Genomic DNA, 115,343 nt, shown 5'->3' on the forward strand with positions numbered 1-115,343 from the left:
CATATAATGTCTTTATACCTGGTATGGTTAAAGCAAGTTGCAGCATTAATGTTGATTTACCGATACCCGGCTCCCCTCCTATTAGCACCAATGATCCAGGTACAACCCCACCGCCTAACACTCGGTTCATTTCATTGTCAGGGGTCTTCAGTCTCGCCTCTTCCTCATAGTTGATCTCATGAATAACAGCTGCTTTATTGGGCTTTCTTTCCCCCGACACAACGCTGCCACTTCTCCAGTCAGGCACTTTATTCCCACCCTTTTCAACCAGTTCTTCTACAAAAGTATTCCATTGATTGCAGGAAGGACATTTACCAAGCCATTTAGCCGATTCGTATCCACAATTTTGACAGAAATATACTGTTTTCGCTTTTGCCATATTTAGCTGTGAGCTGGCAGCTTTAGCTATCAGCTTTATTTTTGTTAATAATCAATTAAACCGAATGCAGGGATTAAAGATAGCTATTAGCTTTCGGCTATCAGCATTCAGCCGTCAACTTTATATTTATTATTTAGCTGGAAGCCGATAGCCGACGGCTGAAAACTATAAAGAAAAAGCCTTGCTAATCAGCAAGGCTTTTTCTTTATAGTTTTATTTCTTCTTCTTTGGCGTTTAAGAAGTGGAATTCATTCATAAAGTAAGACGAAATAGCCTTTACTTTGATCCATTTACCGTACCGGAAAAACCATTTCAAGCGTCTGGACATAAAGCCTTTCTTAATGAAGGCTTCAATATATGGGTGAACGCAGAGCGTAATATTCTTCTCGTTTTGTTCGTTTAAAACATAACTTAAATTACTCTCAATATCATCCATTAATACGATACTGGCTCGAATTTCGCCGGTACCTCCACAGGCCGGACATTTCTCATTAGTAACCACTGTCATTTCAGGACGAACACGTTGCCTTGTAATCTGCACCAATCCAAATTTACTTGGCGGGAGAATAGTATGTTTAGCGCGATCGTTGCCCATACATTCCTTTAAATAGTCGTGCAACTCCTTCCTGTTGGTTGGCTTGTGCATATCGATAAAATCGACAACCACGATTCCTCCCATATCACGTAGACGAAGCTGACGGGCTATTTCTTTGGCGGCCTCCTTATTCACCAAGAGGGCATTGTCCTCCTGATTCTCTTTGTTGGCCGTTCGGTTTCCGCTATTCACGTCAATAACGTGCAGTGCTTCCGTATGTTCGATAACCAAATAAGCCCCTCCCTGCAGATTAACAATTTTACCAAATGCGGCTTTAATCTGTTTCTCTATACCGAAGTGTTCAAAGATCGGATCCTTGTGTTTGTACAGCTTTACTATCTTTTCCAAATCAGGAGAAATCTCCTGAATGTAAGACTTCGTCTCCTCGTAAATAATCGGATCATTGATATAGATATGAGAAAACTCGTCTGTTAATATATCGCGCAAAATGGTGGATGTCCGATCCATTTCACCCAATATTTTTTTCGCAGGATCAGTAGAAGCAAGACGTTTCGTGAAGGATTCCCACTTGGTGATTAAATCTCGGAGGTCTTTCTCCAATTCAGCAACTCCTTTTCCTTCCGAAACGGTACGGATAATAACGCCAAAATTCTGAGGTTTGATTCCCTCAACAATCTTTTTAAGTCGGTTTCGCTCGGTGTTACTTTTAATTTTTTTCGAAATCGAAACCGCGTCAGAAAAAGGTACCAAAACGACAAACCTTCCTGCGATGGATAAATCGGAACTTAAACGCGGCCCTTTGGTTGAGATTGGCTCTTTTGCAATCTGTACCGGCAACAACATGTTACGACTTAGGATCTCAGAAATTTTGCCTGCTTTATTGATATCCTTTTCTAGTTTTAAACTATTGAGCAGCTTATCTTTATAGCTGCCATTCTTTACTAGCTTGGTAAGCTTAATGAGTGACTGTACCTGTGGCCCTAGATCCAAATAATGCAAAAAAGCATCCTTCGAGTAGCCTACATCTACAAAAGCAGCATTCAACCCGGGCATTATTTTCTTTATTCTGCCCAAATAGATGTCGCCAACAGCATAATTATTATTTACCTGTTCTTTATTTAACTCAACAAGCTGTTTATCCTGTAGTAAAGCAATAGTTGTCCCCGTTTCCGGGGAAGAATCTACTATTAATTCCTTTACCAACAGCTACTTTCTTTTAGAAAGAATACAAAGGGCGTGATGGATAGCTATCCAGGTGGTAAACCCTTATTCTTTCGGTTAAACCATAAGATTGTTCAATAAAAAAACAGACATTACATAAACGATATTCCCGTCTACGAATGAAAAAAAAAGCCAACAATCACAATAGCCTGCACCTCAGGTCTTGAGATGCAGGCTACCGAATACTGGCACGCCTAGATGCGCTTATTTTTTCTTATGTCTGTTTTTTCTTAAACGTTTCTTACGTTTATGAGTAGCCATTTTATGTCTTTTTCTTTTTTTTCCGCTTGGCATAGCTTAATTTTTTAAATGTTTTAATAAATTATTTTAATTACTTGCTCAATTCATCAACCTTACGGTCTATGAACTGCGATAAGCTTGGATCCGCCGCTATAGCTTTGCTTTGTTGAAAAGCTTTGATAGCTTCGGCCTTCAAGCCAATATTTTCATAACTTGTAGCCAGGTAAAACCAGGCTTCAGCACTTGGTTGAATTTCAATTACCGTTTTAAATCGATTCACGGCTTTATCAAACTGACGAGAGCGCATAGAGAACATCCCTAAGCTCATATTTGCTTTTAGGTTTTGAGGATCCTCTTTAACAACCTCCATTAACATTGCAATACCTTGCATAGGCGCCCCGCCTTTATTTACAATGGCAGTTCCCAAACCGGTTTTAGCGTCTAAGCTTTTAGGATTTAAATCTAGCGCCTTTTGATAAGCCTGCTGTGCGTGTTCTATTAATGCAGGAGCAACAAGTGTATCCTGCAAATTTTCATAAGCAGCCGTAAAGGCATCTCCGGCTTTTAACCAATTATCGTATGTAGATTCTAATTTACCGATTTCCTCGTATGAGAAACCCAAGGGAGCAGGTTTTGCAAGATCGTCCCAATGACCTGCTAATTTCTTTAATAAATTTATGCGCTCTTCTCCACTACTGGCCGACAAAGCCGCTTCGAGATCAGTAATCTCTTTTACCAAAGAGGCGTTCAGCCCTTGCTTTGCAACACTGGAGACCGAAGCTAGATTGATAGCTTCGGTCTCCGTACTTGTATTTGTTTGCTGTTCTTGTTCGGCTTTATCACGCTTAACCAAACCCTTAATAGGTTGCGCCATCAATACTCCCATCAGTACTACTACAAGCGCAATGACTATTATTTGTTTCGTTTTATGCATGATTATTAATATATCCGAATAAAGCAGATTATTTATTGCCGTTTTTTACTTTCTCAACAAAAACTTTTGCTGGTTTAAAGCTAGGAACGAAGTGTTCCGGAATAATAATAGCTGTGTTTTTTGAAATGTTACGAGCAGTTTTTTTAGCTCTCTTTTTTACAACGAAGCTACCGAATCCTCTAACGTAAACATTCTCGCCACCCACCATAGCTCCTTTTACTACTTTGAAAAATGCTTCAACAGTTTCCTGTACATCTACTTTTTCTAAACCTGTCTTGTTAGAAATCTCTGCGATAATTTCTGCTTTAGTCATGTTATATTCTTCTAATTGTTTGTTCTTTAACTACCACCCGATCAATCGATTTGGGGATGCAAAAGTATTGCTTTTAAATGATTTACAAAAATAAAACGTTAATTTTTATGTAAAATATCTGTCAGCGAAGCCTTTAAGGTAAAAAATTAAACTATACGGCTAATTTATAAGGTATTAGCGGTTAGGTGGTAGCGGTTAGCCTTTAGGGGTTAGCTGTTAGCCTTTAGGTGTCAGCTGTTAGGGATTAGTGGTTAGCAGTTCGCTTTGACGTTCTAACCCCTAAAACCTAATGCCTAATACCTTACACCTCCTACCTTATACCCTAAACCCTAATGCCTAATACCTTGAGCAATACCTATTACTTACAACTTAATACTTAAAACTAGCTGTTAGCCTTTAGGTGTCAGCTGTTAGGGATTAGTGGTTAGCAGTTCGCTTTGACGTTCTAACCCCTAATGCCTAATGCCTAATACCTTACACCTCCTACCTTATACCCTAAACCCTAATGCCTAATACCTGGGTCATACCTATTACTTACAACTTAATACTTAAAACTAGCTGTTAGCCTTTAGGTGTTAGCTGATTAGTGGTTAGCCGTTAACTTTGACATTCTAATGCCTAATACCTAATGCCTAATACCTTACACCTAAAACCTAATACCTTATGCCTAAAACCTATTTACTACCTTTGCCTCATGTTATTTTCACAAGAGATTATTCAGTGGTATCATCAAAATAAACGAGATCTTCCTTGGCGTAATACCACGGACCCTTATATTATCTGGCTTTCGGAAATCATCCTTCAACAAACACGTGTGGAACAAGGGCTTCCTTACTTTAACCGCTTTGTTGCAGCCTATCCTACGGTTCGCGACTTTGCTGAAGCAGCTGAAGGTGAGATCCTGCGATTGTGGCAAGGCCTAGGATATTACTCTAGGGCAAGAAATATGCATAAAGCCGCTCAAACAATCATGCAACAATATGACGGCATTTTTCCAAAAGAATATAACTCCCTAATAAAATTACCTGGCATTGGCGAATATACTGCCGCCGCAATTGCTTCCTTTTCTTCTAATGAACCAAAGGCTGTTTTAGACGGAAATGTATTCCGTGTATTGGCAAGATACTTTGGTATAAGTGAAGCGATTAATACAGGAAAAGGGAAAAAGCTGTTCAGCAAAATCGCAGAAGAGATGCTCGACAAGGCCAACGCTTCTGTTTATAACCAAGCGATCATGGAATTCGGGGCGCTCCAATGCAAACCCCAGTCGCCTAACTGTGCTGTTTGCCCTATTAGCATCGGTTGTTATGCCTTGCGTGAAAACAAAGTAAATTTCTTACCTGTTAAAATAAAAGGAAAAGCATCACGAGACAGATACTTTTACTATTTCATAGTAAGAGATCAGGATAAGATTGCCATGCAAAAACGAGGATCAAAAGATATTTGGGAGAACATGTATGAGTTTCCATTAATAGAATATCCTATAGCGATAGATTTGGTACAATTGAAGGAAACCTCGATTTTCCGACAGTTGTTTGGCAGCGACTGCGAATTAGAAGTAATCAGCACGCCAAAGAAACATGTGCTTAGTCATCAGAATATTTACGCTTCCTTCATAGAGATTAAAAATTTCAATCACTTGAAGACGAAAAAAAAGGTCTGGAATTATGTTTTTATAAAAGATTTAGATACATTAGCTAAACCTAAATTAATTTTCACATTTTTAAGAGACCATATTATTTGCAACAACTAACACTTATAAGCTATGTCAGGAATTAACAAAGTTATTCTGGTTGGACACTTAGGCAAGGATCCCGAGGTTCGCCATTTAGAAGGCAATGTATCTGTTGCGAGTTTTCCGTTGGCAACATCGGAAACCTTTAATAAAGATGGAAGAAAAGTCGAACAAACCGAGTGGCATAATATTGTAATGTGGAGGGGTCTTGCAGATGTTGCAGCTAAATATTTACAAAAGGGGAAATTGGTCTATATAGAAGGAAAATTGCGAACCCGATCGTACGAGGATCGCGAAGGAGTAAAACGTTATACGACCGAAATTGTTGCAGAAAATTTCACCATGTTGGGAAGGAAAAGCGATTTTGAATCGCCCGGCAATGGCGAAAAAAACAAGCAATACAGACCACAGCAGTGACCCAAATTCCACCACTGTTGATTTCAATGAGAATAAGGATGACGATCTACCTTTTTAAGGTCTTTAGGTATAGGGTTAGCGGCGTAAGTACCCTATACCTTTTACCCTAAGCCTTAGCGCTTATTTCTATCTTCAATTCATCAAGCTGTTCCTGCGAAATACTGCTTGGAGAATCGATCATTACATCTCTTCCTGCATTATTTTTCGGAAACGCAATAACATCGCGGATAGAATCAAGGCCTGCAAAAATGGAAACTAATCTATCAAAACCAAAGGCAATGCCCCCATGTGGAGGTGCGCCATAAGTAAATGCATCCATCAAGAACCCAAATTGCGTCTGCGCCTCTTCCTGTGTAAAACCGAGATGTTTGAACATCAGTTGCTGTAAATCTTTTTCGAAGATACGAATTGATCCGCCTCCTACTTCTGTTCCATTGATTACCATATCATAGGCATTGGCCCGCACTTCACCAGGCGCAGTATCCAGTAAGGCTATATCCTCGGGTTTTGGCGAAGTAAAAGGATGATGCATCGCATGATAGCGCTTGGTATCATCATCCCATTCCAATAACGGAAAGTCAACAACCCATAGGGCGGAAAACTTATTCTTATCACGAAGTCCCAGCTGGTTTCCCAATTCTAAACGAAGCTCATTCAGCTGTTTCCGCGTTTTATCAGCATCTCCTGCCATTACCAATATTAAATCCCCTAAATTAGCATCCATCGCTTTCGCCCAGGCCTGTAATTGCTCCTGGCTAAAAAACTTGTCTACCGAAGACTTTAACGATCCATCCTCGTTATATCGAAGATAAACCAATCCCGTAGCTCCTATTTGCGGCCGTTTTACAAAATCGGTGAGCGCATCAATTTGTTTTCTGGTATAAGAAGCACACCCTTCCGCTTTAATACCAACGACTAATTCCGCATTGTCAAAAACCGGAAAACCCGCGCCCTGCAACACCGGATTCAATTCTACAAATTGCATCCCAAAGCGTGTATCGGGTTTATCGGAACCATATAAACGCATAGCATCCGCATAGGTCATGCGTGGAAGCTTACCAATTTCTACATTTTTAACTTTTTTAAAGAGGTAACTTATTAGCTCTTCAAACAAATTCAAGATATCCTCTTGCTCTACAAAAGCCATCTCGCAGTCGATCTGGGTGAACTCAGGCTGTCGGTCGGCCCTTAAGTCCTCATCTCGAAAACATTTTACAATCTGGAAATAGCGATCAAAACCCGACACCATCAGCAGCTGCTTAAACGTTTGTGGCGACTGCGGTAAGGCATAGAATTGTCCCTCATTCATCCGGCTTGGCACCACGAAATCGCGCGCACCTTCCGGGGTAGACTTAATAAGCACCGGTGTTTCGACTTCCAAAAAACCTTGTTGATCAAGAAAAGAGCGAACAGCCTGTGCCATTTGGTGTCGTAGCACCAAATTATTGCGTACCGGATTACGTCGTAAATCAAGATAACGATATTTCATCCGAAGGTCATCACCGCCATCGGTTTCATCTTCGATCAAAAATGGCGGTAATTTCGCAGCATTCAGTACAGCCAAGTCTGCTACCTTTATTTCGATTTCTCCCGTAGGGATCTTTAAGTTTTTGCTGGAACGCTCAATTACCGTTCCCTTTACCTGTATTACATATTCTCTCCCCAACTCCCGAGCCCTTGCACGCAAGGCTTCATCGTCATCAGCATTAAATGCCAGTTGAGTAACGCCATATCGGTCGCGCATATCGATGAAGGTCATGCCACCCAGATCTCTCGACTTTTGTACCCATCCGCATAATGTAATATTTTTTCCTAAATCTGCTAATGTTAACTCTCCGCAAGTATGTGTTCTGTACATATATAGTTTTTAGCTGTTAGCGTCGGCTTAGAGCGGGTCAGCTCTCAGAAATCGGCCATCAGCCCTTTATTAGTTTCAGTTTTTATTATTAACGTTTTCGTGGTTCCATGGCCATTACTTAATGCCTAAAGGCTATAAGCTACTAACTAATTCCCTACCCCGCCATGGTATTGGTTTTCCGACCTTCGGAAAGTTGCTTTGCGTTCAAAATAATATGTTGAGCATCATAACCACACTCTGCCCAAAGCTGATTCTGTTCGCCATGCTCGACAAACTCATCGGGGATTCCCAAACGAACGACTTTCGACTGATAACCATGATCTGCCATAAATTCGAGCACAGCACTTCCCATGCCTCCTTGTATACATCCGTCTTCTACTGTGATTACTTTACTGAATTTTCGAAACACTTCATGCAGCAGCTCTTCATCCAAGGGCTTTACAAATCTTAAATCGTAATGTGCAGGAAAAATCCCATCAGAGTTAAGCGATACGGTAGCTTTTACCACCTCATTACCGATATGCCCGATGCTTAATATCGCCAAATCTTCTCCGTCACAAATTTTTCGTCCTTTCCCTATGGTTATTTCTTTAAAAGGCCTTCTCCAATCAGGCATGACACCTTGTCCGCGGGGATAACGGATCACAAAAGGCCCCATATCTTCGATTTGTGCGGTGTACATTAAATTGCGCAACTCCTCCTCATTCATAGGCGCAGCTACCTTCATATTTGGTATACAACGCATATATGCCAAATCATACGCACCGTGGTGCGTAGGACCATCGGCACCCGCAATACCTGCCCGGTCGAGACAAAAAACGACATTTAGATTTTGCAAAGCCACATCATGTATCACCTGATCATAGGCCCGCTGCATAAATGTTGAATATATGTTACAAAAAGGCACCATTCCTTGGGTTGCCAAACCGGCGGAAAAAGTAACCGCGTGCTGTTCGGCAATACCTACATCAAACGCTCTATCGGGCATAGCCTTCATCATAATATTCATGGAAGAACCCGAAGGCATTGCCGGTGTAATGCCCATGATTTTTTCGTTTTTCTCGGCCAGTTCAACCAAGGTGTGACCGAAAACATCTTGATATTTTGGCGCTACAGGCTTGTCGCTAACTGTTTTCTTGATTTCGCCTGTAATTTTATCGAATAGGCCTGGCGCGTGCCATTTAGTTTGATCTTTTTCCGCCAAGGCAAAACCTTTTCCCTTTACCGTGATGCAATGTAAAAGTTTAGGCCCCGGTATATCCCTAAGTTCATCAATAATTTTAACTAAGCGTTTTACATCGTGCCCATCAACCGGACCGAAGTATCTGAATTTTAATGATTCAAAAAGATTACTATTTTTCAGTAAAGTCCCTTTAACGCTCTTCTCTATCTTTTTGGCTAAGCCAAGCGCATCAGGCCCTATTTGGGAGATCTTACTTAAAACTGCAGCAATATCATCGCGAAAGCGGTTATAAGGCTTTGAAACTGTAATATCCGTTAAGTATTCCTTTAGCGCACCAACATTTGGATCGATGGCCATGCAATTATCATTCAAAATGACGAGCAAGTTAGATTTCTCTATGCCGGCATGATTCAGTGCTTCGAATGCCATACCGGCTGTCATAGAGCCGTCACCAATTACCGCAACGTGCTGACGATCATTTTCCCCCTTGTAATGAGAAGCTACCGCCATCCCTAACGCAGCAGATATAGAAGTGGAAGAATGCCCTACGCCGAAGGTATCATATTCACTTTCACTACGTTTAGGAAACCCACTGATACCATTATATACGCGATTGGTGTGAAACACATCTCGTCTTCCAGTAAGGATTTTATGTCCATAGGCTTGATGGCCGACATCCCAAACCAATTGGTCATAGGGCGTATTGAGTACATAATGCAGCGCCACCGTCAACTCCACCACCCCTAAACTAGCGGCAAAATGTCCGCCATAAACAGATACAACATCAATAATATATTGACGTAGCTCTTTACAAACATTCTCTAAATCCGACTCACTGAGCTTTTTTAAATCGGCGGGGCTATTTATGTTTTTTAGCAACGTTCCTGGTTCAAAATCCATATTAAAATAGGTTCTGAAAGAATTTGTCCTGCAATCAGTCCTCATTCTCTGCCTGTAAATACAAAATTACGGTAATAACAAAACGTTTACAAAGTAAAGGATAAATATTCAATTTAGCTATGTACTGCTTTTTTTGTTCCTGATCTGTTCCATCTCAGCTTTCCGCTAGTTCCGCTCATTTTTCACCAACAAGCAACTACTCGCTTTGTTTTTCAGCTATACATTTCATTTTTGTCTAAATCAATCTTTAAGTCTAATACCAGAGATTACCTTCGGTGAATTCTCGTTGGTCGGTTTCGCTTTTAACATACAGATGAAGGTATTTATATTAAAGGAACCTTTTTATTAATCTATTTTTTTAGTATCTGTTCTTTATGCTTGATCATAAAGAACCAAACAACCGAGAAGCTTGCTTCGAGCTCATGAATACCTTTTAAAACAAACACAAATGAATAATCAAGGCTTATGCAGGCTACCTTGCACCTGATTGCAAAGTATCCATAGCACGTATTGGAGCCGTTTCACTTCTTCAATCCGCTTGTATATTGCAAGATGAACAGTCGTGCAAATACTTTGCTGCTCGCTGCTTCGGTATCCTCCAAGGCCGTTTTGCCCAACACACTGGCTATATACTAAGGCTAAAACTAATACGTTCGGTTAAAAGTAAAAGCCCATCGTTCTAATAAAGTCCCGCCTCCAAAATTTACAGCTAGCACTGGGAGGCAGTACCGTTCCTGTAAATTTTGCCTGCCTGCGATAGGCAGGAAGCGGCGATTTTATTCACTATTTCATTATTTTCAAAAGTGCTCATGGACTCCCTACGGTCGTCTCTTTGCTTCTTTTCTTTCGCGGACCTTCCCGTTAGGGAAAGCTTGAATGCCTTAAAAAACGAAAACTTAATGAAAAGAAAGAAAGAAGTTAAAATAAACGTTCCTTTTAAACGCACTTACTCTACGTTACAATTTATATTTAATAAAAGCGTACCTTTGGAACCATGCAAACAGAGGGTTTTGAGATAAAGCTTCCACAATTCGAAGGTCCTTTTGACCTTTTGCTATTTTTCATTGAGCGGGACGAACTTAATATACACGAAATTTCGATTGCTAAAATTACAGATGATTTCTTGGGCTATATACACCACATGAGTGCCCTGAACATGGAATTGGCGAGCGAATTTATTTTTGTTGCTGCTACCCTGATGCGGATTAAGGCCAAAATGCTATTACCTCGGCCTGAAGTAGATGAAGACGGCAATGAAATTGACCTCAAGAAAGACCTTGTACAAAAACTTATAGAATATAAAAAATTCAAAACGGTTTGTGAAGATCTAAAAGCGTTGGAAGATAACCGTTTCATGGTTGAAAAGCGTGGCAACATTGCATTTAATCTCAAAATTGCAGCCAATGAGGCGGAGCCGGGAGAAGAATTGAATTCATTCGATCTATATAAATTAATGAAAGTTTATGATCGATTAATGAATGCGTATCTAAACAAATCGAATGAAGTAAAACATACTGTTGTACAATATCCGTATACGATTGAACAACAGAAAAAAACCATTGCCTCACTATTAACCATCAATCAAAAGTTAGATTTTAAGGCCATTCAACAGCACTCTGAAAATAGGGTTCATTTTGTATACAACTTTTTAGCCATACTGGAAATGCTTCAACAGCAGATTCTCGAGATACAATTAGGTTTGGGATATAACAATTTTTGGGTACAAGAGAAAGCACAAGCGGTGTAAGCTATAGGGTTTATGGTGTAAGATTTAAGACCTAAAGGGTAATGCCGGTGGTTAACTAGCTAACTGCTAATAAATGCACAAAGCACTTATCAATTCTCTACATTTTCCCTATCTTTGCGCAACTATCTAAAACTGATACTTATATCAATATTTAATGGAAAGAGATAACATCATATTTGAGCTGATTAATGAAGAATTACAACGCCAGGAAGAAGGTATTGAGTTAATCGCTTCAGAAAATTTTGTAAGCAAACAGGTCATGGAAGCAGCCGGTTCTGTATTAACGAATAAATATGCAGAAGGACTACCGGGCAAGCGTTATTATGGTGGCTGCGAAGTAGTTGACGAAATTGAACAAATAGCGATCGACCGCGCAAAACAGCTTTTCAATGCCGAATGGGTTAACGTACAACCGCATTCGGGAGCGCAGGCCAATGCCGCCGTATTTTTAGCGATACTTAAACCGGGCGATAAAATTTTAGGGTTCGATCTTTCCCATGGAGGACATCTGACGCATGGTTCCCCGGTAAATTTTTCCGGTAAATTATATGAAGCTCATTTTTATGGTGTCGACAAAGAAACCGGCCTAATCGATTATAAAGCCTTAGAAGAAACGGCGTTAAGAGAACAACCAAAAGCAATTATTGTTGGAGCTTCTGCTTATTCACGCGACTGGGATTATGCCTTTATTCGTCAGGTAGCTGATAAAATCGGTGCTTTAGTAGTAGCTGACATCTCACATCCAGCCGGTTTAATTGCTCGTGGACTCTTGACGGACCCACTTCCGCATTGCCATATCGTCACGACCACGACACATAAAACCCTGAGAGGACCTCGCGGCGGTATGATTATGATGGGTAAAGACTTTGAAAATCCTTGGGGTTTAAAAACTCCTAAAGGTGAAATAAGAATGATGTCTTCCCTTTTAGATATGGCTGTTTTTCCCGGTACGCAAGGCGGTCCTTTAGAGCATATCATCGCCGCTAAAGCCGTGGCTTTTGGTGAAGCACTAAGCGACGATTATATGAGTTATATCTTGCAAGTAAAGAAAAACGCTTCGGCAATGGCAGATGCCTTCGTTAGCAAAGGTTATCAAATTATTTCAGGTGGTACAGATAACCACTCCATGTTGATTGACTTAAGAAACAAAGGAATCAGCGGCAAAGCAGCGGAAGCTGCATTAGGCGAAGCCGGTATTACGACGAACAAAAACATGGTGCCGTTTGATGACAAATCACCATTTGTTACATCAGGTATCCGTATGGGAACAGCGGCCATAACAACTAGAGGACTGAAAGAAACCGAAATGGTACAAATCGTTGAATTCATTGATCGCGTTATTAACGCGCCGGAAGACGAAGCCGTGCTTGATGCGGTTCATGAAGAAGTGCTTCAATTAATGGCAAAATTTCCTTTATATAAATAGACAGTAAGATCATCTGTCGTAAAATTAACAAACGGGCATTCAATGTGAATGCCCGTTTTTGTTGGCTTAACTTCGACATTAATCAATACATATCTTACCATTAAATAAGTATTCATTTAGTAATAATAAAGAATTAGTGGGGGGTTAACCTAGATAAAACCTTTACTAACCCTTTGTTAACTCCTTATCAACCCTTTTTCAACCCCTTATTAATAGTATGGTTAATACGAAGAAAGTATAATGTTATTCTAATGATAGACCGAAGAACTCCATCACGTTTATTTGGTATAGGCTAGCGTCACTACACTAACACGTACACCAGCTATTTCCAAGAGTTTATAAGCGCAGGCTTCAATGGTAGCACCTGTTGTTAGCACATCATCCACCAGCAAGATATGTTTGTCTTGAAAGGTTTGAGGTTTAAGTACTTCAAATATTTCTTTCATGTTCTCGTAACGTTCATAACGTCTTTTTGTTGTTTGTGATTCTGTGCGAGTATGTCGAATTAGATTTCCTGTTTCTATCGGAACTTTAAAGCTTTCGCTCAGTCCTTTTGCAAAAAACTCACTTTGATTGTATCCTCTTTTCTTTAGCTTTTTAGGATGCAAAGGTACCGGAACGATGAGATCAACATGCCGAAAAGTGGAGCAGTATAACAGTTCGCCATACCGTTTACCCAGCATATTTCCTATTTCCGGTTTATTGAAGTACTTTAAATGGTGCAGTATGTTTTGAACAGTGGATCCTTTTACATAATAAAGATAGGAAGAAACCACCTGTAACGGAACCCGACCCCACAATTGTTTGCTTGCAGCATTTGCCGGATCGAGATGGAAATTTGTAATTGGTAAATGATAGAGACAATGGGTGCAAATAAGCGATTCGTGTTCATACAGCGATCGCTTACAGCCCGCACATAATTCGGGATATAGTAATGATACAAGGGCTTGAAAATACCGGATCATCATAGGCTATAATTAATGCCATAAGACCATCAATCGCACTTGGCTTCCCGCTTTGACAACCTTACTATTTTGTATGCGCAGCTATTAATACATGATCGTATCAGCTTTGGCCATCGGTTAGTTAAAACTTTCTCTCGGAGCTTTAAACTTACATCAATTGTTCTTGTTTTTCTTTAACAGCTAACTGTCCACATGCAGCGTCAATGTCTTTGCCCCGGCTTCTTCTGACATTGGTGGTTATACCTCTTTTTCTAAGAAACGCCGCAAAGCGATCAATTTTATCCCCTTCCGCATTCTCGAAATCTGCAAAGGCGATGGGATTATATTCAATGATGTTAACTTTACAAGGCAGGTGTTTGCAGAAGGACGCCAATTCTGCTGCATCTTCCAATTCGTCGTTAAAATTGTTAAAAACGATGTATTCGTAAGTAACGGGATTTTTTGTCTTGGCAAAATAATATTTTAGCGCTTCGGCCAATGCCTTTAACGAATTCTGCTCATTAATCGGCATGATTTCATTTCTTTTTGCGTCATTCGCTGCATGAAGGGAGAGGGCTAAATTAAATTTCACTTGATCGTCTCCCAACTTCTTAATCATTTTGGCTATTCCGGCAGTTGAAACAGTTATCCTTTTTGCTGCCATATTCAGTCCATCAGGAGCTGTAATCCGTTCGATAGATTTTAAAACATTGGCATAATTAAGTAGCGGCTCACCCATTCCCATATAAACAATATTACTTAGGGGGATCGAATAGTTTTCTTCTGCCTGTTTATTGATTAAAACAACTTGATCGTAAATTTCGTCTGCATTTAAGTTCCGCTTTCTATCCATATATCCCGTTGCACAGAATTTGCATGTTAAACTGCAACCCACCTGGGAGCTGACGCAGGCAGTCATCCGATCGGGAGTAGGGATTAAAACACCTTCAATAATATTATTGTCAAAAAGCTTAAACGTGCTCTTTATGGTTTTATCAGCACTGTATTGGGATTTATCGATGCGAACAGCGTTGATTATAAAATTCTCTTTCAGCGAATCGCGTAACTTTTTGCTAAGATTGGTCATATTATCGAAATCTACGCACGACTTCATCCATAACCACTCAAAAATTTGCTTTGCACGAAAACTTTGCTCGCCTAAAGCGAGTAAACTTTCCTTCAACTGTTCAAGGCTTAACGATCTGATATCTACTTTCTTTCCCATGTTTTTCACGGTGCAAATATACCGCTTTTTTAACACAAAAACATATAATCCTTTGTTATACAAGTGTGTTAAAGCGTGAAACAAATTTCGTTAATTTCATATTTTTTGCTAACATTGCCCGTAATTATTAAAAAAAGTAGACGAATTCTTCATATTTTTAGTGAACCTCAGATGTCATGGTAAATTATTACTCGGCAGACTATATTCTTCCCGTTTCTGCAAAACCCATTCATAATGGTATCATTGGGGTGGACGAGAACGGTGAAATTATAGGTGTTTATGAATCAGGAGCAAAAGAAATATCGGATAAAACCATTACGAAACATAAGGGTATTATTACTCCGGGATTTATCAACACGCACTGTCATTTAGAACTTTCCCATCTGAAGGGTAAATTCGCCAAAGGCACTGGGCTAATTCCTTTCATCGAAGCTGTTATTGGGCAACGGAATGCAAACGAGAAGGAAGTTGTAAAGGCCATGCAATCTGCCGACTCGGAAATGAAAAGGAATGGTATTGTGGCGGTTGGTGATATTGCAAACCGTGCTATTTCAAAAGAAACAAAGGAGAAAAGCAGCCTTTATTACCATACCTTTATAGAAATTCTGTGCTTTGAACCGGAAAAAGCGCAAGAAGTGTTTAGAGATGGCTTAGCGCTCTGTGAATCATTCGACGGGCTACCGTCTTCCATCACACCGCATGCCCCTTATTCGGTATGTAAAGAAATTTTCAGGTTTTTAAAACAACTTCATAAACCCGAAACCAATCTGCTCAGTATCCACAATCAGGAAAGCGAAGAGGAGAACAAGCTTTATCGCTATAAGTCAGGGCAATTTATTGATTTTTATCGAAAGTTAAACCGAGATATTGGCTTCTTCAAGGCGCAAGCCAGGGATTCTATTCAAACCATCGTTCCTCTATTACCAAAGCGGCAACCCGTTATGTTTGTTCATAACACGTACACAAACATGAAAGATATTTTTTTTGTGGATCGTTTTGCAGGAAACGTGACCTGGTGTCTATGCCCTAATGCCAATCTGTATATCGAAAACAGGCTGCCAAAAATCGACCTATTTCTGAATCAGGACAGTCCCATTACGCTAGGCACAGACAGTTTAGCTTCTAACGATAAGTTATGCATTTTATCGGAGCTTTTAACACTGCACGCTCATTTCCCGCATTTAAAACTTGAGGATACCTTAAAGTGGGCAACGCTTAATGGCGCCAAATACTTAGGTATTGATCACCAATACGGCAGTCTAGAAAAGGGCAAAAAACCTGGCCTTAACCTCATCAGTCACGCGCAAGGGCTAAAACTGAGCGAAAACTCAACCGTTACGCCCTTAATCTAAAGCATTCATTTTCTGTTAATTGCTATTCGGCATAATTAATCCTATGGAAAAGAGACAAGTTGATTTACAAAAAAATTGCACATTTGTAACATACAGTTTCGACTGTCCTTAAGAAGTATCAGTGCCAATGAAGCATTTAAATATTACCGTTTTCGGAAAAGTACAGGGAGTCTTTTTCAGAGCAGCAACTAAAGCCGTTGCCAATCAGTTAAAAGTCACCGGCTTTGTCAAGAATTTACCCGACGGAAGTGTTTATATAGAAGCAGAAGGAGATGCTTTCGGATTGGAGAATTTCTTAGAGTGGTGCCATGAGGGACCGGAACATGCTGTTGTCGAAAAAGTTGAAATTAATTCAGGTGAACTGAAAAACTATAACAATTTCGAAATTCTTAAGCGTTAACATTTTAACTGTCAACAAAAATTGTCTACACTACGAAAATTTGCCGGGCAAACCATGATCTATGGTTTAAGTACGATTATAGCTCGTTTAGTCAATTTTATCCTTACACCTTTATTTTCAAGAAAACTATCCACAGCCGTCTTCGGGATTTTTACCACGATGTATAGTTATGCTTCGCTATTGAACGCATTACTTGCCTTTGGAATGGAAACCACTTTTTTCCGCTACATTCAAAAAAAAGAGGATAATAAGCAGGCTGTTTACAATAATACCTTTCTGATAATTCTTGCTATCAGTTTATGTTTCCTTCTCCTAGTGCTGCTTTTTAAGCAGGAAATAGCGCACTTTATGAATATATCGGACCCAGATCTATCGAGGTATATCACGTATTTTGCACTTATCTTAGTATTAGATGCTATCGCTGTTATTCCGTTCGCAAAAATCAGAGCAGACGGACGCCCGCTAAGATATGGAATGATTAAGTTATTTAACATTTTCATTTTTGTATCCTCTAATTTATTTTTTATCGTTTTCATTCCTTGGGCCATTAAGACAGATCTATCCATTGCTCCATACTTTTCTACTTGGTATCATCCCCAATGGGTTGGTTATGTCTTCCTATCCAATCTAATCGCTAGCGCGGTCACACTATTACTCATGATCCCGGAATTGCTCAAACTGAAATTACGATTCAATGGCCCGTTAGCGCGAGAAATGTTTTCTTATAGTTTCCCTATTTTGATTGCCAACTTTTCATTTATAATAAATGAAAACCTTGATAAAGTATTTTTAGGACAATTATTACCGGATGATATCGCCGAAACGCAAGTCGGTATCTACGGATTGTCGGCAAAACTAGCCGTATTTTTGAGTATTTTCATTCAGGCATTTCGCTTAGGTGCCGAGCCGTTTTTCTTTAGTCAAGCAAAAGAAAAAAATTCAGGTCAAACTTATGCCATCATTATGGACTATTTCGTTATTGCCATGCAATAGGCATGTTTGGTTTAGTAGCCAATATTGAGATTTTAAAATATTTTATAGCCGGGTCCTCTCTTACAACAAGTATGGAAAATTGGAAAGGATTATCAATTGTTCCAATCCTTTTACTAGGATATATTTTCTTAGGTGTATATATGAGTTTATCTATTTGGTATAAATTATCTGATCAAACAAAATATGGTCTTTATATTTCAGGTACCGGAGCTATTGTTACTATTGTGTTGAATTTGGTTTTTATTCCCTCTTACGGCTTTATCGCGTCAGCTTGGATTACGATGATAACCTATGCTTGCATGATGATTCTTTCTTATGTTTTAGGACAAAAAAATTACCCAATTCCCTATCATACATTTAAAAATTTGGCGTATATTGTATGTGCAATTATTTTGAGTTGGTTATCTTTCTCTGTATTTGAAAGGAACCTAATAATCGGTAACGGATTGCTTTTGCTCTTCTTAATCGGTATATACTTAAAAGAGGGGCCGCAACTTAAACAATTATTAGGCTATAGGCAAAGATAATGGCCCAACCTTTGCGATAGCGTTAAAACGATGAAAGGAGAAGTCCGGATATAGGCACTTCCCTACTTGATCGACTATGGTGAAACGAGTACGATTTAAAACAACAATTGTAAGATGATTTTAAAGAATAAAATATACTGGTTTATATGTCTTTTATTAATAAGTGGACAACAGGTGCTTGCGCAAACAGCGACAGACAGCAGTCAGGTAAAGGATTTATATTACCAGGCGCTCAACGAAAAGGCCCGAGGAGATATTGACCTAGCGCAAACTACACTTCACAAGTTGTTAAAGCTAGACGACAGTAACGATGCTGCTTATTTCGAATTAGCCCGATTAGAGTTGGAAGATAAAAACCTAGGTGACGCTGCCATTCATGCAAAAAAAGCAACAACACTAAAGCCAGATAATGAGTGGTATTGGGTTTTGTTGGCAGACATTTACAAACGGATGGAGGATTTTAACTCCCTCCCTCCTATTTTTGACCAGCTGATTCGCATCAAACCCGAAAAGAAAGAGTACTTCTATGACCGTGCTTACGCCCTTTTTCTTAATAATGAGCTTGACAAATCACTACAGGCTTACCATGAAATAGAGCAAAAGTTCGGAAAGGATGATAACATCATTATTGCGCGGCAGGAGATATACTTAAAACAAAAACAGCCCAAAAAGGCCATCGAAGAAGTCACCTCTATTATCGAAAAGGAACCGGATAGTACAAAAGGATATCTACTCTTAGCCAACTTATACTTAAAGCTTAACAAGCCCAAGGAAGCTATTAAGGTCTTGGACGAAGGACATGCACGTATCCCCGGCGATCCTTACATTTCTTTAAGTAAAGCGGATGCCTATCACAATTTGAAAGATGAGGAAAAATCCACTCGGGAGCTTCGAATGGCTTTTGCCAGTGAACGGATGGATTTCGAAGGGAAAATGCGCCTATTGATCAGTCTCATGTCTGACCCGAAGAGTAATGAAATGGCACCTATCGTTCGCGATTTAGCGAATACATTAACGATAAGCTATCCAACGGATGCACGTGCTTTTGCTTTATATGGAGATATATTAGCCCAACAAAAACAACTGAAGGAAGCTCGGGAACAATATCTCAAAGCGATCGATATCAACAGCCGGGTGAATACCATTTGGGAGCAACTATTACAGATAGAGCTCAGCTTAGGTATGCAAAAAGAGGCTTTGGCACATGCTTATAAAGCCTCTGCATTGTTTCCGCAACAGCCTTTAACTCAGTTTTTTTCGGGGCATGCTTTCTTTATGGAGAAGAAATATACGGATGCAAGAAGTTGTTTTGAAGCCGCGCTTAATTATGTTGACGAGAAAAACACCCCGTTGCTTACACAAGTATATAGCAGCTTAGGTGACACCTATCACGCCTTGGATATGTTTGCAGAGTCCGATCAAGCCTATGAGGAGGCGCTTGCCATTGATAGCAACAACGTGGGAACGCTTAATAATTACGCCTACTATTTATCGCTTCGAAAAACCAATTTAGAAGCGGCCGCTAAGATGTCGAGAAAGTCAAACGAATTAGAGCCTAATAATCCGACGTTTCAAGACACGTACGCGTGGGTGCTGTTTCAACAAGGCAATTACGCTGAAGCTTTAAAATGGATCGAAAAAGCAATCACCAATTCAGGGGAAAAGTCCTTTGCGCTCCTTGAGCATTATGGTGATATATTGTTTAAACTGGGTGACATCGAAAAAGCCGTTTCCAAATGGAAGGAAGCAAAAGCCACCGGGGAAACTACGGGGGAAAATGTGGAGCTTTTAACTAAAAAGATCGATGCTAAAAAGTATATTGAGTAATGCCTTTTAACCATTCAAATTTGCGAAAGCTATCCATTTTGACGGTTTTATCGGCTAGCTTGCTGATCGTCGCTTGCAAAAGCAAAAAAGTAATAGTCGACGCAACCAAAGAAGAAAGTCGGATCACCTTGGATAATCGGGTATTGGTGAATGGCATCCTTGACAATCAATTGAGCTTCAACACCTTCAGTGCTAAAGCAAAATCGGCCGTTGCCATCAATAAAGACAACTATGATGCAACCTTAAATATCAAGATAAAAAACCAGGAAGCGATATGGATATCTATTACCACCGTCTTTGGAATCGAGGCTGCTCGCGTATTAATCACGCCGACCCGCTTTCGAATGATGAATCGTATCAACGGAACCTACATCGACGAACCCTTTGCCTTTTTACATCAATTTGCCTCCAAAGAGATTACTTATGGTAATCTACAGGCTATGATGGTAGGTAATATGATTGATCAAGCGTTGACTTATTCGAACGAGGCAAAAAAAGGAGATTTAGGTTATTTGCTAAGTGGCTTTAAAAATGATTTAAATTTCTTAGTAAGAACAGATGATAATTTCAGGGTCACTAATTGTAGTTTAAGCACTTACAATCAGGAACGCCAAGTAAATACGGATTATTCCGATTTTGCATTAATAGGCAAACATCCGGTACCTAAGGATATTCGTTTAACCGCTAATTCATCCGCTGTAAAACTGGAATTACAGCTAAAGTACAATCGTATTGCTTTGAATGAGGCCGTAGAGATGCCATTCACTATTCCGTCAAAATATAAGCCCTTAAGTGGAATACGTTAATCAACAAATGTTTATCGAGATAAAAATATTTTAGTACTTTCGTTGGCAATAAATACGTTAAAATAACGATGTAATGTAATACATCATCAATGATTTGAAGAAGAGAATGATTCGGATAAAGTCAATATGCTGTTTGCTGTTATTTATGGGGATAGGCCTATCTAGTTGGGCACAGTCGAGCGCACAGTTGAAAAAGCAGCGGGAGGCCCTTACACGTGAAATAGAATTATTGAATCAAACTTTACGTTCTACATCAAAAGACAAGTCATTATCGCTCAAACAGGTAAATGCCCTTAACGCCCAAATCAACCTACGGGTGAAAAAAATCAAAACGATTAATAGCGAAGTCAATTTAATAGAGAGCCAGATAGCCAAAAATACCAATACGATCCGCTCCTTGCAGAATGAATTGGCGAAGCTCAAAAAAGGATATGCGTCCATGGTACAGTTTGCGTTTCGCAACTCGAGCGCTTACAATAAATTGATGTTCATTTTTGCTTCTAACGACTTTAATCAAGCGTATAAGCGCCTTAAATACCTTCAGCAATTCAGCGATTCCCGGAAAAAACAAGCAAAGGAGATAGAGGAAACGCAGAAAAGTATTGAGCAAAAAATTGCCGAATTGGCGAATAATAAAAAGGAGAAAGTAGTACTTCTGAGCGACCAGGAAAAAGAGAAGCAAGCGCTCGACGGCCAAAAATCTGTTAAATCAAAAGTGCTTAACGATCTTACCAAGAAGGAAAAAGAATATAAGCAAGAGCTGAATAAGAAGCAGCAGGAAGATGCGCGTTTAGCACGTGCCATACAGGCGGCTATCCGAAGAGAGATCGAAGAAGCTCGGCGAAGGGCAGAAGAAGAAGAAAGACGACGAGCAGCAGAGTTGGCGAAGAAAAACCCTAATGCGAAGGCTCCGGAGCCAACCGCTAGAAAAACCGACAAAGAGGCACTCTTATCAACACCGGAGGCGGCTAAATTAGCAGCAGATTTCACAGGTAATCGTGGGCGACTCCCCTGGCCGGTAGCTTCGGGATCGGTAACGCAAGGTTACGGACAATATACTTATGGAAAAGGTGTTAAAGTTAATAGTAACGGCTTAACCATTCGTACAGCAGCAGGTGCCGCCGTACGGGCCGTATTTGATGGTGTTGTAACATCAATCGTGCAACTCCAAAATCAATATACTGTTATTATACGTCATGGTAATTACTTCACTGTCTATCAAAACATGAAAACGGTCAGTGTTTCCAGAAATCAGAAGGTTTCTGTAAAACAAACAATTGGCACAGTAGCTGTAGATGCGACGGAAGGAACTTCCGATTTACACTTTGAACTGTGGCAAGGAACTTCGCCTATCAACCCAAGTAGTTGGTTAGCGGGAAATTAGCCATACAAGTGGTGAAATGATAAACGATAAAAAATTGTTTATCTAAGCATTTTTACATAAGTTTGTAAACTGGACGTAAGACGATTACGTATATTGAGGAAAGAATAAAAACTACAATGTAGTCATTGAATAAAGATTTTAAATATTGAGTTATGTTAAACACAATTTTGTTACTGGGTATTGGTGGGCCTGAAATAGCAATTATCGTTCTTGCTTTGTTATTATTATTTGGTGGAAAGAAAATTCCTGAGTTGATGCGTGGATTAGGACGCGGTGTGAGAGAATTTAAAGAAGGCCAAGCCGGAACCACGAAAGATGAAGTTAAAGAGGAAAAACAATAATCCCTCATTTTTATAAAGGATAAGCTGTTGTAACATATAGCATGTTGCAGCAGCTTTTTTTATTATTATTTCAAAAAAAAATCAACTTACTATACTAAGTGAGCTGATTGAAACGTTGTTTAAGAAATTATTATCAAACCTCTTTTGAGCGTGGCTCAAAATATGTTAACGTATTTAGCAATAATGAACTGATTTGATAATCAACAGCCTTAAATATAAGACATGATATTGAAAAGATTTTCGGCATTTGCCGTAGGTATGCTATTTTGCGTTCAATTGACGCAGGCAACAACAAGCAAAGATACCGACGAACCTTCGAAATTAAGTGCCTCTTCGAATGTTCTATCTAGCGAAGATTCTACACTCAGGAAAAATTCCCACCCTCACGATCTCTCCTGGTATCTCGCCCCTCAAAATATAAAAAAGCAACTGGACACTTTGCAAAAGGTAATCCCCTTAACGTACAATAGCTATGTCCAATCTTATATAGATGCTTATACGGCACCGCGCTATAAAAACCATCTTTCTAAAATGCTTGAGTTAGCGCAGTACTATTTTCCCATTTACGAGAAAGTATTTGCAGAGACGGATTTGCCACAGGAAATAAAGTATTTATCTATCATTGAATCAGCTTTAAATCCACATGCGGTCTCAAGGGTGGGCGCAACCGGTCCTTGGCAATTTATGTTTGCTACGGCAAAAGCGTTTAATTTAAATATAGACAACTACGTTGATGAACGGAAAGACCCCTATGCCGCGACTTATGCAGCGGCGGCTTATCTAAAAGATGCTTACAACGAATTTGGCGATTGGCAACTTGCAATAGCATCCTATAATTGCGGAAAAGGAAATGTAGCCAGAGCGATACAACGCTCAGGTATTGAAAAACCTGATTTTTGGACCGTGCGAAAATATCTTCCCCAGGAAACACGTAATTATGTGCCCGCTTTTATTGCCATGACCTTCGTGCTAAACAACTATGAAGTATTAGGAATTGCAACACCCTCCGGGAGCGGATCTGCCCTTACAGCGGAGAAAGGTACCGACGTCATTTTGATCGATAAGTTTATTCCATTATCAGGCATTGCAGAGGCGTTAAACCTCGACCTGAACCAATTGATCACGCTAAATCCGGCCTATAAAAAGAGCATCATCAATGGTACACCGGAGGCTCCGAAGCGTTTAGTCGTCCCTGCGGTAGATAAAACCGCTTATGCCAGCTTGTATGCAGCTTTAAATACACCGACCGATGCTCCTGCAAAAGTTATTACAGCATCTAACACCGATAGAAAAGCTATTTATCATCGCGTAAGAAGAGGTGAAAGCTTAAGCTCAATTGCCAATAAATATCAAGTCGAGGTACAGGACTTGAAGGTTTGGAATAGGTTGAGGAGAAATGCCATTGTTCCGGGACAGCGTTTAAAGATCTCCGAACCGGGTTATGCAGCAGGGAAAAAAACGAGCTTGGAAAGAAAATCCGTTAATTACGTAACCTATAAAGTTAAAAGAGGAGATACACTTTCCGGAATCGCCCAAAAATACAGAGGAGCCACTGTCAATAATATAAAAGCAATGAACAATTTAAATGGCTCATCTATCAAACCAGGGATGACTTTAAAGATCAATAGCCTTTAAAAATAAAATATTGCTTATGCATTAAGGGTTGACGCCAGGGTCCTTCAACTGCTGGCGGAAGCCTACCGAGGGCACTCATCTAATGCAGGTACGCAGCGTCCTGTTCGTTTTCAAAACCTTCGAGTGTCACAGAAACATGCTCATTAAGAATGGTAGATAATTTGTGCCCGGAGAAGTCGCTTATAACAGGGAATTTATGATGGCTTCTATCAATTAGAACCGCCGTTCTCAGCTTCTTTAAGGGAACATTCAAAAAAACACCCAAACCATAGGCTAAAGTCCGCCCACTATTCAATACATCGTCCACCAATATTACCACTTTATCTTTCGCCTCACTTACCGAAATATCGGTTTCTGCTTGCAGGGTAGAACTGACTTTATTTAATGAAATGTTGATAAGCTTGACATCGACCGCCAATGAAATTTTTGCTAGTTCTTCTTTTAAGCGACGGGCCAAAACATATCCTCTTTCGGCAACACCCGCTAGAACAATCTCTTTTTCTTCAAAGTTATCTTCTAAAATCTGATAAGCAATTCTTGTAATTTTTTTCTGAATCTGGTCCTTGTCTAAAATCAATATTTTTTCGCTTGCCATAGCATTATTCCTGTGCATAAAAGTAGTAAATTTTTTTTTAAGGTAAAAGGGATGGATATGCGCATTTGTTCATCACTCACCAACTCGCGTTTGGCTAATTGAGGTGATAAGCCAATGAGCAATCACTAAATAGAAAACTACTAACAGTGGAATTAGGCCAAGCCGACTGATTCTAGAAAAATCGATTGCTAATTTAAATGAAGAACGTCTTCCTCTTCCGACGCATTCTCATTCTGTGCTTTCAAGCTCATACGGCCGCCATTGAAATAATAGCGCTTCCAATAAGCTTCATCAAGATTGCTAATCATAACGCCTCTGCTGGTAGAAGCGTGCGCAAATTTCCTGTCACCCAAATAAACGCCAACATGTGTAATACTTCTACTTCTTATTTTGAAGAACACCAGGTCGCCGGGCTTCAGTTCATTTTTGTTGATGGGATCAACTTGTGTATAAATATTTCTTGAATTATTTCCGATCGACGTATTAAACACCTTTTCGTATAGCTCGTAGGCAAACTTGGAACAATCAATGCCCTTTTTTGTTTTACCTCCTAATCGATAGGGTGTGCCAATCCAATCATAAACAAACTGATAAAGCTTTGTATTGGTGGTTGCTGAAGCAGCAATCCCCATTATTTGGGAGAAATACTCTTTGGCTAAATTATCTGGATCTTCGGGTGAATTATTTTTTTCAGTTAAGGTTTGGGCCTGAAGGTTTAGTGACAGAGCACCTAGCAGTATGCATACTACCAAAAGCGTTTTTTTCATTTGAATAAAATTTTTCCAGTTAATGAAGCTTGCATGAGCACATGCAGTCTTCATCTGCGTTAATTTACTTACAGGAAGGTCATTCTTATCCCCCATTGGCTTGATTGACTATCCGTTTAAGGTTAACAATGTTGTTTTTTAATGTAAAAGTTTATCCATGCACTAAAACAGGTGTGTCGCAAATCTAAATGAAAACTTTTATTTTGTCAAAAAAAGCAAACACAATTTTAACATTTTTTTGACATGTGTACTATATACCATACAGGCGAATAAAAAAAGGAGGAGAAAAACAAATAATAATTCACTTTCTCTCACGTACATTCTGTGAATATCGCAACAATTGATTAGATTTGCCTTCCAGTAAATTAAGTACACGAACATAAAGCGATGAGTTCAACACCAATAACAAAAGAAACATATCTAGAGTGGTATAAGTCGATGTTACTTATGCGTAAGTTTGAGGAAAAAGCAGGTCAACTTTACGGTCAACAAAAAATAAGAGGCTTTTGCCATTTATATATTGGACAGGAAGCCGTTGTTGCAGGTGCCATGTCAGTTCTTCGTAAAGAGGACTCCATGATCACTGCTTATCGTGACCATGCCCATGCCCTTGCCAAAGGCATGAGCGCCAATGCGGCTATGGCAGAGTTATTCGGGAAAGTAACGGGTTGTTCGAAAGGAAAGGGTGGATCAATGCACTTTTTTGATAAGGAAAACAATTTCGCGGGGGGCCATGGTATCGTAGGAGGACAAATACCATTAGGTGCAGGTCTTGCTTTTGCCGAAAAATACAATGGTACAGATAATGTTTGCGTTTGTTACATGGGAGACGGAGCTGTAAGACAAGGGTCTTTAAACGAGACCTTTAATATGGCAATGCTTTGGAAGCTTCCGGTAATCTTCGTTTGCGAAAATAACGGTTATGCGATGGGTACTTCCGTTAAGCGGACGACTAACATGATTGACATTTATAAAATGGGCTTAGGCTTTGATATGCCAAGCGCTCCGGTTGATGGTATGGACGTTGTAGCAGTTCATAATGCAATGGACGAAGCCGTTCAGCGTGCCAGAAAAGGGGAAGGACCAACGTTTTTGGAGATTCGCACCTATCGTTATAAGGGACACTCTATGTCGGATCCTGCCAAATACCGTACAAAAGAAGAATTAGAACAATATAAAGAGCGCGATCCAATTGCCGCGGTTAAGCACGCCATTATAGAGAATAAGTATGCCGATGAGCAATGGTTTGATCAGGAGGAAGCCGAAGTAAAACGTATTGTTGATGAAGCGGTTAAATTTGCTGAGGAATCTGAGTATCCAAACCCGGAAGAGCTATATACAGACGTGTATGTGCAGAACGATTATCCATATATTATGGATTAACAAGAGTGCAATCTTAATAATTTAAATAGATAAAAAACCCCAGATAATATTATGGCTGAAGTAGTTCGAATGCCTAAAATGAGCGACACCATGACAGAAGGTGTAATTGCAAAATGGCATAAAAAGGTAGGCGATAAGGTTAGCTCAGGAGATTTAATTGCTGAGGTTGAAACCGATAAGGCTACCATGGATTTTGAATCCTATCAGGAAGGCACACTATTATATATAGGTCCTAAGGAAGGCGAAGCAGTTCCTATCGATGCTGTAATTGCCGTATTAGGAGAAGAAGGAGAAGATTATCAGGCATTACTTAATGGTAATGGCGGCGCTTCGCCTTCAACTAAAGAAGATAAAAAAGAAGAAGAGGCTCCGGCACAGGAAGAAACAGAAGATGAAGGTGAAGAAGTAAGTGCTGAATCATTAGGTGCAACGGTAATCACTATGCCATTGCTGAGTGATACAATGACCGAAGGCGTAATTGCAGAATGGCATTTCAAGGTTGGCGACAAGATTAAAAGTGATGATGTAATTGCCGACGTAGAAACGGACAAAGCAACCATGGAAGTTACTGCTTATGCTGAAGGCACCTTACTGTACATCGGAGTAGAAAAAGGTCAGGCAGCAAAAGTTAATGATATTATTGCCATTGTAGGAAAAGAAGGTACCGATGTAACGCCTTTGCTTAAACAGAAAAGCAGTAAACCGAAGAAACAAGAAGCTCCTAAAAAAGAAGAAGCGTCAACTAGCGCAGCAAACGAGCCAAGCCAAGCGGAAAGCAAAGAAGTTACTTCTTCTGACTCGTCCCGAGTTAAAGCTTCTCCTTTAGCGCGAAAAATTGCGAAAGAAAAAGGTATTGATTTAAATGAACTGAAAGGTTCGGCAGAGAATGGCCGTATCATCAAAAAGGATGTCGAATCCTTCACGCCTGCTGCTAAACAAAAGACTGAAGCACCGGCTGCTGCTCCAAGCGCCGAAAGTAAGTCTGTTACTATTCCGCAATTTATCGGAGAAGAGCGGTTTACCGAAAAGCCTGTGACTCAAATGCGTAAAACGATTGCTAAACGTCTTTCGGAAAGCTTATTTACTGCTCCACATTTCTATGTAACAGTGAAAGTTGACATGGATAGCGCTATTTCCGCACGGAATAAAATCAACGAAGTTGCTCCTGTTAAGGTGTCTTTCAACGATTTAGTCATCAAAGCTGTTGCCGTTGCGCTAAAACAACATCCTAATGTTAACTCTTCTTGGTTGGGCGATAAAATTCGCTATAATGAGCACGTTAATATTGGTGTCGCTATTGCGGTGGACGAAGGCTTATTAGTTCCTGTGGTCCGTTTCGCTGATGGAAAGACATTATCACATATATCGGCTGAAGTGAAAGATTTTGCACAACGTGCTAAAGCCAAAAAACTACAGCCGAAAGACTGGGAAGGCTCTACCTTTACGGTTTCTAATCTGGGTATGTTCGGCGTCGACGAATTTACCGCCATCATTAATCCACCTGACTCTTGTATATTAGCCATTGGCGGCATACAACAGGTACCGGTGGTTAAAAACGGTGCGGTTGTCCCAGGTAACATCATGAAGATTACTTTAAGCTGTGACCACCGTGTAGTAGACGGTGCTACAGGGGCCGCTTTCTTGCAAACTGTTAAATCACTGCTAGAAGAACCCGTTCGGTTATTAGTTTAAAAAATTCAAATAGAAAAAAGGCATCTCCTAAACAGGCAGATGCCTTTTTTCATTTAGCGATGATGAGCCTGCCGGTCGGGACCGATCCCTTTATCATTCTTTCGAACCTAGTATAACAGAAAAATCACACGCAAAGTTGTTAATTCAAAACTTTATTTACGATTTTGGCGGCAAACAAACAGTAATTGAAATATGATATTTAAACGACTCTTAATTTTATGCTGTTGTATCAGCTTATACAGTGCGCAAGCCCAACAAAAAACATCCAAAGAAGTAGATCGACCTAAATTGGTAGTAGGGATTATGGTGGACCAAATGCGCTGGGATTACTTATATCGATATTACGACCGCTATGGTGAAGGCGGCTTTAAACGCATGTTAAACAACGGTTTTTCCTGCGAAAACACCTATATTAATTATATCCCGACCGTTACCGCCATCGGACACAGCTCGGTTTACACCGGTACAACACCTGCTATCCACGGAATTGCCGGGAACGACTTTATCATACAAGCTACAGGAAAAAGCATGTATTGCACGGAAGATGAAACGGTTACCCCATTAGGAACAGCCGTTGGTAATGCAGCTGGCAAGATGTCGCCAAGGAACCTACTGGCATCCACCATAACGGATGAACTTAAATTAGCCTCCAATTTCCGTTCTAAGGTGATTGGAATTGCTATAAAAGATCGAGGTGCTATTTTACCAGCCGGCCATTTTGCTGATGCTGCTTATTGGTTTGATAATAGTGGCGACTGGATCAGTAGCTCATACTATATGACTGACTTGCCTAAATGGGTGAAAGATTTCAACAAACAAAAACTTGCGGAAAAGTATTTAAAACAAGACTGGAATACGTTATACCCTATTGAAACCTATAAACAGAGCATTGAAGACAATAATCCGTATGAAGGAAAGTTTAAAGGTACTCAATCACCAACTTTCCCTGTTAAAACGTCTCAACTGCTTAAAGAAAATGGAATAGGCTTGGTTGCTACGACACCTTATGGAAATACGTTGACACTCGATTTGGCAAAAGCCGCTATTAGCAATGAAGAATTGGGAAACAATCCCGGCGGTTTTACTGATTTTTTAGCAATCAGCATATCATCTCCCGATAAAATAGGCCATCAATTCGCTGTAAATTCAATAGAGGTTGAAGACAACTACCTCCGTCTTGATAAAGATTTGGAAGACTTCTTTAGTTACCTCGACAAAACCGTTGGACAAGGGCAATATACTGTATTTTTAACGGCCGACCATGGTGCCGCCCATAATCCTCAGTACTTCATGGACCAACAAGGTAATGGCGGGTATTTCAATTCCAAAACAGCACAGCAAGGATTGAATGAACAGTTAAAAGCGAAGTTTAATACGGACAAATTGGTTATCAGCTTATCAAATTATCAGGTTCATTTAAATAACACGCTTATCAATGAAAGAAATCTTGATCGGCAAGCAATTTGTGACGAAGCGGTAAAATACCTACGGAATTTAGAGGGCGTTGCTTTTGTAGCAGAAATGGACAAGGTATCAGAAGCCGCTATACCATCGCGAATAAAAGAACGCATTATTAACGGTTATAACTATAAGCGGAGCGGCGCGATTCAAATTGTCCTTGAGCCACAATGGTATAGCGGATCAGCCAAGTCTACCGGTACGACCCATGGCAACTGGAATCCTTACGACTCGCATATACCCTTGGTATGGATGGGTTGGGGAATCAAACACGGCGCAACCAATCGTATTACTGAAATGACAGATATCGCTGCTACAGTGGCTGGTCTCTTACATATTCAAGAGCCAAATGGAAGTATAGGCAGTCCGATTGTAGAAGTGCTAAATCAATAGATATTATAAAAGTCCGTAGCGTGAAATAATCTCTACGGACTTTAAAACGGTCTTATCATCCTTCCCAAACATAGAACTTTTTAATTCCACTAATATGTCCTCCCACCATATAGTAAAAGAGAAGCAGGAACCTGCCTTAATAGTGGAATTTTTTTCCGATCTAAGCTATGAACTTCTTGGACAGTTATTGGAATGGGCACCAACAGTTATCGCTAATAAAGACAGTGCGCAATGGCTATCGAGAAACGACATTCATATCGATGTTGTCATTACAAATGACGAGCACAGGATCGAACAAGATGGAGTTACCATGCTTTTCGGAAACCCTTCCTCTTTTAAAAAAGACGCATTAAATTATCTTGTTGAAAAAGGGTATCATGCAGTCAATATCATCTCACAAGACTTTTCGATGGATCTATTCCAACAATTCGCTTCTCTTATCAACCTGGTTTTTATCAACGGTAAGCAGAAAATCTTCGCGATTAAATCTGGTTTCAAAAAGTGGAAGGCAGCGAGCGAAAACGTCTACATACTTGCCAGCGATGCTATTTTCCATACAGAGGGGTTGGAAAAAAAACACGATCAGGCATACAAGACCATAGCAGACGGCTTCTTTGAAATTCATTTCCAAACCGACTACCTGCTCATAGCAGAAGATCTTTAATTCTTTAACGGCTCCAGCCTCGTGGGCGTTTCCTTTCCTGCTATAATTGATCTCGCACCTAACGCAACAGCATTAATAGAGGAAACAATGTTCTTAATATCTAAAGTTTCTAATTCATCTTTCACGGTGTGATAGTAATTATCCTTATCTATTTGAACCGTAGAAACTGTATGTGCGGGAACGCCGAGCGCTGCCAAGGTCGCGTTATCACTTCTATAAAAAAGGTTCTGTTCAGGATAAGGGTCCGGATAAAAAGAAAAACCCGTCCCCTTCACATTTCTCTGGAGAATCTTACCCAAATCGGATTTCTCAAAGCCGGTGAGATACATGGAATTAGCCCCAAACTTAGCATCCTTTCCAATCATCTCAATATTTATCATGGCCACAACATGATCCGGATTAAGCTGTTTAGAAAAATATTGTGAGCCATAACCACCCGATTCCTCAGCTGTAAAAGCAGCGAAGATCAATGTTCGTTCATTATCTTTTTGCTTGGCAAAAATATTTGCCAAACTGATTACCGCGGTGACTCCCGATGCATCATCGTCGGCTCCATTTGCAATAGAATCCCGGTCAATCGGTTTTAGGATACCGATGTGATCATAATGCCCTGAGAAGATAACAAACTCGTTGGGTTTTGATCTCCCGGGCAGCACACCAACTACATTAGCGAGTCCCTTATTCTCCACCGTACCCGTATAGTTAATTCGAAAGGACTTAGGCTGTTCCTTGCTTAGTACAAAAACAAGTGAACCTTTTTTCTTCTGATCGGTATTTAATAAGATTCTCCCGTTATCAGCATGCTGTTTCAAATAATTAAATTCCTTTACAAAACTCTCGTCAACACAAACGATGGCATTGATATCTTGCTGTGAAATCTCCTTATATTTCTTTCGAAAGTTGTCGCTGGCACTTATGGACAAAATCCGCACTTCCGGATCGGTATTCCAGTTAAGACCCGCCTGGTCGCTTAGAACAAAACCGGCGTCACTGTCCAGCTCCTTTCCGTCTAACAAAATCTCACAAAGAGAAGGTTTTATTTGAGTGGCCTGAAAGCGCTGTAAAAAGTCATTTTCATTTGCCTTCAATGGCTGTAGCCCTGCCTTTTTGAATTCCCCTTCAATAAAAGTTGCGGCTTCCTCTATTTCAGGAGTAAACACGGCCCTGCCTTTCAATCGATCATCTGCTAACGTCGAAATAATTCGATGGACCTCTTGTTGATCGACACTAACAATACGCTCTTTCTTCTGACTGGCGCAAGCTCCCAACACTAAAAAGAGAACGAAGGAAAGCTTATTCAAAGGGGTTGTTGTTTTATACATAAATATTGCAATAATTTTAATCTCCTTAGTAAATTACCTAAATGTCACTTGTCATTAGATCGATCAATATCATAGGCAAGCAAATTACCGGTAGACCGATTCCTGTATACAAGAAAGTTTAACTAAGTTTGGTAATAAAGTTAAACAAATTCCCTAGCTTTGACGATTACAAGTATTAATTCTTAAAAAGATAGATCATGAAAGAAATAACCGTCGAGGAGCTAAAGGAGAAGATTGATCGGAATGAAGATTTTCAACTGATAGATGTACGTGAGGAGTTCGAATATGAAACATCCAATCTGAAAGGCGAAAATATTCCACTTGCTCAAGTCTTAATCGAGAAAGATAAAATCAGCAAGGATAAACCCGTTGTAGTGCATTGCAGAAGCGGAAAGAGAAGCGCCCAGGCTATTCTAATGCTAGAAAAAGAGGGATATACAAATCTTTCTAACTTAGAAGGCGGCATTCTCGCCTGGCGTGACACCTTTGAGCCGGATATGGAGGTATATTAAACAAAAATGGGGAAACAAATTCTTTATAATATTTTTCTAAATATTGGGATTCTTGTACTTGCGTATTGTACCATTGCATCTTATAATGGTAAACAGTATAGCATCATGGCGGTGAGCGTTTTGGGAATCGCGGCTCTTATATACTTGAAGATTAAACTCGCTAAAAGGGTGAAAGAATTGATCAGAAACGGCAAAAAATGAGTTTTTGTACTATATTTGAGTCAATATTGTAGCAATAGTAGACATTTTTTTGCTATTTTTTTTCGGCCATTTTTCAGTTTGTCTATAATTATCTAAACAAGCCGTGGCAGCCGCAAGACTCTTTAAAACAAGCGTTTATACAACAACAAATGGTGCAATATATATTCAAAAAGGGCTAACAACAACAAATTGAGCCCGTCTTCTTTTTTTTGGAATAGTATTTGCTATTGTTGCATGAATAAAACTAATAACTATTTTTGTATACAAATTATACAATTAAAACTGTTTAACCTTTAAAAGAACGAAGTATGAACTATTCTACAATCAAAAAAGCAGTTACTTGCTCTTTGATTGCCGCCTTAGGTTTCACTGGGGCAGCTCAAGCACAAGATGCTAAAGTATTTGGCGGAAGAAGCCAATACAGAACTTGGTCCATTGGTATCAATGGCGGTATAACCACTCCAAATGTATTGATTGGAGGATCTAACGCTTTTGGTAACAAAGTGGGACTATTTGAAGCGCCTGTTAGAGAATATTACGGAATTAACGTACGTAAGCAATTCTCGAGCTGGTTCGGTTTGCAATTAGATGCTAACAGAGGACGTATTTTCACACATAATGCTGAACCATTTGCAACAACAAATGCTTGGAATGGACAACAGTATCAATCAGCAGAAACTGATGTACAATATGCTGTTAGCTTAAATGGTGTATTCCAATTTGCTACAATCGATTTCCTAAGAAGAGAAAATTCGGTTAATTTCTATGCAAGTGTAGGTTACGGATTGATGGCTTTCAATCCAGTAATGTACTCTAACAATGACGGAACCGGTACTGCATGGGATAACAAAGGTAACTGGGGTGAAAGCGCTGGCGACCGCGAATTCCAAGGAGACAAAGATTACACTCGTGAAGCATTTGTTCCAGTTGGTTTAGGTTTGAAATTCAAGTTATCTGATCGCGTAGCTTTGGATTTAGGTTATACCATGAACTTTGTTGATACCAAATATTTATTTGGGCCAGTACAAGGCAGAACCAGCAACGACAAATTCTCTTATACTCATGCTGGTTTAGAGTTCTCATTAGGAAGCAAAGACAAACAAGATTTGACTTGGGCTAATCCGGTAGCTACTCTTTACGATGAGTTGAAAGATCCGGAATTGAGAAACGAAGTTGATGCGTTGAAACAACGTGTAAGCGCTCTTGAATCAACTGTTCAAGCGTTAAGCACTGACTCAGATGGTGATGGTGTTGCCGATAAATTCGACAAATGCCCTAACACTCCTGCCGGTACGCAAGTTGATGGATCAGGATGTCCAATTAAATTCCCTGAGCCTGATACAACAGCTCTTTCAACTGGTTCTTATTCTAACATCCAGTTTGAATTCGATAGCTCTGTATTGAAAACCAGCTCTTACCCAACTTTAGATCAAGTATCTTCTGACTTACGTGCTAGCGGTGCTACACTTACTTTAGAAGGTAATGCTTCTGAAGAAGGAACAACTGAGTACAACTACCAGTTAGGTTTAGACCGAGCTAACTCTGTTAAAAATTACTTAGTTAACTCTGGTGTTGCTGCATCACAAATCAATGTGGTAAGTAACGGCGAAACTAAACCAGTTGCATCTAATGCTACTGAAGAAGGTCGTCAGTTGAACCGTAACGTACAATTCAAAAAATAATCCTGTCTATTAAGCAGGTTATTATAGAAACCCTCGGGACAATGTCCCGAGGGTTTTTTCTTTGAATTCTCATCGATCTGGGTTAATTTCGTAACATGTACTTTTTCCCGAAGAAGAACCAAGAGAATAACTCCAAAAAGAGTTTCAATTTGAAGGTAATGCATGCTATCAATAAAATAGCTATTGTTCTCTTTCTACTTGGAGTTCTATATAAATTGATCGACTGGTTTTTCCTCAATTAATGCTAGATCAAATGAAAGAAATCATTAATACAAACAACGCCCCAGCCCCAATTGGTCCGTACAATCAAGCGGTTAAAGCAGGCAATACACTCTATATATCCGGACAAATAGCCTTATCTCCCGAATCGGGCAATTTAGTTCTAGACAGTATCGCAGGACAAACCAAACAAGTGCTGGAAAATCTACATGCTATTCTGCAGGAAGCGGGTTACTCTTTTGCAGATGTGGTTAAAACGAGTATTTTCCTAACAGATATGGCTAACTTCAATATAGTCAATGAAGTTTATGGTGAATACTTTACGGAGAATGCCCCGGCACGGGAAACGATTGCCGTAAAAGGGCTCCCTAAAGGAGTGGATGTTGAAATTTCTTGTATTGCCTGGAAAGCCTAGTTGCAAAGTCGGTACGGATGCCTGTGATTGAATATGGTTTACATACACCAATAGAATACTTAAAAGGTGTCGGTCCACAAAAGGCAGATTTGCTCAAAAAGGAACTGGCAATATATACTTTTGGCGATCTTGTACACTATTACCCTTTCCGTTATATCGACCGAACGAAATATTATAAGATAAAGGATCTACATCCGGACATGCCATCAGTCCAAATTCTCGGTAGATTAACCGCCGTAGAACAGATAGGACAGAAAAGAGGAAAACGACTGGTTGCGCAATTTAAAGATGAAACCGGACTAATGGAGCTTGTCTGGTTTCAGAGCATCCGTTGGCTGGAAAAGAGTCTGAAAATCGGATCGGTATATGTTATATTTGGGAAACCTACCCTTTTTAATGGCCAATTGTCTATGACGCACCCGGAGATGGAGCTATATAATGCGGCTAATAAAAACGTGGGTAATCCAAGTTTACAACCCGTTTATCGGTCAACCGAAAAACTCAAGCAATCCTTTTTAGATACAAAGGGGATTCAACGACTGCAAGAAGGGCTAGTTGCTTGGGCTTCAAAAAAAATGGAGGAAAACCTGCCATCTTACCTGCTAAAAGAACAGCATTTGATCTCAAAAGCAGAAGCGATCACCCATATTCATTTCCCGTCCAGTGTAGAGGAATTAAAGGCAGCTGAAAGACGTTTAAAGTTTGAAGAACTATTCTTTATACAATTGAAATTGTTAAAAAACAAGCTGCTTCAGACCCATAAGTTCAAAGGCCATATATTCGATAAAGTTGGAAGTAATTTCAACGCCTTCTATCAAGAGCACCTACCATTTCCGCTAACAAACGCACAGAAAGGGTAATTAAAGAAATTCGGCATGACACGCATACGGGAGCGCAAATGAATCGCCTCTTACAAGGAGATGTGGGCAGTGGAAAAACGGTGGTAGCACTCATGACTATGTTGTTGGCTGTCGACAACGGCTGTCAGGCTTGTATGATGGCCCCTACCGAGATTCTTGCTCAACAACATTTTAACGGTTTAATTTCTTTAATTGGCGACTTACCTGTTTCCATTAAACTGTTAAGTGGATCGACGCCTAAAAAGGAGCGGAAAATTCTTCACGAAAACCTACTAGACGGATCTTTAGACATATTGGTTGGTACCCATGCGCTTATTGAAGATACCGTACAATTTAAGAATTTAGGGCTTGTCGTAATTGACGAACAGCATCGATTTGGTGTTGAACAAAGGGCCAAATTATGGCGCAAAAATCAAACACCTCCGCACATGCTTGTTATGACGGCGACTCCTATACCTCGTACCTTGGCCATGACGCTCTATGGGGATTTGGATGTATCTGTGATTGATGAGCTCCCCGCTGGTAGGAAGCCCATCAAAACGCTTCATTTATTCGAAAGTAGCCGATTAAGGATGTTTGGTTTCATGCGGGATGAAATTGCTAAAGGACGACAGGTATATGTCGTGTATCCATTAATCAAAGAAAGCGAAAAACTGGATCTAATGCACTTGGAGGCAGGAATTGAAAACCTAGCTCGTGAATTTCCTCTTCCAACATACAAAATCAGCATTGTCCACGGAAAGATGCCGGCTAAAGATAAAGATTTTGAGATGCAGCGTTTCGTAAAAGGAGAAACACAGATTATGGTTGCCACTACTGTAATAGAAGTTGGCGTAAACGTGCCGAATGCTACCGTCATGATTATTGAAAATGCAGAGCGATTTGGCTTATCACAATTGCATCAGCTACGTGGTCGGGTTGGTCGAGGCGGAGAGCAGTCCTTTTGTATCCTGATGTCTTCCAACAAACTAAGTACTGAGGGTAAACTCAGGCTAAGTACTATGGTTAAAACGAACGATGGTTTCGAGATAGCAGAAACCGATCTTAAGCTGAGAGGCCCGGGAGATATTGCCGGCACACAACAAAGTGGTATATTAGATCTTAAACTAGCCGATTTAAGCACTGATCAGATCTTGCTGCAAGACGCGAGAAATCTAGTGATCAATATCTTTAAACAAGATCCGAAGCTTGAAGACCCGAAAAACCGGTTACTTCGCGATCACCTTCTGGTGCAAAGTAAAGGAATAAGTTGGGATAAAATTTCATAACATGTATTTTTAAAGCAAAAGTCGTATCTTTGTACCATTAAATCATTTCACCCTATAATAAGTATCAGTTATGTAATCTCTTCCATATCATACTATCGCTGCCAAAAGAACCTGGGCGCAAATGCGGTATTTTGATAGGTATGGGTTTCACCTACTGATAAAAATCATTTCAACGTATTCATCCATGTTTCAGGCACGATTCTTTCATTGAAAACAATGAAGAAAGAACGTTTATATGTATTGTTAAAATTGCGTATAAACATAAGTTATAGAACTATTATTAGTAATTTTAATTCCATAAGAACACTATGGCGATAAAAAAAATATACGACACAGCAATAAAGCCTGAGCGAGCTGTTTTAGTGGGGATCATAACACCCAATGAAACGGAAGATCAGGAAAAAGAATATCTCGAGGAACTCGCTTTTCTTGTCGAAACCGCGGGAGGCGAGACCATCAATACTTTTACACAACGGATGCAAAAGCCGGACAGAGCTACATTTGTAGGCAGTGGAAAATTAGACGAAATTAAAGCATATGTAAACGCGGAGGAAGCAGATATAGTTGTATTTGATGACGAACTAAGCCCTTCTCAGCTAAGAAACATCGAGAATGAACTGAAGATTAAAATACTGGATCGGAGCAATCTCATACTGGACATATTTGCCAATCGGGCAAAAACGGCACAAGCAAAGACGCAAGTCGAGCTTGCTCAATTGCAATATTTACTTCCTCGCCTGACACGAATGTGGACCCACTTGGAACGTCAGAAAGGTGGTATCGGAATGAGAGGACCCGGTGAAACCCAGATTGAGAGCGACCGTCGGATGATTTTAAACAAGATCTCTTTATTAAAAGAAAAGCTAAAGCAGATTGATAAGCAAAACGAAACCCAACGGAAAAATAGAGGTGAACTAATTCGCGTTGCATTAGTTGGTTACACGAACGTCGGCAAATCGACGATCATGAATATGATCTCAAAATCGGAAGTCTTTGCAGAGAACAAATTATTTGCCACACTGGATACCACTGTTCGGAAGGTTGTTATCGACAACTTGCCATTTCTGCTATCCGATACCGTTGGATTTATCAGAAAACTTCCACATCACTTAGTGGAGTGCTTCAAATCAACCTTAGATGAAGTTCGTGAAGCTGATATTTTGGTCCACGTGGTTGATATCTCACATCCGAACTTTGAAGATCACATTAATACCGTAAATGAGACATTAAAAGATTTAGGTGCAATAGACAAACCGGTGATTACCGTTTTTAACAAAATTGACGCTTACAAATCTGCCGAAGTAGCGCGTGATGATAACGGCGATGAGCAGGCGAAGAAAAACATCACTATTGACGATTTTAAGAACAGTTGGATGGCTAAACACAGCAGCCCTGCCGTTTTCATTTCTGCCACAGAAAAAAAGAACGTTGAAGAATTCCGACAGCTCTTATACGACAAGGTAATCAAAATTCATACAGCCCGCTACCCGTACAATAATTTGTTATATTAATCATTCATAAAAGAAATTGAAAACATGGCATCAACAGAGAGTAAAAGACAACAACGTTTTGCTAGTGTAATCCAGCAAGATTTGGCTGATATATTTCAAAGGGAAGGGATGGTATGGGCTCCTGATACACTGGTGACAGTGACACGAGTAAGGGTGACACCTGACTTGGCCATTGCTCGCATCTACCTGAGTTTCCTCAATGCGAAAAACGTGCAAGAGGCGATTGCGAACATAAAAAGTCATGCCGGTGAAATCCGATATAAATTAGGAAGTCGTATTAAGAACCAAGCTCGCATTGTTCCTCAACTTGAATTTTTTGTAGATGATACAAACGAATATGTGGAACGGATGGATAAGCTTTTTGAAAAAATAAGTAAAGAACCGAGACAAGAGGATTAGGCCAGCTATTAGCTAAACATGCTTTTTCAACTTAACGAGGAGGATTTTTGGTTTCCGGATCCCTTATTAGCCGAGGAGGATGGCTTACTTGCAATCGGAGGCGACCTTAAAACAGAACGCCTTCGATGTGCTTATGCACAAGGGATCTTCCCTTGGTATGATGAAAGCACACCTATATTATGGTATGCACCCCCCAATCGTTTTATACTATTGCCACAAGATTTAAGAATCAGCAAAAGCATGCGTAAGGAACTGCGCAGCAATAGCTATCGGATTACTTATAATTCAGCTTTCGCACAGGTTATTCGTCACTGTGCATTGACCCCCAGAAAGGGCCAACAGGGAACCTGGATTACGGAAGATATGCAAACGGCCTATATTAACTTGCACCAAGAGGGCTTTGCCATGTCAGTGGAAGTGTGGAAAAAGGAACAATTAGTAGGCGGCTTATATGGGGTTATCTGCGGAAAAAGAAACCATGTTTTTTGCGGCGAAAGCATGTTTTCATTAGCACCGAATGCCAGTAAGTTAGCCTTAATTGAACTTTGCACCTCCAATCGATTTGAACTCATAGACTGCCAGATAGAAAGCGAGCATCTCCGATCCATGGGAGCAAAAGTAATTCCGGCGAAAAGCTATTATCAGCTATTGCAAACTTAGTATTTAAAAGCTAGTTTAGTAATAAAGAAACATAGCCTTTGTGGACTTACTTTATCAGATAGACTTAATCGGTGCATTAGTCTTTGCTATTTCCGGAGCGATGACGGCAGCTGATCACAAGATAGATATCTTTGGTGCTGCCTTTACCGGTTTTGTCACTGCTATTGGCGGCGGTAGTTTACGGGATATTTTCTTGAACACACGCCCCGTTTGGGTAGATGACGGAAACTACCTTCTAGCTATTTTGATTGGTGTTATTATCGCCATCACAACGCACCGATACCTTGGTAAACTGAGAAGGACCTTGTTTATGTTTGATGCCTTGGGTATCAGCTTTTTTACCATTGTCGGTCTGCAGAAATCACTTGCTGCAGACAGCAGCGAGATCGCAGCTATTGTATTGGGTATGTTTTCCGCGGTAATGGGTGGGGTAACGCGCGACACTTTAATGAATGAAACACCACTTATCTTTAGGCGGGAAATTTATGCCACCGCCTGTCTATCGGGCGCTATTTCATTTATTGTCTTATCAAGTTTTGGTATGGACGACAACCTCAACGCTTTCCTAAGTGCTTCGCTTATTTTTATTATCCGAATCATTTCTGTACGCTACAAACTTTCTTTGCCCATCATTGGCGGATAAGTTTAGCGTTTCTTTTTAAGAGCAGGAAACTTCATTTTGTAATCCACTTTTACATGGCCCTTTGAAATGGCGTCCAGTTTAGACTTCAACATCGCCTTACGCAATACGCTTAATCTATCAGTGAACAGTTTACCTTCAATATGGTCGTACTCGTGCTGAATAACCCTGGCGGCAAGGCCATCATATTTTTCACGGTGTTCTACCCAATTTTCATCAAAATACCTTATATGTATAATGGAGTGCCTACTTACATCTTCTCTAATATCAGGGATACTTAAGCAACCTTCATTGAACTCCCACTTCTCTCCCTCTTCTTCTTCGATATGCGCATTTATGAACACTTTTTTAAAATCTTTCAATTCAGGGGCATCATCTTCTGCAAAAGGAGACGCATCCACGACAAAGAGTCGGATAGAAAGCCCGACTTGCGGTGCGGCTATACCAACACCATGGGCAGCATACATCGTTTCGAACATATTTGCTATTAGATTCTCCAGTTCAGGATAATCTTTATCTATATCGATGGCTTTTCGTTTTAATACCGGATCTCCGTATGCTACTATGGGTAACTTCATGTTGCAAAGTAAAAATTAAAAAGTCAAAAGTCAAAACGTAAAAGGCCACTATATAGCTATTCCTGCTCCGGAATAAAGTCGAGCTCACTAAGTTTTGCGTCTTCGAATACTTCATTTGCAGTTGCCAGAAGCTCTTCCGCACTCACCCTATTTATTTGCTCTACTACTTCTTCCAGCGTGTTTACCTTGCCATAGTCTAGCAAATTTTTTGCCATCGAAATAAGCACTCCCATCCGATTCTCCTCCCCTAAAGCAATCTGGCCGATAAACTTTTGCTTAGCCTGATGGAGTTGTAAGCTTCCCAGTTTGGTATCGCGTAGCTTTTTAAGCTCTTTATTGACTAGCCTTTGAGCCTGATGGGCCTTGTCTCCATCTGTACCATAGTAAATGGAAAATATTCCGGTATCTGTGTAGGGTGTATAATTGGATTCAATGGTGTAAGCTATTCCATATTTTTCACGGATTTGGAGATTCAACCTAGAACTCATTCCCATTCCGCCGAGCAAATTGTTTAATACCATTAAGCCAACCTTACGATCATCGTGTAAAGAATAGGCTACATTTCCTAAACTCACGTGCGCCTGTACAATTGGTTTCACAATTTTTCGTTGTATTGGCTTATAATTAATTGTCATATTCCTCTCCCGTGCAGAAAGATTTGCAGGAATATCGCTTAATATGCCTTCTGTTAATTTTTTTATTTTCTTCCAATCATATTGCCCGGTTATTGCTAAAACAATTTGATCAGTACAATAATTTTCTTTCAAGAATTGGAAAATATCTTGTCTGGTTATCGCCTTCAGTGATTCGCTGGTTCCTAAGATATTATGGCCCAAAGCATGCTGATCGAACAACATATCTTCAAAATCGTCTGCGATAGCGTCCTCAGGGCTGTCTTGGTAAGATGCTATTTCGTCCAGGATTACGCTTTTCTCTTTTTCCATCTCTGATTCAGGAAACACGGAGTGGAAAATAATATCTTCAAAAAGATCTAGTACGCGCGACAAATGTTCCGTTAAAAAGGATGCGTGCACGCACGTATATTCCTTGGTTGTGTATGCATTAAGGTCTGCCCCTACGAGCTCAAGGCGATTCAGAATCTGATTTGTATTTCGTCTTTCCGTGCGTTTAAACAACAAGTGCTCGATAAAGTGAGCCATTCCGTATTGTTCAGGACGTTCATCGCGTGTTCCTGCGTTGACTAAAATACAGGCATGGGATACAACCGTATCTGCAGGCTTCAAAAGAACGCGGATACCGTTCGATAAATGAATGATGTGATGATCCATTGTGGTGGACAAACTTAGATAAAATTGTGGGTATATTAAAATCCACCCGGCCTTCCCCCGGGTCCACTCATAGACCGACCACCTCTTTCCCAACGTCCAGGGCCATTATCATCTGGCATAGCTCCCGTTCTACCTGCAAATTTTTGAAAGCGATACGTAAAAGATAGCATAAAATAACGAGCGAGTCGATTTGTTCTGCTATCCGAAATTCTATTTTCGGTAACAGACCTCGATATACTCACCTGTTCGTTTAACAAATCGAAGGCTTGCAGGCGCAACATTCCGTTTTTGTTTTTAAAGAATTGTTTCTCAATAAACGTATTGATAATTAAAGGATTGGCCTGAACATTACCTTCATAGCCATTGTTACTCGTTTTAGCTACATCAAAGTTCCATAATAAGGTGGGTGTGATATAAATATTACCATACATAGAGGCGGCCCAAGTCGTTATATTCTGATTGCTCCGATTCTGTAAACTGTTTTTTGTGGTGTTATAGGTAAAGTCTATTCCCGGTCGAATTTCCAGCCAGTCTTTAGGGTTGATCTGCACATTGAGCCCTTGATTTAATACCCAATTCTTAGCCTCATTCTCCACAGAATTTGCATAGGATATGTTATTATTGAAATTGGCGGATCCTCTTAAGGAAACTACATACTTACGATTATTAAAGGGTTTTGCATAGTGATAAAAACCGCGGGCATTATAATTCCCGCCAGTATTTAGGTATCTCGTTTCCTGAACGACTCCTAAACTATCGTCCATCGTTGTAATACGATTAGTCGTAATTTTATCTTCGATAACATTCGCATTCAATACGGCGAAGAAAATATTACCCGATTTGAAATCAAAGTTACGGTAACGTAGATTTAGCGTGTGGTTGAACTCCGCAGCTAGATTAGGATTACCCGTCGTAGGAAAATTTGGGTTTGAAACATCCGTTATTGGTTGTAATTGCGAGAAGGTCGGCTCGCTTGCATTCCCCCGATATTCCACATTTAATGAGCGGGTTCGTGAAGCTTTGTATTCAAAACGAGCTACCGGAACAAAGTAAAAGCCGTTTCGTCCGAACGATAAATCTTGACCAGCCAAGGTTGTATGTCCTGTTAGCCTGGTAGGTAAAACGGTAGCCCCTAATTGATAAACGAACTTATCTGTTCTATAGCGATAGGTAACTCCGGCACGATGAGTTGAAAAGGTATACGCGTAAAAATTGCTTAAGGATGGGTTGGGTATGCTATTTCCTTCCACGTCCATTGAGTTCGCTTGCCGATCGTTATCGTAAGTTGCGAAATTAAAATCGTAACTAAACTCTAAATTGCTCTTGTCAGTAAGCGGTTCAATATACGAGACGGACGTACCCCCATTGAACCCCTTATTATTCAAATCTACCAACTGCCTTTGGTAAATAGCAGCGCTGTCTAAGTCCCTGCTGAAAGTAATATTATTGATAATTCTATCCAGGTCTTGCTCTGTTCTGGCTGAATTTAGCGAAAAATTAAAAAAGATATTCCTACCCCTATCGTTTATCTTGTAGTTCAATAAGCCACTACCACCATAATTTGGTGTAAAGGATTTATCATTGTTTATATTTTCGATTTTATTAGAAAGTGTATCATTTATACTTTGATAGGTAAATTCATAACTTCCTGTATTATTGTTGCCAATGCTAAATGTAGGCGAAAGTTTGATAAATAATTTATCATTCGGTTTATATTCTACATTCCAGTCGAATCGATGATTATTACTGATCGCATTACTGGTAGCATTGGTGTTTCTTAAAATCGTTGTATCAAGAAAAAAGTCTTGAATGGAATTGGCACTGATTACGTTATTATCACTATGATTGTAGCTATAGTTGCCATAGGTAGTCCATTTATCATTAAAATCTTTTCTATAGTTGAAGCCCGCTGAATACGAATCGGTTAAGCCGTTGCTTCCTCCACCAAAACCTCCCGGACCGCCAAAACCGCCTCCCATTCTTCTTCCTCCCCCTCCGGGCATTCTTCTGGCTCCACTGCCTCTTGCATTGAAATCAAAAGCTTGGTTGTTATTATTATTTGCATTGACCAAGACAGAAAATTGGCGTGACCCGGTAAATGAATTGTACATACCTCCCAGCTGATATCGATATCCATTATCTCCCTCCGGCTTCGTGCCCATCCCCGCACCAAACTGCCCGAAATTACCGTTATTGTTTTCTTCCGCTATCGTTATATTCAATATTTTCTCGGGCTCTCCTGTTCTATTACCGGTTAGATTTGCCTGATCGCCATAATCATCCACGATTTGTATTTTCTCAATGATATCAGCCGGTAAATTTTTTGTTGCTGTTTTCACATCCCCGCCAAAGAAGTCTTTTCCATTAATTCTAACCCGCGTGACACTTTCACCCTGCGCTTGCACGTTACCATCTTTATCCACTTCTACTCCATCCAGTTTCTTTATAAGTTCTTCCGTCATTGCGTTTGGCCGCACCCGGTAATCTTTTGCATTGTATTCCACCGTGTCTTCTTTCATCGTTACTAAAGTACCTCCTGTTACATTTACTACCTCTAAAAGTTTCGATTCGAACGACATAACTAATGGAGGTAAATCAAGCGAATGCTGTCCATTGAAGGAAAAACTTCTGCTAAATGGTCTAAAACCCAAACTGGTAATCAGCAAATTGAAACTGCTTGCCTTTACATTTTTAAAGCTAAATTTTCCATCAACGTCGCTGCTCACCTGAAGCGTATCCTGCGGCGACATCAGTTTAACGGAGGCAGCAATCACACTCAGCCCTGTACTATCCCTGAGCACACCGTTAACTACTTTACCTGTCTGTGCTTGCGCTTGAAAAGAACAAAGGCTTATTCCGAAGAGGGAGAGAAGAAAAATACTTCTAACAATTTGGTTGATTTTTTTTAAGCACATTTAATTAATGATTGTATATTTAGTATCTGTACGACTATTTTATTTGGGTTTAGCGAGTGGTAAGATAATCCACGTCCCAGGTTCTTGCTGTGTCTCCTTTCTACTTGGTTGAGTACCGTAATATCCATATCCACCATAACCATATCGTCCCATTGGTTGCCCACCTCCTACTGTACGCATGATAATGCCATTTATTTTTATGTTAAATGCTACCTCCTTATCTCTTTCCTGTTCCAATCCTATTCGTTCGAAGGGAATAACTGCCTCATAACATACCGCGTCCGAACTGTCAATTTTCACAGTCGCTTTAATACCATAGTTATTTTCCAGTGAGATGGGGCCATCCACGACATCCGCCATTCCGACAATGAAAATGGCTCGTACTGCTTTCAAAATCCCCTCCCGTATATCGGCCGGTTTCTCGTCCTTATCTTTTGATGCCAAGCTTCTCAAAGACTCACGATCGGGAATTGGAAAAATAATCGAAGCCCCTTCCTTCTTCTTTCCCTCCTTATTTACGAGGAAGCTAAACCCTTGGTGCAAGGCTTGCGTCTGCCAACTGCCATCTTTCACACGCATTGCCACATATATCTGCTTCTCGTCATTTGCTATCTCATATTGGAGGTCTTGCTTCTCATAATAATTCCGCAAGCTGTCTCCCCATTCCGATAAATCCCCATCTATCTGAATATCGGATCTAAAGTCAATCGTCGTAGGAACTATGGATTTCTTCTTCTGCGCGTATACGGAACAGAAACTTAACAACAGACAAGTACAGATCAACAAGTTTGTCTTCTGAAATCCCATGTTTTTTTGTATAGTAAAGCAGCTTTTTGACTGGTTCACATTTTTTTGGTTTAATTGTAACATAAAAAATATATAGAATCTAGCTATTAGCCTTTAGGCGTTAGGCACTAGCCAATCAAGCGCCTTCACAAATTTATGCACTAACAGCTAACATCTAATAGCTAGAAAAATTCTTATCTTTGCTTCATTTGTGCCCCATCAATATTGTATCATAGACATGCTGTTATCTACCTTTCAAAATGAATTAATTGAAGCTGGATGCGATGAAGCTGGAAGAGGTTGCCTGGCAGGCCCGGTTTTCGCTGCAGCTGTTATTTTTTCTTCCTCATTTAAGCACGGTATTCTGAATGATTCGAAAATATTATCCGCAGCTCAGCGCTATGATTTGAGGGAAATGATAGAAAATGAAGCCCTTGCTTTTGCTGTTGCGAGTGCGAGCGCGGAAGAAATTGATCAGATCAATATATTAAACGCTTCTTTTCTTGCGATGCATCGAGCTTTAGATGCATTGAAAATGCAGGCCGAATATATTCTAGTTGATGGAAATCGTTTCAGAAGATACCAAAATATTCCCCATCAGTGTGTTATAAAAGGTGATGGAAAGTATCTTTCAATAGCCGCCGCTTCCATTTTGGCAAAAACCTATCGCGATGATTATATGGACAATTTAGCCAACGAGCATCCTGAATACGACTGGTTAAAAAACAAGGGCTACCCCACAAAAAGGCATCGGGATGCCGTTCTGAAGTATGGCTTAACCCCACACCATCGTAAAACCTTCAGGATTACAGATCCTCAGTTAAGTCTTTCTTTTGTTTAATTGCTTATGGAGCGCCTTCATAACAAAACAGGCGTTACCTTCGATGAACTCCAGTTGGTTGATTTCGTCTTTAACATATAGATGAAGGTGTTTATATTAAAAGAACCTTTTTTTGTCACTTTCTTCCGCAGACCACGAAGTAGCTTGAATGCCATTGAAAACTAACAAATGATGAAAAAAGTAACCAAAGACTCATCGCTTGGAACTTTGCTACAAGAGGTAGTGCATCAACGTGCAAACCGCAAATTTCCTAGGCGATACTTTAGCAGAACGTAGGGATTTTACTCTTAACCGAACGTATTTATTTTCAGCCCTAAATACAGCCCTGTGCGTGAGAAGAATGGCCTTGGAGGATACCGACGCAACGAGCAGCAAAGCATTTGTACATATGTTCATATTGTAGTACCCAAGCGGATTGAAGAAGTGAAACGGCTCCAATCCGCGCCAGTGATGCTTTGCCATCAGGTGCAAGGTAGCATCCATAGCCTTGATTTATTCACTCTTGTTTACTTTCAAAAGTGTTCATGAACTCATCACTTCGTTCTTCGGTTTTGGTCAGCTTTTTATCAAGAAAAAGCTGATTAAGAAAAAAGTTCTTTTTTTAAAGCTAAATCCCTGCATAACAAAACAAGTTTTTGCAAGTACCCTTATTTTGTATAAGTTTGCGCAGCATTTTTTGATTTTTTAATTTGTTCTAACATGAAAACTACCGCCCTCACGGATTTACACATAGCGCTCGGTGCTAAGATGGTACCCTTTGCAGGCTACAACATGCCCGTACAATATACGGGTATCAATGATGAACATCAAACGGTTCGTACCGGTGTAGGCGTGTTCGATGTAAGCCATATGGGCGAGTTCATATTAAAAGGAGAAAGAGCATTGGAATTAGTACAGAAAATAAGTTCCAATGATGCGTCAAAGCTTTTTGATGGGAAAATTCAATATGCCTGTATACCCAACGAAACAGGAGGTATTGTCGATGATTTTCTGGTTTATCGTATAGACGCAAAAACGTATTTACTCGTCGTAAATGCCTCTAATATACAAAAGGATTGGGACTGGATTTCAAAATACAACACCTTTGGTGTTGAAATGAAAGACATTTCTGATAAAACTTCCCTGTTCGCAGTACAAGGCCCTAAAGCGACAGAAGCATTGCAGAGCCTAACAAGCCTAGATTTGGGAGAAATGGAATATTATACCTTTAAAAAAGGTGTATTTGCCGGCATAGATAATGTGTTAATTTCCGCTACAGGATATACCGGTGCCGGAGGATTCGAAATTTATGTTGACAATGAACATGCGAAAGAAGTGTGGGAGGCTATTATGAACGCCGGTAAGCCTTTTGGAATCAAGCCAATTGGTTTAGGGGCACGCGATACGCTACGTCTTGAAATGGGTTTCTGTTTATATGGAAATGATATCGATGATACCACTTCACCACTCGAAGCGGGTTTGGGATGGGTAACCAAATTTACAAAGGACTTTGTAAATGCTGAAAACTTAAAAAAACAAAAAGAAGAAGGAATACAGCGTAAATTAGTTGGATTTGAAATGATTGAGCGCGGCATTCCAAGACATGGCTACGAACTTGTTAATGAAAACGACCAACCAATTGGGCATGTTACTTCCGGCACCCAATCTCCAACGCTTCAAAAATCAATCGGATTAGGTTATCTAAGTAAGGAATATAGCAAAGAAGGAACTGAAATTTACGTCAAAATAAGAGATAAAAAAGTAAAGGCTGAGGTAAGTAAGCCCCCTTTTATTAAATAAGCTGTCATTTACATCATCCGAAAAAAACATTTATATTTTGCTTGACCAAACTAAGGAAATAAACGTTTGCTTGAGCCCTGCGCTCATTCATTTACACGACATCAGAAATAGCATTGTGGTGGTGATCGATATTTTTAGAGCTACTACCTCTATGTGCTACGGATTGGCCAACGGAGCTGAAGGGATTATTCCTGTGGCGGAAGTATCTACTTGCGCTATTTATAAAGACCATGGATATTTACTTGCTGCCGAGCGAAATGGTGAAGTAGTAGATGGTTTTGATTTCGGCAATTCTCCGTTTTCTTATGTTAGCGAGAAAGTCAACGGCAGAACCATTGTATTGACTACTACCAACGGTACGAAGGCTATTCACTTATCACGAGAAGCCAAAAATGTTGTCATCGGATCTTTTTTGAATCTTACCGCGCTTTGTAACTGGTTACGGCGACAAGATGATCCTGTCCTATTAGTATGTGCCGGGTGGAAAGATAATTTTAACTTAGAAGACACGGTCTTTGCCGGTGCGGTTATAAACAAACTGAAGGATAGCCATCAAAAAGGAGATGACGCAGCCATTGCTGCTGAAAATCTGTATCTAGCCGCGGCAAACGATCTGGCCGACTTTCTTGCTCAAAGTGCCCATAGTAAACGATTACAGCACTTAGGGATCCAAAAAGATATTGACTTTTGCTTACAGGTTGATCTGCTGAATACGATCCCGGTTTTAAAAGGAGATCGACTCGTGGTGTTAGAAAGCTAGCTGGCTAACTCCTTTAGCAAGGTTTCGCAACGCGCTGCAATTATCTTATAGACCGGATCAAACAGGTTGTTATCATAGTACGGATCCTGCACAATATCATTTTCTAAGAAGAGGCTTACTTTTGCGCGATCGGCCGGCGAATGAGCCATCGCCAATACATCACGCAGATTATTCCGATCCATCACCAAAATCTTATCGTAATATTCAAAATCAATCCGATTAAATTGGCGGGCCCGCTGCCCGCTGATGTCGACGCCATATTTTTTTGCAATGGCTATCGATCTCCTATCCGGACATTCTCCAACATGCCAGTCTCCCGTTCCTGCCGAATCAATCTCCCAATCTAATCCTTTTTCTTTCGCTAAATGGGCTAATATTCCATGAGCTAGTGGGAGATCTACAAATATTCCCCAAACAAACTACGAGTATTTTCATTTTTTTGCCTTCAGTTTTCGGCCATTAGCTTTCAGCGACAGCCGATTTTCATTGTTTAATTTTATCCGATTACTGACTGCTCATAGCCGACAGCCGACTAAAACTGCAATGTAAACACACTTCCTTTCCCTTCCTCCGAGTGGACGCTAATGTTTCCCTTATGCATGAGCATAATCTGTTTGCTGAGTGTTAAACCAACGCCACTTCCGCTTTTACGGGTAGTAAAGAAAGGAACAAAAATGCTTTCCAGCAAATCTTTAGGTATCCCCTTTCCATTATCCATCACCTTAATCTGTGGACTACCGTTATTTGCTAGCGCGGAGAGGCTAATATAAGGTTTCTCTATATCCTTTACTGCCTCCATAGCATTTAACAACAAATTGATAAGTACCTGTTCTATTAAATTGACGTCTAAGGATAATTGGAGGATGGGATCCTTCAGGATGATGTCCAGTTCAATATTTTTCTGAATAAGCGAAGGTTCCATTAATTGATAAAGGTTTTCGAACAAATCCGAGGCATAAACGGTTGTTAATTCCGGCTGAGCAATTTTGTTGAGGCTTCTATAAGTACTTGCAAATTTCAGCAAACCCTCGCTTCTTCTTTTAATCGTTTCGGTACCTAAGCGTATATCATCCAGCTCTTCGCTGTTTGGTAACGTTTCTAATCGGTTTTTCAAGGTATCAGCAAGGGAAGATATTGGCGCAATCGAATTCATAATCTCATGCGTTAAAACACTTAACAATTTTTGCCAAGCCCTCGATTCGGTTTCATCTAACGCCTCATTAATATTTTGGAAAGCTAATAACCGATAATGTCCTTCCGGTGTTTGAAAACTACTTGTAGAAAACTGAAGTTTGAGTACGCCTTTTGGCGTTGGTACTGTAAAAACGTCCGCTTTATCTGACGACACTTCCATTACTTTCCGATATAGGTCAGGATTACGCTTGTTCAATCCTTCAATAACGGAGATATAAGGGATATTAAATAATTCTTTAAAAGCCTCATTCATCCAAACGACTTTTCCTGTTCGCTCATCATAAGAAAGGATGGCAGTGTTCACTACTTCTAAAATAGTTTGCAGGTATTGGTATTGAGTTTCGCGTTCACTACTTATTTTTTTGAATACACCATTAATCTCATTAAAAGCACCACGAAGTGGCCTGATTTCAGGTCCGGCATTCTGAAGGGGAAAGAAGCGGGTAAAGTCGCGATAGCGGGCCGCTTCTGCGAATTCTTCCAGTTCTCTATAGGCGCGCAATTGCGAACGAAAGTTTAAACTAAGCATCCACAAGGACACCGGAAGAACCAGCAATGCATAAAGGTAATAACCGGTAAGAAGCAACCAGCATAACAGACCAATGATAAGAAAAAGTAAAAACGCTCTAAACGTAATTAAAAGACGCAAACGGTTCATTAGATATTATACTTGCTTAATCTTCTATAAAGAGCCGTACGTGTTAATCCTAATTCCTGCGAGGCTTTGCTAATGTTACCATTGTGTTTTTCGATTACCTTCATGATCGCATTTTTCTCCATTTCACTTAAATTATAGGCATCATGCTCTACTTTTGCCTGGCCGCCGGCCTGCTCAATTGGAGAGAATATAATGTCTTCTGCGTTTAAGGTCTCACCGTCTGACATAATAATTGCCCGCTCAATGCTATACTGTAACTCGCGAACATTCCCCGGATAATGATAATTTAAAAGCTTGTCTTCTGCACGTTTATCCAAGTCGGGAAACTGCTTTGCATATTTAGAAGCATACTTTTTCATAAAATGGCGAGCCAAAAGTAAGATGTCGTTTCCCCTTTCCCGCAAAGGGGGTACTTGCACTTCCACGGTATTGATGCGGTAGATTAAGTCTTTTCGGAAGCGACTTTCGTTAGCCAATGCCACTAGCGGCACATTAGTAGCACACAATAAACGTATATCAACAGGAATTGGTGTATTACTTCCCAGTGGAATAACTTGTCTATTTTGAAGCACACTTAATAATTTTGCCTGCTGCTGTAAAGAAATGTTTCCGATTTCATCTAAAAATAAAGTCCCTTTATCAGCTGCTTCGAAGCGTCCTACGCGATCTTCCCTTGCATCTGTAAAAGCGCCCTTTTTATGGCCAAAAAGTTCACTTTCAAAGAGTGTATCCGTCAAAGCGCCAACATCAACTTTTACATAAGGCATTAAAACCCGCCTAGACTCACGATGTATCATGTCAGCAATTACATCTTTCCCTGTTCCATTTTCACCCAGGATAAGAATATTGGCATCTGTTGGTGCAATTTTCGTGATTTTATGCATCAGGTTTTTCATTACTTCTGATTCACCGATAATGTCACTTTGCGCAACTTGCGGTGTTTCCGACTTCTTTTTGCCCGGCTTTTTATTTAAGATATCTCCGATTACTTGTAGCAAATGTTCATTCTGCCATGGCTTTACGATGAAATCGGTAGCTCCCTGCTTTAATGATGTAACCGCTAAATCAATAGCACCATAGGCGGTGATCATTATAACAGGCAGCTCCGGACGGAGCGACTTAACCCGATTTAACCAATACAACCCTTCATTACCGGTATTGATAGCACTCTTGAAGTTCATATCAAGTAGTACCAAATCAATAGGCTGTCTCGACAGGATGGCAGGAATATTCTCGGGGTTTTTATCTGCAATCACTTCACTGACTTCTCTTTTTAACAGCAATTTGACTGCCGTTAATACATCAGGATCATCGTCAATAATTAGTATTCTGGCGTGTTTCATGTTATTTTAGCTTTCGGTAATCAGCTTTCAGCAATCAGACTCGTACGCTTTTAGCAAACAAGCGGTATGCAGGGGCGTCAAACTGTGTTGATTTATAATATATATATTATGTATCTTTTTTCTGTAATATTTAGTCTGATAGCTGACGGCTGAAAGCAGACAACTGGTTCATGTAAAGATATAACTATACCATTATTATTAAAAGACTGATTATCAGAAAAAATGTTACAAAACACTTTATATATGCTGTACGCAAGCGCACATAAAGTGTACGATATCGGACAGTACCAAAACCGAAAAAACACGTAAAAAGCTGATTATTAGCAGCCTATTTTTATGGCACAAGCTTGTATAGTTGTTAAACGAGCAAAAAGGATATTTTCTTGCCGTATAAAGAATAAAATGGACAGAGCACTACCAAAAAAGAAATGGAATAATAAGCGGATAGCTACCGTTGCAGGGATTGTGGGCATTGGGGCCTTGATTTTCTCTAGCTATTATTTTACCTCGGGAAAATCAAAATTAAATGTTGACGCAGAAAGAATAACTATATCAGAAGTATCCGAAGGTCCATTCCGCGAGTTTATCCCCGTAAACGGTATGGTCATGCCAATCAGTACCATTTATCTAGATGCTTCCGAAGGGGGACGCGTAGAGGAGAAATTTGTCGAAGACGGTGCCATCATGAAAAAAGGCGATCCCATTATGCGTTTATCGAACACGGATTTGGAATTGAGCTTGGTCAATCAGGAAACACAGGTATTAAACTTGCTAACGCAATCGCAGATATCTCAAACAAACGCGCAACAAGCGTCTATCGCTACGCGCAACCAAATGGCAGAGGTAGAAAACGGCTTTAAGGAAGCAACCCGAGAATTTAATCTAAAGAAACATTTATACGACCAAAAAGCAATTGGTCGGCAAGAGTTTGAAAAAGCGCGTAACGAATATACTTATCAGGTTGAACGCATGAAATTGAGTAGAGAAAACCTGCACACCGACTCTATCCGGACGCAGCAATCATTAAGAGAAAGCCGTGAAACCTATGAACGGACACGCAGTGCGCTTGACTTAATGCGTCGTAAAGTAGGCGATTTGATTGTTAGGGCGCCGATAGATGGCCAATTAACAGCTTTTGATGCAGAAATTGGACAAAAGAAGAACCCGGGCGATCGATTTGGCCAATTAGATGTGCTGAGTGGCTTTAAGGTAAAGGCTGATATTGATGAGCATTATATTTCACGTATTTATCCGGATTTAGATGGTGAATTCACCTTGTCGGGTAAAACCTATAAGTTACGCGTTAAAAAGGTCTATACACAGGTCGCTAACGGCCGATTTCAAGTGGATATGGAATTTGACGGTGAAACGCCAAAAGGCATCAGACGTGGACAAACGTTGCAAATACGTTTAGCTTTAAGTGATGAAACAAAAGCAGTGTTGTTACCAAAAGGCGGATTTTATCAACAAACAGGCGGAAACTGGGTATTTAAGTTGAGCTCGGACGGCAAAACAGCTTACCGCGCTGATGTGCAATTAGGAAGACAGAACCCAGATTATTATGAAGTGATTCAAGGTTTGAAACCCGGCGAAAAGGTGGTAACTTCCAGTTACGAAACGTATGATAAGGTGCAGGAGTTGGTGGTAAAATAGCTATCGGTTTTCAGCTGTCGGCTATCGGCTTATGTTATAATTTCGAAACATAACTGTGGATTAATTTTCTGATGATGATGATTTCATTATTTAGTTCTACAGAGGTATTTGTATCTAAAAGTTTTAGTTCTTTACATAAAATGAGTTGATATTGTAACTCGGAAACGGAACCGCTTGCTATTGTGAGGAAACGTTTTAATTCATTATTTGAATTTCGCCCGCAGCCTTCAGCAATATTGGAAGGAATCGATAATGCGGATCTTCTCATTTGAGAAGTTAGACCAAAGAGCTCTTCTTTAGGAAAGCGATTGGTCAGATGATAAATTTTTAACGTCAACTTATGACTACGAAGCCAAAAATCTAGCGTGGTAAAGTCGCGCATAAAAGAAATTCAGATTAAAAACAGAGGTTTAAATATAAAAATAATAAATAAAAGGCAGTTGGTGTGGTTTAAAAATTCTAACACAAAAAAGGAAACTGAAAGCTGATTTCCGATTGCTTATAGCTAAATGACCATGATCAAAATAACTGAACTTCAAAAATTCTACCGTACTGAGGAAGTGGAAACGGTAGCGCTCAACAACCTAAGTATAGAAGTACAAAAGGGTGAGTTTGTAGCAGTGATGGGTCCTTCAGGATGTGGTAAATCCACATTGTTGAATATTATAGGCCTTTTAGATGATCTAGACGAAGGCAGTTATAAATTCAATGATATAGAAGTGGCCCACTTTAACGAGCGGAAACGTTCAGACTTGCGTAAACACAATATTGGTTTCGTTTTCCAAAGTTTCAACTTGATTGACGAGCTAACTGTATTTGAAAACGTAGAGCTCCCGCTGATTTATACGAAAGTGCCGGCCGCCGAACGCAAAAAACGAGTGGAAGAGGTGCTTGAGAAGGTACAGATTATGCACCGTAGAAACCACTTTCCACAGCAACTTTCCGGCGGTCAACAGCAACGGGTTGCCGTTGCCCGAGCGGTGGTTAATAATCCTAAGCTTATCCTCGCGGATGAGCCGACAGGTAACCTGGATTCAAACAACGGTAATGAGGTAATGCAGCTGCTTACTGAATTAAACGAACAAGGGACTACCATTGTAATGGTTACCCACAGCGAACATGATGCGCGTTATAGCGATCGCATTATCCGAATGCTGGACGGGCAAGTTGTGATGACTACGGTGGCGTAAAGTAGGGTTTCGGCTTTAGACCCTAGCAATTAGGGCTAAATTAAAGTTGACGGGCTGAAATCTGATTAAAAGGAATAGCTATGCTAAAGAATTACTTTAAAAGCGCTTTCAGAAGCTTGGCGAAAAGCAAGCTTTATGCGGCCATTAATATTATTGGCCTATCGGTAAGTCTAGCGGCTTCTGTATTACTTTTATTATGGGTTTGGGATGAGCTAAGTTTCGATCAGATGCACAGCAAAGGTGACCGAATTTTCAGGGCATCGGGCGCCATTGACAAGGAAATGACGAAAATATGGAGTACCTCTGCTCCTTTGGCTGTTTTCGGAAAAAATGAATTGCCCGCCGTAGAAGACGCCTGTAGAATCAATACTTGGCAGGAAACCTTAGTGGATTACAAAGGTAAGAAATTCAAAGAAAGCGTCTACTATGTCGATCCCAGCTTCTTTTCCATATTTGACTTTCCATTGATTGCAGGAAACGAAAAACAACCTTTTCCCGATAAACATTCTATTGTCCTAAGCAAGTCGCTAGCCGAAAAAATTTTCGGCAAAGAAGAAGCTGTTGGCAAAGTGGTAAAAGCGCTTGAGGGTATCAGCTTTCGGGTTTCGGGTGTTATTGAGGATATACCAAAAAATTCGAGCATACGTAATGATTTTTTCATTCCATTTGATCAATTAAATGAAGGTCGCGAGAGCAACCCAATCAACGCCGATTGGGGAAATTTTGGCTACGACACCTATTTTCTTCTAAAATCCGAAGTAAACGCAAAAGAAGTTGGGCTACAACTAGCCGCTCTTCATAAAAAAAACCAGTCGAGCGATTTCTTTAAAGACCTTGTCTATTTAATGCAGCCCTTACATAAAATTCATCTTTATGATCCCAAAGGAGACGAACAAGGCATGCGCCAGGTTAAAATATTTACCTTAATTGCCCTCGTAATTTTATTAATTGCCTGTATCAATTATATAAACCTTGTTACAGCAAGGTCTGCTAGGCGAAGCAAAGAAGTAAGTGTAAGGAAAGTAGTAGGCGCCAATCGTACGCATCTGTTTTTACAGTTCTTAACCGAATCACTGGTTGTTTTTCTAATCTCCATGCTCCTTTCCTGGTTGTTCAGCTTTTTAGCCATGCCTATCTACAACCAGTTGTCGGGAAAGGAAATGAGCTTTAGCTTATTTGATAGCCGCGTTTGGGCATTATTTGGTGCTGCCTTGATATTAGTATTACTAATGGCCGGAATCTATCCCGCAATAACACTATCACGATTTAATCCTGCTTTAGGACTTAAGGGCCTTTTGCCTCGATTGGGTAGCAGTGGCTCTTTCCGCAAAGTATTAGTTGTATTGCAATTCACCTGCTCCGTTGTCCTCATTGTTTCTACGATTGTTATTGCAAAACAGCTTTCCTTTATACAGAATAAAAACTTAGGGTATGACAAAGAGAATATTTTAACCTTCGGTGCCTATAATTTCGGAAAGCATTACGCTGCTGTTCGGAGCGAGTTGGAAAACAATCCAAGCATTTTAGGCGTAACGGTATCAAGCCAAGGCGTTATTGATCTCGCAAGCGCTACCGGGGACATTGTATGGGAAGGGAAACCCGATAATATGGGCAATTTTATGATCAATCAGATCTCCGCCGATCGAAATTTCCTACAGGTATTGAACATGAGGTTGGCTGAAGGAAAAGGCTTCTCGGGAACACCTGCAGATAGCGGTTATTACATCTTAAACGAACAGGCGATCGCCCAGATGAATATAGAAAATCCTGTGGGAAAAACCATTAGTTTCCATGACAAGCCTGGCATTATTGCAGGGGTTGTCAAAGATTTTCATTTCAAAAATATGCGAAACGCCATTGAGCCCTGTCTCATTTTTATGGACGAGAACTGGGGTTGGCAAGCGATGTATGTTAAGATAAAGCCACAACAAGCACAACAGGCGATTGCAGCGATAGAAACTTTATGGAAGAAATACAATGCCGATTATGATTTCAACTACCAATTCATGGATGAGGCTTTTGACAATATGTATAAAAGCGATATGCGCGCAGGCAGGCTATTCAACATCTTTGCGGGCATTGCGATTCTACTTTCTTGTCTAGGTTTATTTGGCTTGGTAACCTATACAGCCGAAACCAAGTTTAAGGAAATCGGTATACGTAAAACTTTAGGAGCCAGCGTAAGCAACATAATTTTATTGATATCAAAAGATTTCATGAAGCTGGTCGGCATATCGTTCATCCTGTCGTTTCCAATCGCCTGGTGGATGATGAGTAAGTGGTTAGAGAATTATGTGTATCGTACGGAGCTTCACGGTTGGGTTTTCATTGCCGCAGGACTTATAGCTTTTGCCATCGCTGGACTTACCGTTTGCGGGCAATCGTTAAAAGCGGCAAAAAACAATCCGATAAAGGCAATTCGAACGGAGTAATGAGTTGCGGCTTTTAGCTGTTTTCCGGAAGTTATACGTTTTATCTGCCTGCGGTCGGCAGCAGTTATACGTTATAGTCAATTAACAGCGCTGATAACAAAGTTTTGACCTCTTTGACGGATAAACAAATTACGATCGAGATCAAGGGGCTGAATACTAACACCTAAAAGCTAATGAGCTATGCTTAAGAATTATCTTAAAACTGTATTTAGAAATTTGTTTAACAACAAAAGCTATGCTGTTATTAACATACTGGGGCTATCCGTTAGTTTAAGCGCTGTCATTTTAATTGAGCAGTAACTCTAAGTAACGACAAAATAGATTCGATCACTGCTTATAGCGCTAACGGCTTATGCCTAATAGCTGGCAGCTAAAAGCTAAAAATCATGATAAAAAATTATTTAAAAATCGCCTGGCGGAATATCTGGAAAACCAAAGCTTTTTCCATTATCAACATTTGTGGCTTGGCAGTTGGGATGACGGCCTGCTTTCTTATTGCGCTTTACGTCAATTTCGAACGAAGTTACGACCGGTATCATGAAAAAGCTGATCGCATTTATCGCTTGGTGTGCGATGTCAAGACACCCACAGAAACCATCAATGCGAATATCACGTCAGGCCCCATGGCAATGTATGCCGCTAAAGATCTTCCGGAGATCGAAAACTACGTGCGTTTACTGCCCAATAGTTTGTTAATACGAAAAGATAATATCAAATATCAGGAAAGCGCCGTATTCTTTGCTGACTCCTCCCTTTTCCAACTATTTGATTTTCCGCTACTAGCAGGAAGCCCGGAAACGGTATTAAAAGAGCCTTTTAGCGTGGTTCTATCCGAATCGGCAGCCAAAAAATATTTTGGAAAGGAAAATCCAATCGGTAAAAGCTTGCTACTGACCGATGAAGGTTTCAACAGCAAAGTTACAGGTGTGATGAAAGATATTCCTGAAAATTCGCAGTTTAAAGGAGACGTGTTTGTTTCTATGGTCACCCTGATTAAAATGGCCAATTTTAAATTTGATGAGCAATGGGGTAATTTTGGTTTCACTTCTTATTTACTTCTTAAACCGAATACTGATCCTTCCTTATTAACCGCTAAATTTCCCGCTTTTTTAACTAACCGTGTCGGTAAGGAAATGGATCAGTCCAAGATGCATTACACCCTATTTTTAGAGCCTCTTAAAGACGTTTATCTTTATTCAAAACGAGGTGGTTTTGAAAACGGCAATATCAACAATGTTTATGTTTTTGCTATTGTAGCGCTATTCATCCTACTTATAGCCTGCATTAATTTTATTAACCTTTCCACGGCCAGAGCGGTTGAAAGAGCCAAAGAGGTAGGAATCAGAAAAGTGGTTGGCGCCTATCGCATACAAATTACCCGGCAATTTATCAGTGAATCCATATTAATCTGTTTATTAGCTTTTGTAATTTCCATTTTGCTCTGTCTGGTCTTGATTCCTTATTTTAATTTTCTTGCAGGCAAAGAAATTAGTGGAGGTATATTTCACCACCCTACGTATATCCTTATTTTATTTTTGTTAGCCTGCTTAATCGGGTTACTTGCAGGTATTTATCCGGCACTTGTATTATCCTCTTTTAAACCCGTAACCGTGTTAAAAGGTAAATTTTCGTCTAACACAAAAGGTTTACTATTGAGAAAAACCTTAGTTGTGGTACAGTTTGTGGTTTCCATTGCGCTGATTGCAGGCACCTTGATTGTAAACCGTCAACTTGCATTTATGCGAAATCAAAATCTGGGCTTCAATAAAGAACAAGTATTGGTTTTGCAAACAAACGGAGATGCCAAGAGCAGAATCTTAAAGGACGCAATAACCAGCGTGCCTGGCGTATTAGCTAGCGCTGTATCCAGATCGGTCCCGGGTGGTGGGAACCCGGTGGCTTATTCTGAAATTGAGAACAAGCAAGGCGATATGCAGATCGCAAACCTCCCGGTCTATTTTGTAGACTATAATTACCTTCCCCTATATAAAATTGAACTGGTGGCCGGCCGCATGTTTTCGCCCGACTTTGGAACAGATACTGCGCAAGCTATGATTTTAAATGAAAGTGCCGTTAAACTCTTCGGTTATGCAAAACCAGCGGACGCCATTGGTAAAAAATATTCTCAATGGGGAAGCGAAGGTAAAATCATCGGAGTGATCAAAGATTTCCATTTTAAATCCCTACAGTCGAAAATAGAGCCCCTCAGCATGCGTTATGGGCAAGGAAACGGAGGCGGTATGGTATCACTCAAAATAGATGGCCAACATATAAACACGGCCTTGAAGTCAATTGAAAAAAAATGGCAGGAGATTATTCCGAATCGTCCTTTTGAATACTTTTTTGCTGACGAATTTTTTGATAGGCAATATCGTTCAGAAAATCGATTCGGTAATTTATTTTTCAATTTCGCAATGCTCGCTATTTTTATTTCCTGCTTGGGCTTGTTAGGTTTGGTGTCCTATCATACCACACAGCGATATCGGGAAATCGGCATACGGAAAGTTTTAGGGGCCAATATATCAACCATCGTAAAGTTGTTATCTTTTGATTTCTTGAAATTAGTAATAATCGCTTTGCTTGTTGCGTCTCCATTGATGTGGTTTTTAATGGATAAATGGTTGGATGATTTTGAATATCAAACCACCATCAATATCTGGATTTTTATATTGGCGGGAAGCATTGCCATTGGTATTGCCTTGATCGTTATTGGGTCGCAAACTATACGCGCAGCATTGACCAACCCTGTTGAGTCATTACGCAATGAGTAACTTGGTGTTGGTTATTGGTAATCAGTTATTGGTTATTGGTTATTCGTTATTGGTTACTCGTTATTGGTAATCAGTTATTCGTTATTGGTTATTGGTTATTGGTTATTGGTTACTCGTTATTGGTTATTCGTTATTGGTTATTTGATGAATCGCTGAAACACCTTAAAAGCTAACATTATGTTACAAAACTATTTTGTTTCTACCTGGCGGAATTTATGGAGACACAAATTTTTCTCCCTCGTTAACATCGTTGGATTAGCGATAGGTATCAGCTCATCCTTAGTCATCGCCATGATTGTTCATTATGAGTTTAGTTTCGATCAATTTCAGCTGGATAAAGATCGGATCTATCGAATTGTATTAGACACAAAACGAGATGGCTTTGAGGGACATTCTGCCGCTGTACCCGCCTCTTTGGCTCAGGCAGCTCAAGGAGAAATAACGGGTATTGAGCAAGTAATTCCCATTTATAGTTTTCCCGGTGATGCAAAAGCAGATGTTGAAGTGCCGGCAGGAAGCGTCAACAAAAAGACTTTTAAAAAACAAGAAAGCATTATTTTTACTAATTCTGACTATCTAGCCTTAATGGGGTATAAGTGGTTAGTCGGTAATCCTACCATTGCCTTGACACAACCTTTTCAAGTAGTACTTACCAAGAGTAGGGCCGGGATTTATTTTCCCAAAAAGGATTTGCAGGATGTGCCAGGAAGTACCCTAAGGTATAGGGATATAGAAGTGAGTGTGAGTGGAGTTGTAGATGATTTAGAAAAAATTACCGATTTTCGAAGTAAGGAGTTTATATCACTACCCACATTAGAGAAAACGTCATTGAAAGACGACCTCATGTTAAACGTTTGGGACGATTGGATGGGTTACTCAAATTTACTTGTTAAAATATCGCCACAGGCTCAGCCATCCCAAATAGAGCAAGGACTAAACACGATACTCGCAAAGCATTCCAAAAAAGAGCATTTTTTTTCCGAACTTCATTTAGCGTTACAGCCCTTATCTACCATACATTTTGATGAGCGCTATCAGGGAATGGATATCCGAATCGCTCATAAACCCACTTTGTATGGCTTAATCGCCATTGCGGGCTTTTTATTGCTTTTGGGGTGTATCAATTATGTTAACTTAAGCACGGCACAAGCATCAACACGCGCCAAGGAAGTTGGTATTAGGAAATCGATCGGCGGAAACAAAAAACAACTGGTCGTTCAATTCTTAGGAGAAACTTTTTTTCTGACAACATTTGCTACCGTCCTTTCCATTATCATTATACCGCTGTTACTACAGGCCTTTTCTGCCTTTATACCGGAAGGCCTCACCTTCTCATTCTTAGGTTATCCAAGCATGTTGTTTTCCGTTCTACTCATTGTTTTATTAGTTAGCGTCCTTGCCGGGTTATATCCAGCCTTTGTTCTATCCGGTTATAATCCGATACAGGTTTTGAAGAACCAGCAACTAGTCAGCTTGGGGCAGTCAAGACAAGCGCTGTTACGAAAAGGGTTAACCGTCTCTCAATTTGTTATTGCGCAATTTTTTGTTATATCTACCTTGATTATCAGTAAACAGATTTATTTCGTACTCCATGCAGATATGGGTTTTGCCAAAGAAGCCATTCTTACTTTTCGCACCCCCAGAGATACCATCGCCACCCACCGCATGCAATTCAAGCAACGCTTACAGGCAATTCCGGGTATTGCATCTGTTAGCAATGGATTTCTTGCACCAGCTACAGCGGGCGGAGCCTTTGCCAATGTTAGCTATTTCAACGGGAAAGAAGAGTTAAAACCGACTGTTCATGTTAGATGGGGTGACGATGACTTTCTTGATCTATATAATATTCCAATCATTGCCGGGCGAAATGCGATTGCGAGCGACTCGTTAACAGAAATTGTGGTTAATGAACAATTCGCAAAAGAGATCGGTTTTCGGCAACCGGGAGAAGCTTTAGGTCAATTCCTTAAATACAATGACAAAGAAGTTCCTATTGTTGGCATTGTGAAGAATTTTCATACGCAGAATTTGCACGCACAATTAGCACCGCTCATTTTTCAAAACCGCTGGGGAGATATTTTTCACGTAAAACTTCGATCCGCCCATTCCGGTGAAATGAACTGGCAGAAAACAATTTCCGATATGGAAGAACTTTTTAAGGAGAACTATCCCGACGGGGAATTTAATTATGAATTTATGGAAGACAGTATTAAGAAGTTTTATGAGAAAGAGCAAGCTACCGCATCCCTGTTAAACTGGGCAACAGGTTTAACTATTTTAATTAGTTGTTTGGGCCTGTTAGGTTTGGTGCTTTATACCACAAACAGTCGAACAAAGGAAGTAGGCATTCGCAAAGTGTTGGGAGCATCTATTGTTCAACTTATTAGCCTATTGGCGAAGGATTTTATCAAACTCATCCTTATCGCTTTTATTGTCGCTTCTCCTTTAGCTTGGTGGGCCGCGCATCGGTGGCTTGACAATTTTGCCTATAAAACGCCTGTCGGCTGGTGGGTTTTTCTAGTGAGTGGATTGGGAATGCTTTTGTTAGCAGTTTTATTATTGAGTGTGCAAACGTTCAAAGCAGCCGCAGCTAATCCGGTAAATAGTTTGCGGGATGAATAGCTTTTAGAAGCTAGCAGCCATCTGATATCGGTTTTCTGTTTAATTAAAAACAGATTGCTGACAGCAAAAATCTCACAGCTAACCGCCATGCAACATTTAATTTCGATTTGCGTCTTTTAGAAAAAAAATCATGAATAAGCTTACTCTTTTTTTCATTGCCATTTATAGCAGCTATTTTTTGGCATCGGCACAAGATACTCCTTCGCCCTATTTAACGAAATCATTGCGAAGTGAAAATATCCGCTCGGTAGATCTACAAACTTCCGGCGGTAGTTTAACGGTTGAAGGTGTAAATGACTCCGAAGCTCGTCTTGAAGTATTTGTGCAAGGTAATAACGGAAATAATCGCCTAAGCAAAGAAGAAATCGAGCAACGGCTAAAAGACAGTTACGACTTACAAATTAGTTCCAATAACGGGCAACTCATCGCAATTGCCAGACCAAAAAGCGGGTTTAAAAACTGGAAGAAGTCGGTATCCATTTCGTTCAAAGCTTATGTGCCTAAAGCAGCATCAGCAAAGTTGAAAACCAGTGGTGGTAGCCTTTCCCTTAATGGCATTAATGGTTATATCGAAGGAGCAACTTCCGGCGGCAGTATCAAAGTAGCTCATGTAAAAAACAATGTAAACCTAAAAACCAGTGGCGGAAGTATTAATGCAGATGATGTTACGGGGAATCTGCTACTACATACATCAGGCGGTTCCATCAAATTGAGTAATTTAAAAGGAAAAATTGATGCGCGGACCAGCGGTGGAAGTATAGGAGCCAATGATATTAGTGGCGAACTACTGGCAAAAACCTCTGGCGGCAGTATTCGGGTTGATCGCATGGCAGGTAGTGCTGATCTGGCAACAAGCGCCGGCAGTACTTCGGTTAATATGGTAAATATAGATAAATACTTAAAAATCGATGTTTCTGCCGGAAGTGTTAACCTCCAGCTTCCTATGGATAAAGGCTTAGACTTGAATTTATCAGCAGGAAAGATTAATCTTCCCTCTTTAAATAACTTTGCAGGAACGAAGGAAAAAGATCGTGTGGTAGGGAAATTGAACGGAGGTGGAGCTGACGTGGATGTCCACGTAAGTGTCGGGAATTTAAACCTTGAAGCAAATTAGTAGATTAACCTTTCACTATATATGCCACAATTTTTAATACATTTTGTGGCATATAACCTCATTATCCAGCCAAAAACCTGCGCATTTCTGTGATATCAGTTCATCTTTTCTTCAATTAACGGGTATAGTGCCAAATAAATCGTGCGTTTCGTCGTATTTTTATAGATAACAGCAGCAGACAAATTATTAAATCGCTCCTGGATAGTTTCATCCCTTCGTTGGGGAGTGAAGCCTTATATATCGTTGATAATAAAAATGATGATACTACTTTCTCTTCGCAAAAGGCATTTCGTAAACATTCTTTGGCTATCCATTCTCTTATTAAGCGCTTGTAAAAAAAGCGATGATCATGAATTACCCGGCATCCAAATTACTTCCGCTGAATATGACGGAAAACTCCTTTTCGTAAACAAAAACAACTTCCAAATAACGACGAACAGGGATGCTATCTTTAGCTCCGATGATAGTCGTGTCAAGATGGATGCTAACGGTTTAGTAAAACGCCTAACCTCGGGAGAGGTGGTTGCTATTGATATTGCTCCCAAAGAACAACCCGAAAACAAAACGCGCTTTTATCTATTGGGGGCTACCGACACAAACCATGATAAGCCCCAAATCACCTATAATGGAAAAGGAGCTACTGACACTTATAATTCCTACTTAAAAGGTTGGGCAACCTTACAAAAATTGCCTGTTAGTAACGAGACATATGCGCTTGTTTTACGTCATGCGGATGCCGATCAGGGCGTGGATTATTCTTTGAATCATGATGATGCCGGTCCGGCTAACTGGTGGAAATCAAAGGACAAAGCACTGGCACGCCAATTGAATGAAGAAGGGCGGATCCGCGCGCGCGAGTTAGGGGCCAATCTTAAAGCGCTTGGCTACCCTATTAGTCGGGTCTACGCCAGCGAATTCAATCGTGCAATAGAGACGGTGGAACTGATGGAACTTAATTTGCCGATCAAACAAGATAGTTTGCTGAATCATCCTTCACATAATAAAGGAGATCTGTTTAAGGGCTTAATTAGAATATTGCAAGGAACGCCAATAGATAACGAAATCACTTTGCTATCCACCCATCATCCCATTAATGAAATTATCATTAGTGGCGGTTATCCAACATTTCCCGACGTCTCTCCTTTCAACTGGACCGGCATGTATTTCGTAAAGATCGCCCCCGACAAAACCCTTACCTATGAAGGCGCTGTCTCTTGGGGTATGGTGAATTATTGGAGACACTTATCCAAACCATAAACCAGTGGAAAGTTAATGTATATCCATTCTAAATAAAAAATTCCTCTTCTATCCATAAGGAAGCTGCATTTATTAACGGCATAAGCCCTATCTTTGAGGAAGTTCAGTAGCCCTGAGTTTACGTTTTATCATTTTAATAACCGCTCGTTATGGACGATTTCCTCGCCGCCCGTTCTCAAATGGCCCTCTCCCTTGGCTTTCATATTATCTTTGCCTGTATTGGTATGGTAATGCCCTTCTTTATGGCCATTGCCCATTATAAATGGCTTCGGACAGGCGAACAGGTATATAAAAACGTCACGAAGGCGTGGAGTAAGGGAGTCGCGATTTTTTTTGCTACGGGGGCGGTCTCCGGTACGGTACTTTCTTTTGAGCTAGGTTTGCTGTGGCCAACCTTTATGGAACATGCCGGGCCTATTTTTGGAATGCCTTTTTCACTGGAAGGAACGGCTTTTTTCATTGAGGCTATCGCTTTAGGATTCTTCTTGTATGGATGGGATAAATTCAATCCGTGGTTTCACTGGTTTACAGGCGTTATTGTAGGGGTAAGTGGTTTGGCTTCGGGTATACTCGTGGTGGCGGCTAATGCGTGGATGAACAGTCCGGCGGGCTTTGAATATGTAGATGGCAAATACACCAACATTAATCCAATAGATGCTATGTTCAATGATGCCTGGTTTTCACAGGCGCTTCACATGACCCTAGCGGCCTTCGCAGCAACCGGTTTTGCAGTCGCAGGGGTTCACGCGTTTATGATCAAAAAAGGAAAGAACATCAATTTTCACGAAAAGGCTTTTCGGATTGCGGCTATTTTTGCCACTGTTGCTGCGGTATTGCAACCATTGAGCGGCGATATATCGGCAAAAGATGTTGCAAAGAGACAACCTGCCAAGCTTGCAGCAATGGAAGCGCATTTCAAAACAGAAAAAGAAGCACCCTTAATTATTGGAGGTCTCGTAGATGAGAAGGCAAACGAGGTAAAATATGCCGTGAAGATACCTGGCTTATTAAGTTGGATGGCTCATGGAAATAGCAAAGCAATTGTTACCGGTTTAGATCAAATCCCGAAAAATTATCATCCTCCAATAGCTATTACACACTATGCCTTTCAGGTAATGGTAGGACTCGGCATGCTGATGCTGTCACTTTCTATCATTTATTTCATCACCCTGGCTAAGAAGCGCTCATGGCTGCGTAGCCCCTGGCTCTTAAACTTATTCATCCTCGCCATTCCCTTAGGTTTTATTGCTATTGAGGCGGGATGGATGGTCACTGAAATTGGGAGGCAGCCCTGGATTATTTATGGTATTATGCGAACTGTTGATGCAGTTACGCCCATGCCCGGAATCGTTTATTCTTTTTATTTATTTACAGCCGTATATGTTTCCTTGTCGATCATCGTGGCGTTTCTACTTTACCGGCAAATTAAGATGGTTGGGTGGGTTTATGATGTGTAGAAGCTATCGGAGATCAGCTCTCGGCTCATTAAAGAAAAGAATAAAATTAGTATTAAAGATTGAACCTAGCTGACAGCTGGTAGCTGAAAGCCGAAAACCGTTAACATGTTATACATAGTCATCGCATTTCTTTGGACCTCCATTTGGTTATACCTGCTATTAGGCGGGGCAGATTTTGGTGCCGGTATTATTGAATTAATAAGCAAGCGCGAGCATAAAAGCAAGACACGGCATACCATGTATCGTGTTATCGGTCCCATTTGGGAGGCAAACCACATGTGGCTTATCATAGCCATTGTTATTTTGTTTGTTGGCTTTCCGAAAATTTATACAACCATGTCCATTTTTGTCCATATTCCGTTGACGGCCATGTTGCTGGGAATTATCGCGAGGGGGACAGCCTTTGTTTTTCGAAATTACGACGCTGTTGAAGATCGTATGCAAAGCATATACAATCGCATTTTCGTTTACTCCAGTGCTATTACCCCTTTTTTCCTTGGCATCATTGCCGCAAGCACCGTCAGCCGTAAGATAGATGTGGGCGCGACAAATTTTTTGTCGGCTTACGTTGATAGCTGGCTAAATAGTTTCGGGATAGCGGTAGGGCTTTTCACGGTATGTATTTGCGGCTTTTTAGCCGCCATTTACATTATTGGCGAAGTGCATTCTTCAGATGACAGACAGCACTTTATTCGTGTGGCTAAAAAAATGATTGTAGCGGCTTTCGTGGCAGGAGGGCTTGTTTTTATTGCTGCACATTATGAGCAAATCCCTTTGTTGGATTGGATTTTCGGACATTGGATAGGTTCATTGGCGATTGGAGCGGCCAGTATTTCCTTAATATTCTTGTGGATATCTTTAAGTAAAAATCGAGCGATTCTCATCCGTTTATTGGCAGGCTTCCAGGTAAGCATGATTTTGCTGGCCGCCACCTACATTCACTTTCCAAAGATAATCCTTTTGAAAGGAGGCGCGTCGCTATCCCTAGTTGAAGATGCCGGTTTAAATAAAACAATAGAAGCGTTGGCCTGGGCACTCCTACTGGGAAGTATTTTTATTTTGCCGGCCCTATTTTACCTAATTTATAGCTTTGAAAAGAAGAAGGGCATTGCCCATTAAAAAAAGAGAAGGCCAACACCATCTGCCGGCCTTCTCTTTTTAGAAGCTATAAGTAACCGTTAACCTATAATTTCTTGGAGCTTCGGTTTGCCAGTAATAACTGCTCAACCAATTATAATAGGAGCCACTAAATAAGTATTTATCGAAGATATTAAAGGCATTAGCCGTTATACGCATTTTCCTCCCTTCCCAAAAAATGCCACCATCTACTTTATGGTAGTCAGGTAATCTTAGCTGTCCTTCACCCCAGTTATCTGTCGCACGATTTAACAATCCCGTATAGCCCATGGATACGCCCACTCCATTTAGCGCTTTCACCGGCAGTTTATAATTTAACCACCCGTTAATTACATGTTTAGCGAAGCCCGGCATCACCTGACCTACCGTCACACTTGTTACGCCTGGAGTAACTTTATTGACCTTCGAATCAGTATACGCATAATTAGCAACGACGCTTAGATTTGCACCAATGCTTCCTCTAGCATCAAACTCAAAACCTTGGGCTTTCTTCTGTCCTAAAACAATGCTGGTAGGGTTGGTGGGTGTGCTATTAGGGCCTGTGGTGAGTTCATTGTTTTTCAAAATTCTGTAAACTGATAATGTTGTGCTTAGATTACCGTCAAACCACTCATTCTTGATTCCGAATTCGGTATTATTACCCGTTATGGGTTTCAACTTCCCTCCATTTTCAATTGTTCCGGAAGCGCTCTGCGGAACAAAAGCCTGATCATAGACAGCGTAAACGGAAGCACTCGGATGAATCGAGTAGCTTAGTCCTAGTCGTGGAGTAAAGCGTTTCGCTTCGTCTGCACTTTCACCATAATATTGGCGTACATAAGTATAACGTCCTGCCAGTGTCAATCTTAGTTTATTCTCAAAAAAACCCAGTTCGTCCTGAAAATATAATCCCGTATAGCGCTGACCTTGCAACCCACCTGCTGCTAAAGCTCTCGCCTCTAAATCAGTGCTTCTATCAAAATTTGGTAGTCCATTCGTCGAATTCCGTAAGAGGGATTAAGTGGATCAAAGTACAAAGTGGCACTATCGCGGTCTAAATCATGTGATTGTCCCCAATCAGCAATATAAGTCTTTTTTCCCATATCGATACCGGCAAGTATACGATGCCGGACGGAACCCGTTTGTATATCACCATTTACAAAAACCTGCCCGAGCCCCATACGACCTTGGGCGTCCCAGATACCTACATTTCTTATCAATGTTCTATCAGCATTAACTTTTGAGGGCCAGGAGCTGTAGCCAACCTGATCATAGAAGAAATACGATCCCTGTGCAGTTAATCTCCAATGATCATTAAACTTATGTTCCAAGGTTAGAAATAAACTGTGGTCATCGATATTGGTGGGTGGAATACCCGGATTCGTCATGGTAAAATCTACCGGTAGCGTGGCATAGCCGCCCGCCTCCGGCCCGAACACATAGTAAGACCCAACCTCGGTCATCCGTACATGCTGCAAGGTATATTCAGCGGTAAGCTTGGTTTGCTCATCTACTTGATAAGAGATGACGGGAGCAATACTATACCGATCATTATACTCATAGGGACGATGCGAGGCCTTATTCTGGCCCATAACATTCAATCTATACAAGAGCTTTCCGTCCTTACTTAATTTTCCATCCAAATCGAGTGTTCCTCTTAATAAGTCAAAGCTTCCTACCGTAAAGCTCGCTTCGCCCTTTGTAATACCGGTAGGCTTTTTGGTGACAACATTATACAATCCGCTTGGATCACCATTAGCCAGCATAAACCCGGCGGGTCCTTTGACAAATTCGATATGGTCAACAAAGCTCATGTCTTCGGTTAGGGGCCCAGTAAGAACCGACAACATTAAACCCATTTCTAAACGCTTGGATCTGCGAACCACGCATGTTGATGTTCGCATACAAATCACCCCAATGCTCTAAGCGAACAGCTCCGCTAACGTTGCGAATCAGCCCGTCACTCATACTAACGATTTGTTGATCGGCCAACACCTTATTGGTCACAACTTGAATATTTTGAGGGATTTCCAATAATGGTTCATTTAAGCGCAAGCTTGTTGAAGTAGTATCCACCTTATACTGCTTCTTCTGACTGGAAATAACGACCTCTTGGAGTTGTTCATTGGTTGCCTGCACTACAAAATCTTCAATCAGTTCGTTTCCATCGAAATGAATGAGCCGTTCTTGTTTTTGAATACCGACAGCTGATAAAATGAGCGTATGCTCGCCCGCCTTGACACCCTGAATTTCATATCCACCTGCGCTATTTGTTTTTCCCCCGATTCGGGTACCTTTAATCCAGAGGGATATACCCGCCGCCGGTTCGTTTGATTGATTGCGTACAGTTCCTTTAATTTGCGCATGGGCCAAATGCATAAAACAAAAACTAAGTACTACAATTAGGTTGAATGATAGTAGTCTTTTCACTTTATTTAGAATAAATCTAGTTAAACAAATTGAGCACAAACCTACAATTTGTTTCAAAATTTGTCAATACATTTTTAGACTTATTTTAAATAAGCAATTAGTAGGACAGTTTTAGCTATCAGCAATCAGTCTAGTCTTAATTTTTACTATTGCCGAAGCTAAATCAGAAGAGTTAGGAGATTACCTAAAATCCTCATCATCCAATTCGTCATCTTCATCCTGTTCAAATGACGAATTGAAAAGACTACCGAACATATCTGAAAAGGCAAACCCTCCGTTCATGATGTTTTTGTTCAATTGAGAATATTCCGCCAATCCGTGCAGAACGAACTCCATCAGAAGCAACTTTTGGTTGTCACTTAGCTTTTTGTGAAACTCCTGAACAACGGTTTTCAATCCAGGCACATGATTTAGAATCATGGCATATTCTTCCGTAGATAAAGCATCATTGATATCCAATTTATTGCCCGCCGTAAACCAATCGATAATATCTTGATATGGATTCGTAACCTTTGTTTTCTTAATTTTCTCAGGATCGGGGAAGTATTGAGCAAACAATGTCTTTATTGCGTTACTGATTAGTTTATTCGCAACATGAATCGGCCCCTCCAATTCGCCTTCATAAACCAGTTCTATCTTCCCTGTAATAGCTGGAATGATCCCTATAAGATCAGATATCCTAGCAAAAGTTTTTTCTTCTTCGGATATAAGCATTCGGCGCTCGGCGGTACTTACTAAATTTTCATAGGCCGAGATTGTCAGACGTGCAGATACACCGGACTTCTGGTCTATAAACTCGCTTTTTCTCGCCTCAAAAGCCACTTGCTCAATCAAGTTTTTCAGTAGGCCGTCGACCTCAATTAAGCTTTTCTGCTGGGGAGAAAGCCTTGCTTCCTGAAAGGTAATCGCTCTCGATACATCAATTGTTTTTGGATAATGTGTTAATATCTGACTTTCGATCCGATCCTTTAGGGGGGTTACAATGGACCCACGATTTGTATAATCTTCCGGGTTAGCGGTAAACACAAACTGGATGTCCAACGGTAACCGTAACTTGAAGCCTCGAATCTGAATATCCTTCTCTTGTAGCATATTAAAAAGGGCTACTTGTATCCTTGCCTGCAAATCCGGTAATTCATTGATTACAAAAATACCTCGATGTGCTCTCGGTATCAATCCAAAGTGGATAACACGTTCGTCATTATAGGTAAGTTTTAGGGTAGCCGCTTTAATGGGATCGATATCACCTACCAGATCAGCAACGGTCACATCCGGCGTTGCCAGCTTTTCCGTATAACGCTCGCTCCGATGCAACCATGCGATTGGTGTATCTTCGCCTTTCGCCGCTATCTCACTCTTGGCGAACCAGGAAATCGGATTCAAGGGATCATCAAATATTTCACTTCCTTCTACATAGGGTATATATTCATCCAATAGGTTAACCATTAGACGTGCTATTCTTGTCTTTGCTTGGCCCCGAAGACCTAGTAAAAGGATATTATGACGCGAAAGGATAGCGGTTTGCAGTTCAGGTATAACCGTTTCATCATATCCCAAAACGCCTTCAAAACCCTCTTCTTTACTTTTTAACTGTTTGATCAGATTTTCTCTTAATTCTTCTTTAACGGATTTACTTTTATATCCAGATGCTTTTAACTCACCTAATGTTTTGATCATAGTTATATTATTAGCTATCAGCCGTAGGCAATCAGCTTTCGGCAGATTTAATTCATACTAAACCTTTTATTACTAATTTACCCGAGTTAGATCAATTACAGGGTAATCAGTCATTGATATTCCTTCGTTACGGACAACAATCTTAATTTTCCTTCTGAAAACCGATAGCTGATTTCTGACAGCTATTTTACCTCACCGTCCGCCTTCTATTCCTAATGTAGTCCTCGAAAATATATTCACCTAATCCCGTTAAAGAGCTGTAGAAGGCTTTCCCGCCATTCACTTGGGTAAATTGTCGGACAAACTGCTGTAAATAGGGATCCCGAGCTATCATAAATGTGGTGATAGGTATCTTTAACCGTTTGCATTGTGCCGCCATGGTGAGTGTCTTATTAATAACCTTGCGGTCTAAACCCATACTATTTTTATAGTACCTTCCGTTCTCCTTCAAGCAAGTTGGTTTGCCATCTGTGATCATGAAGATTTGCTTGTTATGTGTTTTGCGTCTTCGCAGCAAATCAGTCGCCAATTCCAAGCCCGCATAGGTATTCGTATGGTAAGGTCCTACTTGCAAGTAGGGCAAATCTTTCAATGCGATAGGCCAAGCATCGTTTCCAAAAACTACGATATCGAGTGTGTCCTTTGGGTACTTAGTTCGGATCAGCTCTGCTAAAGCCATCGCAACTTTTTTCGCCGGTGTAATTCGATCCTCTCCGTACAAAATCATGCTGTGCGATATGTCAATCATCAGCACTGTGGAGGTAAGTGTCTTATAATCTCTTTCCTCGACTTCTAAATCACGCTCCGTTAAGGTGAAATTTTGCAATCCGTGATTAATCTGCGCATTGTGGATGGAAGCTGTTATGTCAATTTGGTCAAGGCTATCTCCGTATTGGTATTCCCTCCGATCAGCATTTTTCTCCTCACCTACTCCGCTGCGATTGCTTCCGTGGTTTCCCTTGCCTGATTTTTTTAATTTCCCGAAGATTTCCTCTAAGGCCGACTGCCGAATAGTTTGTTCCGTTTTAGCCGTAATTTGGAATGAGCCATCTTGCGGATTCTCTTGAAGATAGCCCTTATTTTTAAGGTCCTCAATAAAGTCTCCCATTCCATATTCATCGGTCGTCAGATTATACTGCTTATCCAGCTCATTCATCCATGCTAACGCTTCCGCCGCATCCCCCGCCGTATAATTAAGTAATTGACTAAACAATTTTAACAGACTATCGAAGCCCCCTTTTGGCATATCTGTCGGAACGAATTCCGAAAAGCGAAATCCTCTCATAGCTGCTCCTTCCTTTTCTTATATTGAACACTTATCCGAAGATAAAAGTTTCCTTGGAGATTATTTCTAAGCTAAAGGTCATTTTTAGCTATAGGTCTTCAGAAATCAGTGTTCAGCTATCAGCTCCTACTTAAGTTAAGACTGATAGCTGATCTCCGAAATCTGAAAGCGCTCTTACAGCTTCACTACACAGCCGGTATCCGCGCTTTCGATAGCCGCTTCAATCAACTTCATCGTTTGAACACCCTCTGCCGCGGTAACCGGTTCTATTTGATTATTAACAATAGCCTGGTAAACTCCTTCAAAGAAATCCAGATAGTTTCCCCGTTCAGAAGGGACCCTTTCCCTGAATGCCTTACCATCACGTTCAGCATGCAATATTCCCCACTCACTTTCCGGCTCTTCACACCAGTTATCTGTATTGGGTTTCTCGCCCGCTAGCAACCTATCCTCTTGTTTATCTGCCCTGCTTTTCAGAAAAGAGCCCTCCTTGCCATGTACAATATACGAGGGAGCCATTTCCCGTGCAAGAAAGCCGCCCTTTAACCGTACTCTTTTATCTTCATAATACAAGATTAATTCGAAGTAATCATTTACCTGCGAATTGGTTCGCACTATAGCTAGATCAGCGAAGAGCGCCCTTGGATAGCCAAAAAGGGATAAGGCTTGATCGATCATATGAGGACCACGATCTCTTATCAAACCTGCCGCCGGCGAAGGTTCCTCTAAATGTGCCTTCGTATTTAATTTAGGCAAATAAGCTTCATAAGAAAATGTAACCTCTACAATTTCGCCTAAAACACCTGATTTTACGATCTTCTTCACTGTTTTAAAATCACTGTCCCATCGCCGGTTTTGGAAAACCGCTAATTTAAGGTTACGCTCCTTAGCTAACGCTTCTAATTCTATTGCTTCGGCGGCTGTAATCGTAAAAGCCTTTTCAACAACGGCGTGTTTACCTGCTTCGAGCACCTTCTTTGTAAAATTGTAGTGTGTACCGGTAGGGGTATTGACAATTACCAGTTCGATTGATGCATCGTTTAGAATGGATTCAAACGACGGATAACTAGCAACCGTTGGATAGTCTTTTTGAATAAGCTTTTTACTTCGTTCCCACGAGCCTGTTAACTCAAAGCCCGGATGTAAATCTATGAAGGGCGCATGGAAGACGCTCCCTGACATTCCGTAAGATAATAAAGCAGTTTTAATGGTATGCATCGATAAATTCTATTGGTTTTATTTCAAACCTAGTCTATTTTTCCGAACTTTCGGTTCTTTGAAACAAATTTATTAGGAATCAGTTATCTTAAAGTGAAGAATAGATGAAATTGTTCTCCTTTTTTCAATAAACGAACCATGGATACGATTAACCTAAAAGTAAATGGAAAAAACTATTCATTACGGGTCGGCCCTGAAACTCCCTTACTTTATGTGCTTCGAAACAATTTACAATTAAACGGACCGAAATACGGTTGTGGCGTTGAGCGATGCGGCTCCTGCATGGTACTGATAGATGGCATAGCCATGCCCTCCTGCAAACGACCCTGCCACTCCCTAGCGGATAGTTCTATAACTACCTTGGAAGGTATTAGCCAAGGCGAACAGCTCGATACGATTCAGGAAGCGTTTATTAAGGAGCAGGCGGCCCAATGCGGCTATTGCCTTAACGGGATGATTATAGCCTCCAAAGCTTTGTTACAGAAGAATTCCAATCCCACGGATGAGGAAATCCGAATAGCCTTACAACGAGTATTATGCCGATGTGGTAGTCATAATCGGATTATGCGGGCGATTCGTCGTGCCTCGCTTACAGTAAAAGCATCGCTATGAACAGAAAAGAGTTTATATCGACCACCGGCCAGCTGATTATTGGTTTTCATCTTTTACCCTTTCTTTGCTGTACACCTAGCAAAGGAGGGGCTAAAATTGCCCGAGCGATAGATAGCAACAACATTGATGCTTGGTTAAAATTATCCGACGAAGGAAAAGTAACCTTGTTGACCGGAAAAATGGAGCTTGGCCAGGGAATCCGCATTGCGCTGAAACAAATAGCTGCAGAAGAATTGGATGTCGACCTTAGCCGCATTCACATCATTATAGCTGACACGAAACGCACACCAGATGAACGATATACTGCCGGAAGCGCTTCTATAGAAAATAGTGGAATGAGCATACGCCAAGCGGCGGCAGAAGCACGTTATCGATTGATTAGAATGGCCGCGGAAAAGCTTCGTAGCCCGTTTACTTCATTGATTGTTAACGATGGGCTCGTTCTTGATCCATCGCAACCCGACAAATCGATTAGCTATTGGGAATTGCTGAAAGGGAAGGCAATCCAAGGAACGATTTCGGGTAACGCACCCCTTAAAAATCCAAAAGATTATCGACTTATCGGAAAAAGCGTGCCACGAGAAGATATACGTACCATGGTAACCGGAACTTCTTACTATATACAGGACCTCCGTTTTCCCGATATGCTGCATGCTCGGGTAGTTCGCCCCCCTTCTTATGATGCCAAGCTTCTATCTTTCCCGGAAAAGGAGGTTGCAAAAATGGATGGAATAAGAAAAATTATCAGGAACGGCGATTTTCTGGCAGTAGTGGCTCAAGAAGAGTATCACGCCATTCGGGCATGGGAATACCTTCGATCCTTCAGTAAATGGAAAACAGGCGTTTTACCTTCTCAACAGATCCTGTTTGAAGATATGGTACATCGGAGCAAAGAAGTGAAAGTGGTGGAAGCAAAGGGAGACACAAATAAACCTAATTTAACAACCATCGAAGCCACTTATACCCGTCCATATCATATGCATGGATCCATCGGCCCATCGTGTGCACTAGCTAGGTGGAGTTCAAAGGGATTAACAGTATGGACACACAGCCAAGGCGTTTACCCACTTAGGAAGAGTCTATCGGACCTGGTGGACTTACCTGAAGAATCCATTCATGTCATTGGTGTCCCCGGATCCGGTTGCTATGGTCATAACGGCGCTGATGATGTAGCGGCTGACGCTGTCTTAATTTCGCAAGCATTACCGGAGAGCACTATCCGTCTACAATGGATGCGCGAAGATGAACATTGCTGGGAACCGTACGGATCAGCTATGCGAATCCAGCTAAATGGAAGTCTCCATGAGGGAAAAATAAGCTATCTTGAAACCCAATTATGGTCAGATACCCACAGCGTCCGCCCTGGGGGACAAGCTTCATTGCTACTTGCAGCACAGTACATCCATCCAAAGAAACAAGCTGAAAAAAACGGCGTATCCGGTGGGGCTTATCGAAATGCGATCCCGCTTTACAACACGGATAGTCTAAAAGTGACAGCTTATGCCTTCCAAGGTCCGTTAAGAACGTCCGCACTGCGAAGTCTCGGTGCCTATGCCAACATCTTTGCGTTGGAGTCTTTTATAGACGAGCTGGCATCGCGCGGTAAACAAGATCCTGCAAGCTTCCGTTTAAAACACTTGAACGACGCACGAGCCATTGCCGTGATAAAAGCAGTATGCAATAAAGTCAATTGGTCGCAGCGAAAGGAGCGAAAAGACTACGGTTTTGGGCTAGCATTTGCCCAGTATAAAAATCACGCGGCCTATTTTGCAGTGATTGCTGAGGTTGCAGTAGATCGCAGTCGTAAAACTTTTAAGCTCACTAAATTAACCGGTGCCATTGACGCCGGTCAAACGATCAATACTGACGGGCTAAAAAATCAAACTGAGGGCGGTATGATACAGTCGGCAAGCTGGACACTATTCGAGGAGGTGAAGTATTCAGCGGATGGTATACAAAGTGATACATGGGAAAGCTATCCCATTATGCGCTTCTCTGACGTTCCTGAAACTGAGGTAATTGTTATTGATAGACCGGAAGAAAAACCAATGGGTGCCGGCGAAGCCGCACAAGGCCCTACCGCAGCGGCCATAGCCAATGCTTTGTTTGCAGCAACTGGCCAGCGCCTAAGAAATCTGCCTTTAAGGGCCAATAAATTGCAGTGGTAACCACCCCCTGTAGGAAGCTAATCGCTTTCCTCAAATTTTGTTTCCATGTACAACGCTTCCACTTTTTCCCTGGCCCATGGCGTTCTTCTAAGAAATTGGAGGCTTGATTTGACGCTTGGATTGTTAGCAAAACAATTTAAGCGTACTAAACGTGCAAGTTCTTTCCATCCATAGTGTTGTTCCAAACGCCTAACAACCATTTCCAAGGTAACTCCATGCAAGGGATTATTGGGTTGCTCTTTATGAAAATCTCGTGGCATCGATTAGTCTGCTGACAAAGTTTCTAAATAGGTTATAATGGCCATCACATCCTCTTCTCCAAGCCCTTTATCAAAGGCTTTTTTATAGGTTTCGGCGAGCGGCTGAGCTAATGGAAAGTCGATTCCCTGCTCCACGGCCAATCGAAGGTCTTTCACCATATGTTTTAGCGCAAAGGCGGCCGGATAGCTATTAGTGACAATCGCGTTTGTTTTTAGCTTTGTTAACGGACTTCCGCAGGCACCTTCATTCACGATACGCAACATATCTTCGGCTTTTATTCCGTTTTTCTTCGCAAATAAAACGGTTTCAGCTAAACCCTCCAGCGTAAGAGCCAAAAAATAGTTGATCGCCAATTTTGCAGACGATCCGGCGCCCACACTTCCAAGCCAAAAAGACAGTTTTCCAAGTTTTTCGAAGATCGGTTGAGCAGCACGATAATTATCTTCATCACCTCCTACGAGAATCAATAGTGTACCGTCTTCAGCCGGTTTAACACTTCCCGAAACAGGTGCCTCTAAAAACCTTGCGCCTACTGCCTTACTCATTTCTTCTAACTCATAAGACGTTCTGGGCGACACTGTGCTCATGTTTATAACCAGCTTCCCTTCCGCTTGGCAATTAAGTAAGCCGCCTTCACCTAGGAATATACCCTTCACGGCCTGATCATCGGACAGCATCGTAATAATAACCTCACTCTCTACACATAAATCCTTGATACTACTAGCTAAAGTGGCTCCGTCATTTACCAAACCTTCGGCCTTGGATGCAGTCCGATTGTAAACATTTAGAGCATAACCAGCTTTGAGCAAGTTTTTTGCCATGGGATATCCCATGTTCCCTAAGCCTATCCATCCTATCGTGTCGGTCATTTAAATCAATATTTCTGACATAAAGAGTTGCTTCCAACGAATGTTGAGATAACAGATAACAAAGATAATTGTTTAATACTTAAATACAATCACATGCGGCTCCCTCGCATACCAGCACTTCTTCCAAAGGCTTAGAGGGGTTGATCAGCTTTTTTCGTTTAATAAAAGCAAAAGCGAAGAGGGCGCCGACGAATGCCATAGCAGCACCAACTACTGCCGGCCATGTATAATCAAAGTGATAGACGAGCGGCAAACCTCCCAAGAAAGCACCTAAGGCATTTCCTATGTTAAAGCTAGCTTGACTAACAGAAGCGGCAATCATCTCAGCCCCTTTGGCCGTATTGATCATTAGCATCTGAATAGGTGCTGCCAATGCAAAGGCTACTGCTCCGGTAACAAAGGTCATAATCAACGCTGTAACCGGATTGAAGGAAACAAAATGTACAATGATCAGCGTTACAGCCATTACAACCAGCAAAGCAGCAGAGGCTTTTCCGGGGGAAAAACGATCTGCCAGAAAACCTCCTAAAAGATTTCCAACCATCATTCCAACCCCTGCCAATACTAAAATGTAGGTCACTGCATCCGCTGAAAAACCGGCTACACTCGTCATCATTGGAGCGATATAGCTATACCAGCAAAACAAGCCTCCTGTTCCAATAGAGATCATAAATATAATCAACCAAGCTTCGGTTTTTTTAAAGAAACTGAGCTCGTTTTTTAAATTTCTGTCAGCATTAGCTGATAACGCCGGTAATAGGGTCTTCAAGCTAAACAAGGTAATCAACCCCACAGCTACGACGATAGCAAAAGAAAAGCGCCATGAGAAATTATGGCCAATGTATGTACCTAAAGGAACTCCGGCAATATTTGCAATGGTTAAACCTAAAAACATAAGGGAAACGGCTTGCGCCTCTTTTCCTTTTTTGGCTATACGGCTTGCTACGACAGACCCTACACCAAAGAAAGCCCCGTGCGGCAAGCCCGAAAGTAAACGGGCAATAAACAAGGAATTAAAATCCGGCGCAAAAGCAGAAAAAGCGTTAAAAGCCGTAAACATCACCATTAAGGCGATCAATATATTCTTTGGCGGATATTTGCCGGCAATGGCTACCAATAACGGAGCCCCAATTACAACCCCCAATGCATATGCGGATATGAGATAGCCGGCTTTCGGAATAGAAACCGCTAAATCGCGAGCGATATCGGGCAAAAGTCCCATCATCACAAATTCGGTTATCCCTATACCTAATCCTCCTAAAGTTAATGGAAGTAAGTTTTTGTTCATAAGCTACTTAGTGTCTAAAATACACTCTGCAAAGTTAGTACATTCTCATCCAACTTCTGCCATGCATTTTAAATAAATAGCTATGTTTTTTTCATATTTACACAGAGAAAACAATTTAAGCATTTCACAAATGAAAAGAAACATACTCTTGCTAGCTTTAGCATTAGGTGTTAACACTGTTTATGCGCAACAGAAACTCTTTAGCAAGCCTGAACAGCAGCAAAATGGGAACGAGGAGACCGATTCCCGCCTTTCACAATAAAGAAAATTTAGCTATTTTGGACACATGACTTTAGACACACACGAACAGTTTCCACTATTGAATCGCTGCACGTACGTTAATACGCCAGGTACCGGCATTTTATCAAAGGACGTTTTAGATTGGAGACGAAAACATGACGAAGCGTACTTCCGGAACGGAAGCTCTTTTCGGATAAATCAAGAGGACTTTCTTAAAGGAGTCAGAGAAAATTTGGCATCTCTATTTCAAGCGGATGCCGACTATACCTTTTTAGTTCCTAATTTCTCCTTTGGTATGAACACCTTTTTGGATGGCCTAGCCTCTTCCGAACGCTTCTTATTGCTAGAAGGAGATTATCCTTCGGTAAATTATGCCGTAAAGAGTAGAGGTTTCAAGGTAGAGACTGTCGAAGTGGATGAAAATCTGGAAGATCGCATATTGATAAAAATCAGCGAGTTTAAGCCTACGGTTTTCGCTTTCAGCCTCGTGCAGTATATAAGTGGCATCAAGTTAAATTTTGAATTCATTAAAAAATTAAAGGCCGAGTATCCCGAACTATTGCTAATTGCTGATGGCACCCAATATTGCGGTACAGAACGCTTTGACTTTAAAAATTCCGGTTTAGACTTTCTGGGAGCAAGCGGCTACAAGTGGATGCTTTCCGGATATGGTAATGGTTTTGTGTTCTTGAGAGGTCGTATTGCTGATCGATTGTATCGACTTGCATCAGGGCAGGAACTTCCAACAGAACCCTTCTTAAGAGGCAGAACGCATTTATCTTTATACTTTGAACCTGGACATCAGGATACCCTAACCTTCGGCACGCTGGCGCAGTCAGTCGCTTATTTTAACCAGATAGGGATGCAGACGATCGAGAACAGGATCCGAACATTATCTGTTCAAGCCTTCGCTGCGTTTTCCGATCGTGGCCTTTTGGCCAATAGCGTCATAAAACGGCCAATACATTCTTCCATTTTCAGTTTATCGATTGATGATACGGTTCATAAACGGCTTCAAGAAGCAAACGTTGTTTGCATACGTCGCGGTTCGGGCGTACGCGTCGGATTCCACTTTTTTAATACCGTCGATGATTTAAATAAAATATTGGATATCCTTGATCAGTCTATCTGAGTGTTTCGAAAGTTAGCAAATAAAGTGATCATTTAGGGTTGGGTTTCTTTAGGAAGCGTATAAAAAAATGGCCTCACAAGAGGCCATTTTCATAAAACCAAACCTAAAATTGAACTCTTTGCCCCTTACTATCGATATAAAATTCTTCTTCTCCCTTTTTTACCCAAGCTTTCCCATCGATGAATATTTCCGCTTCATCGTAAATAAAAGGAACGACGACCTTGCCATTTTTATCTATAAAGCCAATCTTTTCACCTTTTTGTACATAAGCAACGCCGTCGACAAACAGCGATCCTGTTTGATAACTTGGTTGAACAATCACCTTGTTCGTGGTATCTATGAGGGCATACAGGCCATCCCTCATCGCCCATAAACGATCCGCATCCGCAACAAAAATCCCTTCATATTCCAATGGTATTATTTCTTTACCTGTCTTATCAACCACGCCAAACTTGTCATCTCGAGAGACCGGCGCCAGACCGGCTCGATAACCATAACGGTCGTGATAGCGCGGTTCTACTATTACATTTCCGGCATCATCTTCTATACCCCATAGTTCACCATCGTCGGTCCAATGATATCCCTCGGCCAATTCATAATCTTCTTCTGCTTCCACCGTACTATCCACAGCCGCGGTATCGCCTGACAAGTCGAACGAATCTTCTATGGTGTAATGAGCGGGTATGGTGAATAGGGTGTCGTCGACTAACTCTTCTTTAACAGAAGCTGCTTTAATACCTACATCCATACCGTTGGTATTCGTCGAAATTTTCAAGGCCATTCCCGGAATCTTTTCCAAATAATCATATTCACCCCAAAAAAGTTTCGGTAGTTTTTCGGCATACCAAATAGTCATATCTTGCTTAACATCGCCAACATTCATTTCCAATATGGCCTTCTTACAGCTAAAACCATGAATCTCCATAGTTTCATCGGAAAATCGCAATTTTCCATCCGCAGAACTTACCACAATCATGCTGTCACCTTTCATTTCTGTACTTACTTTCGGAGTCGCCAAAGCTGTACGGTATGCTGTTTCGGTTTCAGCATATAAGTTGTAAGAAATGCTGTCTTCTAAATTACTTATTTGAACGGAAGAAACGATCCCTTTTTGTTCAATTCGCATTTTGTTTGCTGTTACATAAGCCTTTAGCAAAGGCTCGCCTTCCTTTGCTCCGCTCATAGCCTTCCCTAATTCCATCATTGCCACCATTTGTTGTTCCTCCTCGGTCATAGTTTCCGAGTCCTTCCTTGGCATGTCAAAAGCGATGTCATATCCGACAACCCAGGCTTTTACTTTTTTTATTTCCTGTGCTTGCACGCTATTGAAACCGATTGGACAGAAGAATAGGCCAACCAGCAAAAACAAACCTCTTTGTAATGTTTTTTTCATATAAAAATTGAATGATAGCGGTTCCTTAAATTTACTATAGGTTCCTTCTTGGCGCAAAAATAAGTAATGGTAGCTGCATCTCTCATCACGGGAAACAGGGGTTTTTAAACATCAGGGTGCCTATTCAAAATTAATAATTAACGCAAAGGTCCTATATTAAATAATGATCATTTCGTCAGTATCACTCAGTCAGCTGACACTAATTTATTAACCTAATTATCAGGTTTTTATCAACACAAAAAAGCAATTCGTCCCTAGGCTTTAAACTTTTCGTCAGGTTTTACTGTTTTCCCTACGTTCCGGCTTACAACAATAACGGTAACTCAGTAAGCCTGTTCAAGTGGCTAAAACTGTTAAATGACTTTCGTATATACTAAAAATGAAGTATGTTTGGGAGGCAAGGATGAAGAACCACGCATCTTTTAATGATTTATAGATGGGAAAGGCTTACATGAAAAAACGTCATCTGCATATCCGACATGATGTGCCTTATAGTAAACTTATTTCTTTTTCACTTCTTTTTACTATACTTTACAATTTTAGTTTCGCACAACGGCCGGGATATGAATTGGAGCCTTCAAGATCGAAAGCAGACACCACAAAACAACGAGATCTTATTGATATAGCAAAAGATTTTCTCAATATAGAGCCTCCAAAGGGCCCTGATAGCAGCGGAAAGTCGATTTACTTTTCCTTTCTCCCTTTTTCCACCACTGTACCCGGGGGAGGCCAAGCTCTGATCACCTCTACGACTGCGGGTTTCTTTACCGGCAATCGTAAAACAACGAACATGTCTCGCGTGACTTTTACACCCTATACCAACTTTAAAGGGCGCTTTGGCCTCCCGATTCGCTCTTATGTTTGGTTAAAAAACAATGAATGGGTAATTATCGGAGATACACGCCTAATGAAATATCCGCAATATACCTGGGGCTTAGGACGGCAACATAGTGAAGATGATAAAATGTTGGTAGACTATACCTATTTCAGATTCTATCAACATGCCTTACGGAAATTTAAGCGGAATTTCTTTGCCGGTCTAGGATATAATTTAGATTACCGTACCAATATCGATGCTGAGAAAAATGGAGTATTACTAAGGGATTATGTCGACTATCCTTACGGTACCGATGATTTTGGAAGAAGTTTATCTTCGGGGTTAAGTTTTAATTTCCTTTATGACACACGGGCCAACTCTATCAACCCATTAGATGGGTATTATGCTTATTTTCAATACCGTATCAATCCTAAATTTCTCGGCAATGATCATTTCTGGAGTTCTGTTTATCTCGACCTTCGAAAGTATATCCGTTTTACGGAGGACCCCAATCGCCAAAATATGCTTGGTTTGTGGAGTTATTATTGGTCAGTGCTCAATCGTCAAGTTCCTTATCTAGACCTGCCGAGTATTGGCTGGGATGTGTATAACCGTTCCGGTAGAGGTTTTGATCAAAATCGTTTCCGGGGCAGACATTTATTTTATCTAGAGGCCGAGTATCGGCGCGACATTACCAATAACGGGCTGTTAGGCTTTGTATTATTTACCAACGCAAATACCGTTTCAGGCCCTAATAGCAACATTTTTAAAGATTGGAACCAAGCCTATGGCGGAGGTTTACGGATTAAATTCAATAAAGGTTCGGGCACAAACATTGCCATTGACTATGGTCGTAGTAAAGGTTTTTCAGGATTTCAAATCGGACTGGATGAAGTGTTTTAACAGCTATCAGTTTTTAGAGATCGGCAATCAGCTATTGATAAACAATTTAAAGCCGACAGCAGATTTCAGATAGCTGATATCGCTTTCATTTGCTATATTGCACATAAATAGGTGTTGAAAATATATTTATGGACAAAAAAGTATACAATCGTATTAAGGCAGTCTTAGCTGAGCAAGGGAAAACCAACAAATGGCTTGCTGAAACCCTAGACAGAAACATTAACACGGTTTCTAAATGGAGCACCAATAAAATGCAGCCTACGGTAGAGTCGCTTTTTGAAATTGCAGACGCATTACAGGTTGACGTTCGTAGCTTACTTGTTTCTACGAAACAGCATTAAATAGCATAATCTGTATAAGAGTAAAGAAATGTAACATCTCTGTACAAAAGATTAAATTAGAAAATGGCATATAAATTAGGAGACTTTGTTCGCTTCGTGGAAGAGGACTTTGAAGGACACATTACAAAAATAATCAATGATGAATTGGTGGGAGTAACGGGAGAAGATGGTTTTGAAATCCCTGTACAAACGACCAAGATAACCCATGTTTATGGGCAGCAAAGCCGGAAAGAGCTGGATTTTGACGAAGATAAAAAGCAGCCGACGGTAATATCCGGCGCTTTTGTAGGAGAAGGAATCTATTTAGCCATTACCGGCGACCAAAAACAGAACATCGCTATCTTCAATTTAGTAAATGAAACCTCGTATGATTTACTATTAAGCTTCAGCACGGAAAAAGCAAAACAAATTGTAGGCGAATATGCGGGTATAATTGCACCGAAAAGCACGCAAAAGATTTATAATGCTAAAATTAACGAAGTAAGCAGTTGGCCCTTGTTCGATTTTAAGTTTTTATTTCATACGGTTGTGCTACAGGTGCCCAAGCCCGCTTTAGAGATTACTAAACGTATTAAACCACTTGATTTGTCGGAAGCCAAAAAGCATGTTCCATTACTGAGTGATCGCGCCTGGCTTTTCCGCTTAGACGAAGACCTAAAGATCGATGCAGAAAAGCTTAAGGAAAGTTTTTTCAGTCATCGTCCTGATAAGAAATAAGCGCTTAGATTAAGCTCAACTATTTGTTCGATTTTGGACAGTAAACTGTTCGGAATCGAACACTATTCCTCTTTACATTCCTTTCCAGCCACATTTAAAGCCCACTTTTCCATTTGGCGATATTCTTGGTCTACTAGCTAAAGGATATAAGACGCAAGTATCAAGACACAAGATCGCCCGACTAGTAAGACTCAACATCGTAAAGGCGCTTTTAGAATATCTTGACACCTGCCTACCGGCAGGCAGGCTTAATACTTGATACAATGATAAAACCATGAGCGATTCAGCGAATAGCTGAAACACCTCTGAAAAATAAATAATATGTTTCAAAACTACCTAAAAATCGCCTGGCGGAACTTACTGAAACACCGCCTATATTCTGCCATCAAAATTGGTGGCTTTGCTTGTAGCATTGCAGCCTGTATACTTATTACATTATATATTATTCATGAAATAAGTTATGATAAAAGTTATCCCGATGGAGAGCGGATTTATCGCATTATTGCGCGATTCAATGATAATGGCGAAATAAAGAAAGGAGTATCTTTTCAGGCACCCTTAAGTAAAGCGATAAAGGCTGATTTTCCGCAAGTCGAAACGGTAGGACGGATCCTTCCCAATTCTTTATTTTACGGAGCAGGGAGTAATCAGGTAAGCATTGAGGATAATCCGACCAGCGTTTATGAAGAAGGATTTACTTACATGGATCAGGAGTTACTAGATATGCTTCAGCTACCCATGGCTTTTGGAGATCGATCAAAAGCCTTGAAACATCCGTATACCTTGGTCATGACGAAAAGTAAAGCGGATAAATATTTCCCGGGTAAGAATCCGGTTGGAAAGATTGTTTACTTGAACAACGATAAATCCAAACCTTATACCATTAAGGGAGTTATTGAAGACCTCCCCTCTACTTCACATTTAAAACCCTTCAGCTTTTTACTTACATTAAACGGCGTAGTGTTTTATCCTGGCGAGCAGGACAATTGGGGAGCAACGAATTACCCGACTTATATTAAACTACGGAAAGGGACTGATGTTGCACAATTTGAAAAGATATTAACAAAAGAAATCCTTACCAAATATGTCATTCCAACTATGCAGCAGGCAGGGAACGTCCGCGCAAATGAAATGGAAAAAAACCTTCGCTTAAGCTTACAGCCTGTTAGAAATATCCACCTATATTCTGCCGATATACACGATTACCCCCAAATGCAAAGGGGTGACATTAAATTTGTATGGTTATTTGGTGGTATTGCTGCATTTATCCTGTTAATTGCCTGTATTAATTTTGTCAATCTATCTACGGCAAAATCGGCCAATCGTGCAAAAGAAGTAGGTCTTCGCAAAGTGGTCGGTTCTTATAGAAGCGGTTTAATTGCCCAATTTTTAGCGGAATCTACTCTTTACAGTATATTATCTTTCCTCATCGGCCTATTACTTGCCTGGCTATTGTTACCCTTATTCAATACCCTCTCTGGAAAGGAACTTGGCTTCCCGTGGTCCAGCTGGCAATTAATTCCCGTTGTTCTCTGTTCAGCCCTTTTCGTTGGTCTCCTTGCGGGCATTTATCCTTCCTTCTATTTATCAGGTTTTCGTCCTATCGCAGTATTAAAAGGGGACTTAAGTCAGGGGACCAGAAACCCCGTTCTTAGAAACGGTTTGGTTGTTTTCCAGTTTGCCACCTCCATCACGTTAATCATCGGCACGTTGATTATCAACAATCAAATGAATTTCATACTGGACAAGAAAATAGGTTTCGATAAAGACCAGGTGATGGTTTTACAGGGCACCAGTACCCTTGGCGATCAAATCAACGTATTAAAAGAAGAACTTCAAAAACTGCCTCAAGTGAAAAGTGCTTCGGTGAGCGATTTTCTACCAGTACGATTGGAAGGGGTAAAAAGAAATGGCAACACTTTTTGGAAAGAAGGAAAAATCACAGAAGAGGCTGGAACTGGGGGCCAATTTTGGGAAATTGATGAAAACTATCTTTCCACTTTAGGCATGAAGTTACTTTCGGGCAGAAACTTTTCCAAAGACATGGCTACCGACTCCCAGTCCGTTATTATTAATCAAAAGTTGGCGAAAGAGCTAGGGCTTAAAAATCCTGTAGGTGCCCGTATAACTAATGGCCGTGTATTTACAGTTATCGGCGTAGTAGAAGACTTTAATTTTGAATCACTTAAAGATGAAGTCGAGGGTTTATGTATGGCATTAAGTAATAGCCCCACCATGCTTGCTGTCAAGGTAAACGGTAAAGATATGAGCACAGCAGTGCAAGCAATTGGTGCTGTATGGAAGAAATTTTCACCTGATCAAGCCATGCGTTATACCTTTTTAGATGAAGGTTATGCCAATATGTATATGGATGTAAAGCGTACAGGCAATATATTCACCAGTTTTGCTGCCTTAGCCATCTTCATTGCCTGTTTAGGGTTATTCGGCTTAGCGGCTTTTACCACAGAACAGCGCACGAAAGAAATAGGAATTCGAAAAGTTCTTGGCGCCAGCGTAAATGGCATCGTACAATTACTGACTAAAGACTTTTTAAGGCTTGTGTTTGTCGCCATTGTCATCGCCTCACCTTTAGCCTGGTGGGCGATGAACAAATGGTTACAGGATTTTGCCTATCGGATTGAAATTAAATGGTGGGTTTTTGCTATTGCAGGGTCCGCTGCTATTGTCATCGCTATACTGACCGTTAGTTTCCAAGCCATTAAAGCAGCTTTGGCCAATCCAACGAAATCGTTGAGAAGTGAATAAATTTAGTTACTGGTCATTCGTGCTTGGTTATTTGCCATTTCTTACTAGGAACTAATAACGGATAACAAATAACGATTATGTTAAAAAACTACATAAAAATCGCTTGGCGAAATATTAGAAGGAATACATCCTTTACCATCATTAATGTATTCGGGCTCACCTTAGGAATCACCTGCGCCTTGCTGATTTTCGCGTTGGTCAATTACCATTTTAGTTTTGACAATTTCCACGAAGATAAAGAACGAATCTATCGTTTGGTTACAGAATGGCAAGATGATATTGTTGATCATTCCGCTGGCGTTCCTAGCCCCTTAGGTAAGGCCTTTCGCGAGGACTTTAATCTCGACGAATATACGGCAAGGTCGATTAATTTTCGGGATGTCTTAGTCACGCTACCGGGAACACCGGACAAGAAGAAATTTAATGAGGAAAGCTCAATCGCCTATACAGAATCCGCCTACTTCTCCATCTTTACTTTTCCTATTTTAAAAGGTGAGTCGGCAGAAGTCCTTACAGATCCGAACACAGCAATCATCACTGAAAAAATCGCAAAAAAATATTTTGGAGATAGCAACCCTTTAGGACAAGTGATCAAAGTCAATAATAACACTGATTTCACAGTTAAAGCTGTCCTACAAGATTTACCAAACAACACAGATCTTCAAAGTGAAATATTCCTCTCCTTCGCGAACTTAAAGGATCGAGATCCCGAGTTAGCTCGCGACGATGCCTGGAATGGTGTATACAGCGGCACGCAATGTTACACCTTGTTGAAAGAAGGTATAAGCGCGGATGTGGTTGAAAAAGCGCTGCGGCAAACTTCAGAAAAACATTACCCAGGCCGGGATGCAAAGGTTTGGAATTTCAAATTACAACCACTAAGAGACATTCATTTTAACCCTGTTTATAATGGCGCCGTCAATAAAAATTATTTATACGCGTTGTTATTTATCGGCCTATTATTGCTTTCTACTGCCTGTATTAACTTCACAAACCTAGCTACGGCACAAGCGATCAATCGTGCGAAAGAAATCGGTATCCGAAAAGTACTGGGCAGCCAACGGAAACAACTTTTTTGGCAGTTTATTTCAGAAACAGCACTTATTACTTTGATCTCTACGTTAATCGCATGTGGGCTTGCATCGGTGCTTTTGCCAAGTATCAATGATCTCTTCCAATCCGAAATACGTTTAAATCTATTCAGTGCTTGGCAAATGCCCGTATTTTTAATAAGTGTTGTTTCTTTTGTTATTTTTCTCTCCGGGTTTTATCCAGGCTTGGTATTGGCCGGTTTTAAACCCATTCAAGCCCTAAGGAGCAAAATAACTCAACGCGAGGTCGGTGGTTTTGCTTTACGGAGATCATTGGTAGTAGGGCAATTTGCTATTTCACAGATGCTTATCATTGGCACTTTAATCATCGCGAGGCAGATAAATTATGTCAATAATACCGATCTTGGTTTTGATAAAAGCGCTATTGTCAACCTCCCTATTCCGGAAGCGGATCGTGATCACGCCGATAAAAAGTTGACGCTCAAGAACCGCCTTGAAAACGTCAACGGTGTTCAAGCTGTTTCCTTAAATTTTCAACCTCCTGCTTCCCGATCGAACAGAACAACCGGCGTACGCTATGATACACGGACAGAAGAAGAAAGATGGAGCATCAATTTGAAATATGCAGACGACCAATACTTGTCTACATTCAATATGCGTTTGGCAGCCGGCAGGAACATCCATCGGTCTGACACCATTAACGAATTTTTGGTGAATGAAACTTTTGTCAAAAAGCTTAATCTAACGTCAGCAGAAGAAGTAATTGGAAAAAATATCACCATAAATGGCACAGCTTATAGTGGTCCTATTGTTGGTGTGGTGAAAGATTTCTATAATTATTCCTTTCGTAACGAAAAGGACGCTATTTGCATTGCATCTAACAACAAAGAATATGTTAATTGTTCCATTAAATTGAGCAGTCAACACCTCACTTCCACATTAGCCTCTTTTGAAAAAATATGGAGTGAAACCTATCCTGATTATGTATACTCTCACCAATTTATGGATGAAGCAGTTGCACAATTCTATGAAACCGATAACACCCTCTTAAAACTGATTCAAGCTTTTGCATTGGTAGCTATTTTAATCGGCTGCCTTGGTTTATACGGCCTCATATCGTTTATGGCCTTTCATAAAACTAAGGAAATTGGTGTCCGCAAAGTTTTGGGCGCTACCATTCCGGATATTCTATGGATTTTTGGGAGGGAATTCGTCCGTTTACTGGTCATTGCATTTATGATTGCTGCGCCGGTCGCCTGGTGGGGCATGAAAACCTATTTACAGGATTTTTCTTACAAAATTGAAATAGGACTTAATGTTTTCCTGCTTGCTGTCGCCATTACCTTTGTTATTGCTATTGTCACCATCGGTTTCCGGTCTGTAAGGGCTGCTACGGTTAATCCAATAAAATCGTTGAGAAGTGAGTAATGGGTTATTGGTTACTCGTTATTGGTTATTGGTTATTAGTTACTCGTTATTGGTTATTTGTCATACCAGACTAAGAACGGATAACGAATAACTAAAAACGGACAGGAAGTGTTGTCATGCCTTACAAACTATTCAAATATTTCTCGAGCATTGTATATCCATCGGCAGCATAGTTGTTCCCGTCGCTTGGGTTATTTGGGTCGAGCTGGTGATCCGTTTCCCAAGCATCTGGTATACCATCTCCATCTGAATCATCAGGTGGTGTAATACTTTGCAGTGTGGGCCATCCACCCACGTCTTGTTGACTATCGATGATACCAGACGGATGCAGGATACCCGTCGTATTTACCAAGGCATAAGTAGCCCCCTCATAGGTCGCTGTTTTGTTTCTTACTTCCTGAATAATTCGTTTATCGATAGTATCTCGCTTGGGCAATACTGCACCTACATTGTTCAACACTTCCTCATAGGCGTCTTCTGCTGTACTGGTAAGCATCGGTAAAGTCGGGAAGGGCGAACTTTGTTTGGCAGCCGCAATAAGTGCTGCTGCACCGGAATAGCTGTCGCGTTGCACCCCTTTCTCCCAATTGTCAGCACTTACGTCTGGAAATCCGTCAACAAAATTCCCTTGGATAAAGAACCTCCCACCCCATACGGTATCACCGGCGGAAATACTATAACTGGTATATTGCAAGATCCGGTTCCTCTTATTGCTTATACTACTTAGGGTACTCCCCGGTGTAGCAGGGCCATATTTATAATAGTTGTTAACCATATTGTAGTCGCCATTCTCTCCGCCATAAGTGGAATTTATATTACCCCAATTATAGATGACGTTATTGCGGAAGTCTACCAACTCTTCGTCTGGACCGGTAGCAGCCAATGTTCCTGAAAAACGAGGATTTCTACTTGAATTATGAGCTAGCAGATTATGATGAAACGAAGATCTATTCCCTCCCCAGATTCCTCCATAGCCATGCGTCCCTTTTTCATGGGCCGATTTATATAAGCTTTCGCTCAGTATACACCATTGGAGCGAAAAATCCGTGATACCGTAAAACGAACCGATTTCGTCTACCGACCAGCTTAAGGAACAATGATCAATAATAATATTTGCATAAGGGGTGCCACCCGCTGCCGGAAGCGACGTATAGAGTGCATCCGTTGTGATACCGTTAATATCACCCAGTCTAAACCGAAGATACCTGATGATGATATTATTTGCCCGTATTGCGGTTCCATACCCCGCAATACAAATCCCATCCCCCGGGGCCGACTGTCCGGCAATGGTGATATTATTTTGAGCAATAAATAAGTTGCTTTCCAGAAAAATCGTCCCCGAAACCTTGAACAGTACCGTTCGATTGGGTTGGCTTACCGCATCTCTTAAACTTCCGGGGCCCGAGTTATTCAAGTTGGTTACGTAATACACCGTTCCTCCTCGTCCACCTGTAGCGAATTTTCCGTATCCCTCAGCCCCCGGAAATGCCACAAGAACATCATTAGGCAGTACGTTTCGAGTACTTGTCAATTGTTTTGACGGTGTGTCAATTGTTGCCTTGCTACAAGAAATTAATGTTACAAGGCCAATGAACATCCATTTAATTCTTTCCATAATAGCGATTTATTGATTGTTTAGGATATAAGGTCATGGCGTATACTCGGGTTTCCAGTGTTGAACGGTTTCCGTCTCGGCTGCTAAATTGCCCATATGTATGGCAATTGTACTATCATATGCCGTATGCGCATTAGATAAAGGCTTATCATTGGTCACGATGCAATGAATAAAGTGTTGTAAAGAAAGCACGGAAGGATCGGGTAGCTGCTCATTCTTTTCCTTAAAAATCAGCTCTTCGGCTTCTCCTTGTGTTCTAGCCAGAAGCGTGGCGCCGGTAACGCCATCAACAGTACCTTGTTGGTTCTTTGTCGACTCTGCATAAATAAACGCTTTATCCCTTTGGATCTCTAAGGTGGCCCGATCTCCTAAAATCCGTATATTATAGCCGTTATAAGCGTTTGACAGCACAGAGGTTACGCTCGACTGGATGCCTTCGGGATATTCATAAACCGTTCGAATATGATCATAAGTCTCCCGACCATCTTTCCAATAATTGACGCCTCCAAACCCAACAACTTTTATAGGTCTCTTATCCAGTAAGTAATGCACCGCATCAATCTGATGTGCACATAATTCGGATAGGGGTCCGCCACAATAGGCGCGATACATCCGCCAATTGATCAGCTTTTCATCTTTCGGATTATTTACCGGAAAACGCCAATTAGAATTTCGATTATATTGACACTCAAAATGTGTAATCTTACCTAACCAATTTTGACTAATTACTTCCTTCACCTTATGATAAAGCGCGAAATAGCGATATTGAAACCCTACTTGGAATACCTTCGAAGACGCCTCAACAACCTTCCGTAAGTCGATTGCCTGTGGAATATCATAGGCCATGGCTTTCTCAAGATAGACGTGTTTTTCAGCTTGTATAGCATCTTTCGCCATCGGATGGTGTAAAAAGAGCGGTGTAGCAATAACGACAGCCTCGATGTTTTTGTCTTCCAACAATTTTCGATAATCCGTGTAGGTCGACACCTTATCTCCTACTATCTGACGGGCTTTATTAAGATGAGGTGGATAAACGTCGCATAATGCAGTGATCTTCACCCCGTTTATTCCCATTAATATTTTAGCTAAACCGGTACCCCGCGACCCGGTTCCAATAATACCTACCTGTACTTGATCAGTTGATAGTCTGCTCGAAAACAAAGGCAGTTTATCCAACGCCAGTGAGGAGAGCATCAGTCCGCTGCGCGTTAAAAACTCTTTTCTAGAATAATGATTAAATTTTTTCATGATTGGTTAAGAATTAACGGTTATTTAATATATGCGCGGAGTGGTAAGTTGGTTTCTTTCAACGCGGAAACTGCGAGCCCGGCAACACACTTCGCACCAAATTCCGATAGATGGGTATCGTCCTTTTTCCCCTTGGGTAAAGAAGCAAATTTTCCAGGTGGAATATGTAAAAATAATTTCTTGGATTGCTCCGGCCCTGTTTTTTCTAAAAAAGCAGCTACCAGTGCATGTAAATCGATAAGCGGTGTATGTGTTAACTTCGCTACTTCACCTACAACCGTTAAATAAGCGCCGTGGGTATCTACGATATGCCCTTCTTGATCGAACTTCCGATGTGGTATGGATGTAAATAGAATGGGATATGCTTTTTTTGCCTGTACCTCTCGAACATAGCGTTCTATATTTTGCTTGAAGGTCGTATATGGCTCTGTATGCCTGGCCGTATCTGGTTTGGCGTCATTATGGCCAAACTGAATAAATACGTAATCACCAGCCTTAACCTGTTGTATGACCTTCGACCAAAAGCCCTCATCACGGAAACTTTTTGAACTGCGCCCGCTCATTGCCTCATTATGTATATGTACGTGTTCTGTAAATAAAGAGGGTGTAAGCTGCATCCAACCACGGATGGGGTATCCTTTACCAAATTTATCGAGATAACTTGCCCTATAATCGGCCATGGTAGAATCACCAATGGAATAAATATGTATCTCTTCGGTTTGTTTAAAGCTAAATAGACATATAAGGCCTAATATCAGGCCAAACTTTTTCATATAACGGTAGGGTATCATCTCGCTGCGATTAAATGTTTACAATTAATAACCATAGTCTTGTGTTAGGTTCGGGTTGGCATCGATCGCGGTCTGTGGAATCGGAAATAGCTCGCTGTGATTGGCCCTAAAAAGCTGGGCAACATTGGTAATCCAAACATCTGTTAAGGCTGCCATCCAATTTACTCTTACAAAACCCTCAGGCGCGATTGCAGGACTCGCTTTATACAACGAATTTCCCCATACAACTTCCTGTTCTGCCGGTTTATAATACATGTACTGCGGGAGTTGATCATAGGGAGCTACCTTATTTTTCATTTTAGTCAACACATCCCGCACCTCTTGTATCTTCTGACCAATCAGATTCCAGCGAATAAGGTCGTATTTTCTGATCCCCTCGCCGCCAAATTCAAGGTAACGTTCCTGTACCAAGCTGTTAAAAAACCCCTCTTTGTCGTTTGGAATATTTCCGGTTTCGTTTCCACCGTAAGCACGGGTTCTCACTTCCTGTAAGGCTAATATGGCCTCGCTTGTGGGCCCATTATGGAGTTCATTTTCAGCCTCCGCAAACATCAATAGGACATCAGAAAATCGGATTAGTGGCCAATTTAAACCCGTTGCCTGAATGGCGGAGGAAAGGCGCGGATTGATCCAATCCGAACGGAATTTTCCGCTGGTCATATTCAACAAGGGTTGCACCTTTTTACTATAATCCGGATCATTATAATAAGGTGCACAGGTAACATCCCGTCGGGTATCCAACGAATCAAAGGCATAAAAATAAGCAGGAATAATTCTAATCTGGCCATTTCCTAATAAAGAGGTATTTCCCGGCACATAAAATCGCGGTCCATCATAATACCCTAAATTACTATCTGTTTCACGTCCCATAGCTACTTCAAATAAGATTTCGCCATGTGGGTCGAGCGTATACGCATCAATTCCATCTTTGAATACCGCCTGAAAGCTTGGATTGAGGGTATGTTGTTCCCGATGTTGCATGAGTTCATAACATTCATCTCGGGCAATCTGATAAAAAGACAGGTAATCACCTGTTCGTTCCATACGGTTACTTCTGCGAAGGGAAAAGCCAGCACGATACAGAGCCAGCCTTGCCCGTAAGGCCTTTGCGGCTCCTTTCGTAATACGCTCATCGTTACTTGCTTCCGTACGCCAGGGTAACAGCTCTTGCGCAGTTTTCAGATCTGCAATCAAACGATTGTAGATCGTATCACGATCAACCTTTGGCAGGGTAAGCTCCGCCTGGTCGGCTGCTGGTTCGAAAGGTGCCGGTAAATCCCCCCAATTTCGAATAAGCTCAAAATAAAACTGTGCCCTAAGGGTGAGAGCCTCTCCGTGCAATCTCTTTAGTTCCAACTGTTCAGAGGCCGTACCATTGCTGTACTGATCCATTGCGGGAATGTTTTTAATACAAATATTAGCTCGTTCGACACCTGCATATAATTGTTCAAAAGGCCCCGCGAGCTGTGCATTGGTTGCCTGTAAATTATAGCGGGATAAGTCTCTGGAACTGTTATCTGGAGCGGCACCATTCAAAACACCAACCATTTCATCACTGTCGTAAGGATACATCAAGCTTAACCGACTGCCATAGGCTTGTAAACCCGATAAACGATCATATACGCCTAGTACCGCACTTCTTGCATTAGGCAGGTTACTGAATACATAATTTTCACTGAACGCAGAGGGCGGTTCCAGGTCCAAATAGTTCTTGCATGAAAATAGCGATACGGAAAGTACAAGAACAAGGATTATTCTTTTTAAATGAATCTTGGATATCATGATCATGGTATTAAAGCGTAAGATTAAGACCGATAATAAATGTTTTACTTCTTGGGTAAGCTGAATAATCAACTCCAGGTGTCGTGGGCACGGCTCTCCGTGTATTCACCTCGGGATCATAACCTGAATAATTGGTAAACACCGCTAAATTATTCACGGTACCATAAACTCTTAACTTTTTAAGTTTGATTTTATGAAGCATAGCACTCGGAAAAGTATAGCCAAAAGTGATGTTATTTATCCTCAAAAAAGATCCGTCTTCCATTGCCCAAGATGTAGGGTACCAAGCACCTACACCGCTGATGGGCATCCAGATACCGGCATTCTGATTCAAGGCGGCCAAGGCATCAGGTGCTATCCCTTTTACCACCTGCTTTCCTCCCTCGGTTACCACTTGCTGTACTACCTGGCCATTACCATCGATGGTCTTCCAACGATCATTCATAATTGCTAAGGAGTTTGAATTGCTGCTGTAACCATTGGTAAATTCTATCTTATTGGCATTGTAAATTTTGTTTCCGTACACGAAATTCAAAAAAATGCTCATATCAAAATTCTTATAGGTGAATTGCTGATACAAACCGCCCGAAAATTTAGGTGTCGCATCGCCAATGATAGTCTTATCATTTTCATCAATCCGGTTGTTACCGTCGAGGTCTTTCAATTTCATCCATCCCGGCTGGGCAGTGCCGATGGCATTAGAAACATCCACCACACCATCTTTTAGCGTATAAATGGAAGTCGCCGGATCATAATGAAAATCGTTCACTGAATAGAAGCCGTCTGATACAAAGCCATACATAGTACCAACAGATTGACCTACCTGCACGACATAATCTGCCGGTTGACCAGAGATGCCAAAACCAGAGTATTCATAATAATAAGACTGGCTGTTGGATAATTTGTCAATCCGATTACGGTTAAAAGATAAATTGAATGCCGTATTCCACGTAAAGTTCTTATTGCTGACGGCCGTGGCATTGAGTTGAAATTCGATGCCCTTATTGGACGTATTACCGATATTCTGTAACTGTGTTTTATACCCTGAGGTAGTCGGTATAGGTACGTTTAACAATAAATCGTTCACTTTATTGTGATAGGCATCTATCGTAAGCTGTATACGGGAGTTAAACAGGGCAAGGTCCAACCCAATGTTTTTAGATACCGTAGTTTCCCATATCAGATCACGATTTGCCAAATCATTAACCGCCAGCCCCGGTAGTATTTGCTCATTGAGGGCATATTTAGAACCAATACCGAAGATATTTAAAAACAAGTAGTCGTCTATTCTGTCATTTCCAGCGGAGCCATAGCTTGCCCTCAATTTTATATCCGAAATGAAAGGCATATTTTTCAGGAAAGGTTCTGCTGAAAGCCGCCAGGCGATGGAGCCAGAAGGAAAGAAACCCCAACGTTTATCGGAAGCGAATCTAGAAGATGCATCGGCACGTATGCTAAAGGAAGCCAAATATTTATCCGCGAAAGCGTAGTTTGTTCGATTGAAAAAAGAGACCGTACGTGTTTCGGAATTATAGGTTTGCGGATAGGTTGGAATAACCGTACCGAGGCTTAATTGGGCCAGCGCCTTTTCAGCATTAATCCCCTCTGGAAAATAGCGCAATTGGTTTTCTGTCCTCTTGGACGATATGGTATAAAATTCATTCCCTACAATCGCATCGATATGATGTTGCTCGCGCTGTATCTTAAAGGTTAAGACATTACTGTTGTTAAAACTGTTGCGTTCGGTACCCAAGAGTGATACCATAGGCAAGCGCGCACCTAATGTTCTGGCCCTTGAAGTGATCCCATCATCAAAACGATTAATGTCTTCGAGTTGATAGTTAAAACCCGCTGCCGTGCGGAATGAAAGCCAGTCGTTGAACACATAATTGGCATAGCCATTCAGGTTGGTGACGCGTGTATGTCTATTTCTGTATTGTGCATTGCTTAGCTCTACCGGATTTATAATACCAAGCGCATTTCCTGTATTGGTCTCTTCATAATAGGCTTCATCCAGCTCTTCTTCCGACAAACCGCCAACAGTAAGAGGCCTATATTTTATGGTATGCCGAAGCATATTATAAGTCGACCCCGATTCATCTGAAGTTCCCGCTCCGTTTATTTTTTGATTATTGTAGCGAACATTAAAACCAACTTTCAGTTTACTGTTTACCTTATTATCGAATCGAAAATTGAGCATTTTCCGATTAAAGTCTGAGTTAAGCATAATACCTTCCTCATCATTGCTGGTTAAGCTTAAGTTATATTGAATGGCTTCTGTACCGCCCGTAATACTCAGATTATGCGTCTGCATGAATGCATCGTTGCCAAATGTTTTCTGTTGCCAGTCTATAAAAGGTTCGTTTTTATATTTTTCCAGTTCATTCCATTGACCGTACATTGTGGCAAAGCCCTCTTCCATACTGCTGTTTCCTCTCGTACGTTCATACTGCCTGATTACGAAATCATAAGGATGCATCACATCCAACTTATTCGCCAATTGCTTTAAGCCAAAAATATTACTGTAGCCTATCTCCGTTTTCATTTCCCTTCCGCCTTTTGTGGTGATAATCACGACACCATTCGCTCCTCGTGCCCCGTAAATTGCTGTAGAAGAGGCGTCTTTCAACACGTCAATGGATGCGATATCTTGAGGGGACAAGCTATTGAGGCCATCTTCTACTTGTATACCATCAATAATATATAAGGGTGAATTATCTTGGGTAATAGAACCTCCTCCTCGAATTTTCAACTGGACATTAGCCCCTGGTGAGCCTTCTGATGTAGTTACCTGCACACCTGCCAGCCTGCCGGTAAGTGCTTCCGCGGCTGAATTAATGGGGATGTCTTTTAATTGTTTATCATTTAGGGAAGAAACTGAGCCTGTTAGGTCTTTCCGGTTCACGGTAGCATATCCGATAGCCACCACCTCATCCAGCATTACTTGGTCTTTTTTGAGCGCGATCTGCAGTGTTTGCTGGTTCGTAATCGGTATCTCTTTCTGTAAATACCCCATTGATCTGACAACCAAGACGGCATTATTACCCGCTGGAAGTGATAGCTGAAAATGGCCATTTTCATCCGTCTGCGTAACGACGGATGATCTGAGAACTAGCACGGTAGCCCCTTTAATCGGTTCCTTCGAATCCGCATCCCGAACGGTGCCGCGAATAGTTTCACTTGTCTTGTTTTGTTGTGCATATCCTTTTCCGTACAAAAGGAGCACTACGAGTAGCCCTAATAAAGCTGTTGGATAGGTTTTTTTTCGTTTCATAATTTAAACAGTAGGTTTTTTCCGCTCCTAATAGGACGCGGATAACACGACCCTGAGTTTATATTGGTAAAAATTGGCTGTTGTACAGGAATATAAAGCAATATATACTCCTCGTATTCCAAAAATATCAGTTAACCGCATTGCTTTCATGAAAATGATCAAGCTATTAACGAGAACGTTGCCGAAAACTGGCAGGTTTCAATAGTGTTCGAATACGAACACCGGTTGTCCATATTCGAACAACAATTGAAATAACAATAGCCCAAACGGCTAAAAAGGACTCTTTTTGTTATGGCAATAAAGTTGAGTAAAGATATAAGACGCAAGATTGTCTGACTAGCGGGTAAGACGCAACGTCGTAAAGGAGCTTTTAACATCTCTTGATACCTGCCTACCGGCAGGCAGGCTTGATACTTAATACTTGATACCATGTTAAAAAATTACATAAAAATCGCTTGGCGAAATTTGTTACGCTACAAATTCGTTTCCTTCATCAACTTGTTTGGTTTGAGTATCGGAATCACCTGTTGCCTACTCATCGCCTTGTATGTACTTGATGAACTGAGTTATGACCGCTATAATAGCAAGGCAGACCAAATCTACCGAGTAGAACGAACTTTCTTAAATACAGAGAGTAAAAGCGTCTCCCTAGAACTCGGTGCGGTTGCGCCGCCTGTTGGTCCTTTATTACAAAACGACTTTAAGGAAATTCAGGCACTGACCAGCATACTTCCTATTGGGGGTATGACCTTTCAATACCAGGACAAGGTATTCAATGAGGATAATGTCTACTGTGCGGATGAAGACCTTTTTAAGGTCTTTGATTTTACGGTAACTAAAGGTGATCCGAAAACGGCACTGCAAGAACCTTATTCCATAATGCTTTCGGAAGAAATGGCCAAGAAGTATTTCGGAACGGAAAACCCTTTAAATAAGTTGTTAAAAGTTGACCAAAAGCTTACCGGTACGGTAACGGGCGTTTATAAATCGCTTCCTTCCAATGCGCATTGGCATCCCAATATCATGGTCTCTTTTTCTACATTAAGGGATACTGCAATATACGGAGAGGAACAACTTCGTACCAATTGGGGAAACAACGCGTTTTATACCTATGTTTTGTTGCCTAAAGATTACAATGCCGGCAAACTGGAAACACAATTTCCGTCTTTCTTAAACAGACATATTCCCGGTGCCGACAATAAAGCCCAGGAGTGGACCTTCCTTTCGTTAAGAAAACTAACAGATATTCACCTTCATTCTCATAAGGATTCCGAATTGGAAGAAAACGGCGATATCAAACGGGTTTATATCTTCTCTATAATAGGTCTTTTTATTTTACTGATCGCCTGTATCAATTATATGAACCTGTCCACCGCACGCTCCGCCCTGCGTGCAAAAGAAATTGGAATCCGGAAAGTAGTTGGAGCAGAGAAAACAGAATTGATTTATCAGTTCTTAAGCGAAAGTGTCCTGCTCTGCTTACTGGCCTCGTTGATATCGGTTGTATTGACAGGAATGGCATTGTCCGGATTAAATCTACTGGCCGGAAAGACCTTTACGCTAAACCACCTGCTACAAGTCCCCATTTTAATTGCCATTACGATTCTTCCCTTCATTATTGGTGTGTTATCAGGCATTTATCCCGCCCTATTTCTTTCCGGTTTCCAACCTATCAAAGTACTGAAAGGTATTTTCAAAACCGGCGAGCATACATTTTCGCTCCGAAAGGCACTTGTAGTTTTTCAGTTTTCCATTTCCATTATATTGATCGTTGGTACCCTGATTGTATTCAGGCAACTTCAGTACATCCAAAACAAAAGTTTGGGTTTTAACAAAGAACAGATCGTTGTGCTTAATAATAACCAAGGACTGGATGGTACTTTTCAATCGTTTAAAACCAGCCTATTGGCTAACCCGAACGTTAAGGAAGTAGGACGATCAAGCCGAATTCCTTCGGGAAGGTTGTTAGATGCGGCCGGGTCGCAAATTAACTTAGGAAATGGCCTCGCTCCTTCAAAGGCTGATATCAAATATGTACGTAGCGATGCCGGTTTTATCCCTACTTATGGAATAGATATCATTACCGGCAGGAATTTTCGCGCCGATAATGATCGAGACACTTCATCCTTTATTCTGAACGAAGCTGCAGTTCGTGTTCTGGGATTAACGCCGGAAGACGCGATTGGTAAACCTTTTAAATACGACACGAGGGCGGGACAAATTGTCGGCGTTATGAACGATTTCAATTTCGAATCTTTACATCAACGCATTTTGCCCTTAGTTTTGTTTAGTTCTACTGATGAGAATGGTTACGGGCGAATTTCGATTAAGGTTAACGGGAATGTCCAGCAAGCTTTAGCGCACTTACAAGCAGTCTGGGAAAAATACTTACCGGAAACACCTTTTACTTATACTTTTTTGGATGACCGTTTTGCCGATCTTTATAAAGCGGAACAGCAACAACAGGTAATATTTACCTTATTTTCGTGTATTGCCATTGCCATCGCCTGTTTGGGCTTGTTCGGCCTTTCTGCTTTTACCATCACACAGCGCGTCAAAGAAATAGGTATTCGAAAAGTACTAGGCGCCAGTACCACAACCATTATTCGACTACTTTCTACCGATTTTTTACGTCTAGTCCTCATTGCTGCGGTCATCGCTCTTCCCTTGGCGTGGTATGTTATGAGCAACTGGTTAAACGACTTTGCTTATCGCATTGAGATGGAATGGTGGATTTTTGGTTTTGCTTTAGTTATGGCCCTGATCATCGCTTTTGTAACGATCAGCTTTCAAGCAATTAAGGCCGCATTGGCCAATCCGGTGAATAGTTTGCGCAATGAGTGAGGCTGGTTATTAGTTGTTGGTTATTAGTTGTCGGTTATTTTGCTATGTTCTATTAAGAGCTGATAACAAATAGAATAATAATAGCGATGATTTCATTTTAATCCAAATAGTAATCTGATGAAAGGTATTCTTCTGATAAGGAATTCATAAGTAAGGAAACAAGCGGTTATCGTAGCGAGCAAAACCAAAACAAATTGAATACGTACATCTATATCCAATGGAAAGATAAAATAAGATCCAAGGTAAAGAAAAATCATATGAAGTATGTAAAATGGATACGCCGCACGGCTTAAATAGCAAAGTATGCTACTGGGATAATTGAAATATTTGTAAGCAAATGCAAAAAATGAAATAATCCAGCAATTCGACTCAATAGACAGCATATAAGTCGGCGCTGAAGACTGAAAATAAGTAATCCTTATTATAAAAAAGGTTACTGCAAACGCAAGAAACAGCCATCGCCACCTTAGAATCATATGCCAAAAGGTAGCACCACACAAGACAAAACAAAAGCCGAAGAAGAACGCCAGCATCCCCAGAACGAAACCATGCCATGTCATCGCATACAATTCAAAAGGCATCGGATCAATTAATAAAACTTCGGCGATAAATACACTCATTACTAATAGTATGCCTTGCGGACTACTAAATGTCTTTTTCATGCTATTCACTAGCCGACTATGTTCTTGCCGCTTTAAATAGAAAAAAATCGGCGCGAACATGATAACATAAACAAAAAGGTTACCAAGAAACCATAGATGGCCGGGACCGGGTAAATAGGCTGTATCAAAATGGTAATACCTTTGCCATATATAAAGGTGGAGCGGAACGATCGATAGCATCCCAAAAAGAAATGGAAGTAATATCCTTTTGGCTCTCTCCAGAAAAAGTTGTTTCCAGCTTCTATTTCTCATGGCAAAATAAACACCCATCCCTGACACATAAAATAAAAGTGGTATCCGCCATATGTTCATCATGCTCATAGGGATCCACAAAGCATCCCATGATTTTTCATTCGTGATAAAGCCGATCATCATCCCCCAAGGCTGGAAACCGATTGCTATATGATATATCAAGAGCAATGCAATCGCGATGACCCGCATCCAATCAATATCGTATCTTCTATCTAGTACTGGCATATTCTTTCCTTTTTCTTTGTATATTATTTCAATTGGGCGGCTATCTCCGGTCGAATTTTTTCGAGATATGCGTAATCCAACTCCAATCCAAAAGGCTCAAGCATTTTACCCATCATATCATAGGTACTCTTGACTTCGCTGAAGGGCGCTGCTACAGATTCGTAGGCTGTAGCTCCATATTTATTCTTTATTGTTTTATCAGCCCCACTATCCAGTAACATTTTGACAATATGAGGCCGACCAAAAAATGCGGCCGTAATAAGTGCAGTGGATCCCTCCTTATTCTGAAAATTCAGATCTGCTCCTGCGTCGATTAATAGCTTAACCATTTCCGGCTTATCAAATAACGCGGCGGATATTAGCGGACTTGACCCTCCATAAGGATCTTTCTTATTTAGATCTGTTCCCGCGTCGATATGCTGCTGAACAGCTTCCAAATTTCCCGTTATAACTGCTGTGTGGATATCAACTTTTGGAGCGGCAACCTTGTCCTTATCTTCAATAGCATTTTCCTTTTGGTTAGAACCGCCTCGACATCCAGTCATAATAAACAAGGCTATTAAAAAGGATAATGTAAAAGCTGCTTTTGATAAATTTCTTTCTTTCGTTTTCATGATGGCTAGTATTAGTTGTTTTCGATTTTTTTATGTTGTAAAGATCGTTCTAGTTCACATGGTACACTAAATAGCCATGCGGATAAAACCATCAAGTTTAGAGATGACAATATAAATTATGATGAATCGATATAAATTATGATGCATAATCGTTCAAATAGGTATATTTCCTTAATAACAATAAGCTCCAAACGCAGAGAAGAGACCAGCAATTTCCTTTTATATGTGACGGTATTATATTGCCTATAAAAAGGAATTTGTCTAAGTTTGATATGAAAAGATAAGATGTAAACCAATGCCTGATTATCAGCCCATTGCAAATGAGTTTATCCGTCAAATTGCTACCATCGTGGAGAAAAATCTCTCTAATGAGCAGTTTGGCGTTTCCGAGTTAGCTGAAGAGTTGAACATGAGCCGTTCAAACCTACTCCGTAAAGTGAGAAAGCTCAGCAATTTGTCAGTAAGTCAACTAATCAGGCAGGTGCGTTTAGAGCATGGGATGAATCTGCTACGGGAGTCTTCTTTAAACGTTTCTGAAGTAGCAGACCGTGTCGGTTTTAGCAGCACGTCCTATTTTATCAAGTGCTTTCGCGAATATTATGGCTTCCCTCCCGGAGCGGCTAATAGTCAAAGAGAAGCAACGGAAAATATTCCTCCTCCTGCTATTTCCAAAAACCGTAATCGGCGCTTCATTTTTATCTTACTATCTGCCGGGTTAATCGTTGTATTAGCCATCGCTTTACTCAGGTATGGTATGAAAGATTCATCTGCTAAGAGCTCACTTGAAAAATCGATTGCCGTATTACCTTTCAAAAATGACAGCAATGATTCCACTAATGTCTATTTAATCAATGGTCTCATGGAATCTACGCTCAATAACCTTCAAAAAATAAAAGATTTGAAAGTAACGAGTAGGACATCGTCCGAAAAGTACAGAAATATATTCAAATCCATCCCTGAGATGGCAAAAGAACTAAATGTAAATTATTTTGTAGAGGGGAGCGGTCAAAAGATCAGTAACCAAATTTTGTTAAATGTGCAGTTGATTGAAGCTCTAAATGATCGACACTTATGGTCTCGTCAATACCGCAGAGAGGTTAAAGATATTTTTCAATTGCAGCAGGATATTGCCAAAGACATTGCCAAAGAAGTTCAAGCGACCATTACTCGTGAAGAACGATCGAGGATTGAAAAAAATCCAACCGAGAATTTGGTGGCATACGACCTTTTTTTGAAAGGCAGCGATTTATTACATAAAGGTGGCCGTACCAATTTAGAGCAGGGCATCAGCTATTTCAAAAGGGCTATTAAAGAAGATCCTCAATTTGCCCTTGCTTATGCCGTTTCTGCCATCGCCTATTACTATCTGGATCTTTTTCAAGAAAGAAAAATTTATACCGCTGAAATGGGTTTTTACGCAGATAAAGCACTTTTATGCGACCCTCTTTTGCCCGAGAGCCTGATCGCTAAAGCTTTATTTTATGCACATCAAAAAGACCATGAGGCTGCCATTCCCTATCTTGAAAAAGCCTTGGAATACAATCCTAATTCCATTTTGGCTATCCACTTTTTATCAGATTTTTACAACTATTCTATTCCCAATACCGCCAAGTACCTCGAGTATGCGCTTCTAGGGGTTAAGTTGAATGCGGGATTACAAGATTCTACGACCACAAGCGTTAACTATTTACACCTCAGCAATGCGCTGATACAAACCGGATTTGTCGAAGAATCACTTCATTACATTAATAAGTCGATAAGTTACAACCCCGAAAATTCCTATGCCACCTGGGTAAAGGCAGCCATCCTTTTTGCCAAAGATAGTAATACCGAACAAACAAAACAGTTGTTGCTGAAAGAATGGGATAGAGATAGTACACAACTCCATATTTTGCAGGAAATAGGAAATGTTTACTGTTACATTGGTGACTATCAAGCCGCTTATCGGTATTACAAGCAATTTATTAAACTGCGTGAAGCTCAACGATTGGACATTTTTAAACACGTAGATCTTACTGTTGGAATCGTTCTAGCTAAATTGGGCTTTAACGAGGAGTCGAATAAATTCATAACCAGTTTTAAAGAGTTTGCGGACAATGACCAATCTATTTATAAGCATGTACACCTAGCTATGTACTACGCTTATCTGAAAGACAGCAAGAAAACCCTCGATCACTTGAAGCTATTTAGCAAGGTAGATAATTATCAATATTGGATACTTTTACTTGAAAGAGATCCTTTAGTTAAACCTTTTAGAAATCTGCCTGAATTCAAGACGGTAATGCATACCATCAAAACAAAGTTCTGGGATAAGCACAAGGAGATAAAGGTATCGCTAGAAGAAAAGGGATTACTATAGTAGAGGTATAAAAGCAAGCGTGCAATACAACCCGATGAAACTGCCAATTCACCAAATCAAGAATTCCACCACTTCCTTGCTGTCACTAAACGAATTTTGGATTGAGGAAAATCTTATTTATCTGCGGGAAAGATATGATTAACGGTTTAGCCCATCTCGTAATGAAATAAAACATCTTGCTCGCAACGGATGCGTATATTGTAAATTTATGCGTATATTTGCTTTATTAAGAATGGCCCATGAAAGCAAAATTAAATTTAACTATTGATGAACAGCTATTGGCACAGGTAAAAGCATATGCCACCCAAAAACACAGTAGTGTTTCCGAGCTTGTAGAAAGTTATTTTAGAACATTCATTGTGAAAAAGCCGCCTGAAAAAGGAATCGTTCAGCTTATTGAAAGTTTGCCAAAACCTGAAATCCAAGATCAAGCGGATTTGGCAAAAGATTATTTTGAGGATAACGCGGATAAATATGGCTTTTAAAGTATTGTTGGATGTCAACATTCTACTAGATTTTGTTCTCCAAAGAAAAGCCTATGAAGAAGGAAAAACCATTATAGTCTGGGCGGAACAAGGGAAGATAAAAGGATACATATCCCCTTCTGTCATACAAATATGTGCTTACTGGATCACCAAATCATATGGTCCCGTTAAAGCAAAAGAAATTCTCGGTTCGTTATTAAGCTTTTTAGACAGTATCGAAATTCCTCATGAACAGGTTTTGGCGGCGATCCATTCATCTATGACTGACGTGGAAGATGCTTTATTATATTATACGGCTCTGCATCATAAACTTGATTTTGTCATTAGTCGCGATCAACATTTTCAGAAAAACAGCCTCCCTTCTCTACCCGTTCTTTCTCCTCAGGAATTTATTAGATTGAATGCATGATTTAATCAGAAGAGGCTCCTAAAATCTTTACTATTGGTTATTAGTGGCTCGTTATTGGTTAGTAGACTAAAAAAAGATGCCGTTAGCGAGATATAAGACGTAACTCTACAAATAGGAGTTTAAGAATATCTTGATACCTGCCTACCGGCAGGCAGGCTTGATACTTGATACTTAAACAAAAAAAGCCTGTATCTTTGTCCTATTATGAAACTTGATATTAGCTCCCTCAGGCAGTACATCAGACTTTTCGACGCATTTAATCCTTATGAATTATATGCGCTTTTAAGATTAAGAAGTGAGGTGTTTGTCGTAGAACAAAATTGTGCCTATTTGGATGCCGATAATAAAGACCAGTTGTGCCATCATTTATTAATCTATCAGGACGAAACCTTGGCGGCCTATGCACGCTTGGTTCCTCCGGGTATATCCTATCGGGAAATGTCGATTGGCCGTATTATTACCAGCAAGCTCGCCAGAGGAACCGGCTTGGGAAAAGAGCTGATGAAGCGGTCCATTCAAGCGTGTTATGAGCTATTTGGCGAAGGTCCCATCCGTATCGCTGCTCAGGTATATGCCACACCCTTTTACGAATCACTTGGATTTGTTGTGGATGGAGAAGTCTATGATGAAGATGGGATTGATCATATTGAAATGATCAAGAAAGTAGACGCCTAGACAAATTCCCTTTAACGAAACTTAATCCACTGTACGGTATCGCACACTCTGCTGTCCGATATCGAACAGCCACATCACTTACACTAGCAAAATACACTAAAAATCAAGACCTTATAATGCCCATTCGATTTGGCAAAGTTTTTAAGCAATTCAATGAATAGCCGATACATCGCCGAAAAATTGACAATATGTTTAAAAATTATATCAAAATTGCGTGGAGAAACTTACGAAAACACAAATTCAATACAGCGATCAATATACTGGGCTTAGCGTGCGGCTTGTCCTTTGCATTGCTTATCGGTGCATTTGTATGGCAAGAACTTCGGGTCAATCAAGACATTAAACATATTGATCAGCAATATCTCTTAAAAAGTAATCTTAACGAATATTCCGCCATTGGTATGCTCCCGCGGGCTCTTAAGGAGAATTATCCCCATTTAGTAAAGAACTATTTCCGCTTTGATGGCATCACGGCTATTATTGCCTATGACGGCCAACCTGTTCAAAGTAACGCTATTGTAGCTGATTCAAGTTTATTTGAAATGTTCGGTTTCAAGTTACTTAGCGGCAATGTAAACCATGCATTAAAAACACCAAATCAGGTCATTTTATCAGCACCCTTTGCTAAGTGTCTGTTTGGGAATGAGGAGGTGCTGGGTAAACAACTTACTGTCCGGAACTTTAACAATCAAGAACAGCTTTTTACGATTGGTGGCGTGTTGGAAAACAAAGGAGAAAATGCTGTTTTAAACTTGACGGGCCCCGCGACAGATTTAATACTACCAATACAATCAACCAGCTTTTTTGGCCGACCTATTGACGATTGGCAAAGCCTTTATATAGCTTCCTATTTAGAGCTACAACCAAATGTCTCTCCAAGTTCTTTGGAGAAACCTATACGAGATCTCATTCAAGCACATGCTCCTAAAGCGATCGTAAAAGATTATAAAGCCTCGCTGGCGCCTTTAAAGACCTATCATCTGGAAAAAGGTGATGGATCGATTAAGCATTTGCTGTACACCGTCTCGATCGTTGCTTTTGCTATTTTGCTCTTGGCTGTCATTAATTTTGTTAATATTAGCATCAATACCTCCGCTAACCGATTGAAAGAAATTGGCATCAGAAAAGTGGTTGGGGGTACCAAAAAACAATTACAGGCCCAATTTATTGCTGAAGCCTTATTGGCTGTGGTTATATCTATGTTACTATCAATATGCCTTTATCCTTTCTTGTCGAAGGTAATATCCAACGTATTGGGAAAATCCATCCCCTCACTTTTCAACTTACCCGGGTCGTTTTGGATATTCGCTATCCTTAGTTGTTTAATAATAGGACTATTTGCCGGAGCCTATCCGGCGCTTCGTTTATCCTCGCTTCCTACCGTCCAGTCAGCACGCGGTAAGCTGGCACAAAGCAAAGATGGGTCCTTTCTTCTTCGGGGGTTAATCAGTGTTCAATTTGCTATTGCGCTGATTGCACTGACATCATCGGCTATTATTGCCCAACAGGTTAGTTTGTTCTTTAGCAAAAACCTAGGTTATGATAAAGAATATCTATTAACGGTACAGGTGCCACGCGATTGGACTGCAGAAGGCTTACGACATACCGAAGTATTAAGGCAAGAACTCGCTAAACTCCCCGAGGTTGAAAATATTTCCATCTCTTATGATATCCCCGGGGCGATGTCTTCGGGCAATACAAACGTTCTGAAAAACGCGACAGGCACCGATCCCATCAGTACCGGTTTAGTTTTTTCCGATCGGCATTTTGCCGAAACCTATAAAATACCGCTACTTGCGGGCAATTTTTATAGCCCTAACGAAGCGTCCGAACCTACGGACCGTGTAGTAATCAATGAAGCTTTATCAAAGGCACTTGGTTATACCAGTCCTGTCGATGCCGTTAATCAAGCCATTTATTTTACGGATGCAAGTTCTGCTATCATCTCGGGTGTAACAAAAATTTTTATGGGACCTCTATGCACTTTCCCATCGGACCAATGCTATGGTTTAACATAAAAAACAGTAATGTTTACCGCTATTTCAGTATTCGCTTAAAACCAGGAAATGTCGGCGTTTCATTAAATCATTTAACCACTGCTTGGAAGCAAATATTACCAACCGCCCCGTTTGATTACACGTTTATGGATGCTAAACTAGCACAACAGTATAGGACGGAAATGCAGTTGAAACATGCAGGAACAGTAGCGACTATACTTGCAATGATCATCGTTCTATTAGGCATTGTAGGGCTTGTATCACACAATCTACAAAAAAGGGTGAAGGAAATAGGCATACGAAAGGTTTTAGGAGCCTCTGTTAGACAAATTATTTATCTGTTCATCCACGATGTATATCCACTGTTTCTATTAGCGGCATGCATAGCGGTACCAACTAGCTATTGGTTAATGAAAAAATGGTTAACAAATTATTATATAAGAACAGAACTGGAAGCAAGTACGTTTATTATACCCCTGTTGGTTTTAGGAGGAATTACATTATTCATAATTGCTTTGCAAACCATTAAAACAGCGCTTAATAAACCGGTTGATGCGTTGAGAAGTGAATAGATTTAGTTATTGGTTCTTGATTGTCAGCTGTTCGTAGACCTGTCAATCAAGATGCTGAAATCTGCCAAGACGCGTCAGATCAAACAACGAGTAACGGAAAACGAAATGATAAGAAACTATCTAAAAATTGCCTGGCGCAATATGCTAAAGCATAGGGCGCACACCTTTATTAATATATTGGGAATGGCCATCGCCTTTATCTGTAGCATGCTATTATTGGCTGCTGTTTATCACGAATTTTCTTTTGATAAGTTTCATCGGTATAAAGATCGCGTATTTAAGCTCTATGAATTCCATAATTTAGTAAAGGGAACGGAACTTGGCGCTACCATGGGTTATCCGGTAGCTACCTACCTGAAGAAGGAGAATATTGGGATCGACAAAGTAACTCGAATTAAAAATAGTGGTAGAGAAATTCGTAATGGAGCCAAATCACTCGAGCAGGGAATAAATCTAGTTGACCCTGACTTTTTCGACATCTTTTCCTTCCGGATTATACACGGTCAAACTCGCTCACCGTTGGATAACATAGATGCTATCGTGTTGAATCAAACGACCGCAACTAGTTTATTTGGCCAACAAGACCCCATAGGAAAACCAGTTGAGATTAAAATAGGTGGTGATTGGAAGCGTCTTATCGTATCCGCTGTAATGGAAGACGCTCCGCAGAATTCAACCTTTAAGCTCCCCATCTTGGCACGCACAGAGCTAGATCCCAACTGGGCCAGAACCAAGGAAGAATGGTATGAGCAGCATCACAATGTATACGTGCGCCTCGCGCCACACGTAAGTCAAGCACAAGCGGAAAAGCAACTGCATTTGTTCGTGCAAAAGTATTTGCATCCAGACGGGGAGTCTTTAAAAAGAGACGGATTCAAAGCCGATGCCAATGGCGATTATTTAGGTATGCGTTTGTTATCCTTAAACAAGCTTCACTTTAATACGGAAATAGGTTCGGGCGATACCGTCAGCAAAACCTATCTTTATATTCTCCTGTTGGTGAGTATCGTTATTTTATTTATTGCCTGCTTCAACTTTATCAATATTCAAATCAGCCTATCATTCACTCGCAGCAAAGAACTAGGTGTAAGAAAGTGTTTAGGAGCCGCCGCCCGGCAGGTATGGGGACAATTGTTTTGGGAGAATTTTATACAGATCGGACTCTCATTATTTATTGGTTTGTTAGGTGTAGCTGCGCTTATTAAAATACTGACGCTTTATAATTTCTTTAAACTCGATCATGCCGTTCTTTACAATCCGCAAATGGCAATAAGTGTATGTGCCATATGGATACTCATTTCCTTTTTATCATCCGGATATCCCTTTTTCATCTTGAACAAGCTTAAAACTACAGACATCTTTAAAGGCAAATTCAGCATTATTAAATCAGGAATCGGCAGGAACATTCTGATTACGCTCCAGTTTATCACCGCTATCATACTAATCTGTGCGACGGCTATATGCTATTTGCAATTTCAGCATCTTCGCACGGCTAGTCTTGGTTACAATACCGCATCCATTGTTAGCATACCCGTTAAAGACGTTACACACGGTCGGGATATCAGTGCCAAATTACGTACGCGTCTCGCTTCTAACCCGTCGGTATTAAGTGTAACGGGTGCAGACGTTAATTTGGGTGTTGGCAAAGATGGAAGTACTTCTAAATCGCAGGTCGGCTTCAGCCATGAAGGAAAGAATATAAAAACAACCTACATTTCAGCTGATTACGATTTTTTGACAACACTGTCCATTAAACCATTGGAAGGAAGGGATTTCTCTGTTGCTTTTTCAGCAGACACATCAGCAGCTGTTATCATCACGGAAAGTATGGCCAAGCAACTCGGTAGCGGGCAATTACTGGGGCGCAATATTAATACCGATTCAGCGGGCCGCAATGGCTGGCATATCATAGGCATCATTCCAGATTTTCACCTGTATTCTATGCACAATCCAACGGAGCCCCTCACAATCGCTATTGAAGGCGACCCCTCCCTAGATTATATTTTCGTAAAAGTCAATACGCAAAACCCGGTTGCTACCATGGATATGCTCAAGAAAACGTATGCCAGCTTGGAACCGAACGCAGAGTTTAAGGGAAGCTATATTGATGAGAATATCGACCGTTGGTATAAAAAAGAGAAACGCCTAGCTACGCTTTTTTCGGTCTCGGCGGGAATTGCCATTTTGCTTTCGTGCATGGGCTTATTTGGTCTAGCACTCATTATTATTCATCAAAAAGTAAAAGAAATCGGTATACGGAAAGTATTGGGTGCTTCGGTGGCCCATATCACAGCTAAAGTGATCCGCGAATTCGTGAAACCTGTTATCATTGCCTTTTTAATTGCGGCCCCTATTGCTTGGTGGACTATGAATCTGTGGTTAGACGATTTTGTTTATCGTATGGATATGCCCGTTTGGATTTTTCCCTTGGCGGGAGTTGCCGCATTACTAATAGCAATTTTGACAGTAGGTGTTCAGTCATTACGAGCAGCCAAAGCAAATCCGGTGGATTCGTTGAGAAGTGAATGATTTTGGTTATTGGTTAATTGTTATTGGTTATTCGTATGATCCTACTCAGAATGAACAACGAAGACCGATAAAGGCATAAGACTCTTATTCACATATAGAGCAGCCATTCATCCATATTTTCTGGACTAACAATTTGCGGGGAGGCTTCTGGATAGTTTGCAGTAAATGTTTGAGGAAAACGTACCTTTCTTTTGCCAGACCGTTTAAATTCAAATGCATGGAGTTTGCCATAATCGTCTTCTATTAAATCAATTTCCCGCTGTTGGGTCGTTTTCCAAAATAACCATAATATTTTTGGATTTGATTCCGAAATAATCATAATATTTCTGGATTACATGCAAAAGTTACGATGCTTTTTACCGAACAGGTAAGCGATAATGTGTTTATCTCATTCTGTTTTTAATTTCAAATGCCCATAGAGCTTTATTAATAACTCGCAGGGATCAACATCAATCGCTTTGGCAATCAATACCAATTCATCAGCCCTTAATTTTGCTGTAGGGTTAAGCGACAGTTCACTAATCCTTGGTTTACTTAATCCCGTACGCCTTGCAACAAGCGATTTATTGACAGATTTCTTGGCTAAATATTCTCCTAACGAAGTCATTTTGTAAGATTTTAGTTTATGTTGTACCGACAAATATTCTATTTATATAGAATTTCTTTACATTTTATTTGAATATTGAAATTATTTCTTTAAACTTGTAAAGAAATTCTTTACAAAAATGAGCTTATACACAGCAATTAGATGTTGTCACAATAAATCCCTTGATCATGAATGATATTAAACCCATTCTGGAAAAACTGGCTGAAAAGATTCCTGTTGACTGTATTTACGAATTCCCCTATACTTTTTTAGGGGAAGAGAAACAGCACCTACTCATTGTAATTGACTCCAAGTGTCAGGTTCCTGCCAAAACCTTAGAACCAATGGCTGAACTCTGTCTAGCGGAAACACCCTTGCATAGTTATACGTTGATACCTTATGGCGAACTGAAAACAGCAATCAAAAACGGAACACTCTACTCCACCTTGGCATGCCGCAAGCAGCATTTGAAACTAAGTTTAGGCAAAAAACCTCTTCCTCATCTTACACAAATAGAACTGGAAAGTATCCGAACAAAGGCGCGGGAACATTTTGAAAAAGCAGCGATTAAACAGCGTGATTTCTTAGAAGGTATGGAATTCTATCGTAGCAAAAACAACTTTGAACAAGCTCTGTTTATGTTGCACCAAGCTACAGAATTAACCTTTCGGGGTATTGAAAAGGCTGTTTTTAAGCGTGATCGCCCCTGTCATAGTTTACAGGAGCATCTTAAGTTAATTACCCGGTACATCCCTGAACTGGCGACCCTTTTTGACAAAGAAGAACCCCATTATTATCGTTTAGTCAAATTGATCGATCAATCTTATACGGCCGTGCGTTATGAACGACAGTTTGAAGTGGAAAAAGAGGAAATCGAGCAGTTGGTATTCAAACTGATTCCCGTTTTAGATTGGTGCAACGACTATTACCATACTTGCATGATCGAACTCGATGCGATGATCCGGCAAGCATCGGTCGAACCCATTATACAGGCAACAACAATCAACGCCCCACCCACTATCACGCTATCACTTCCCGATCAATTACGCAACCAGTTGAATGAACAACAAGCAAAGGCTTTAACTACT

The 115,343-nt window shown here is 40.7% G+C and carries 93 protein-coding genes and 3 pseudogenes (1 of these 96 cut by a window edge); 57 read left to right on the forward strand and 39 right to left on the reverse strand.

Annotation, left to right across the window (positions count from 1 at the left end; genetic code table 11):
• From QT327_RS23510 to QT327_RS23525, 4 genes and pseudogenes are all read right to left on the reverse strand, one after another.
• Nucleotides 1–379, reverse strand: a pseudogene (locus QT327_RS23510) (DNA repair protein RadA); the annotation flags it as partial.
• A 205-nt stretch (nucleotides 380–584) separates the two neighbouring features.
• Nucleotides 585–2,138, reverse strand: a complete 1,554-nt coding sequence (locus QT327_RS23515; RefSeq protein ID WP_013664424.1) for an Rne/Rng family ribonuclease — start codon at nucleotides 2,136–2,138, stop codon at nucleotides 585–587.
• Nucleotides 2,139–2,487: 349 nt separating this feature from the next.
• Nucleotides 2,488–3,330 (reverse strand): tetratricopeptide repeat protein, encoded by an 843-nt coding sequence (locus tag QT327_RS23520; protein WP_130854754.1) that lies wholly within the window; start codon nucleotides 3,328–3,330, stop codon nucleotides 2,488–2,490.
• Nucleotides 3,331–3,358: 28 nt separating this feature from the next.
• Complete coding sequence (locus QT327_RS23525; protein ID WP_013664426.1) at nucleotides 3,359–3,643, reverse strand: HU family DNA-binding protein; 285 nt, start codon at nucleotides 3,641–3,643, stop codon at nucleotides 3,359–3,361.
• Nucleotides 3,644–4,337: 694 nt separating this feature from the next.
• Between QT327_RS23525 and mutY the strand changes: the two genes are divergently transcribed.
• Together mutY and QT327_RS23535 are read left to right on the forward strand one after the other, a co-directional pair.
• Nucleotides 4,338–5,396 (forward strand): A/G-specific adenine glycosylase, encoded by a 1,059-nt coding sequence (gene mutY, locus QT327_RS23530; protein ID WP_130854753.1) that lies wholly within the window; start codon nucleotides 4,338–4,340, stop codon nucleotides 5,394–5,396.
• Nucleotides 5,397–5,408: 12 nt separating this feature from the next.
• A pseudogene (locus QT327_RS23535) lies at nucleotides 5,409–5,853 on the forward strand (single-stranded DNA-binding protein).
• Between the two features lie 48 nt (nucleotides 5,854–5,901).
• Here the strand turns inward: QT327_RS23535 and aspS are convergent.
• Nucleotides 5,902–7,653: an aspartate--tRNA ligase gene (gene aspS, locus QT327_RS23540; protein WP_289554151.1), complete on the reverse strand. Its 1,752-nt coding sequence runs from the start codon at nucleotides 7,651–7,653 to the stop codon at nucleotides 5,902–5,904.
• Between the two features lie 154 nt (nucleotides 7,654–7,807).
• Nucleotides 7,808–9,736 carry a 1-deoxy-D-xylulose-5-phosphate synthase gene (gene dxs / locus QT327_RS23545; protein ID WP_289554152.1) on the reverse strand — a complete coding sequence of 643 codons (1,929 nt, stop codon included), beginning with the start codon at nucleotides 9,734–9,736 and terminating at the stop codon, nucleotides 7,808–7,810.
• Nucleotides 9,737–10,730: 994 nt separating this feature from the next.
• On the opposite strand from dxs, the gene QT327_RS23550 reads away from it, so the two are divergent.
• Complete coding sequence (locus QT327_RS23550; RefSeq protein WP_289554153.1) at nucleotides 10,731–11,483, forward strand: segregation and condensation protein A; 753 nt, start codon at nucleotides 10,731–10,733, stop codon at nucleotides 11,481–11,483.
• A gap of 154 nt (nucleotides 11,484–11,637) precedes the next feature.
• A complete protein-coding gene (gene glyA / locus QT327_RS23555; protein WP_013664432.1) occupies nucleotides 11,638–12,909 on the forward strand; it encodes a serine hydroxymethyltransferase in 1,272 nt (423 codons plus the stop codon).
• Between the two features lie 278 nt (nucleotides 12,910–13,187).
• On the opposite strand, the gene QT327_RS23560 is transcribed toward glyA, so the two are convergent.
• Nucleotides 13,188–13,877 (reverse strand): ComF family protein, encoded by a 690-nt coding sequence (locus QT327_RS23560; protein WP_289554154.1) that lies wholly within the window; start codon nucleotides 13,875–13,877, stop codon nucleotides 13,188–13,190.
• Between the two features lie 145 nt (nucleotides 13,878–14,022).
• Complete coding sequence (rlmN, locus tag QT327_RS23565) at nucleotides 14,023–15,078, reverse strand: dual-specificity RNA methyltransferase RlmN (protein WP_041387983.1); 1,056 nt, start codon at nucleotides 15,076–15,078, stop codon at nucleotides 14,023–14,025.
• Nucleotides 15,079–15,254: 176 nt separating this feature from the next.
• On the opposite strand from rlmN, the gene QT327_RS23570 reads away from it, so the two are divergent.
• From QT327_RS23570 to QT327_RS23605, 9 genes are all read left to right on the forward strand, one after another.
• Nucleotides 15,255–16,430, forward strand: coding sequence for an amidohydrolase family protein (locus tag QT327_RS23570; RefSeq protein ID WP_289554155.1), 1,176 nt, complete (start codon nucleotides 15,255–15,257; stop codon nucleotides 16,428–16,430).
• A 127-nt stretch (nucleotides 16,431–16,557) separates the two neighbouring features.
• Nucleotides 16,558–16,830 carry an acylphosphatase gene (locus QT327_RS23575; RefSeq protein WP_289554156.1) on the forward strand — a complete coding sequence of 91 codons (273 nt, stop codon included), beginning with the start codon at nucleotides 16,558–16,560 and terminating at the stop codon, nucleotides 16,828–16,830.
• Nucleotides 16,831–16,851: 21 nt separating this feature from the next.
• Nucleotides 16,852–17,823: a lipopolysaccharide biosynthesis protein gene (locus tag QT327_RS28385; RefSeq protein WP_354004797.1), complete on the forward strand. Its 972-nt coding sequence runs from the start codon at nucleotides 16,852–16,854 to the stop codon at nucleotides 17,821–17,823.
• 71 nt (nucleotides 17,824–17,894) lie between these two features.
• Entirely contained in the window at nucleotides 17,895–18,350 is a 456-nt protein-coding gene (locus tag QT327_RS28390) for a lipopolysaccharide biosynthesis protein (protein WP_354004798.1), read from the forward strand.
• A gap of 114 nt (nucleotides 18,351–18,464) precedes the next feature.
• Nucleotides 18,465–20,177, forward strand: a complete 1,713-nt coding sequence (locus QT327_RS23585; RefSeq protein ID WP_289554157.1) for a tetratricopeptide repeat protein — start codon at nucleotides 18,465–18,467, stop codon at nucleotides 20,175–20,177.
• 20 nt (nucleotides 20,178–20,197) lie between these two features.
• Nucleotides 20,198–20,983, forward strand: coding sequence for a lipoprotein insertase outer membrane protein LolB1 (gene lolB1, locus QT327_RS23590; RefSeq protein WP_289554158.1), 786 nt, complete (start codon nucleotides 20,198–20,200; stop codon nucleotides 20,981–20,983).
• A 106-nt stretch (nucleotides 20,984–21,089) separates the two neighbouring features.
• Entirely contained in the window at nucleotides 21,090–22,367 is a 1,278-nt protein-coding gene (locus QT327_RS23595) for a murein hydrolase activator EnvC family protein (RefSeq protein WP_041387128.1), read from the forward strand.
• Between the two features lie 152 nt (nucleotides 22,368–22,519).
• Complete coding sequence (locus tag QT327_RS23600) at nucleotides 22,520–22,708, forward strand: Sec-independent protein translocase subunit TatA/TatB (RefSeq protein WP_013664442.1); 189 nt, start codon at nucleotides 22,520–22,522, stop codon at nucleotides 22,706–22,708.
• A 222-nt stretch (nucleotides 22,709–22,930) separates the two neighbouring features.
• Nucleotides 22,931–24,343 carry a LysM peptidoglycan-binding domain-containing protein gene (locus QT327_RS23605; protein WP_013664443.1) on the forward strand — a complete coding sequence of 471 codons (1,413 nt, stop codon included), beginning with the start codon at nucleotides 22,931–22,933 and terminating at the stop codon, nucleotides 24,341–24,343.
• A 79-nt stretch (nucleotides 24,344–24,422) separates the two neighbouring features.
• Here QT327_RS23605 and QT327_RS23610 read toward each other — a convergent pair whose 3' ends face one another.
• Complete coding sequence (locus tag QT327_RS23610; RefSeq protein ID WP_013664444.1) at nucleotides 24,423–24,938, reverse strand: phosphoribosyltransferase family protein; 516 nt, start codon at nucleotides 24,936–24,938, stop codon at nucleotides 24,423–24,425.
• Nucleotides 24,939–25,126: 188 nt separating this feature from the next.
• A complete protein-coding gene (locus tag QT327_RS23615) occupies nucleotides 25,127–25,705 on the reverse strand; it encodes a C40 family peptidase (RefSeq protein ID WP_041387987.1) in 579 nt (192 codons plus the stop codon).
• 387 nt (nucleotides 25,706–26,092) lie between these two features.
• Here QT327_RS23615 and pdhA point away from each other — a divergent pair, with 387 nt between their 5' ends.
• The 4 genes from pdhA (at nucleotide 26,093) to QT327_RS23635 (ending at nucleotide 31,295) form a co-directional block, all read left to right on the forward strand.
• Nucleotides 26,093–27,088: a pyruvate dehydrogenase (acetyl-transferring) E1 component subunit alpha gene (gene pdhA, locus QT327_RS23620; protein ID WP_013664446.1), complete on the forward strand. Its 996-nt coding sequence runs from the start codon at nucleotides 26,093–26,095 to the stop codon at nucleotides 27,086–27,088.
• A 51-nt stretch (nucleotides 27,089–27,139) separates the two neighbouring features.
• On the forward strand, nucleotides 27,140–28,780 hold the full coding sequence (locus QT327_RS23625; protein WP_130854745.1) for a pyruvate dehydrogenase complex dihydrolipoamide acetyltransferase: 1,641 nt from the start codon (nucleotides 27,140–27,142) through the stop codon (nucleotides 28,778–28,780).
• Nucleotides 28,781–28,972: 192 nt separating this feature from the next.
• Complete coding sequence (gene pafA, locus QT327_RS23630) at nucleotides 28,973–30,631, forward strand: alkaline phosphatase PafA (protein ID WP_289554159.1); 1,659 nt, start codon at nucleotides 28,973–28,975, stop codon at nucleotides 30,629–30,631.
• A gap of 94 nt (nucleotides 30,632–30,725) precedes the next feature.
• Nucleotides 30,726–31,295 carry a hypothetical protein gene (locus QT327_RS23635; protein WP_013664449.1) on the forward strand — a complete coding sequence of 190 codons (570 nt, stop codon included), beginning with the start codon at nucleotides 30,726–30,728 and terminating at the stop codon, nucleotides 31,293–31,295.
• Here the strand turns inward: QT327_RS23635 and QT327_RS23640 are convergent.
• On the reverse strand, nucleotides 31,292–32,617 hold the full coding sequence (locus QT327_RS23640; protein ID WP_130854743.1) for a M20/M25/M40 family metallo-hydrolase: 1,326 nt from the start codon (nucleotides 32,615–32,617) through the stop codon (nucleotides 31,292–31,294). The genes QT327_RS23635 and QT327_RS23640 overlap by 4 nt on opposite strands.
• Before the next feature lie 197 nt (nucleotides 32,618–32,814).
• On the opposite strand from QT327_RS23640, the gene QT327_RS23645 reads away from it, so the two are divergent.
• From QT327_RS23645 to QT327_RS23680, 10 genes and pseudogenes are all read left to right on the forward strand, one after another.
• Nucleotides 32,815–33,129 (forward strand): rhodanese-like domain-containing protein, encoded by a 315-nt coding sequence (locus QT327_RS23645; protein WP_013664451.1) that lies wholly within the window; start codon nucleotides 32,815–32,817, stop codon nucleotides 33,127–33,129.
• Nucleotides 33,130–33,135: 6 nt separating this feature from the next.
• A complete protein-coding gene (locus tag QT327_RS28395) occupies nucleotides 33,136–33,330 on the forward strand; it encodes a DUF6358 family protein (protein ID WP_013664452.1) in 195 nt (64 codons plus the stop codon).
• 308 nt (nucleotides 33,331–33,638) lie between these two features.
• Nucleotides 33,639–35,012 (forward strand): OmpA family protein, encoded by a 1,374-nt coding sequence (locus tag QT327_RS23650; protein WP_130854742.1) that lies wholly within the window; start codon nucleotides 33,639–33,641, stop codon nucleotides 35,010–35,012.
• 95 nt (nucleotides 35,013–35,107) lie between these two features.
• The gene (locus QT327_RS28400) at nucleotides 35,108–35,254 is read left to right on the forward strand and encodes a DUF6728 family protein (protein ID WP_309010511.1); all 147 of its coding nucleotides are present in this window, start codon (nucleotides 35,108–35,110) and stop codon (nucleotides 35,252–35,254) included.
• 11 nt (nucleotides 35,255–35,265) lie between these two features.
• On the forward strand, nucleotides 35,266–35,646 hold the full coding sequence (locus tag QT327_RS23655; protein ID WP_130854741.1) for a RidA family protein: 381 nt from the start codon (nucleotides 35,266–35,268) through the stop codon (nucleotides 35,644–35,646).
• 17 nt (nucleotides 35,647–35,663) lie between these two features.
• A pseudogene (gene recG, locus QT327_RS23660) lies at nucleotides 35,664–37,774 on the forward strand (ATP-dependent DNA helicase RecG).
• Between the two features lie 308 nt (nucleotides 37,775–38,082).
• On the forward strand, nucleotides 38,083–39,285 hold the full coding sequence (gene hflX, locus QT327_RS23665) for a GTPase HflX (RefSeq protein ID WP_289554160.1): 1,203 nt from the start codon (nucleotides 38,083–38,085) through the stop codon (nucleotides 39,283–39,285).
• A gap of 24 nt (nucleotides 39,286–39,309) precedes the next feature.
• Nucleotides 39,310–39,684: a 30S ribosome-binding factor RbfA gene (gene rbfA / locus QT327_RS23670; RefSeq protein WP_289554161.1), complete on the forward strand. Its 375-nt coding sequence runs from the start codon at nucleotides 39,310–39,312 to the stop codon at nucleotides 39,682–39,684.
• A gap of 18 nt (nucleotides 39,685–39,702) precedes the next feature.
• Nucleotides 39,703–40,344, forward strand: a complete 642-nt coding sequence (gene aat, locus QT327_RS23675; protein WP_289554162.1) for a leucyl/phenylalanyl-tRNA--protein transferase — start codon at nucleotides 39,703–39,705, stop codon at nucleotides 40,342–40,344.
• A gap of 40 nt (nucleotides 40,345–40,384) precedes the next feature.
• Nucleotides 40,385–40,987: a trimeric intracellular cation channel family protein gene (locus QT327_RS23680; protein WP_013664459.1), complete on the forward strand. Its 603-nt coding sequence runs from the start codon at nucleotides 40,385–40,387 to the stop codon at nucleotides 40,985–40,987.
• Nucleotides 40,988–40,989: 2 nt separating this feature from the next.
• Here QT327_RS23680 and def read toward each other — a convergent pair whose 3' ends face one another.
• Genes def through QT327_RS23700 form a run of 4 tightly spaced genes read right to left on the reverse strand, consistent with a single transcriptional unit; the run spans nucleotide 40,990 to nucleotide 46,573 of the window.
• The gene (def, locus tag QT327_RS23685) at nucleotides 40,990–41,562 is read right to left on the reverse strand and encodes a peptide deformylase (protein ID WP_013664460.1); all 573 of its coding nucleotides are present in this window, start codon (nucleotides 41,560–41,562) and stop codon (nucleotides 40,990–40,992) included.
• A gap of 56 nt (nucleotides 41,563–41,618) precedes the next feature.
• The gene (locus QT327_RS23690; RefSeq protein ID WP_289554163.1) at nucleotides 41,619–42,851 is read right to left on the reverse strand and encodes a M16 family metallopeptidase; all 1,233 of its coding nucleotides are present in this window, start codon (nucleotides 42,849–42,851) and stop codon (nucleotides 41,619–41,621) included.
• 35 nt (nucleotides 42,852–42,886) lie between these two features.
• Entirely contained in the window at nucleotides 42,887–45,766 is a 2,880-nt protein-coding gene (locus QT327_RS23695; RefSeq protein ID WP_289554164.1) for an outer membrane beta-barrel protein, read from the reverse strand.
• 39 nt (nucleotides 45,767–45,805) lie between these two features.
• Entirely contained in the window at nucleotides 45,806–46,573 is a 768-nt protein-coding gene (locus QT327_RS23700) for a hypothetical protein (protein WP_289554165.1), read from the reverse strand.
• A 217-nt stretch (nucleotides 46,574–46,790) separates the two neighbouring features.
• Between QT327_RS23700 and rnhB the strand changes: the two genes are divergently transcribed.
• From rnhB to QT327_RS23715, 3 genes are all read left to right on the forward strand, one after another.
• Entirely contained in the window at nucleotides 46,791–47,393 is a 603-nt protein-coding gene (gene rnhB, locus QT327_RS23705) for a ribonuclease HII (protein ID WP_130854734.1), read from the forward strand.
• A gap of 699 nt (nucleotides 47,394–48,092) precedes the next feature.
• On the forward strand, nucleotides 48,093–49,172 hold the full coding sequence (gene gcvT / locus QT327_RS23710) for a glycine cleavage system aminomethyltransferase GcvT (RefSeq protein ID WP_289554166.1): 1,080 nt from the start codon (nucleotides 48,093–48,095) through the stop codon (nucleotides 49,170–49,172).
• A 37-nt stretch (nucleotides 49,173–49,209) separates the two neighbouring features.
• Nucleotides 49,210–49,932, forward strand: coding sequence for a 2-phosphosulfolactate phosphatase (locus QT327_RS23715; RefSeq protein ID WP_013664466.1), 723 nt, complete (start codon nucleotides 49,210–49,212; stop codon nucleotides 49,930–49,932).
• On the opposite strand, the gene QT327_RS23720 is transcribed toward QT327_RS23715, so the two are convergent.
• From QT327_RS23720 to QT327_RS23730, 3 genes are all read right to left on the reverse strand, one after another.
• The gene (locus QT327_RS23720; protein ID WP_354004831.1) at nucleotides 49,929–50,339 is read right to left on the reverse strand and encodes a low molecular weight protein-tyrosine-phosphatase; all 411 of its coding nucleotides are present in this window, start codon (nucleotides 50,337–50,339) and stop codon (nucleotides 49,929–49,931) included. The two genes, QT327_RS23715 and QT327_RS23720, sit on opposite strands and share 4 nt — an antisense overlap.
• A gap of 125 nt (nucleotides 50,340–50,464) precedes the next feature.
• Nucleotides 50,465–51,784, reverse strand: coding sequence for a sensor histidine kinase (locus tag QT327_RS23725; RefSeq protein ID WP_013664468.1), 1,320 nt, complete (start codon nucleotides 51,782–51,784; stop codon nucleotides 50,465–50,467).
• Nucleotides 51,784–53,127: a sigma-54-dependent transcriptional regulator gene (locus tag QT327_RS23730; RefSeq protein ID WP_013664469.1), complete on the reverse strand. Its 1,344-nt coding sequence runs from the start codon at nucleotides 53,125–53,127 to the stop codon at nucleotides 51,784–51,786. Before QT327_RS23730 ends, QT327_RS23725 begins: the two co-directional genes overlap by 1 nt.
• Nucleotides 53,128–53,529: 402 nt before the next feature.
• Here QT327_RS23730 and QT327_RS23735 point away from each other — a divergent pair, with 402 nt between their 5' ends.
• On the forward strand, nucleotides 53,530–54,780 hold the full coding sequence (locus tag QT327_RS23735) for an efflux RND transporter periplasmic adaptor subunit (RefSeq protein ID WP_013664470.1): 1,251 nt from the start codon (nucleotides 53,530–53,532) through the stop codon (nucleotides 54,778–54,780).
• Nucleotides 54,781–54,814: 34 nt separating this feature from the next.
• Here QT327_RS23735 and QT327_RS23740 read toward each other — a convergent pair whose 3' ends face one another.
• Nucleotides 54,815–55,162 carry a four helix bundle protein gene (locus QT327_RS23740; RefSeq protein WP_130854729.1) on the reverse strand — a complete coding sequence of 116 codons (348 nt, stop codon included), beginning with the start codon at nucleotides 55,160–55,162 and terminating at the stop codon, nucleotides 54,815–54,817.
• 133 nt (nucleotides 55,163–55,295) lie between these two features.
• Between QT327_RS23740 and QT327_RS23745 the strand changes: the two genes are divergently transcribed.
• The 8 genes from QT327_RS23745 (at nucleotide 55,296) to QT327_RS23780 (ending at nucleotide 68,742) form a co-directional block, all read left to right on the forward strand.
• The gene (locus tag QT327_RS23745; RefSeq protein WP_013664472.1) at nucleotides 55,296–55,970 is read left to right on the forward strand and encodes an ABC transporter ATP-binding protein; all 675 of its coding nucleotides are present in this window, start codon (nucleotides 55,296–55,298) and stop codon (nucleotides 55,968–55,970) included.
• Between the two features lie 80 nt (nucleotides 55,971–56,050).
• On the forward strand, nucleotides 56,051–58,402 hold the full coding sequence (locus QT327_RS23750; RefSeq protein ID WP_289554167.1) for an ABC transporter permease: 2,352 nt from the start codon (nucleotides 56,051–56,053) through the stop codon (nucleotides 58,400–58,402).
• Between the two features lie 386 nt (nucleotides 58,403–58,788).
• Nucleotides 58,789–61,173 (forward strand): ABC transporter permease, encoded by a 2,385-nt coding sequence (locus tag QT327_RS23755; protein ID WP_289554168.1) that lies wholly within the window; start codon nucleotides 58,789–58,791, stop codon nucleotides 61,171–61,173.
• Between the two features lie 177 nt (nucleotides 61,174–61,350).
• The gene (locus QT327_RS23760; protein ID WP_130854725.1) at nucleotides 61,351–63,795 is read left to right on the forward strand and encodes an ABC transporter permease; all 2,445 of its coding nucleotides are present in this window, start codon (nucleotides 61,351–61,353) and stop codon (nucleotides 63,793–63,795) included.
• Nucleotides 63,796–63,925: 130 nt separating this feature from the next.
• A complete protein-coding gene (locus tag QT327_RS23765) occupies nucleotides 63,926–64,909 on the forward strand; it encodes a DUF4097 family beta strand repeat-containing protein (protein ID WP_130854724.1) in 984 nt (327 codons plus the stop codon).
• Between the two features lie 255 nt (nucleotides 64,910–65,164).
• The gene (locus QT327_RS23770) at nucleotides 65,165–66,166 is read left to right on the forward strand and encodes a histidine phosphatase family protein (protein WP_130854723.1); all 1,002 of its coding nucleotides are present in this window, start codon (nucleotides 65,165–65,167) and stop codon (nucleotides 66,164–66,166) included.
• A gap of 149 nt (nucleotides 66,167–66,315) precedes the next feature.
• Entirely contained in the window at nucleotides 66,316–67,623 is a 1,308-nt protein-coding gene (locus QT327_RS23775; protein WP_130854722.1) for a cytochrome ubiquinol oxidase subunit I, read from the forward strand.
• 105 nt (nucleotides 67,624–67,728) lie between these two features.
• A complete protein-coding gene (locus QT327_RS23780; protein ID WP_013664480.1) occupies nucleotides 67,729–68,742 on the forward strand; it encodes a cytochrome d ubiquinol oxidase subunit II in 1,014 nt (337 codons plus the stop codon).
• A gap of 39 nt (nucleotides 68,743–68,781) precedes the next feature.
• Here QT327_RS23780 and QT327_RS23785 read toward each other — a convergent pair whose 3' ends face one another.
• The 6 genes from QT327_RS23785 to QT327_RS23810 all read right to left on the reverse strand — a co-directional run bounded on the left by QT327_RS23785 (nucleotide 68,782) and on the right by QT327_RS23810 (nucleotide 75,349).
• Nucleotides 68,782–69,672 (reverse strand): TonB-dependent siderophore receptor, encoded by an 891-nt coding sequence (locus QT327_RS23785; RefSeq protein WP_289554169.1) that lies wholly within the window; start codon nucleotides 69,670–69,672, stop codon nucleotides 68,782–68,784.
• 26 nt (nucleotides 69,673–69,698) lie between these two features.
• Nucleotides 69,699–70,553, reverse strand: coding sequence for a TonB-dependent siderophore receptor (locus QT327_RS23790; protein ID WP_289554170.1), 855 nt, complete (start codon nucleotides 70,551–70,553; stop codon nucleotides 69,699–69,701).
• Nucleotides 70,540–71,169 (reverse strand): carboxypeptidase-like regulatory domain-containing protein, encoded by a 630-nt coding sequence (locus tag QT327_RS23795; RefSeq protein WP_289554171.1) that lies wholly within the window; start codon nucleotides 71,167–71,169, stop codon nucleotides 70,540–70,542. Before QT327_RS23795 ends, QT327_RS23790 begins: the two co-directional genes overlap by 14 nt.
• A gap of 180 nt (nucleotides 71,170–71,349) precedes the next feature.
• Nucleotides 71,350–72,846 (reverse strand): sigma 54-interacting transcriptional regulator, encoded by a 1,497-nt coding sequence (locus QT327_RS23800; protein WP_013664482.1) that lies wholly within the window; start codon nucleotides 72,844–72,846, stop codon nucleotides 71,350–71,352.
• A 187-nt stretch (nucleotides 72,847–73,033) separates the two neighbouring features.
• Nucleotides 73,034–74,131, reverse strand: coding sequence for a vWA domain-containing protein (locus QT327_RS23805; RefSeq protein WP_013664483.1), 1,098 nt, complete (start codon nucleotides 74,129–74,131; stop codon nucleotides 73,034–73,036).
• Nucleotides 74,132–74,305: 174 nt separating this feature from the next.
• Nucleotides 74,306–75,349: a Gfo/Idh/MocA family oxidoreductase gene (locus QT327_RS23810; RefSeq protein ID WP_130854720.1), complete on the reverse strand. Its 1,044-nt coding sequence runs from the start codon at nucleotides 75,347–75,349 to the stop codon at nucleotides 74,306–74,308.
• A 138-nt stretch (nucleotides 75,350–75,487) separates the two neighbouring features.
• Here QT327_RS23810 and QT327_RS23815 point away from each other — a divergent pair, with 138 nt between their 5' ends.
• On the forward strand, nucleotides 75,488–75,961 hold the full coding sequence (locus QT327_RS23815; RefSeq protein WP_013664485.1) for a (2Fe-2S)-binding protein: 474 nt from the start codon (nucleotides 75,488–75,490) through the stop codon (nucleotides 75,959–75,961).
• Nucleotides 75,958–78,129: a xanthine dehydrogenase family protein molybdopterin-binding subunit gene (locus QT327_RS23820; protein ID WP_130854719.1), complete on the forward strand. Its 2,172-nt coding sequence runs from the start codon at nucleotides 75,958–75,960 to the stop codon at nucleotides 78,127–78,129. Before QT327_RS23815 ends, QT327_RS23820 begins: the two co-directional genes overlap by 4 nt.
• A gap of 17 nt (nucleotides 78,130–78,146) precedes the next feature.
• Here the strand turns inward: QT327_RS23820 and QT327_RS23825 are convergent, their stop codons facing one another.
• From QT327_RS23825 to QT327_RS23835, 3 genes are all read right to left on the reverse strand, one after another.
• The gene (locus QT327_RS23825; RefSeq protein WP_013664487.1) at nucleotides 78,147–78,389 is read right to left on the reverse strand and encodes a VF530 family protein; all 243 of its coding nucleotides are present in this window, start codon (nucleotides 78,387–78,389) and stop codon (nucleotides 78,147–78,149) included.
• A gap of 3 nt (nucleotides 78,390–78,392) precedes the next feature.
• On the reverse strand, nucleotides 78,393–79,259 hold the full coding sequence (locus QT327_RS23830; RefSeq protein WP_130854718.1) for an NAD(P)-dependent oxidoreductase: 867 nt from the start codon (nucleotides 79,257–79,259) through the stop codon (nucleotides 78,393–78,395).
• 79 nt (nucleotides 79,260–79,338) lie between these two features.
• A complete protein-coding gene (locus QT327_RS23835) occupies nucleotides 79,339–80,547 on the reverse strand; it encodes an MFS transporter (protein ID WP_149105129.1) in 1,209 nt (402 codons plus the stop codon).
• Between the two features lie 130 nt (nucleotides 80,548–80,677).
• Between QT327_RS23835 and QT327_RS23840 the strand changes: the two genes are divergently transcribed.
• Complete coding sequence (locus QT327_RS23840) at nucleotides 80,678–80,809, forward strand: hypothetical protein (protein WP_256377652.1); 132 nt, start codon at nucleotides 80,678–80,680, stop codon at nucleotides 80,807–80,809.
• A 24-nt stretch (nucleotides 80,810–80,833) separates the two neighbouring features.
• On the forward strand, nucleotides 80,834–81,919 hold the full coding sequence (locus QT327_RS23845; protein ID WP_130854716.1) for an aminotransferase class V-fold PLP-dependent enzyme: 1,086 nt from the start codon (nucleotides 80,834–80,836) through the stop codon (nucleotides 81,917–81,919).
• A 103-nt stretch (nucleotides 81,920–82,022) separates the two neighbouring features.
• On the opposite strand, the gene QT327_RS23850 is transcribed toward QT327_RS23845, so the two are convergent.
• Complete coding sequence (locus QT327_RS23850; RefSeq protein WP_149105131.1) at nucleotides 82,023–83,312, reverse strand: WG repeat-containing protein; 1,290 nt, start codon at nucleotides 83,310–83,312, stop codon at nucleotides 82,023–82,025.
• Nucleotides 83,313–83,748: 436 nt separating this feature from the next.
• Between QT327_RS23850 and QT327_RS23855 the strand changes: the two genes are divergently transcribed.
• The 5 genes from QT327_RS23855 (at nucleotide 83,749) to QT327_RS23875 (ending at nucleotide 91,336) form a co-directional block, all read left to right on the forward strand.
• Nucleotides 83,749–85,032, forward strand: a complete 1,284-nt coding sequence (locus tag QT327_RS23855; RefSeq protein WP_149105132.1) for a BamA/TamA family outer membrane protein — start codon at nucleotides 83,749–83,751, stop codon at nucleotides 85,030–85,032.
• Nucleotides 85,033–85,160: 128 nt separating this feature from the next.
• Nucleotides 85,161–85,373, forward strand: a complete 213-nt coding sequence (locus QT327_RS23860) for a helix-turn-helix transcriptional regulator (RefSeq protein ID WP_013664493.1) — start codon at nucleotides 85,161–85,163, stop codon at nucleotides 85,371–85,373.
• A gap of 63 nt (nucleotides 85,374–85,436) precedes the next feature.
• Nucleotides 85,437–86,090 (forward strand): DUF8465 domain-containing protein, encoded by a 654-nt coding sequence (locus QT327_RS23865; protein WP_130854713.1) that lies wholly within the window; start codon nucleotides 85,437–85,439, stop codon nucleotides 86,088–86,090.
• Nucleotides 86,091–86,411: 321 nt separating this feature from the next.
• Nucleotides 86,412–88,856: an ABC transporter permease gene (locus QT327_RS23870; protein WP_130854712.1), complete on the forward strand. Its 2,445-nt coding sequence runs from the start codon at nucleotides 86,412–86,414 to the stop codon at nucleotides 88,854–88,856.
• 77 nt (nucleotides 88,857–88,933) lie between these two features.
• Nucleotides 88,934–91,336: an ABC transporter permease gene (locus QT327_RS23875; protein ID WP_130854711.1), complete on the forward strand. Its 2,403-nt coding sequence runs from the start codon at nucleotides 88,934–88,936 to the stop codon at nucleotides 91,334–91,336.
• Nucleotides 91,337–91,457: 121 nt separating this feature from the next.
• Here QT327_RS23875 and QT327_RS23880 read toward each other — a convergent pair whose 3' ends face one another.
• The 5 genes from QT327_RS23880 to QT327_RS23900 are packed head-to-tail and all read right to left on the reverse strand — an operon-like array spanning nucleotide 91,458 to nucleotide 100,046.
• Complete coding sequence (locus QT327_RS23880; protein WP_207303709.1) at nucleotides 91,458–92,951, reverse strand: pectate lyase; 1,494 nt, start codon at nucleotides 92,949–92,951, stop codon at nucleotides 91,458–91,460.
• A 33-nt stretch (nucleotides 92,952–92,984) separates the two neighbouring features.
• On the reverse strand, nucleotides 92,985–94,199 hold the full coding sequence (locus tag QT327_RS23885; protein WP_130854710.1) for a Gfo/Idh/MocA family protein: 1,215 nt from the start codon (nucleotides 94,197–94,199) through the stop codon (nucleotides 92,985–92,987).
• Nucleotides 94,200–94,219: 20 nt separating this feature from the next.
• Nucleotides 94,220–94,972 carry a rhamnogalacturonan acetylesterase gene (locus QT327_RS23890; protein WP_130854709.1) on the reverse strand — a complete coding sequence of 251 codons (753 nt, stop codon included), beginning with the start codon at nucleotides 94,970–94,972 and terminating at the stop codon, nucleotides 94,220–94,222.
• A gap of 42 nt (nucleotides 94,973–95,014) precedes the next feature.
• Complete coding sequence (locus QT327_RS23895) at nucleotides 95,015–96,772, reverse strand: RagB/SusD family nutrient uptake outer membrane protein (RefSeq protein ID WP_130854708.1); 1,758 nt, start codon at nucleotides 96,770–96,772, stop codon at nucleotides 95,015–95,017.
• A gap of 10 nt (nucleotides 96,773–96,782) precedes the next feature.
• Nucleotides 96,783–100,046 (reverse strand): SusC/RagA family TonB-linked outer membrane protein, encoded by a 3,264-nt coding sequence (locus QT327_RS23900; protein WP_130854707.1) that lies wholly within the window; start codon nucleotides 100,044–100,046, stop codon nucleotides 96,783–96,785.
• 429 nt (nucleotides 100,047–100,475) lie between these two features.
• Here QT327_RS23900 and QT327_RS23905 point away from each other — a divergent pair, with 429 nt between their 5' ends.
• On the forward strand, nucleotides 100,476–102,890 hold the full coding sequence (locus QT327_RS23905) for an ABC transporter permease (protein ID WP_130854706.1): 2,415 nt from the start codon (nucleotides 100,476–100,478) through the stop codon (nucleotides 102,888–102,890).
• Between the two features lie 92 nt (nucleotides 102,891–102,982).
• On the opposite strand, the gene QT327_RS23910 is transcribed toward QT327_RS23905, so the two are convergent.
• Nucleotides 102,983–104,029: an acyltransferase family protein gene (locus QT327_RS23910; protein ID WP_130854705.1), complete on the reverse strand. Its 1,047-nt coding sequence runs from the start codon at nucleotides 104,027–104,029 to the stop codon at nucleotides 102,983–102,985.
• A gap of 23 nt (nucleotides 104,030–104,052) precedes the next feature.
• Nucleotides 104,053–104,643: an ankyrin repeat domain-containing protein gene (locus QT327_RS23915; protein WP_130854704.1), complete on the reverse strand. Its 591-nt coding sequence runs from the start codon at nucleotides 104,641–104,643 to the stop codon at nucleotides 104,053–104,055.
• Between the two features lie 295 nt (nucleotides 104,644–104,938).
• Here QT327_RS23915 and QT327_RS23920 point away from each other — a divergent pair, with 295 nt between their 5' ends.
• From QT327_RS23920 to QT327_RS23950, 7 genes are all read left to right on the forward strand, one after another.
• Nucleotides 104,939–107,002 carry a helix-turn-helix domain-containing protein gene (locus QT327_RS23920; RefSeq protein WP_289554172.1) on the forward strand — a complete coding sequence of 688 codons (2,064 nt, stop codon included), beginning with the start codon at nucleotides 104,939–104,941 and terminating at the stop codon, nucleotides 107,000–107,002.
• Nucleotides 107,003–107,241: 239 nt separating this feature from the next.
• Nucleotides 107,242–107,487: a DUF6364 family protein gene (locus QT327_RS23925; protein ID WP_130854702.1), complete on the forward strand. Its 246-nt coding sequence runs from the start codon at nucleotides 107,242–107,244 to the stop codon at nucleotides 107,485–107,487.
• The gene (locus QT327_RS23930) at nucleotides 107,477–107,896 is read left to right on the forward strand and encodes a type II toxin-antitoxin system VapC family toxin (protein WP_130854701.1); all 420 of its coding nucleotides are present in this window, start codon (nucleotides 107,477–107,479) and stop codon (nucleotides 107,894–107,896) included. Before QT327_RS23925 ends, QT327_RS23930 begins: the two co-directional genes overlap by 11 nt.
• Nucleotides 107,897–108,100: 204 nt before the next feature.
• Complete coding sequence (locus QT327_RS23935; protein WP_130854700.1) at nucleotides 108,101–108,571, forward strand: GNAT family N-acetyltransferase; 471 nt, start codon at nucleotides 108,101–108,103, stop codon at nucleotides 108,569–108,571.
• Between the two features lie 188 nt (nucleotides 108,572–108,759).
• A complete protein-coding gene (locus QT327_RS23940; protein WP_289554173.1) occupies nucleotides 108,760–110,589 on the forward strand; it encodes an ABC transporter permease in 1,830 nt (609 codons plus the stop codon).
• Nucleotides 110,550–111,140: an ABC transporter permease gene (locus QT327_RS23945; protein WP_289554174.1), complete on the forward strand. Its 591-nt coding sequence runs from the start codon at nucleotides 110,550–110,552 to the stop codon at nucleotides 111,138–111,140. The genes QT327_RS23940 and QT327_RS23945 overlap by 40 nt, the downstream gene beginning before the upstream one ends.
• Before the next feature lie 105 nt (nucleotides 111,141–111,245).
• Nucleotides 111,246–113,669: an ABC transporter permease gene (locus QT327_RS23950; RefSeq protein WP_165446906.1), complete on the forward strand. Its 2,424-nt coding sequence runs from the start codon at nucleotides 111,246–111,248 to the stop codon at nucleotides 113,667–113,669.
• Between the two features lie 88 nt (nucleotides 113,670–113,757).
• Here QT327_RS23950 and QT327_RS23955 read toward each other — a convergent pair whose 3' ends face one another.
• The 3 genes from QT327_RS23955 to QT327_RS28405 all read right to left on the reverse strand — a co-directional run bounded on the left by QT327_RS23955 (nucleotide 113,758) and on the right by QT327_RS28405 (nucleotide 114,487).
• Complete coding sequence (locus QT327_RS23955; RefSeq protein ID WP_130854697.1) at nucleotides 113,758–113,988, reverse strand: DUF4143 domain-containing protein; 231 nt, start codon at nucleotides 113,986–113,988, stop codon at nucleotides 113,758–113,760.
• 69 nt (nucleotides 113,989–114,057) lie between these two features.
• A complete protein-coding gene (locus QT327_RS23960; protein WP_013664512.1) occupies nucleotides 114,058–114,276 on the reverse strand; it encodes a helix-turn-helix domain-containing protein in 219 nt (72 codons plus the stop codon).
• Nucleotides 114,277–114,400: 124 nt separating this feature from the next.
• Entirely contained in the window at nucleotides 114,401–114,487 is an 87-nt protein-coding gene (locus QT327_RS28405) for a hypothetical protein (protein WP_354004832.1), read from the reverse strand.
• Here QT327_RS28405 and QT327_RS23965 point away from each other — a divergent pair.
• Nucleotides 114,453–115,343: the 5' portion of a HEPN domain-containing protein gene (locus tag QT327_RS23965; protein WP_354004833.1), read on the forward strand. The gene runs 864 nt beyond the window's last position; the window shows 891 of its 1,755 coding nt (coding positions 1–891); the start codon lies at nucleotides 114,453–114,455; its stop codon lies off the right edge, out of view. The two genes, QT327_RS28405 and QT327_RS23965, sit on opposite strands and share 35 nt — an antisense overlap.

It is taken from the genome of Olivibacter sp. 47, from assembly GCF_030372825.1.
Lineage (GTDB): Bacteria > Bacteroidota > Bacteroidia > Sphingobacteriales > Sphingobacteriaceae > Olivibacter > Olivibacter oleidegradans.

Bases quoted from the DNA above. Each gene is read 5' to 3' on its own strand.
- QT327_RS23520 (WP_130854754.1), bottom strand. From the start codon at position 3,330: ATGCATAAAACGAAACAAATAATAGTCATTGCGCTTGTAGTAGTACTG.
- QT327_RS23525 (WP_013664426.1), bottom strand. From the start codon at position 3,643: ATGACTAAAGCAGAAATTATCGCAGAGATTTCTAACAAGACAGGTTTA.
- mutY (WP_130854753.1), top strand. From the start codon at position 4,338: ATGTTATTTTCACAAGAGATTATTCAGTGGTATCATCAAAATAAACGA.
- aspS (WP_289554151.1), bottom strand. From the start codon at position 7,653: ATGTACAGAACACATACTTGCGGAGAGTTAACATTAGCAGATTTAGGA.
- dxs (WP_289554152.1), bottom strand. From the start codon at position 9,736: ATGGATTTTGAACCAGGAACGTTGCTAAAAAACATAAATAGCCCCGCC.
- QT327_RS23550 (WP_289554153.1), top strand. From the start codon at position 10,731: ATGCAAACAGAGGGTTTTGAGATAAAGCTTCCACAATTCGAAGGTCCT.
- glyA (WP_013664432.1), top strand. From the start codon at position 11,638: ATGGAAAGAGATAACATCATATTTGAGCTGATTAATGAAGAATTACAA.
- QT327_RS23560 (WP_289554154.1), bottom strand. From the start codon at position 13,877: ATGATGATCCGGTATTTTCAAGCCCTTGTATCATTACTATATCCCGAA.
- rlmN (WP_041387983.1), bottom strand. From the start codon at position 15,078: ATGGGAAAGAAAGTAGATATCAGATCGTTAAGCCTTGAACAGTTGAAG.
- QT327_RS23570 (WP_289554155.1), top strand. From the start codon at position 15,255: ATGGTAAATTATTACTCGGCAGACTATATTCTTCCCGTTTCTGCAAAA.
- QT327_RS23575 (WP_289554156.1), top strand. From the start codon at position 16,558: ATGAAGCATTTAAATATTACCGTTTTCGGAAAAGTACAGGGAGTCTTT.
- QT327_RS28390 (WP_354004798.1), top strand. From the start codon at position 17,895: ATGGAAAATTGGAAAGGATTATCAATTGTTCCAATCCTTTTACTAGGA.
- QT327_RS23585 (WP_289554157.1), top strand. From the start codon at position 18,465: ATGATTTTAAAGAATAAAATATACTGGTTTATATGTCTTTTATTAATA.
- QT327_RS23595 (WP_041387128.1), top strand. From the start codon at position 21,090: ATGATTCGGATAAAGTCAATATGCTGTTTGCTGTTATTTATGGGGATA.
- QT327_RS23600 (WP_013664442.1), top strand. From the start codon at position 22,520: ATGTTAAACACAATTTTGTTACTGGGTATTGGTGGGCCTGAAATAGCA.
- QT327_RS23605 (WP_013664443.1), top strand. From the start codon at position 22,931: ATGATATTGAAAAGATTTTCGGCATTTGCCGTAGGTATGCTATTTTGC.
- QT327_RS23610 (WP_013664444.1), bottom strand. From the start codon at position 24,938: ATGGCAAGCGAAAAAATATTGATTTTAGACAAGGACCAGATTCAGAAA.
- QT327_RS23615 (WP_041387987.1), bottom strand. From the start codon at position 25,705: ATGAAAAAAACGCTTTTGGTAGTATGCATACTGCTAGGTGCTCTGTCA.
- pdhA (WP_013664446.1), top strand. From the start codon at position 26,093: ATGAGTTCAACACCAATAACAAAAGAAACATATCTAGAGTGGTATAAG.
- QT327_RS23625 (WP_130854745.1), top strand. From the start codon at position 27,140: ATGGCTGAAGTAGTTCGAATGCCTAAAATGAGCGACACCATGACAGAA.
- pafA (WP_289554159.1), top strand. From the start codon at position 28,973: ATGATATTTAAACGACTCTTAATTTTATGCTGTTGTATCAGCTTATAC.
- QT327_RS23635 (WP_013664449.1), top strand. From the start codon at position 30,726: ATGTCCTCCCACCATATAGTAAAAGAGAAGCAGGAACCTGCCTTAATA.
- QT327_RS23640 (WP_130854743.1), bottom strand. From the start codon at position 32,617: ATGTATAAAACAACAACCCCTTTGAATAAGCTTTCCTTCGTTCTCTTT.
- QT327_RS23645 (WP_013664451.1), top strand. From the start codon at position 32,815: ATGAAAGAAATAACCGTCGAGGAGCTAAAGGAGAAGATTGATCGGAAT.
- QT327_RS28395 (WP_013664452.1), top strand. From the start codon at position 33,136: ATGGGGAAACAAATTCTTTATAATATTTTTCTAAATATTGGGATTCTT.
- QT327_RS23650 (WP_130854742.1), top strand. From the start codon at position 33,639: ATGAACTATTCTACAATCAAAAAAGCAGTTACTTGCTCTTTGATTGCC.
- QT327_RS28400 (WP_309010511.1), top strand. From the start codon at position 35,108: ATGTACTTTTTCCCGAAGAAGAACCAAGAGAATAACTCCAAAAAGAGT.
- QT327_RS23655 (WP_130854741.1), top strand. From the start codon at position 35,266: ATGAAAGAAATCATTAATACAAACAACGCCCCAGCCCCAATTGGTCCG.
- hflX (WP_289554160.1), top strand. From the start codon at position 38,083: ATGGCGATAAAAAAAATATACGACACAGCAATAAAGCCTGAGCGAGCT.
- rbfA (WP_289554161.1), top strand. From the start codon at position 39,310: ATGGCATCAACAGAGAGTAAAAGACAACAACGTTTTGCTAGTGTAATC.
- aat (WP_289554162.1), top strand. From the start codon at position 39,703: ATGCTTTTTCAACTTAACGAGGAGGATTTTTGGTTTCCGGATCCCTTA.
- def (WP_013664460.1), bottom strand. From the start codon at position 41,562: ATGAAGTTACCCATAGTAGCATACGGAGATCCGGTATTAAAACGAAAA.
- QT327_RS23690 (WP_289554163.1), bottom strand. From the start codon at position 42,851: ATGGATCATCACATCATTCATTTATCGAACGGTATCCGCGTTCTTTTG.
- QT327_RS23695 (WP_289554164.1), bottom strand. From the start codon at position 45,766: ATGTGCTTAAAAAAAATCAACCAAATTGTTAGAAGTATTTTTCTTCTC.
- QT327_RS23700 (WP_289554165.1), bottom strand. From the start codon at position 46,573: ATGGGATTTCAGAAGACAAACTTGTTGATCTGTACTTGTCTGTTGTTA.
- rnhB (WP_130854734.1), top strand. From the start codon at position 46,791: ATGCTGTTATCTACCTTTCAAAATGAATTAATTGAAGCTGGATGCGAT.
- gcvT (WP_289554166.1), top strand. From the start codon at position 48,093: ATGAAAACTACCGCCCTCACGGATTTACACATAGCGCTCGGTGCTAAG.
- QT327_RS23725 (WP_013664468.1), bottom strand. From the start codon at position 51,784: ATGAACCGTTTGCGTCTTTTAATTACGTTTAGAGCGTTTTTACTTTTT.
- QT327_RS23730 (WP_013664469.1), bottom strand. From the start codon at position 53,127: ATGAAACACGCCAGAATACTAATTATTGACGATGATCCTGATGTATTA.
- QT327_RS23735 (WP_013664470.1), top strand. From the start codon at position 53,530: ATGGACAGAGCACTACCAAAAAAGAAATGGAATAATAAGCGGATAGCT.
- QT327_RS23740 (WP_130854729.1), bottom strand. From the start codon at position 55,162: ATGCGCGACTTTACCACGCTAGATTTTTGGCTTCGTAGTCATAAGTTG.
- QT327_RS23745 (WP_013664472.1), top strand. From the start codon at position 55,296: ATGATCAAAATAACTGAACTTCAAAAATTCTACCGTACTGAGGAAGTG.
- QT327_RS23750 (WP_289554167.1), top strand. From the start codon at position 56,051: ATGCTAAAGAATTACTTTAAAAGCGCTTTCAGAAGCTTGGCGAAAAGC.
- QT327_RS23755 (WP_289554168.1), top strand. From the start codon at position 58,789: ATGATAAAAAATTATTTAAAAATCGCCTGGCGGAATATCTGGAAAACC.
- QT327_RS23760 (WP_130854725.1), top strand. From the start codon at position 61,351: ATGTTACAAAACTATTTTGTTTCTACCTGGCGGAATTTATGGAGACAC.
- QT327_RS23765 (WP_130854724.1), top strand. From the start codon at position 63,926: ATGAATAAGCTTACTCTTTTTTTCATTGCCATTTATAGCAGCTATTTT.
- QT327_RS23770 (WP_130854723.1), top strand. From the start codon at position 65,165: ATGATGATACTACTTTCTCTTCGCAAAAGGCATTTCGTAAACATTCTT.
- QT327_RS23775 (WP_130854722.1), top strand. From the start codon at position 66,316: ATGGACGATTTCCTCGCCGCCCGTTCTCAAATGGCCCTCTCCCTTGGC.
- QT327_RS23780 (WP_013664480.1), top strand. From the start codon at position 67,729: ATGTTATACATAGTCATCGCATTTCTTTGGACCTCCATTTGGTTATAC.
- QT327_RS23790 (WP_289554170.1), bottom strand. From the start codon at position 70,553: ATGAGCTTTGTTGACCATATCGAATTTGTCAAAGGACCCGCCGGGTTT.
- QT327_RS23800 (WP_013664482.1), bottom strand. From the start codon at position 72,846: ATGATCAAAACATTAGGTGAGTTAAAAGCATCTGGATATAAAAGTAAA.
- QT327_RS23805 (WP_013664483.1), bottom strand. From the start codon at position 74,131: ATGAGAGGATTTCGCTTTTCGGAATTCGTTCCGACAGATATGCCAAAA.
- QT327_RS23810 (WP_130854720.1), bottom strand. From the start codon at position 75,349: ATGCATACCATTAAAACTGCTTTATTATCTTACGGAATGTCAGGGAGC.
- QT327_RS23815 (WP_013664485.1), top strand. From the start codon at position 75,488: ATGGATACGATTAACCTAAAAGTAAATGGAAAAAACTATTCATTACGG.
- QT327_RS23820 (WP_130854719.1), top strand. From the start codon at position 75,958: ATGAACAGAAAAGAGTTTATATCGACCACCGGCCAGCTGATTATTGGT.
- QT327_RS23825 (WP_013664487.1), bottom strand. From the start codon at position 78,389: ATGCCACGAGATTTTCATAAAGAGCAACCCAATAATCCCTTGCATGGA.
- QT327_RS23830 (WP_130854718.1), bottom strand. From the start codon at position 79,259: ATGACCGACACGATAGGATGGATAGGCTTAGGGAACATGGGATATCCC.
- QT327_RS23835 (WP_149105129.1), bottom strand. From the start codon at position 80,547: ATGAACAAAAACTTACTTCCATTAACTTTAGGAGGATTAGGTATAGGG.
- QT327_RS23840 (WP_256377652.1), top strand. From the start codon at position 80,678: ATGAAAAGAAACATACTCTTGCTAGCTTTAGCATTAGGTGTTAACACT.
- QT327_RS23845 (WP_130854716.1), top strand. From the start codon at position 80,834: ATGACTTTAGACACACACGAACAGTTTCCACTATTGAATCGCTGCACG.
- QT327_RS23850 (WP_149105131.1), bottom strand. From the start codon at position 83,312: ATGAAAAAAACATTACAAAGAGGTTTGTTTTTGCTGGTTGGCCTATTC.
- QT327_RS23855 (WP_149105132.1), top strand. From the start codon at position 83,749: ATGGGAAAGGCTTACATGAAAAAACGTCATCTGCATATCCGACATGAT.
- QT327_RS23860 (WP_013664493.1), top strand. From the start codon at position 85,161: ATGGACAAAAAAGTATACAATCGTATTAAGGCAGTCTTAGCTGAGCAA.
- QT327_RS23865 (WP_130854713.1), top strand. From the start codon at position 85,437: ATGGCATATAAATTAGGAGACTTTGTTCGCTTCGTGGAAGAGGACTTT.
- QT327_RS23870 (WP_130854712.1), top strand. From the start codon at position 86,412: ATGTTTCAAAACTACCTAAAAATCGCCTGGCGGAACTTACTGAAACAC.
- QT327_RS23875 (WP_130854711.1), top strand. From the start codon at position 88,934: ATGTTAAAAAACTACATAAAAATCGCTTGGCGAAATATTAGAAGGAAT.
- QT327_RS23880 (WP_207303709.1), bottom strand. From the start codon at position 92,951: ATGGAAAGAATTAAATGGATGTTCATTGGCCTTGTAACATTAATTTCT.
- QT327_RS23885 (WP_130854710.1), bottom strand. From the start codon at position 94,199: ATGAAAAAATTTAATCATTATTCTAGAAAAGAGTTTTTAACGCGCAGC.
- QT327_RS23890 (WP_130854709.1), bottom strand. From the start codon at position 94,972: ATGAAAAAGTTTGGCCTGATATTAGGCCTTATATGTCTATTTAGCTTT.
- QT327_RS23895 (WP_130854708.1), bottom strand. From the start codon at position 96,772: ATGATATCCAAGATTCATTTAAAAAGAATAATCCTTGTTCTTGTACTT.
- QT327_RS23900 (WP_130854707.1), bottom strand. From the start codon at position 100,046: ATGAAACGAAAAAAAACCTATCCAACAGCTTTATTAGGGCTACTCGTA.
- QT327_RS23905 (WP_130854706.1), top strand. From the start codon at position 100,476: ATGTTAAAAAATTACATAAAAATCGCTTGGCGAAATTTGTTACGCTAC.
- QT327_RS23910 (WP_130854705.1), bottom strand. From the start codon at position 104,029: ATGCCAGTACTAGATAGAAGATACGATATTGATTGGATGCGGGTCATC.
- QT327_RS23915 (WP_130854704.1), bottom strand. From the start codon at position 104,643: ATGAAAACGAAAGAAAGAAATTTATCAAAAGCAGCTTTTACATTATCC.
- QT327_RS23920 (WP_289554172.1), top strand. From the start codon at position 104,939: ATGCCTGATTATCAGCCCATTGCAAATGAGTTTATCCGTCAAATTGCT.
- QT327_RS23925 (WP_130854702.1), top strand. From the start codon at position 107,242: ATGAAAGCAAAATTAAATTTAACTATTGATGAACAGCTATTGGCACAG.
- QT327_RS23930 (WP_130854701.1), top strand. From the start codon at position 107,477: ATGGCTTTTAAAGTATTGTTGGATGTCAACATTCTACTAGATTTTGTT.
- QT327_RS23935 (WP_130854700.1), top strand. From the start codon at position 108,101: ATGAAACTTGATATTAGCTCCCTCAGGCAGTACATCAGACTTTTCGAC.
- QT327_RS23940 (WP_289554173.1), top strand. From the start codon at position 108,760: ATGTTTAAAAATTATATCAAAATTGCGTGGAGAAACTTACGAAAACAC.
- QT327_RS23945 (WP_289554174.1), top strand. From the start codon at position 110,550: ATGCACTTTCCCATCGGACCAATGCTATGGTTTAACATAAAAAACAGT.
- QT327_RS23950 (WP_165446906.1), top strand. From the start codon at position 111,246: ATGATAAGAAACTATCTAAAAATTGCCTGGCGCAATATGCTAAAGCAT.
- QT327_RS23955 (WP_130854697.1), bottom strand. From the start codon at position 113,988: ATGATTATTTCGGAATCAAATCCAAAAATATTATGGTTATTTTGGAAA.
- QT327_RS23960 (WP_013664512.1), bottom strand. From the start codon at position 114,276: ATGACTTCGTTAGGAGAATATTTAGCCAAGAAATCTGTCAATAAATCG.